This window comes from Pseudomonas sp. PB3P13 (assembly GCF_054897735.1).
Genome location: NZ_CM142702.1, coordinates 340,952 through 453,532 on the forward strand (window position 1 = coordinate 340,952; position 112,581 = coordinate 453,532).

The window sequence follows — 112,581 nt, forward strand, 5'->3', positions numbered from 1 at the left end:
AAAGGTGCAACCGTGCTGTCCGGCGGCAAGTCCATCGAAGGTAATTTCTTCGAGCCGACCATCCTGACCAACGTGCCGAACAACGCAGCCGTAGCCAAGGAAGAAACTTTCGGTCCATTGGCTCCGCTGTTCCGATTCAAAGATGAAGCCGAAGTGATCGCGATGTCGAACGACACCGAGTTCGGTCTGGCTTCGTACTTCTATGCGCGTGACCTGGGCCGTGTGTTCCGTGTGGCGGAAGCTCTGGAATACGGTATGGTCGGCGTCAACACCGGGTTGATCTCCAACGAAGTTGCGCCGTTCGGCGGCATCAAGGCGTCGGGCCTGGGCCGTGAAGGCTCCAAGTACGGCATTGAAGATTACCTGGAAATCAAATACCTCTGCCTGGGCATCTAAGCCCGGAAGACGGGTACTGCAATAAGCGGAAAGGGCACGAGAGCGCTGACCCTTTCTGCGTTTCATCCGGAATTTTCTCTGTGGCCGGGAACGCTGTAGCAGTCGATCATCGCATGCTGCTGCAGTGGCCTCCCCGCCCATTTTCCTTGAATCACGCCGCCCGATGAGCGGCGAATGAGGACTGTATGAGCAAGACTAACGCTTCCCTGATGAAACGCCGCGAAGCCGCTGTACCGCGCGGTGTTGGCCAGATTCACCCGATTTTCGCCGAGTCCGCCAAGAACGCCACCGTGACCGACGTTGAAGGTCGCGAGTTCATCGACTTCGCTGGCGGTATCGCTGTGCTGAACACCGGCCACGTGCACCCGAAAATCATCGCCGCCGTGACCGAGCAACTGAACAAGCTGACTCACACCTGCTTCCAGGTGCTGGCGTACGAACCGTACGTAGAGCTGTGCGAAAAAATCAACGCCAAGGTTCCGGGTGATTTCGACAAAAAAACCCTGCTGGTTACCACGGGTTCCGAAGCCGTCGAAAATGCCGTGAAGATCGCCCGTGCCGCCACTGGCCGTGCTGGTGTGATCGCGTTCACCGGCGCTTACCATGGCCGCACCATGATGACCCTGGGCCTGACCGGCAAAGTCGTGCCTTATTCGGCCGGCATGGGCCTGATGCCGGGCGGCGTGTTCCGCGCGCTGTACCCGAATGAACTGCACGGTGTGAGCATCGACGATTCGATCGCCAGCATCGAACGCATTTTCAAGAATGACGCCGAGCCGCGTGACATCGCTGCCATCATCATCGAGCCGGTGCAAGGCGAAGGCGGCTTCTACGTCGCGCCTAAAGAGTTCATGAAGCGTCTGCGTGCGCTGTGCGACCAGCACGGCATTCTGCTGATCGCTGACGAAGTGCAGACTGGCGCTGGCCGTACCGGCACTTTCTTCGCCATGGAGCAGATGGGCGTTTGCGCCGACCTGACCACTTTCGCCAAATCCATTGCTGGCGGCTTCCCGCTCGCCGGTGTGTGCGGCAAGGCCGAGTACATGGATGCGATCGCTCCGGGCGGCCTGGGCGGCACCTACGCCGGCAGCCCGATCGCTTGCGCGGCGGCGCTGGCCGTGATGGAAGTGTTCGAGGAAGAACACCTGCTGGACCGCTGCAAGGCAGTCGGCGAGCGTCTGGTCACTGGCCTCAAGGCCATCCAGTCCAAGTACCCGGTGATCGGCGAAGTGCGTGCCCTGGGCGCGATGATTGCCGTCGAGCTGTTCGTCGACGGCGACAGCCACAAGCCGAACGCTGCTGCTGTGGCATCTGTGGTGGCCAAGGCGCGCGACAAGGGCCTGATCCTGCTGTCCTGCGGCACTTACGGCAACGTTCTGCGCGTCCTGGTGCCGCTGACGTCGCCGGACGAGCAACTGGACAAAGGTCTGGCGATCATCGAAGAGTGCTTCTGCGAGCTGTGATTGATTGCCTCGGTGAATGTGTGAACTGATCGACAAATAAACCCGCTTCGGCGGGTTTTTTTGTATCCCGCAAATACTCGTGCTGTTTTGAGTGGCCAGCTTTGACTAAGGTGCAGACATCGAGAGGGAGCCTGTTGCATGACTGCCGTCGTTTTGCCTGCTATACCCAGGGTATTGATTGCCGAGGCCGACCCCTGGTCGCGCGACCTGCTCAAACAAGTGTTGCTCAGTGTGCGCTGTGATGTGCGCCTGGACGTGTGCGCCGATGGCCACGAAGCGATGGCGCTCTTGGCGGAAAGTCCGTACGACCTGGTCATCGTCGATTGGGAATTGCCGGGCGTGGACGGCTTGCATGTTCTGCGCAATGTTCGTCAGCGTAAACGCAATCCGCCGCTGCCCTTCATTTTGATGAGCAACCGCAACGACAGCGCCAGCGTGCGTGAAGCCTTGCCGCTGGCGCCCACGGCGTATCTGACCAGACCATTGAACATGGAGAATCTGACCCAGCGTCTGCAAGGTTTGCTGCTCAACGCCGGGGAAGAGGTTTGCTGTGAAGTGCCCGTGCTGGCGCCGGGCATGACGCTGTCGGTTTATCTTGAGCGCCGCCGCGAACTGGCCGACGGCGCCCCACTGATGACGGACGTGCAGCGGGCGGTCGAGCGCAGCCTCAATCCCGGTGGTCTCGACCTGACCAGGCTGCATGACGAGACCCGTTCCGATCCGCAGATCACCGCGGTACTGGTGGCCGCCGCCAATAGCGCGGCGCAGCACCATGGGACGGCAGTTCAAACCTTGTCTCAAGCGTTGCATCGTTTGGGTGCCGGGCAGAGCATGAACCTGATTGTGGGGTTGGCGCTCAGGCGCAGTGCGCGTCTGAGCGATCCTTACCTGGCGGATTACGCCGAGCGTTACTGGGCGTTGTCGCTGCACACTGCCGAATATGCGCGGAGGTTGGCGCGTTTGCTGGACCTCGATCAGGATCGTTGTTATTGCGCAGGCCTGCTGCACCGACTGGGCGATCTGGCCTTGCTGCGCTGTTTGCAGGAATGGAAGCAGGCCGGCGGGGAGCTGGATGACCGGGAGGATGTCGGCAATGCGCTGGCCGATTTCGGCGCGGGTTACGGCTCGGCGTTGCGCACGCGCTGGCGATTGCCTCTGGAGTTACGAGAGCTGATTGCAGCGGCGTATCAGCTCGGCGGCGGGGTTTATTCGCGCGAGGCGCTGGTGATGAGCATGGCTGCGCAGCTGGCACTTCTGACCGAGCAGGAAGGTATCGAGGAGCTTGCCAGAAGCCGCACGGCTCGGTTGCTGAAAATAGGTCTGCCGGAGTTGATGCGATTACGTAAAAAATAAGAAGTCGTTTGCTCCCACAGGAGTCCTGTGTTCGCCCATCAGGCAGCGATAATCCGGTTTTTGCCCTGACGCTTGGCCTCATACATCGCCGCATCCGCCCGGGCAAACAAGGCTTCAACGCTTTCATCCTCGGCGGTCATGCTGGTCAAACCCTGGCTAACGGTGATGCCGAATGGCTCGCCGTCATGGCTGAAGCTCAATCGCTGGATTTCCTTTTGCAGACGCTCTGCCACCTGCATCGCCATATCCGGTGCGCAGCCTGGAAAAACCGCCGCAAACTCTTCACCCCCGATGCGTCCGAACACATCGCCACGGCGCAACGTCTCACGACCCGTTTCCGCAATCCGCTGCAACACGGTGTCACCCTCGGGGTGGCCATAGGTGTCGTTGATCTTTTTGAAATCATCAATGTCCAGCAACAAAAAGGCGAGGGGCGTGCCGTGCTGGCGTGCATGGTCGAATTCGCGGTGGGCGCAGTCGAAAAAATGCCGGCGATTGCTGCTTTGGGTCAGGACATCAGTGGTGGCCAGGCGATGCAACTCGGATTCCATGTGCTTCTTTTCGGTGATGTCTTCGGCAATGCCGACAATGATCACCGGTTTGCCTGGCTCTGCCTGCCGGTTGATGAAGCACTTGTCGCTAAGCCAACGCACTTGTCCGTCGGCGGTGATAATGCGGTATTCGCGGTCTTCGACGGCACCTTTGTCCAGCACTTCGGCAAGACTGCGCTCGGCGTAATCGAGATCATCGGGGTGAATACTGTCACGCCACTGGTTGTAGTCCGAGAGCAACTGACCAGCAGAATGACCGAAAATACGCTCATAGGCGGGGCTGACGTAGAGAACCTGGCGGGTTTCCCAGTTGAATGCCCAAAGCACCGCGTTGACGCTCACCAGCAGGGAGCTGAAGAGCTGTTCACGTTCGCTGAGGCGAGCCACCTCTCCTTGAGCGTGCATCAGCGCCATCAAGGTTTGTGCGGCTTCGGGCCACTGGGGTAAAGATGAGTCTTGCAGGTTCTTGTTGACCATCGACACAAATCTCATGGGATGTGCCGCTCATTCGACAGCGGCTACAGTTAAGCCCGCCGTGGTGGCGAAGTGTCTTTGAGATAGGAGATTTGTAACGAAGTTCCGGAGCGAGGCGCCCCATGCGGGGCGCACCGATCAACGGCGTCAGACTGTAGCTGGGCGCAGTGAGTAGGTTTTCAACTGGTCGGCGAAGTCACGCAGGGATTGAATGCCGCTGGCTTCGGCCTCCTGGATCCAGTCCTTGATGGCGGCGAGCATATCGTGCCCGTTGGTGCTGGTTTTGAGCCAGATCTGCTGCAGGGCCAGGCGTTTCTCATAAATGACTTTCAGCGCGTGACTGTGCTCCAGCATGGTCTGGATGCGCACGTGATGCTTGTCATCCAGCAGGCTGGTTTCACGCGAGAGCAGGCGTTTGGCCCGGTGAAACTGGTGACGGACCGAGTGATCGACCTTTTCCAGTTCCTGTTTGACCAGCGGCGCGATAACCAGCTTGCGGTACTGAGCCATGATCTGAAAACGGTTGTTGAGGATCGCCATGGCAGTGTCCATGTCCAGGCTGCCTTTACCCTCCACCCGATGGGCGATAGGCGCAACCCGCTGCACCTTGGCCAGGCGCAGAAAGCTGAAGACCTGGATCCACGCCCAACCGAGGTCGAACTCCCATTTTTTTACCGACAGTTTTGCCGAGTTGGGATAGGTGTGATGGTTGTTATGCAGTTCTTCGCCACCGATCAGGATGCCCCAGGGCACCAGATTGGTCGCCGCATCCCGGCATTCGAAATTGCGGTAGCCGATAGCATGGCCCAGGCCATTGACCACGCCGGCCGCCCAGACCGGGATCCACATCATCTGAATGGCCCAGATGGTGATGCCGATGGTGCCAAACAGCAGCAGATCGATGACGCCCATGATTGCGATGCCGAGCAGCGGAAAACGACTGTAGAGGTTGCGCTCGATCCAGTCTTCCGGGCAGTTCTTGCCGTAGATGCGCAGGGTCTCCGGGTTCTCTGCCTCGGAGCGATAAAGCTCGGCACCCTTGCGCAGGACCGTGGACAAACCTTTGATGACCGGGCTGTGCGGGTCATCGACGGTTTCGCATTTGGCGTGATGCTTGCGGTGGATAGCGGTCCACTCGCGGGTGTTCTGCGCCGTGGTCAACCACAGCCAGAAGCGAAAAAAATGTTTCAGGCCGCCATGTAGCTCAAGCGAGCGATGGGCTGAATAGCGATGCAGATAAACCGTGACGCCGATAATCGTGACGTGGGTCATCAGTAAGGTGACTGCCACCAGTGACCAGGGCGACAAACCGAGAAAACCTTCGTACCACATAGGCTAATGGGCCCTCAAAAAGTGAAGAATAGCCGGTGCATTATCTCTGAGACCACAGATAAAACCAGTCGCCCTTTCAGATAAGAGTGGCTGAATGTTTCTTTGCTCTATAATTCCGCTTTGTTTGTAGGGACATGGAATGCCGTATGTCTGCCTTTAATCGCGATGCTTTGCGAGCAATACTGCTTTATTTGTTGATTTCCATCATTTGGCTGCAAGTCAGTAGCTATTTAATGAACAGTTTCTTCGATAGCTCACGCGGGCTGCTGCAGTGGGAACTGATCAACGGTTATGCCTGGGTGGTGCTCACCGCCGGGCTTGTCTTTTTCGCACCAGCGCGTTTTTTTCGTTTTTTCAGAGTCGATGCCAGAGTGCCCGAACGGTCCGACGACCGCGCGCGTTTGCGCCAGGCCGCTGCCGTGTTCGATTGCACGCGCGAAGGGGTGCTGGTCACCGACAAAACTGGCGTGATCGTTCACGTAAACCGCGCTTTTATCGAGATTACCGGTTATCAAAGTGACGAGGTTCTGGGCCGCAATCCCAGTCTGTTCAAATCCGGCCATCACCCACCAGCGTTTTATGAGTCATTGTTCAAGAGGCTGGGGAGTTGCGGCGAATGGAGCGGGGAAATCTGGAATCGCCGCAAGAGCGGCGAAATTTACCCGCAGTGGCAGACTATCCGCCTGGTTCATGATGACGAGGGGGATGTCAGCCATTACGTCGCCGTGTTCTCCGACATCAGCGCGATCAAGGATTCCGAGCATGAACTCAAGCATCTGGCCCACCACGATCCGCTGACCGATCTGCCCAACCGTTTGTTATTTACCGATCGCGCCCAGCAGGCGTTGGCTTTGGCGCAACTGCACAAGCGCAGCTGCGCATTGTTGCTGGTCGATCTGGATCATTTCCAAATGATCAACGACAGTCTCGGGCATACCATTGGCGACCAGTTGCTCAAGGCGGTGGCCGAGCGCCTGTCTGCACTGTTCGCCCCTGGCATAACGGTGGCGCGCCTGAGTGGTGACGAGTTTGCGGTGCTGGCCGAGAGTTGTCAGCAGCTCGCACACGCCGCCGCGCTGGCCCAGCGGATCCTCGATGCGCTCAAGCAGCCATTTGAAATGGGTGGGCATGCACTGTTCATTAACGCCAGCATTGGTATCAGCCTGTTTCCCGGTGATGCGTTGAACGCCGAACATCTGCTGCGCAACGCTGATTCCGCCCTGTTCAAGACGAAAAGCACGGGGCGCAACGGCTATGCGCTTTACACCGAGGAATTGACCGCTCATGCGCAGCAGCGGGTGGAGACGGCGTTCGAATTGCACCGTGCGCTGGAGCAGGATGAATTGCGCGTGTATTTCCAGCCGGTTCATGACTTGCGGAGCCGCCGCCTTATTGGTGTGGAGGCGTTGGTGCGCTGGGAGCATCCGCAACGCGGACTGGTGTCGCCGGCAGAATTCATCCCCATTGCCGAACGTACCGGGCTGATCGCCGAGATCGATGCCTGGGTGATGCGCCAGGCCTGTCAGCAGATGTGCCGATGGCAGCAGGCGGGGGTGGTGTTGTCGTTTGTCGCGGTGAATGTTTCATCGCGCCTGTTCGCCCGCCGGGAGCTGTATCGGCAAGTGGCGCAGGTGCTGCACGAAACCGGGCTGGAGCCGGCGTTCCTGGAGCTGGAGGTGACCGAAAGTGCGCTGATGGATGACCCGGAAGTTGCACTGGAGCAGATGCACCGATTGCGCGAATTGGGGGTGCGGCTGGCCATTGATGATTTCGGCACGGGTTATTCGTCGTTGCTTCGACTCAAGCGCCTGCCGGTGCAGAAGCTCAAGATCGATCAGGGATTCGTGGCCGGGTTGCCGTGGGATGAGGACGATGCGGCGATTGTGCGGGTGATCATAGCGTTGGCGCAGAGCATGGGCATGCAAGTGCATGCCGAGGGAATCGAGCAGGCCGACCAGGCCGCTTTTCTGCTTGAGCAGGGTTGCGAATTGGCTCAGGGCTACTGGTTTGGCCGCCCGGTGCCGGCTGAGCAGCTGGATTTTGGCTGAGCGCAACTTCTGCCGTTGTGGCGAGGGGGGTTGTCGACATGCCGCACCGCCCCGCTCGCATGCGCAGCAGGCGCAACAAAATGTGGGGCCGCTGCGCGACCCAACGGGGACAAGTCCCCTCGCCACAGGGGATTTGGGTATCCAGGGTAATCGTCTTCCAGCACAACTCACAGGGATTTGGTGGTTTAGGGAAACCATCGTCCAGCACAACTCACAGGGGATTTGGGTGATCAGGGACGCCGGCTCCCTGAACAACCTTTGCGCCCCTGAATTTAGGTTATATAAACATTCTTAAATAGTCTTTTTAAGAATATCCGCGCTTATCTATATTGCTCTCACGCCGCAGGCAGTGCCGCCCACTGCCAGGCAACCTCTCAGTCGAAGGAGCAGCAACATGAGCGCATCCCTGCGTAGCGTTGACGGTCAAGACGAAGCCACCATTTTGCGTGAAATCCAGAGTGCCCTGCGCGACCTGCGCTTTGGCGCTGTGGAAATCACTGTGCATAACGCTCAAGTGGTGCAGATCGAACGCAAAGAAAAATTCCGTCTGCAAAACCCGAGCAACAAGCCGGGCTGAGACTTCCGGCGACCTGCTTCCAGCCACTATAAAAAAGCCAACACACCCAGAATTTCAGGAGCTTTCACCATGTCGTCGATTCGTCATTTCGCTTTGGCCGCGTTGGCCAGTGCCCTTTTTGCGGGTTCTGCGGTTGCCAAGGATTACGAGCTGCTTAACGTGTCGTACGACCCGACTCGCGAGCTGTATCAGGAATACAACGCCGAGTTCGTCAATTTCTGGAAGAAAGACCACGCCGGCGACAACGTGAAAATCCAGCAGTCCCATGGTGGTTCAGGCAAGCAGGGCCGTGCGGTCATCGACGGTTTGCGCGCCGACGTGGTGACGCTGGCGTTGGCCGGTGATATCGACGAGATCGCCAAACTGGGCAAGACCCTGCCGGCGGATTGGCAGAAGCGTCTGCCGCAAGCGAGCACGCCGTACACCTCGACCATCGTTTTCCTGGTGCGCAAGGGCAACCCTAAAGGCATCAAGGATTGGGGCGATCTGACCAAGAGCGGCGTGGAAGTGATCACTCCGAATCCGAAAACCTCCGGTGGTGCACGCTGGAATTTCCTCGCGGCCTGGGCCTACGGTCTGAAAGCCAATGGCGGTGACGAAGCCAAGGCCAAAGAATACGTACAGACCTTGTTCAAACACGTTCCGGTACTGGACACCGGCGCGCGCGGTTCGACCATCACCTTCGTCAACAATGGTCAGGGCGACGTGCTGCTGGCGTGGGAGAACGAAGCGTTTCTGGCGCTGAAAGAAGACGGCGGTGCGGACAAGTTCGACATCGTCGTGCCTTCCCTGTCGATTCTCGCCGAGCCACCGGTGGCAGTGGTCGACAAAAACGCCGAAAAGAAAGGCAACGCCGAGATCGCCGAAGCGTACCTCAAGCACCTTTACAGCCCGGCTGGCCAGGAAATCGCCGCGAAAAACTTTTATCGTCCACGGGACAAGGATGTGGCCGCCAAGTATGCCCAGCAGTTCCCGAACCTGGAGCTGGTGACCATCGACAAGGACTTCGGCGGCTGGAAAAACGCTCAACCGAAGTTCTTCAATGACGGTGGCGTGTTCGACCAGATCTATCAGGCGCAGTAATCTGCATTAGCCATCAACGAGCCCCAAACTGACCGTTGGGGCTTTGCGCGTTCTCAACCAGGGACTTTTATGTCGCGTCGTATCTCCCCCGTCATACCCGGCTTCGGGCTGACGCTGGGTTACACCTTGGTGTACCTCAGTCTGATTGTGCTCATTCCACTGGCGGCGATGTTCGTGCATGCCGCTCAACTCACCTGGGATCAGTTCTGGACGATCATTTCGGCGCCTCGCGTGCTGGCGGCGTTGAAGCTGAGCTTCGGCACCGCGCTCTGTGCCGCGATCATCAACGGCATCATCGGCACGTTGCTCGCCTGGGTGCTGGTGCGCTACACGTTCCCGGGGCGAAAAATCATCGATGCGATGATCGACCTGCCGTTCGCGTTGCCTACTGCGGTGGCCGGTATCGCCTTGACCGCGCTCTACGCGCCGAACGGCTGGGTGGGTCAGTTCGCGGCCGACCTGGGGTTCAAGATCGCGTATACCCCCCTGGGCATCACGCTGGCGCTGACGTTCGTCACCCTGCCTTTCGTGGTACGTACCGTACAGCCAGTATTGGCCGATATCCCCCGTGAAGTGGAAGAAGCAGCGGCATGCCTGGGGGCGAAACCGTTGCAGGTTTTTCGCCACATTCTGGTTCCCGCCTTGCTGCCTGCCTGGTTGACCGGTTTCGCTTTGGCCTTTGCCCGCGGGGTCGGCGAGTATGGTTCGGTGATTTTCATCGCTGGTAACATGCCGATGAAAACCGAAATTCTGCCGCTGCTCATCATGGTCAAACTGGACCAGTATGATTACACCGGCGCTACCTCCATTGGTGTACTGATGCTGGTGGTTTCTTTCATTCTGTTGCTGCTGATCAACTTGCTGCAGCGGCGCATCGAAACCCCATAAGGAGGCGCACACATGTCCCAATCGTCTATTGCTGCTGCTTCCTCGAACGCTTCACGCCGTGGCAGTGCCTCATCGCGTCGCGTTTTGATCGGCCTTGGCTGGCTGATTTTTGCGCTCTTTTTGCTGTTGCCGCTGGTGATCGTGGTATCCCAGGGTTTGAAGATGGGGATCGGCGCATTTTTCACGGCGATTTTTGAGCCCGATGCACTTTCCGCCTTGAAGCTTACGGTGATCGCCGTCTTGATTTCGGTGCCGCTGAACCTGGTGTTCGGCGTCAGCGCGGCGTGGTGCGTGAGCAAATATTCGTTCCGTGGCAAGAGCATTCTGGTGACTCTGATCGACTTGCCGTTCTCGGTTTCGCCGGTGATCGCCGGTCTGGTTTATGTGCTGATGTTCGGGGCACAAGGCCTGTTCGGGCCGTGGCTGCAGGAACATGACATTCAGATCGTCTTCGCTTTGCCAGGCATCGTGCTGGCGACGATCTTCGTCACCGTACCGTTTGTCGCGCGCGAGTTGATCCCGCTGATGCAGGAGCAGGGCACTCAGGAAGAGGAGGCCGCGCGCCTGCTCGGCGCCAACGGCTGGCAAATGTTCTGGCACGTCACCGTTCCCAATATCAAATGGGGCCTGATCTACGGCGTGGTGCTGTGTACTGCGCGGGCGATGGGTGAGTTCGGTGCGGTGTCGGTGGTTTCCGGGCACATTCGCGGGGTGACCAACACCTTGCCGTTGCACGTCGAGATCCTCTACAACGAATACAACCACGTGGCCGCGTTCGCCGTGGCGAGCCTGTTGCTGATCATGGCGCTCTTCATCCTGCTGCTGAAGCAGTGGAGCGAAAACCGTATTAACCGCCTGCGCGCCAGCGCCGCGGAGGAATAATTCATGTCGATCGAAGTGCGTAACGTCAGCAAGAATTTCAACGCGTTCAAGGCGCTGGACAACATCAGCCTGGACATTCAGAGCGGCGAACTTGTCGCGCTGCTCGGCCCGTCCGGCTGCGGCAAGACCACGTTGTTGCGGATCATCGCCGGTCTGGAAACGCCGGATCAGGGCAGCATCGTTTTTCACGGCGAGGACGTTTCCGGCCACGACGTGCGTGATCGCAACGTCGGTTTCGTGTTCCAGCATTACGCGTTGTTCCGCCACATGACCGTGTTCGACAACGTCGCGTTCGGCCTGCGCATGAAGCCAAAAAACCAGCGACCGAGCGAGAGCCGGATCGCGGAAAAAGTCCATGAACTGCTGAACATGGTGCAGCTGGACTGGCTGTCGGACCGTTACCCCGAGCAACTCTCCGGTGGCCAGCGTCAGCGCATTGCGCTGGCCCGCGCGCTGGCGGTGGAGCCTAAGGTTTTGCTGCTCGATGAGCCTTTTGGTGCGCTCGATGCCAAGGTCCGCAAAGAGCTGCGCCGCTGGTTGGCGCGGCTGCACGAGGACATCAACCTGACCTCGGTGTTCGTGACCCACGACCAGGAAGAAGCCATGGAAGTGGCCGACCGCATCGTGGTGATGAACAAAGGTGTGATCGAGCAGATCGGCTCACCGGGCGACGTTTACGAAAACCCGGCCAGTGATTTCGTTTATCACTTCCTTGGTGACTCCAACCGCCTGCATCTGGGTGAAGACAACCACGTCCTGTTCCGCCCGCACGAAGTGTCGCTGTCGCGTCATGAGCTGGAAGACCATCACGCTGCTGAAGTTCGCGATATTCGTCCGCTGGGCGCGACCACGCGCGTGACGCTGAAGGTCGAAGGGCAGAGCGAGTTGATCGAAGCGGAAGTGGTGAAGGATCACGACAGCCTGACCGGGCTGTCAAAGGGGGAGACGTTGTTCTTCAAGCCGAAGGTCTGGCAGAAAATCGCCAACCTCTAAGATCAAAGGCTTCGCGGGCAAGCCTCGCTCCCACAGGTTTCGGGATTGTTGACAGATTTGTTGTTCAACATCGACCTACTGTGGGAGCGAGGCTTGCCCGCGAAAGCGATCTACGCCGCAGCCCGCTTCGGATTGACCCGCACACCACCCGCCCGCGCCTCGATCTGCTCTTTCAATTCACGCCGCAAGCCCAGCAAAAACGCCAGCTCTGCCACCACGAACAACGGCCCGACGATCAACCCGGTCACATCATCGACAAACGCCGGTTTGCGCCCTTCGTAGTGATGACCGACAAACTGAATCGCCCAGCCGACCACAAACATCCCCAGACCGCTCGCCAGCCACACCAGCGTGCTTTGCTGCGCGAGTACCTGGCCCGCCCAGACGCACAGCCCCAACAATGCGCTCATCAACAGTCCGAGACGCAATTCCAGCCGCAGGTAAAACCACGCCGACGCCAGCGCCACCAGCATGGCTGGAGAAAGCCAGCCTCCCATCCACTGCGGACGCGAAAGCAACACGGCCACAGCCACGACAATCAGCGGAATGCCGACAAAATGCGTGGCAATATTGCGCGGATCGCGGTGGTAAGTGGCGTATTGACTGAGATGGTCGACGAGGCTTTTCATTGTCATTCCTCCTGTAGGGTGATGGATCATGCCCCGGGTGCAGAGGTGGCTCTGTCAGCCAGGCGACAATCTCCAGGAGTTTTTATTTGGGCATGCAGGTTTGGCGTTCGCATTTGATGAGGGGGCAGTGGTTCAGCCATTTGCCTGTTTCGTTACAGGATAGTCTGCTCACGGCCGCGCGGGTGCGGAAGCTGGCGTGCGGGCAGCGATTGTTCAAGCGCGGTGATCCGCCGTGCGGGTTGTACGCCGTACTCGAAGGTTCGGTGCGCATCAAATCCTCAACGAGTTGCAGAGCCAGGGGATCCTGGCGCTCAGGTACGGCGAAATAGAAATCGTCGATGCTGAACGGTTACGGGTGTTGGCGACTCCCTGACCCGGCACCGTTCTGGTCTGGGAAGGGGCCTACGAACCGCGATACGTCGAGAAACCGTAAGGGCTCAACAGCAGCGGAATGTGATAGTGCTGATCCGTCTGCTTCACCTCAAAAATCACCGGGATTTGCGGAAAGAACGTCTCGTGTTCGGTCTTCTTGAAATACTCGCCCGTCTTGAACACCACGCGATATTCCCCCGCTTCAAAGGGCTGTTTGGCCGGGAACAATTCGGCAATGCGCCCCTGTTCGTTGGTAGTGCCTTCGGCCAGCGGCTGCCAGTTCTGGCCGACGTGTTTTTCCAGGGTCACGTTGATGCCCGGTGAGGGCAGCCCGTTTTCCAGATTGAGCACGTGCACGCTCAGCGGGTTGCCGGCGGCGAGGGCCAGCGTTGACAGGCTGCTCAGGCCAATAGCGGCCAGGGTCATGCGCAGGGTATTCATGGTGCAGTCCTCAGAGGGGTTTTTTGATCGACAGGCCGACAGTGTCAGCCGCTTTGATGGCGCAATTTTCGTCCTGCTCGGCACCGCCCGAACCGGCTACGCCGAGTGCGCCGACCAGTTCATCGCCGGCAAACAACGGCACGCCGCCGCCCAGTAACAGCAGTTCGCCGAGGGTGTTGAGGTTGGCAGCCTCCGCGTTGCTGCGCGCCCGCTCGGCGAACAAACGGGTTGGGGTTTTCGTCGACAGCGCGGTGTAGGCTTTGCGCTGACTGGCGGCGGTGTTGTGCGAGCCGATGCCGTCGGCGCGCAGGGTTACCAGCAGATGGCCGCCGCGATCGAGCACCGAGACGGTGCCGGTGCAATGAGCCAGCGTGGCGTCGGCCAGCGACCTGGCGGTGCGCAGGTCGAGGTCGGCGTGGCGAGGCAATTGGGGTGCGGCAAAAGCGCTACCGACCAGGCCGAGTGCAAGGCTTGTGACGAGGGTTTTGAACAGCATGGCCAAGCTCCGTTAGTCGAGGTCGCCACCTTACGCAGCCCTTCCCGTCAGAACCTCGTCGGCAGGATTACAAGTTTGTAATGGGCAACGGCGCCGAAGACGCCTAGCCTGTACGTCTGAATAATAGAGGTGTGCCATGCGTTTGCTGGTCGTTGAAGATGAAGCCAAAACCGCGAACTTCCTGGCCAAGGGTCTGGGGGAGTCAGGTTTTGCCGTGGACGTAGCGCTGAATGGACTCGATGGGCGTTATTTCATTGAGCAGCAGGAATATGACCTGATCATTCTTGATGTGATGCTGCCAGGCCTCAACGGCTGGCAATTGCTGCAACTGATTCGCCAGCGCGGAGCGACGCCGGTGCTGTTTCTGACGGCCAAGGACGCCATCGAGGATCGCGTTCGTGGCCTCGAGCTGGGCGCCGACGATTATTTGCTCAAGCCGTTCGCCTTCGCCGAATTGCTCGCGCGGGTGCGCACCTTGCTGCGGCGCGGGCCGATGCGCGAAGCCGAGTCGTACAGCATCGCCGACCTCGAAATTGATGTTCTGCGCCGCCGGGTCAGTCGCGGCGGGCAACGCATCAGCCTGACCAACAAGGAATTCGCCCTGCTGCAATTGCTCGCCAGTCGCGAGGGTGAAGTCCTGTCGCGCACGCTGATTGCCTCACAGGTATGGAATCTGAATTTCGACAGCGACACCAACATGGTGGAAGTCGCGGTGCGTCGCTTGCGTTCCAAGGTTGATGACCCGTACATGCCGAAATTGATCCACACAGTGCGCGGTGTTGGCTATCAACTGGAAGCACCGGACGATGCGCTCTGACTCCATCGCCTGGCGGCTGGCGCTGGCGTTTGCTGCCGTTTGTGCGTTGGTGCTGAGCGTAATCGGGGTATTTCTCTACCGTTCGCTGGCCTCGGAAATCGCCTACCGTGACGACCTCGCCTTGCTCGGTCGACTGGAGCAAGTGCGCGCGCTTCTCGCCGACAGTGACAGCCTCGACGCCTTGCAGGCACGGCCGCGTTTGTACCAGAACATGCTCGGCAATCAGGACAGTTTGTTGCGGGTGACGCGGGCCGATGGCTCGACTGTCATCGGCATCAACCCGCGCCAGCAAACGCTTCCCGCTTTGGACGCGATTGCCCCGCAGCGAGCGCCACAACGCAGCGACGTCATCACCTGGCAAGCACCGGACGGTGTGGCGGTGGCGTTGTTGTCCGGGCAGGCCAAAGGGCCGAGCGGCGAAGCGTTGACGGTGACTGCCGGCAAGGTATTGAGCGAACGCGAACACATGCTCGCCAGCTACCGGATGCAGCTGTATCTGGCGGTGAGCCTGGGCGCGGTGTTGGCATTCGCATTGGGCCTGATGTTGTTGCGGCGCGGCTTGCGACCGCTGCGGCAGCTGAGCGAAGCGGTCCGTGGCATCGACCTGCGCAGCCTCGATCAACGGTTGCCGGCGACAGGCATTCCGGCGGAACTGCACGAGCCCGTGCACGCCTTGAACGGCATGCTGACCCGTCTGGAGGATGGCTTTCAACGGCTGTCGCAATTCTCCGCCGACCTCGCTCACGAAATCCGCACGCCGCTGCATAACCTGCTGGGCAGTAATGGCCTGGCGCTGAATCAACCGCGCAGCACGGCGGAATATCAGGAAGTGCTCGCCTCCAACATGGAGGAGTTCGAGCGGCTCAAGCGCATGGCCGAAAACCTGATGTTCCTTGCCCGCGCCGAACAGGCCGAACGCGCCCTGGACGTGCGCGTGCTGGACCTGGCCAGCGTCGGCGATGAACTCTGCGATTACTTCGAAGCGCTGGCAGACGATCGGGACATTCGCCTGCAAAATGCTTTATGGGGTCAACTGCTGGCGGATCAGATGCTGTTGCAGCGCGCTCTTGGTAACTTGCTGGCTAATGCGGTGCGACATGCCGATAAGGGCTCTGTGATCACCTTGCAGCGGCGCGACGAGTCCTCGATGGCCTGGTTGGAAGTGCACAACGTCGGCCCGGCCATTGCGCCGCTGCATCTGGGCAAAGTGTTTGACCGGTTTTACCGTGTTGACCCCTCGCGAGCGGAACCGGGGGATTCAGGCGGGTTGGGGTTGGCAATTGTCAGTTCGATCATGGCGTTGCATGGCGGACAGGTGCGGGTGAGCAGTGGTCAAACCGGAACGGTGTTTGGGTTGGGGTTTGTGTTGAGTTGAGGGGGCCGGCACAGTCGATACACTTCCAGTTCAATCACCGCAACCCATCCCGAAACTGCCCCGGCGTCATCCCCGTCCAGCGCTTGAACGCCCGGTTGAAACTGCTGGTATCGGCAAACCCGAGCAAATAACTGATCTCGCTCAACGAGCAATGCGGATCACGCAGGTGCAGCAGCGCGAGATTCTCGCGGCTTTCGTTGAGCAGCGTATCGAACCGGCAACCTTCGTCCGCCAGATGACGCTGCAAGCTGCGCAAGCTCAGGTGCAATGTCCGGGCGATGTGTTCGGCGCTCGGTTCGCCTTCCGGCAGGTGCTCTTCAATCGCGTCGCGCACCTTGCGTTCCCAGGTCAACGGCTTGAGCTGGGCCAGCGTACGTTTGAGCACTGTTTCGTTGTGTTCTGCCAGTTCCGGATTGGCGTCGTCCAGATGGCTCTCGAAGTCCGTCAGAGAAAATTCCAGGCAATCTTCATCCGCCGCAAAGTACACCGGCGAGCGGAAGACGTTGTGCCACTGGTGCGCGTCGACGGGTTCAGGACGGCGCAAATACACCGCCAGCGGCGCGTAGTCGCGACCGAGGCGATTGCGGCAGGTGCGCACGTAAATCGCGCTGAACGCGTCAATCGCTTCGAACGCCGGCGCCGGGTTACCGGCCGGGATTTTCAGGTGGAATCGATAGCGGTCGTCGCCACGGGTCAGCTCCAGTTCCAGGGCATCGCTGACCACCTGGTGATAACGCACGATGCGCTCGAACACCTCGCGCAAGCTGGCGCTGGCGACCAGTGCATAGCCGAGCGCATGAAAGGTGGTGGGGCTGACAAAACGCGACACGCGCAAGCCGATTGCCGGATCGCCACTGACCTGAACGGCGATTTCCCATAGGCGCGTGGTGCCCGACAACGGGTAACGGGCGTTAGGGTCGTCCATCAATTGCGGGTCGAGCCCCGCCTGGTGGCACAGGTCGGTGCTGTCCAGACCCAGCGCATCCAGTTGCTTGCGCAGGGCACGGGTCCAGCTGGCGAGGGAGGTTGGTTCAGTCATGCTGATTGGCGCTTCCGGTCAACAGGTTGGCGTTCACGGCTACCACGATGTGCCGCTTCACACGGCAAGATGCAAACACCTATAACCAGAGGATGGAAGCATGGACGGTACTTCTGCAAGTCCCCAGCGACTGAATGCAGCCCAGCGATCTGCGCATATTCGCGAAGTGGTGCTGGCCAAAGGCGTGGAATTGCGTCAGCGCTACCCGATTCTGAACCATCAGGACGCCCTCGGCGCAGGCATTCTGGCGTTCGCGCTGGCCGGCATGATTGCCTCGGCGACGCTCTATTTCAACGGTCACATGGCCGGGTGGGTGTGTCTGTTGCTCAACGCATTCTTCGCCTCGCTGACCCACGAGCTGGAACACGATCTGATTCACAGCATGTACTTTCGCAAGCAGCGCGTGCCGCACAACGTGATGATGGGCCTGGTCTGGCTGGCGCGGCCAAGCACGATCAATCCGTGGATTCGCCGGCACTTGCACCTCAACCATCACAAATTCTCGGGCACTGAAGCGGACTTGGAAGAGCGGGCGATCACCAATGGCGAACCTTGGGGTTTTGCGCGGTTGTTGATGGTCGGCGACAACGTGATGTCGGCCTTCATCCGTATGCTTCGGGCGAAAACCTGGGCGCGCAAGTTCAGCATCATCAAGCGCGTGGCGGTGGTTTATGCACCGCTGGCGTTGCTGCATTGGGGGGCGTGGTACGTGTTCCTCGGTTTCCATGCGGCCAACGGTGTCGTCGGGTTGCTGGACAGTCCGATTGAATGGTCGGCGACTACATTGGCGGTTATGCAGGTGATCGATATTGCGGTCGTCGTGATCATCGGACCGAACGTGTTGCGCACGTTTTGTCTGCACTTTGTCAGTTCGAACATGCATTACTACGGCGACGTCGAGCCGGGCAACGTGATCCAGCAGACGCAGGTGCTGAACCCATGGTGGATGTGGCCGCTGCAGGCGTTCTGCTTCAACTTCGGCAGCAGCCACGGGGTCCATCATTTTGTGGTCAAGGAGCCGTTTTACATCCGCCAGTTGACCGTGCCGGTGGCGCATCAGGTCATGCGGGAAATGGGTGTGCGGTTTAATGATTTCGGGACGTTTGCGAGGGCGAACCGGTTTGTGCAGGGGGACAATCCTGTTACCCGAAAGGTGCCAGTCACATCTGTTTGATCAACATGGGGAGCAAGCTCAAGGTTCCGTCATCAATCTGACCTGAACTGCCTATACGATGAACGCAAGCGTGGGGTGTTGCGGCTTTGCCAACGTAGACTATTTATGTGATGTAGTTCTAGCGATCTAATTAAGTATTCCTTTATGGGATAAAGATTGATGTGCGACTGTCGTCGGAGTTGATTACACAAGACATTGAGTTTGCAGGGGCCGTCTCCTTGGCAGGGTGCGGTCCCTTTTTTATTTCACAGGATTAATCCGGTAAGGGGGGGTGTGTTATTCGATAAGGATCTTAATAAATAGCTTCTTATTCCTTAACGAATATAACTCTCGTCTTTATACTTCTTCAGGAACAGACACGCCGCAGGAGAGCTCCCCATGCGCAACGAATCAATTCGCTACCTGATCGTGCCGGGCTGGCAAGGATCGCCGGAGGATCATTGGCAAAGCCATTGGCAGAATAACCTGCCAAACAGCGCCCGGGTCGAGCAGGACGATTGGCTGACGCCGCGACGTGAAGACTGGGTCGCGGCGCTCGCCGAAGCGATTGCCGCCGACAGCACACCGGTGATTCTCATCGCCCACAGCCTGGGCTGCATCACCGTCGCGCATTGGGCCGCGAGTGCTCCCCTGCAGTTTTTGCGGCAGGTGCGCGGTGCGTTGCTGGTGGCGCCGGCAGATGTCGAGCGCCCGGCCTGCGCACCGGCCCTGCGCAACTTCGCGCCAATCCCGACCGATCTTCTGCCTTTTCCCAGCCAGGTCGTCAGCTCCGACAACGACAGTGCCGTCAGTGCACCACGCGCGCTCGAGCTGGCGCGCAATTGGGGTGCCGAGGCAGGGATTCTTGCAGGCGCCGGGCACATCAATGTGAAGTCCGGGCATCAGCGCTGGGAGCAAGGTTTCGCGTATCTCTATCGCCTGCAAAACCGTATGGAACATCACGCCCTGCGTCGCGCTTGAGCATCGTTTTTTCTATACGCCCCCGTCTTCCGACGGTTTCGGGCGGGAGCCTGCCATGAGTATTGAAGCCTTCGGTCAGCCACTGCTGACCTTTCCCGATGCAGAAAAAAGCCCGCTGAGCATTCGCGCCAAAGCATTGGTCTTTGTCGATCCGCGCTCGCGGCAGCTGCGCCAGGAACTCGAGCAACTTTCACCGCGTTCGATCTCGGTGTTGATCCGCGGCGAAACCGGCAGCGGTAAAGAGTTGCTTGCGCGGCATATTCATCGTGCGAGCGATCGCGGCGGGTTGTTCGTTTCGGTCAATTGCGGCGCGATCAGCCCGACCTATGCCGACGCCGAATTGTTCGGTTATGCGGCTGGCAGCTACAGCGGATCGGCCAGCAGTCGCGCCGGCTGGTTCGGTTCGGCCAATGGCGGCACGTTGTATCTGGATGAGATTGGCGATTTGCCGCTGCCGATTCAGATCAAGTTGCTCGCGGCTTTGGAGAATCACGAAGTCACTCGCGTGGGTGCGCATCAACCGAGCCCGGTGGACGTGCGTCTGGTCGCTGCCACCAGCATTGATCTGGCGCAAGCGGTGGCCGCCGGGAAATTTCATGAGCGCCTTTACCACTACCTCAGCGAGGGCCAGCTCCACTTGCCGGCATTGCGCGAGCGGGTCGGCGACATCTTGTCGCTGTCCGAATATTTTCTCGGCATCTACAGCCAGCGGCTCGATCTACCGGTGCCCTTGATCAGCGAGGCGGCGCAGCAGGTACTGGAGCAACACAGCTGGCCGGGCAATACGCGGGAGCTGGAAAACGTCATCCATTTTGCGTTGCTGGTGAGTACCGGGGACGAGATCCTGCCGGCGCATTTGAACTTGCCTGAGCCTCAGGCCTCGCGGCTGCACATCGAACAGCAGGCGACCCACATTATCAAAAACGGCACGCCCACCGAGCGATCCGAATTGAAGCATCTGCTGCAAAGGTTGGCGCAGAGTATGTAGCAGCTGCCGAAGGCAGCGTCCGAGCGCGAAGCGCTCGTCACCTTCACACCGCAGTTTCACGCAGAATTCCAATGTCCTTTTTTACGACTGCTGCGCAGTCGGACGCAGCCTTCGGCAGCTGGTACAACGAAAGTGTTCTTTGTATGAACAAAATGGAATATGAAAGTGAATAAAAGATATTGTTCCGGAATAAAAAATCCCGGTATTGTCCGCGTCACGCCAGCGATAGCACTTCACTGGCACTCGTACTAAACAAGCCGTCGTCGATGACGACCGTGATTTTCGATAAGGACACTGCATGAAAAAGGTTCTGTTGTTCACCGCATTGGCGGCTGCCCTGACCGCGGGTCTGGCGAATGCTGGCGAAAAACTGGTAGTGGCGGCGACCCCGGTTCCGCACGCCGAGATTCTCGAACTGATCAAACCAGCCCTTGCCAAAGAAGGCGTGGACCTGGAAATCAAAGTCTTTACCGACTACGTTCAGCCAAACGTACAGGTCGATCAGAAGCGTCTGGACGCCAACTACTTCCAGACCCTGCCGTACCTGAACAGCTTTAATCAAGGCAAAGGCACCAACCTGGTGACCGTGATCGGTGTTCACGTTGAACCGTTCGGCGGCTACTCGAAGAAGGTCAAATCCCTGGCCGAGTTGAAAGACGGCGCGACCATTGCCATCCCGAACGAAGGCAGCAACAGCGGCCGTGCTCTGATCCTGCTGCAGAAGGCGGGCCTGATCGAGCTCAAAGATCCGAAAAACGCCTTGGCCACGCCGAAAGACATCGCCAAAAACCCGCACAACTTCAAGTTCAAGGAACTGGAATCGGCCATGCTCCCGCGTGTGCTGGATCAGGTCGACCTGGACATGATCAACACCAACTACGCGCTGGAAGCAGGCCTGAACCCGGCCAAAGACGCGCTGGTCATCGAAGGCGCTGACTCGCCTTACGTGAACTTCCTGGTGGCACGTGCGGACAACAAGGACAGTGCAGCCATTCAGAAACTGGCCAAAGCATTGACCAGCCCTGAAGTGAAAGCTTTCATCGAGAAGAAGTACAGCGGCGCGGTATTGCCGGCGTTCTGATTCGACGCCGTATCGATCCCTGCCAGATAAAACCCCGACGACTAGCAATAGCGTCGGGTTTTTTGTGGATGAACATTTCCTGTCGGAGCGAGCGTGCTCGACCCGAAGTTTCAGGCCAACCTGGTCTTTAATGCCCTTCGTAACGCCACCAGCAGTTTCAAAATGTCCTGCGGTTCCAGGCGTTGCGGTACTTTTACGTCAGCCACGTTCTCTTCCTTGCGAAGGGTAGGGCCGTGAGTCTGGCCAAAAGGCGTGCGTCCTTGGAGGGGTATTCAGAAAAAAAGATATTTCCTACGGAGGTAGGGAAAATAGTCGTCTTCCTCTTCGCCGCAATGCCTCGATTATTTCGCCCGACTATCACTTTTACTAGGTGTTCGAGCCTGGGAATCGGGTGCAAGCTGATGGCTTTACGGGGGATTTCCTGATGGGCGCGTCAAGGGTCAACTTGTGTCATTACCGCTACAATCCGCTGGATCTGCTGACCGTGGTTGAGCCCACGGGACAACCACCTCGGCACAGATTCTACTGCCGGGAGCGCTTGGCAAACGAGCTCCAGGGTGCTTCAAGCCAGAGCGTGTTGCAGCAGGGCAATCAACTACTTGCGCTGCAGTCGCGCGACGGCGATGGCATCAAAAGTCAGTTGCTGACCACAGATCTGCTGCGCTCCGTGTTGCAGGTTACCGAGGCCGGCGGATCGGTGCCGCAGGTGTATTCGCCTTACGGCCACCGTGGGGTCGAAAGTGGTCTTGGCAGTCTTTTGGGGTTTGCCGGCGAAGCGCTTGATCCGCTCACGGGTCATTATTTGCTGGGCAATGGCCGTCGGGCGTTCAACCCGGTGCTGATGCGCTTCAACAGTCCGGACGAGCTGAGCCCGTTTGGGCGCGGTGGGTTGAATCCGTATGCGTATTGTTTGGGAGATCCGGTAAATCGCAGTGACCCAACGGGGAGAGTCTCGGAGCTCAACCTGGTCGGGATTATTCTCAGTGGTGTTGTATTGGCAACCTCCCTGGTCACTCTGTTTCCAGCCGTACCGTTTATGGTCGCCCGAAGCGCGCTTCGCGCGGGTATTTTGAAATCAGGACAGTCCGCGAGACTTAAGGTCGGGGCCGTTTCCGGCGGATTAGCAGGACCATTGGCGGCGCTGGGGGCCGGGTTTGGGGTGGCTCGAGCGGTTACTCAAGAGGTCGACCCAGACTCCCCTGCGCTCAAATATTTAGCCTGGGGGACGTTGTTAGCGGGTTCTGCAGCACTGCTTGCGCGAGGCGGTTCCTACTGGGCTGCTCGAGATCCGAAGACCAACCCTGCGCTGGTGAAGTATGTGAAAGACGGTAAGGCCTCGGTGACTTTGTCCGGTCAACAGACGCCACCAACAACCCCAATACCTTCAGCACCTCCTCTCACTCCTCCACCACCGGCTCCACCGCCGAGTCCGGGGTCGACTGCCAGGGGCAGCTTCAGTTTCCCCGAAGATAAAATCCCGACAATCCGCAACCAATAGGAAACCTGGCATTTACGGTAGATTCATCATCTTCGCTACGCCTTGTAAATGCAGAGCCGAACCAGCTTCGCTCAATCCGGCCAATACCACGCCGGCTCGTCCAGCAGCCGTTGTCCGACGAGGCCGGTCTGGCCCAGGGTTTTTTCCAGCACAATGCAATTGCATTCCGGGTCTTCCTGCAGCGCCGAGATCAACCGGCGCGCATGGGAAACCACCCACACCTGACACTGCTGCGACGCGCGGATGATCAGCCGCGCCAGTGCCGGTAACAGGTCCGGATGCAGGCTGGTTTCCGGCTCGTTCAGCACCATCAATGACGGTGGCCGTGGCGTCAAAAGTGCCGCGACCAACAGTAAATAGCGCAACGTTCCGTCCGACAGTTCGGCCGCCGACAACGGTCGCAACAGCCCTTCCTGAAAAAACTCGATGGCGAACCGCCCGCCTTGCAATGTGGCGATGTTCAGTCTTGCGCCGGGGAAAGCGTCGCTGATCGCCAGTTGCAGGGCTTGCGGGTCGCCGATTTCGCGAATCGTTTGCAGCGCGGCCGCCAGGTCTCGTCCGTCGTGATGCAGCACCGGGGTGCGCGTGCCCAGTTGCGGCTGACGAACCGGCGCATCGGCGTCGCTGCGAAAGTGATCGTAAAATCGCCAGCGGCGAATGAACTCGCGCAGTTGCATGACTTCCGGCGAGGTTCGGAAGCTGCCGACCTGATCAAACAAACTGTCGAATATCGGGGTGTGCTGCGCCAGCACTTCCCAGATGCGGCCTTCGCGCGCACGAATCATCGGGCCATTGCGCTCCACCAGCAGGCTGGCGGGGCGGTAGAACGGACCGCTCCAGATGCATTCCTTCTTGATTTCCGGGTCCAGCGAAAACGCTGAAAGGCTGGGCTCTGGAAGGCCCAGGGCGATGGCGTAGCTGAAATCTTCGCCAGCAAACCCCAGACGCAAGCGTCTGACGCCGGGGCGAACGGTGGCTTCGATCGGCACTTCACCGTTGCGCATGCGCCGGGTGATGTTTTCCGGACCGGCCCAAAACGTTGAACCCAGCCCGCCTTCACGGGCCAACGCATTCACCACGCCGCCCTGGGCGGTTTCCGCCAACAGGCGCAGCGCCCGATAGAGATTGGATTTGCCACTGCCGTTGGGGCCGGTAATCAGATTGAGCCGGCCCAGCGGAATCACCAATTTGTTGATCGAGCGGTAATTGGCTACCGCGAGCGTTTTGAGCATGAGAAGCTTCCCTATAAGCAGCCGTCAGGCTGGTCCCCGCAGAGTGTGAAGCAAACCTGTGCGCCTGTTGAACCCTGTTCTAAGCTCACAGTCGTATCGTCACTGGCACGTCCGTACAACGCAAAGGAGTCTGCATGGCTGGTCCCCGATTGAAAACAGTGGTTGGCCTGAGCCTGCTGACATTGCTCAGCGCATGTGGTGATAAACCACAGGTTGAAAAGGACCGTCCACGGGTGTTCGTGCAAGCCGTCAAATCCACGGATTATGCCGCGTCGGTGACGCTCACCGGCGATGTCCAGGCGCGGGTTCAGACTGAACTGTCGTTTCGCGTGGGGGGCAAGATCATTCAGCGTATGGTCGACGTGGGTGATCGCGTGACGGCCAGACAGGTGCTGGCAAAACTTGATCCCAAAGACCTGCAGACCAATGTCAATTCAGCGCAAGCGCAAGTTGCGGCTGAACAGGCGCGGGTCCAACAGACCGCTGCCGCGTTTGTACGCCAGGAAAAACTCCTGCCCAAGGGCTATACCAGCAAGAGCGAATACGATTCCGCTCAAGCCGCGTTGCGCAGCAGTCAAAGCGCGCTGGCGGCGGCCCGGGCGCAACTGGCCAACGCCCGCGATCAGTTGAGCTACACCGCGCTGATTGCCGACGCGCCAGGCGTGATCACGGCGCGGCAGGCTGAAGTCGGCCAGGTGGTACAGGCCACGGTGCCGATTTTCAGTCTGGCCCGGGACGGTGAGCGCGACGCCGTTTTCAACGTCTATGAATCGCTGTTGAGCGAGGCGCCTTCGGATAAAACCGTGGAGGTCAGCTTGCTGGACAACCCGTCGATCAAAACCACCGGCACTGTTCGGGAAATCACCCCGGCGGTGTCGGCGCAGACCGGCACGGTGCAAGTCAAAGTGACCCTCGATCATCTGCCGCATGGCATGCAACTCGGTTCGGTGGTCAGCGCCACCGCCAGGACGCCGGGTAAATCGGCGGTCGAATTGCCGTGGTCGGCACTGACCAAAAAACTCAGCGATCCGGCGGTGTGGCTGATTGATGCCGAAGGCAAGGCGCAATTGCACACGGTCACTGTCGGCCGATACCTCACCGGGCACGTGGTCATCAGCGAGGGCCTCAAGGGGGGTGAAAAAGTCGTGATCGCTGGCGGCCAGTTGTTGCACCCCGGCGTGAAGGTGGAAATCGCCGAAAACACCTACAAGGATCTTGCGGAAGGAGACCAGCCATGAAGCGTTTGTGGCTGGTAGTCGCGGGCGTGCTGCTCGCGGCCTGCTCGAAGGAAGAAGCACCGCCGGAGCCGGTACGCCCGGTGTTGTCGGTCAAGGTTCAGGCATTGAACGAAGAAACCCTTGGCCGTTTCGCCGGCAGCATCCAGGCTCGTTATGAAAGCAATCTGGGCTTTCGTGTGCCGGGGCGCATCGCCAGTCGTAACGTCGATGTCGGCGCCGAAGTCGAGAAGGGCGCCTTGCTCGCGACGCTCGATCCCACCGATCAGCAGAACCAGTTGCGTTCGGCTCAGGGTGATCTTGCCCGCGTTCAGGCGCAGTTCATCAATGCTCAGGCGAATGCACGCCGTCAGCAGCAATTGTTCAATCGCGGTGTCGGTGCGCAGGCGCAACTGGACATCGCCCAGACCGATCTGAAAACTACTCAAGCCTCACTGGACCAAGCGAAAGCTGCTGTCGATCAGGCCAAAGACCAACTCGATTACGTCCAATTGCGCACCGATCAAAAATCCATCGTCACCGCGTGGAATGCCGAGGCCGGGCAAGTGGTCACGGCCGGCCAGCAGGTCGTCACACTGGCGCAACCAGACATCAAGGAAGCGGTGATCGACCTGCCCGACACGCTGGTCGAACAGTTGCCTGCCGACGTGGTCTTTCAGGTCGCCGCGCAACTGGACCCGAGCATCACCACCACTGCCATCGTTCGCGAAATCGAACCTCAGGCACAAAGCGCCACCCGCACCCGGCGCGCGCGCTTGACGCTGACCGACACACCGCCCGGTTTTCGCCTGGGCACGGCGATCAGCGTGACGCTCAGCTCGGCGATCAAACCGCGCATCGAATTGCCGGTGAGCGTGCTGCAGGAAGTCGAGGGCAAGACGCGCATCTGGCTCGTCGATCCAAAAACCCAAACCGTCTCCCCGCGGGATGTCACCCTCATCAGCCGCACCGACAGCCGCGTGGTCCTGACCAACAGCGTGAAGGCCGGCGAGCGTATTGTCAGTGCTGGCGTGAACAGCCTCAAACCCGGCCAGAAAGTGAAAATCGACGAGGAAAGCCCGCAATGAAAGGGAGTTTCAATTTATCCGAATGGGCCCTCAAGCATCAGTCATTTGTCTGGTATCTGATGTTCGTCGCGCTGCTGATGGGCGTGTTCTCGTACATGAACCTCGGTCGCGAAGAAGACCCCTCGTTCACCATCAAAACCATGGTGATCCAGACCCGCTGGCCCGGCGCGACCCAGGAAGAAACCCTCAAGCAAGTCACTGACCGCATCGAGAAAAAACTCGAGGAACTCGACTCCCTCGATTACGTGAAAAGCTACACCCGCCCCGGCGAATCGACGGTGTTCGTGTACCTGCGCGACACCACCAGCGCCAAGGACATCCCGGACATCTGGTATCAGGTGCGCAAGAAGATCAACGACATTCGCGGCGACTTCCCTCAAGGCCTGCAAGGGCCGGGATTCAACGACGAGTTCGGTGACGTGTTCGGCTCGGTTTACGCCTTCACCTCCGACGGTTTGTCGATGCGTCAGTTGCGCGATTACGTCGAGCAAGTGCGTGCCGAAATTCGCGAGGTGCCAGGGCTCGGTAAAGTCGAAATGGTGGGCGAGCAGGACGAAGTGCTCTACCTGAATTTCTCCACGCGCAAACTGGCCGCACTGGGTATCGATCAGGGCCAGGTCGTGCAGAGCCTGCAATCGCAAAACGCAGTGACCCCGGCCGGGGTGATCGAGGCAGGTCCGGAGCGGATTTCCGTGCGCACCACGGGGCAGTTCGAATCGGAGAAGGACCTGGCGAACGTCAACCTGAGGCTCAACGACCGCTTTTATCGCCTTGCCGATATTGCAGAAATCAGTCGTGGTTACGTCGACCCGTCAACGCCGCAATTTCGCTTCAACGGCCAGCCCGGCATTGGCCTGGCGATTGCGATGAAGAAGGGCGGCAACATTCAGGAATTCGGCAAGGCGCTGCACCAGCGCATGGATGAGCTGACCGCCGATTTGCCGGTCGGCGTCGGCGTGCACAAAGTCTCGGATCAGGCCGAAGTGGTGGAAGAAGCCGTCGGCGGTTTCACCAGTGCGTTGTTCGAAGCGGTGGTGATTGTGCTGATCGTCAGCTTCATCAGCCTCGGCGTGCGTGCCGGGCTGGTGGTGGCGTGCTCGATTCCGCTGGTGCTGGCGATGGTGTTCGTCTTCATGGAATACAGCGGCATCACCATGCAGCGGATTTCCCTCGGTGCATTGATCATCGCGCTCGGCCTGCTGGTGGACGACGCGATGATCACGGTCGAGATGATGGTCACGCGCCTGGAAATGGGTGAAACCAAAGAGCAGGCGGCAACGTTTGCCTACACCTCAACCGCGTTCCCGATGCTCACCGGCACGCTGGTGACGGTCGCCGGTTTCGTGCCGATTGGTCTCAATGCCAGCTCGGCCGGCGAGTACACCTTCACGCTGTTTGCGGTGATTGCCGTGGCCATGCTGGTGTCGTGGATCGTTGCGGTGCTGTTCGCGCCGGTGATCGGCGTGCACATCCTCAGCGCCAACGTTAAGCCGCACAACGAAGAGCCGGGACGCATCGGCCGCGCCTTCAATGGCGGCATGTTGTGGGCGATGCGTAATCGCTGGTGGGCGATCGGTATCACGATTGCGCTGTTCGCCGCCTCGGTGTTTTCCATGCAGTTTGTGCAGAACCAGTTCTTCCCGTCGTCAGACCGACCGGAAATTCTGGTCGATCTGAACCTGCCGCAGAACGCCTCGATCGCCGAAACCCGCAAGGCGGTCGACAAGCTGGAAGAATCGCTCAAAGGCGATCCGGATATCGTGCGCTGGAGCACTTACATCGGCGAAGGGGCGATCCGTTTTTACCTGCCGCTGGACCAGCAATTGCAGAACCCGTACTACGCGCAACTGGTCATCGTCAGCAAAGGGCTGGAATCGCGTGCGGCCCTGAGCGCGCGCCTGAACGAGCGTTTGCGCAAGGAATTCGTCGGCATCGGCAGCTACGTGCAGGCGCTGGAAATGGGCCCGCCGGTGGGGCGGCCGATTCAGTATCGGGTCAGCGGCAAAGACATCGATCAAGTGCGCAAACATGCGATCGAGCTGGCCACCGAACTGGACAAGAACTCTCACATCGGCGAGATCATTTACGACTGGAACGAGCCCGGCAAAGTCCTGCGGATCGACATCGCCCAGGACAGGGCGCGCCAGTTGGGTCTGTCGTCAGAAGACGTGGCCAACCTGATGAACAGCATCGTGGTCGGCGCGCCGGTGACCCAGGTCAACGACGATATCTACCTGATCAACGTGGTCGGTCGTGCGGTCGATGCAGAACGTGGCACGCCCGAGACATTGCAGAACCTGCAAATCGTCACGCCGAGCGGCACCTCGATACCGCTGCTGGCCTTCGCCACCGTACGTTATGAGCTGGAGCAGCCGCTGGTGTGGCGCCGCGACCGCAAGCCGACTATCACCATCAAGGCGGCGGTGCGCGACGAGATTCAGCCGACCGACCTGGTCAAGCAACTCAAACCCGCCATCGACAAATTCGCCGCGGGTTTGCCAGTCGGTTACAAAGTCGCTACCGGCGGTACAGTCGAGGAAAGCGGCAAGGCTCAGGGGCCGATTGCCAAGGTCGTGCCGTTGATGCTGTTTTTGATGGCGACCTTCCTGATGATCCAGTTGCACAGCGTGCAGAAGATGTTTCTGGTGGCCAGCGTCGCGCCGCTTGGCCTGATCGGCGTGGTGCTGGCGCTGATCCCGACGGGGACGCCGATGGGCTTCGTGGCAATCCTGGGGATCCTCGCGCTGATCGGCATCATCATCCGCAACTCGGTGATTCTGGTGACGCAGATCGACGCTTACGAAAAGGAAGGCTCTTCTCCCTGGGATGCGGTGGTGCAAGCCACAGAACATCGGCGTCGTCCGATTCTGCTGACCGCTGCGGCGGCAAGTCTGGGGATGATTCCGATCGCCCGCGAAGTGTTCTGGGGGCCGATGGCGTACGCAATGATAGGCGGGATCGTTATTGCGACACTGCTGACGCTGCTGTTTTTGCCGGCACTCTATGTGGCCTGGTACAAGATTCGCGAGCCCAAGCAAGAGTCTGCGCAATAAGGCGAGCGCTTCGCGCTCATCGCGGGCAAGCCACGCTCCCACGGATTTCATGGCGGCCCCGGATTTTGGGAACGACGTAAATACCTGTGGGAGCGAGGCTTGCCCGCGAAGGCGTCAGCTCAGGCGACAAAAGTCTCAAGGCTTCACACTTTGCGCCAGACACTCGCTAACCAGGGCTGCTGCTCTCGCGGCAGCCCGGCCGGCCGGTAGTAATGTTCCAGCTCCACAAACCCCGCGGTTGTCAGCAATTGCTGCCACCCCTGAAGATCGTGATAGGCCCCATACCGCGGCCCATTCCAGCCTTCCTGATTCTCGCCACGCGGGTTGGAACTGAATAACACTCCACCGGGTTTGAGCGTAGCGCGCAGCTCTTGCAACACCCGTGGCAACTCCTGGCGCGGAATATGAAACAGCACCGCGTTGGCAAAAATTCCGTCGAAGCGCTCGTTCGGCAGATCCAGCTTCAAAAAGTCCTGCTGCCAGACCTCGCAACCGCTGTCTCCACGCGCCATCTGCGCAAATTTTTCCGAGCCATCGAGACCGACGGCGGTGTGGCCCATGCGCGTGAAGGTTTGCAGGTCGCGACCGGGGCCGCAGCCGAAGTCGAGAATGTCGAAAGGCGCTTCACCGTTGATATGCCGCAACAGCGCATCGATGTTTTGACTGACATCGTGATCGCGCGTCCCCTCGCGAAAACCTTCGGCGACCGAATTGTAATGGCCGAGGGTGGTAGCGGTGATGTGTTCGAGGTCGGTGCGGGTCTGCTTCATGGTCGGGCTACGCAGGCAGTTGGATTTGCCGAATATACGCCATGAGCCGGGCGGCTGCTGCGCAGCCAATCGCGAGCAGGCTCGCTCCCACAGGTGATCTTCAGCGCAGGGCAAATTCGAGCCCGGCGCAGAACCCATGTGGGAGCGAGCCTGCTCGCGATTGCGATTGCTCTGACAACGACGATCAAGCCCGGACTCAGCGCTTGTTCAACCCCCGAGCCAAGCGATCCCCGCCTAACTGAATCATCGCCACTAACACCACCAGCAACACAATCACCGTCAACATGATCTGGCTGTCAAAGCGCTGATACCCGTACCGATAGGCAATATCCCCCAGCCCACCCGCGCCGATCGCCCCGGCCATGGCGGACGAGTTGATCATGGTCACCAGCGTGATCGTGAAACCCCCGACAATTCCCGGCAGTGCCTCGGGCAACAGCACGTGCCAGACGATGTGCCAGCGCCGGCAGCCCATCGCCTGCGCGGCTTCGATCAAGCCGTGATCGACCTCGCGCAAACTGACTTCGGCGATCCGCGCAAAAAACGGCGTGGCAGCGATGGTCAACGGCACCACAGCCGCCCACACGCCGTAGGTGGTGCCGACGATCAGCCGGGTAAACGGAATCAGCGCGACCATCAGAATGAGGAACGGAATCGAGCGAAACAAATTCACGAATGCGCCCAGTGCGCGGTTCAGCGCCGGTGCCTGGTAAATGCCGCCCTTTGAGCTGGTGACCAGAATCACCGCCAGCGGAATGCCCGCCAGCAGTGCGATCAGTGATGACACGCCAACCATCAAAAAGGTATCGATGAAGCCCTGCAGCAAGCGATCAAACCACATAACCGAGCACCTCCACCTGTTGTGCCCAACGACTGGCGCTCTGACGCAGCTGGTCGGCACCCAGGGATGACTCCGTCACCGCCAACACCAGTTGCCCGAGTGCATGCCCCTGAATCCGTTCCACGCCCCCGTGCAATAAACGCACGCGCCCGCCGAGCGCCGCAAACAGCGCTGCCAGATCCGGCTCTTTGGTCGCGCTGCCGGTGAAACGCAGTCGCAGCACGACGCTGGCATCGCCAGACTGCGGATGAGCCTGAAGGCTATTCTGCAGTTCCTCCGGCAAGGTGTGTTGCAGCGGCGCGAGCAAGGTCTGGCTGACCTCATGTTGCGGGTTGCCGAACACTTCCCACACCGGCCCTTGCTCGACGATGCGCCCATGCTCCAGCACCGCCACCCGATCACAGATATCGCGAATCACCGCCATCTCGTGGGTGATCAACACGATGGTCAGGCCCAGGCGCTGATTGATCTGGCGAAGCAGGCCGAGGATCGATTGCGTGGTTTGCGGATCGAGCGCGCAAGTGGCTTCGTCACATAGCAAAATCTGCGGGTCGTGAACCAGCGCCCGCGCAATGCCGACACGCTGTTTCTGGCCGCCCGACAGCTGTGCCGGATAGGCGTTGTGTTTCGATTCCAGACCGACCAATTCCAACAACTCACGCACTTTCTGCTCGCGTTTTTCTTTCGGTACGCCGGCGACTTTCAAGGGCAGCTCAACGTTCTGCCACACGGTCTTGGCCGACATCAGGTTGAAGTGCTGAAAAATCATGCCGATCCGTCGCCGCAGTTTGACCAGGCTGCTTTCATCGAACTCGCCGATGTCCACCTGATCGATCAGCACGCGTCCCGTGCTCGGTTGTTCGAGGCGGTTGATGGTGCGGATCAGCGACGACTTGCCGGCACCGCTGCGGCCGATGATGCCGAAGACTTCACCGTGCTGGATGGCCAGGTCAATGCCGTGCAACGCTGCCACCGGGCCTTGCTGACCGTTGTAGGTTTTGCCCAGACCGATGAAACGCACATGTGCACGGTTCAGGTCCGGGTGCAATGGGGTCTGTCGGGCTTGCTGGGGCTCTGGAATTTCCAGTTGCCGTTGGATGGCGGCCGTCATGCTCAGCTTTCCCAGCCGGCTTGATAGAGTTTGCCATGCGCTTTATCAAGGGCCGCACGAACGGCTGGCGAATGCTGATAGATGTCGACGAATCTGATCAGCCGCGGGTCGGTTTTGCTTTCCGGCTGAATCACGAACTGAATCACGTATTCCTTGTGATCAAGGCCGTCGAACAGCAGCGCCGAGCCGGCATCGAAGGTTTTCGACAGGCGAATGTAGGCCGGGTAACCCTGCACCAGGTCCGCGTCATCGTAGGCCCGCACCAGTTGCACGGCTTCGACCTGAAGGATTTTGATCTTCTTCGGATTGGCGATGATGTCTTCTTCGGTCGCCTTGTAACCCACGCCCGGCTTGAGTGTGATCAGCCCGGCCTTGGCCAGCAGTTGCAAGCCACGACCGCTGTTGATCGGGTCGTTGGCGATGGCGACGCTGGCGCCTTCGGGCAATTCGTCGAAGCTTTTGTAGTGTTTCGAGTAGAGGCCGACGTTGTTGATGACGCCTGGCGCGAACGGCACCAGGTCAAAACCGGCAGCGGCTTTGGCGTTCTCCAGGAACGGGATGTGCTGGAAGTAATTCACGTCGATGTCGCCGGACGCGAGGCTGACGTTGGGGGCGATCCAGTCGCTGAACTCCACGAGCTCGACCTTGAGGCCTTGTTTGCTGGCCTCTTCGACGGCAGCTTCCAGCGGGATCGCGAAGGCGGCAGTGGTGCCAACCTTGAGCGGCGCGTCGGCGGCGAAAGTGATGGAGCTGAAGAGGCCAAGGGCCAGGGCCAGTGCTTTGACCGGGTGAGAGAGACGGGTCTTTTTCATGATGAGTTTTCCAGTCAGTGCATACATTTTTGGGTGCTTGGGCGGGCCTCTTCGCGAGCAAGCCCGCTCCCCAGTGGATTTTGGTGTTCACACAATCCCTGTGGGAGCGAGGCTTGCCCGCGAAGCTTTTAGCGGCGGTAAACCGAGCCTGTATGTCGCTCAGGCAAATACGCTTCGCCGTGAAACAGCTTCTCGCGCAGGCTGCCCTCGTCATAAGCGGTCTTGTACGACCCACGACGCTGCAACTCGGGAATCACCAGATCAATAAAATCCACATAGCTTTCCGGCGTGACGATCCGTGTCAGGTTGAAACCATCCAGCCCGGTTTCGGCGATCCACGATTCCAGCTCATCGGCCACCTGCTCCGGTGAACCGACCACGGTGATGTAGCGACCACCGAGAGCGTGTTGCTCGAGTAATTTGCGGCGGGTCCAGTCGTTGTTCTGCAGATGTCGGGTGGCCGACTGGATCGCATTGCTCTTCACGTACTGGATCGGTTCGTCGATGGCGTATTCGGAAAAATCGATCCCGGTGGATGCCGAAAAATGCGCCACGCCGGCCTCGGCACTGGCGTAGCTCAGGTATTCGGCGTGCTTGGCCCACGCAAGCGCTTCGGTCGCGCCGACAATCACGTTCAAACCCATGAAGACTTTGATGTCCTCGTGATTTCGGCCCGCTTCGGCCGCGCTGGCGCGAACCTTGTCCACCTGAACCTTGGTCGACGGCTTGTTCTGACCGCTGATGAATACGCACTCGGCGTGCCGCCCGGCAAACTGCAAACCGCGATCGGAACTGCCGGCCTGGAACAGCACCGGCGTGCGTTGCGGTGAAGGTTCGCAGAGGTGATAGCCCTCGACCTGATAGAACTCACCCTTGTGCTCGACCTTGTGCACTTTGCCCGGCTCGGCGTAAATCCGCTGCTTCGGATCGTTGAGCACCGCGCCGTTTTCCCAGCTGCCTTCCCACAGTTTGTAGAGCACCTCAAGGTATTCATCGGCCTGGTCGTAACGTCGGTCGTGTTCGCCCTGTTCACTCAGGCCCATAGCTTTGGCGGCGCTGTCGAGGTAGCCGGTGACAATGTTCCAGCCGACGCGGCCACGGCTCAGGTGGTCGAGCGTCGACATGCGTCGGGCAAACAGGTACGGCGGCTCGTATGTCAGGTTGGCGGTGAGGCCGAAACCGAGATTTCGGGTGACGGCGGCCATTGCCGAAACCAGCAAAAGCGGGTCGTTGACCGGCAGCTGGATCGATTCTTTCAGCGGCACGTCCACCGAGTTCTGGTAGACGTCGTACACCCCGACAATGTCGGCGATGAACAACCCGTCGAACAGCCCACGCTCCAGAAGTTGCGCCAGTTCGGTCCAGTATTCGAGGGTGTTGTATTGCGTCGAGGTGTCCCGAGGATGCGTCCACAAACCATGGTTGATGTGGCCGATGCAATTCATGTTGAACGCGTTGAGCAGGATCTTCTTTTTCGCGCCGGTCATCAGATGGTCCCCCGCAGCGGCGGGTTTTCATCGTTGAGGTAATAATTGCCGACGGCGTGATATTTCCAGCGCACCGGATCGTGCAGCGTGTGCACCCGCGCGTTGCGCCAATGCCGGTCCAGACCATGCTCCACCAACGTTGCCTGACTGCCGGCCAGTTCAAAAAGCGTGCTGCCGGCGGCGAGCGAAATCTCGGTACTGAGGGCGCGCGCTTCGGCGACGGCAATGGACGCTGCGGCGACTGTCTCGGCATTGGTTTGCGCCTGGGCCTCGTCGAGAAATTCGCCGGCGCGTTCCAGCAGCGCTTCGGCCGCGTGCAGGCGAATGCTCAGGTGACCGAAACTCTTCAGGGTCAGTGGATCGTCGGTGGCTTTGTCATGGGTGGCGTCGATCCAGGGGCGGGTTTTAGTGCGCACAAAACGCAGCGCATCTTCGTACGCGGCGCGGGCAATGCCGGTATCGATGGCCGCGTGAAGGATTTGCGCAAGCGGGCCTACCGGCGTCGGGCGCTGGAAAGCGCTCTGGAAAGGGATGACATCTTCGGCCGCGACGTACACGTCTTCGAACACAACCGAACCGCTGCCGGTGGTGCGTTGGCCGAAACCACTCCAGTCGTCGATGACGGTCAAACCTGTGCTGTCGCGCGGCACGAACGCCAGTTGCTGCACACCGTTTTCATCCACCACCGAGGTCGGGATGCGCTGCGCATAAAGGGCGCCCGTAGCGTAGAACTTGCGGCCGTTGATGCGATAACCGTCGCCAGCACGGGCAAGGCTGGTGATGCGGTCGTGAGCCGTTCTGGTACCGAGTTCGGCCAAGGCATTGCCGAAGCGCTGGCCGGCCAGCACTTCGGCGTAAAGGCGTTTTTGCTGCGCGACGCTACCGTTCACGCGCAGCACTTCGAGGGCGTAGAAATGGTTCTGCGGAATCTGCCCGAGCGAGCCGTCAGCCTGGGCGATCAGGGCGATTACCTTGGCCAGCGTGACGTTGGAAACGCCTGCCCCGCCATACGCCTTGGGCACGCTGATGCCCCACAGGCCCGAGCGGGAAAACACTTCAAGTTCCGGGTTAGGCAAACGCCGCTCGCGGTCGCGCAGGGCGCTGTCACGTTTGAAATCGTCGGCAAGGTCGCTGGCGACAATCAAGGCTTGCTCATCGCTGGTGATGACCGCGACGTGGTGAGAAAGCGTCATGTATTTCTCCAAATGCTTGACGTCAGATCCAGGAATGGCGAGCGGGAAGCGCGCCGTTCAGGTGATAGTTGCCAACGGCGTGATATTTCCACCGCACCGGATCGTGGAGGGTGTGCACCCGTGCATTGCGCCAGTGACGATCAAGGTTGAACTCGGCGAGGGTGGCGCGACTGCCGGCCAGTTCGAAGAGCTTCTCGCTGGCCAGTAACGAGATCTCGGTGGTCAGCACTTTGGCTTCGGCCACGGCAATCGATGCGCGCGCGGCGGATTCGGCGGTGATCGGTGCCGCGCTGACCTGATCGAGCACGCGCCCGGCTTTGCGCAGCAGTGCTTCGGCCGCGTGCAATTCGATTTTCAGTTTGCCGATGTCGGCGATGACATACAGGTCGTCACTGGCGCGCTCGACTTTGGCATCGATCCACGGTCGTGCGCGGGTTTTCACGAACTCGATGGCGTCCTCGATGGCCCCGCGAGCGATGCCGGCATCGATGGCCGCCTGGATCAGCTGCGACACGGCGCCCTGAATATTAGGCGCGTCATTGATCTTCCAGTTATCCACCACCAGCTCGGCGTCGACTCGCACGTTGTTGAGCAAAAGAGTGCCGCTGGCGGTGGTGCGCTGGCCGAAACCGGACCAGTCATCAACGATGCGCAGGCCTGGCGTCCCGCGACGGACGAAGGCCAGCACTTGTTTGCCCTCGTCGTTCATCGCTTTGACCGCGACCCAGTGCGCAAACAGCGCGCCGGTGGAATAAAACTTCTGCCCGCTGATGACAAAGCTGTCAGCGTCTGCTGTGATTCTCGCGTTCAGTGCCAGGGTGTTTTTGGTGCCGCGTTCCGGGCCAGCGTTGCCGATGCGCCAGCCTTCCAGCACGCTTTTGAACAGCTGTTTTTTCTGCCCGTCAGTGGCGCAACCGAGGACCAGGTTGAGAATGCCGAACTGGTTCTGCGGGATCTGCCCGAGCGCCGGATCGGCTGCGGAAATGATCGCGAACACGTCAGCGACGGTGACGAAGGACACCTGCGGGCCACCGTACTCGCGCGGGATGGCAATGCTGCCCAGACCGCTGCGGGTGAACTGTTCGATTTCCGACCAAGGCAACTTGCGCTGACGGTCACGTTTAGCCGCTTGCACGCGGGCGGCTTGCGCCAGCTCATGGGCTGCCTTGATGGCTTGCGCGTCATTGCGCAGGATTTGCGCGGGCAACAACAACGGGGCGATATCCAGATCACTCTGGATGACTGCATCTGCCAGACTGGACATCAGTGCCGCTCCTTGGCTGCACGCAATGCCCTGGCGATCTGCACTGGGGTGATTGTGTTCCGGACCATACCTACCTCACATCTCATGGGGTCGCCGTAAAAAACGGCGACGTGAAAACAAGAATGTCCGGTGGTCCGGTGTATATACCCTAAGCGTGTATAAAAAATTAATAAACGAACTTATAGGAATATGGATAGAAGAGGGTACTCAACCCCCGTGGGAGTCAGCGTCTGCGGGGTTCGGCGGCCATCAGCAGTCCCTTCGGGACTTTCAGATACGGATTCGCGCAACCCACCTTCAGTGTGCGCGCCGGTGCCCAGCGAGAGTTGTTGCCCACCCGGTCGAGGATGCAATAGCTCACTTCCAGCCGCGGGTCTTCGCCGGCCTCGAGAATGATTGCCGCAGGCACCCAGACCTGGATCGGTTGGCCCATGTCACTGTCGGTGAGCTTGGGCAGGTCCATGCGCATATCGCCCCAGCGCAAGGTGATTTCGTCGTCGACGGCCATGTTCAGGTAGGGCTCGATGGTCAGGGGGACGCCGCGCTTGATCTGGTTCGGATTGACGCCTTTGCGGCGGATGGTCTCGGGAATGTGCACCGGCGCCAGACACTGGTTTTCATCTGCGTACAGCGTCAATGATTGACCGCCCGGGCAATCGAGCTTGACCTGTACCCGCGTAGTCGGCGACTGCGCCGGCCCGCGGCCAACCTGCATCAGTCGGTAGTGAATGCGTGAAGAGCCATTGCCGATGAAGCTTTCCGGCACCCGCAAAGCGACGGTTTTACCGATGTCATTTGCGCTCAGCACCTTCGACGCCACATAGCAGTTGTCCCAGAACAGTTCGATCAGGTCGCCCTCATCCATCCCGGAATAGGGCGCCACATCGATCAGCAGATGCGCCGCCGAGGTGATATTGATACCGCTTTTATGTGATTGCGCCACGATAGGTGCCGCAAGGTCGGTTGTGTGGGAATGGTTTTTCATGGGTTTCTCCTTGAAGTCTTGCGGCGAAGTCCGTTTCTGGAGATAGAGTAAAAAGCTGCAGCATAACGAACGGTTCTTTATCGCTGTGAAGAACGAGTGTGTGCAAAGAATGACATCTGAAGTTGACTAGATAAGAGGTCGGCTTAATAGTTGTCAATAGTAGTTATTAGTTGCGCTCGATATCTTGTGTTATTCAGAAAGTTCCTACACGCAGCAGTTAATCCGCGCCGTCGTTTTGTCGAACATGCCCGCAAAACCAAGGCTCTACGTGCTGGAATGGCGATTTTCATTCAGTCAGCAGAACGATGGGTTTGTCTGATTTTAAGCAATAGAAACTGTAGCAGGACATATATATGTACCGCTCGAATCTACAAAATCAAGTTATTGTGTTGGAGTTAAATGTGTTGGAGCGATGGATACAAAAGATAAAAACAGAAGCTTCCATCCATGGAAGTTAACGTCTTCGATTGAACTCAGTGATGAGTGTTAGTAAGGAACTTGCTGAGAAACTGTCTGGTCCGTTCTTCTTTTGGATTGGCAAACAATTCTTTTGCTTCGCCCTGCTCGACAATCACGCCCTTATCGAAAAACACCACACGGTTGGCGACGTCACGAGCAAAACCCATTTCGTGGGTGACGATCACCATGGTGCGTCGCTCTTCGGCCAGGCTGCGAATAGTCGCCAGCACTTCGCCGACCAGCTCCGGATCGAGCGCCGAGGTGGGCTCGTCGAACAGGATCACTTCCGGCTCCATCGCCAGCGCCCGGGCAATCGCCACGCGCTGCTGTTGACCACCTGACAGTCGACGCGGGTAAGCGTCTTCCTTGCCCGCCAGACCCACACGCGCCAAGAGCTTTTTGCCCAGGGCAATTGCTTCGGCCGGGGCCATTTTTTTTACCACGATCGGTCCTTCGATCACGTTTTCCAGCGCGGTGCGGTGAGGGAACAGGTTGAAATTCTGGAAGACGAAACCCACGTGCTGGCGCAAACGTCGCACCAGGGTTTGCTGCTGGTTCAGCGGGCGGCTGCCATCGATCTCGATGTCGCCGACCTTGATCCGGCCGCTCGTGGGTTCTTCAAGAAAATTGAGGCAGCGCAGGAACGTGGTTTTGCCCGAACCGCTAGGCCCGATGATTGCGACCACCTCGCCTTCCTTTACTTGCAGATCGATGCCGTTGAGCACCACTTGACCCTTGAACTGCTTTGTCAGTTTTTCCACGACAATCATTGGGTCAGGACTCCTGATCGTGCCGATTGACCCGCTCTTCCAGCTTGTTCTGCAGGTGCGAGAGCACCGTGGCCAGAATCCAGTAGATCAGCGCGGCGGCAAGGTACATGGTGAAAATTTCGAAAGTGCGAGCGGTGATCAGTTGCGCTTGGCGGAACAGTTCCGGCACCTGGATGGTGGCAGCCAGCGCTGTGTCCTTGACCAGCGAAATGAAGCTGTTGCCCAGCGGCGGCAGGGCTGTGCGCATCGCTTGCGGCAGAATCGCCCGGCGCAAGGTTTGTGCCCGGGTCATGCCGATGCTTGCCGCCGCTTCCCACTGGCCACGCTCGATTGAGCTGATCGCTGCACGCAGGATTTCGCAGGCGTAGGCCGCCATGTTCAGCGAGAAGCCAATCAGGGCGGCGGGCAATGGATCAAGTTCGATGCCCAGTTGCGGCAAGCCGTAATAGATCACGAAGAGTTGCACCAGCAACGGCGTGCCGCGGAAAAACGACACGTAGATGCGCGCAATCCAGCTCACCAGTTTGAAGCGCGACAGGCGCATCAACGCCAGGCCGAAGCCCATCAGCAGCCCGAAGAACATACCGCCCAGGCTGAGGACTACCGTGTAATACGCGCCCTTCAACAGGAAGGGCGCGGAATCCATTACGAGTTGGAAAGCCTCTTCCATTATTGAGTGACGTCAGCGCTGAAGTATTTTTCCGAAAGCTTTTTCAACGTACCGTCGGCACGCAGCTTGTCGATGGCCTTGTTCACTTCTGCCAGCAGTTCAGGCTCGCCTTTGCGCAGGGTCACACCGGCTTCCTGACGAGAGAACGCTTCGCCGGCAGCGGTGGTGTCCTTGGCCTTTCTGGCGTATTCCAGCGCGGCGAGACGATCGATCAGGATGGCGTCGATGCGGCCAACACGCAGGTCCTGGAATTTGGTCGGATCATCTTCATAAGTGCGGATGTCAGCGCTTGGCACGTTGGCTTTGAGCCACTGCTCGTAGTTGGTGCCCAGGCCCACGCCGACTTTTTTGCCACCCAGGTCGGCGGCGGTCTTGATGCTGTCCTTATTCTTGGTCAGAACCAGCGTCTGAATGCCGGAGACGGTGTACGGCGTGGAGAAGTCATACTTCTTCTTGCGCTCCTCAGAGATGGTCACCTGGTTGACCACCGCGTCCAGACGTTTGGATTCCAGCGCCGGGAGGATGCCGTCCCATTTGGTCGGTTGCAGTTTGACCTTCACGCCCAGCTCTTTGGCCAGGGCTTCGGAAAACTCCACCTCGAAGCCGGACAGTTTGCCGTCGGCATCGACGAAACTGAACGGCGGGTAAGTGCCTTCCAGGCCGACGTTGATCACGCCAGCGTCCTTGATTTTCTGCAGCTGCTCACCGGCAATCGCTTGCCCCCACAGGCCGGCGCTGAGTGCCAGCCCCAGCGAACCCACCAGCAGATTTCGACGTAGTGCGGAGAAATTCATGACAAGCCCCTGTGTTTTCTTATGAAGACGTTTTTAGGAAATTTGGCAAAAACAGGATATGGACGACTGCGATATCCTGCCTTAAAAGCAGCGTATGCGTCTCGCGGCAAATTCGCTTGCGGCGCGACTATAGAGTGCGGCTTTTAGATAGGAAAATACTAAATATTGTTTTTGTTATTCTCTTATCGAATATGTAGTTCGCACGAGACCACAGGCTATCGCCTACAGGAAATCCTTGTACGCGAACAACGCCGGCGCCCCACCGGTATGCAGAAAGATAATCGGGCCTTCATCGAAGCGCCCACGCCCAATCCCGTCCAGCAAGCCGGCCATGGCCTTGCCGGTGTAAACCGGGTCCAGGAGCAAGCCCTCCTGAGTCGCCATCAACTTCACCGCCGCCAGCGTACCGGCGTTCGGCTCGCCATAACGCGGGCCAAAGTATTCGTCCCACAATTGCACCTTGAAACTCTCCGGCAGGTTCACGCCGAGCAAGTCAGCGGTGCGTTCCGCCAGCCCCTGCACCTTCGGCCGCTGGTCTTCATCGCTACGGGAAACCGTCACGCCGATCACAGGCAGATCTGGCAGTGCTTCGCTCAAGGCCAGCGCCAATCCGCTGTGAGTACCGGCGCTGCCAGAGGCGAGCACGATGGCGGCGAATGTCAGGCCGGTGTCCTTGATCTGCTCGGCCAGCTCCAGGCCCGCGCGGACATAACCCAGCGCGCCGAGCGCGTTGGAACCACCGATAGGAACGAGATAGGGCTTCTTGCCGCTGTTGCGCAGCCGGGCGGCCAGAGCTTGCAGTTGATCGTCGGCGTTATCGAGGTTTTCCACGAACTCGACTTTGGCGTCAAACAAGTCCAGCAGCAGCCGATTGCCGTTACCGATGTAATTGGCATCGTCCGTGCCTATCGGATTTTCCAGCAACGCGACGCAACCAAGACCCAGGCGTGCTGCCAGAGCGGCAGTCTGGCGCACGTGATTGGATTGCAGCGCGCCGGCGGTGATCAGCGTATCGGCGCCCTGTGCAAGGGCATCCGCGCCCAGGTATTCGAGCTTGCGCAGTTTGTTGCCGCCCATTGCCAGGGGCGTCAGGTCGTCGCGTTTGACGTACACATCCCGGCCCAGCCATGTGGAGAGGCGCTCGAGTTTTTCCAGCGCAGTAGGGTGGGTAAGCAGATGCAGGCGGTCGAAGCGGTCGAGCTGTTGTTTGATCATGGGATCCGTACTGGCGCAGGGTGATGCAGGACTATAAGCACGCCTATCTGACGGGGCAACCGCGCCATCCACTTATAGCCAAAGGTGCTGAGCACAGCACAATCGGTTCTTAATTCGCCGTCAAGACCTTGCCGTAAAGTAATTGCCGTCAGCGCGGTCAGGCAGTCCGGCCGCCCCAGAGGAGTTTCAATCGTGAGCGAGCGTTCCAGCCATTGGCAATTGCAGACCATCGTCAGCCGGTTGCGCAGCGCGCGCGATCAGTGGCGTGCGCAGAACGGCCGGGTCAGCGGCGAGCAGGGTGGCCGCGAGTTGCCGTCCCGGGCAGCGATGGCGGAGATTCTCGATTCGTTGTGTGGCGCGCTGTTCCCGATGCGCCTGGGGCCGGTGAACCTACGCGAGGAGAGCGAGGATTTTTACGTAGGCCATACGCTGGACGTTGCGCTGAATGCCTTGCTCGCTCAGGCACGCCTCGAATTGCGTTACGCCGCTCGCCACAGTCTCGCGGCCGACACCGAAGTTGAAGCGCGTACCCTACAGATCATTCAGGATTTCGCACTTGCCTTGCCCGGCCTGCGCAGCTTGCTGGATACCGACGTGCTGGCGGCCTATCACGGCGATCCGGCGGCCCGCAGCGTAGATGAAGTGCTGCTGTGCTATCCGGGAATTCTGGCGGTGATCCACCATCGTCTCGCCCATCATTTGTACCGGGCCGGGCTGCCGTTGCTGGCGCGGATCAGCGCGGAGATCGCCCATTCGGCGACGGGCATCGACATTCATCCCGGTGCGCAGATCGGGCGCAGTTTCTTTATCGATCACGGGACGGGCGTGGTGATCGGCGAGACTGCGATCATCGGCGAGCGCGTGCGGATCTATCAGGCCGTGACGCTCGGCGCCAAACGCTTCCCGGCGGATGAAGACGGACAGTTGCAGAAGGGCCATCCGCGGCATCCGATTGTCGAGGACGACGTGGTGATTTATGCCGGTGCGACGATTCTGGGGCGGATCACCATTGGCAAGGGTTCGACGATTGGCGGCAACGTCTGGCTGACCCGCAGCGTGCCGGCGGGGTGTAACCTGACGCAGGCGAATTTGCAGCACGATGACGGGATGCAGAAGTAAGCTGCGCAATCTTTAGTGTCCTCGCTGGCGCCATCGTCGGAGTGCCGCCCAGAGCAGCCACGCTCCCACACTGGTTCGGTGTCGAGCCGAAAATTTTTGAACGCTACAAATCCTGTGGGAACGTGGCTTGCCCGCGATGGTTTCAAGCAGGATTGAAATACTGGCATTCAGCTGAATTCCCTCTGAACGAATCCCGCAAATCGCCCCTCATACCCTTCCTTGAGCTAGCGTACATAGCGTACCGCCGAGCCTTGCGATTAGTCCCTGGCGGCCTATTCGTGTTTAACTTGAACACTCATTCAAGTTAAACCACTGGTTTGCTGCCCGTTCAAGACAGGAGGCTTGCCCTTGCCGAGTCCGTTACCGATAGCCCCGTTTCACCCCCGCGAGGTGCCCGTTTCATGAGTACTTCGTCTCTTCCTCCAAGCGGCCAGGTCCGCATGAATCCGCCGGTGTTCTACTTCGCCGCGACGTTCATTCTGCTGTTCGGCATTGTCGTCATTGCCGTGCCGGAACAGGCCGGCGCCTGGCTTCTTGAAGCGCAAAACTGGGCGGCGAACACGGTCGGCTGGTACTACATGCTCGCGATGACGCTGTATCTGGTCTTCGTGGTGGTCACCGCCTTGTCCGGCTACGGCAAGATCAAGCTCGGTGCCGACCACGACGAGCCCGAATTCAGTTACCTGTCCTGGGCCGGCATGCTCTTCGCGGCCGGCATCAGCATCACGCTGTTCTTCTTTTGTGTCTCCGAACCGCTGACCCACCTGTCGCAACCTCCGCAGGGTGAGGCCGGTACTGCCGATGCTGCGCGTCAGGCCATGCAAATTCTGTTTCTGCACTGGGGCCTGCATGGCTGGGGCGTGTTCGCTTTTGTCGGCATGGCGCTGGCCTATTTCGCCTATCGCCACAACTTGCCGCTGGCCCTGCGTTCGGCGCTTTACCCGCTGATCGGCAAGCGCATCAACGGCCCGATCGGTTACGCCGTGGACGGCTTCGGCATCATTGCCACGGTGTTCGGCCTCGGCGCGGACATGGGTTTTGGTGTGTTGCACCTTAATTCCGGTCTGGACTATTTGTTCGGCATCGCTCACACCCAGTGGATTCAAGTCGGTCTGATCACGCTGATGATGGGCGCGGCGATCATCGTCGCGGTGTCCGGCGTCGATAAAGGTGTGCGGGTGATGTCCGACATCAACATGCTGCTGGCCTGTGCGCTGCTGCTGTTCGTGTTGTTCGCCGGCCCGACGCAGCACCTGCTGAACACCTTGATCCAGAACATCGGCGACTACCTCGGCGCGTTGCCGATGAAAAGCTTCGACCTCTACGCCTACGACAAACCGAGCGACTGGCTGGGCGGCTGGACCGTGTTCTATTGGGCGTGGTGGATCGCATGGTCGCCGTTTGTGGGCCTGTTCATCGCGCGGATTTCCCGCGGTCGGACGATCCGCGAATTCGTCTTCGGCGTGCTGTTGATTCCACTCGGTTTCACCCTGGCGTGGATGTCGATCTTCGGCAACAGCGCCATCGATCAAGTGCTCAACCACGGCATGAGCGCGCTCGGCATGTCGGCCATCGAAAACCCGTCGATGACGCTCTACCTGCTGCTGGAAACCTACCCGTGGAGCAAAACCGTGATTGCGGTCACGGTGTTTATCAGCTTCGTGTTCTTCGTCACCTCGGCCGACTCCGGCACCGTGGTGTTGTCGACCCTGTCGGCCAAGGGCGGCAACCCGGATGAAGACGGGCCGAAATGGCTGCGGGTGTTCTGGGGCGCGATGACCGCGCTGATCACCAGTGCGCTGCTGTTCTCCGGCAGCATCGATGCGCTGAAATCGGCGGTGGTGCTGACGTCGCTGCCGTTCTCGATGATTCTGCTGCTGATGATGTGGGGTCTGCACAAGGCGTTCCATCTGGAATCGCAGAAGCAGATCGCGCAGATGCATTCGCTGGCGCCGGTCTCAGGTTCGCGGCGCGGTGGCTGGCGTCAGCGCTTGAGTCAGGCTGTGCACTTCCCGTCTCGTGACGAGGTGTACCGCTTCCTCGAGACCACGGTGCGCCCGGCGATCGAAGAGGTGACGGCGGTGTTCGTCGAGAAGGGTTTGAATGTGGTCACTCAGCCTGATCCGTCGAATGACAGCGTCAGCCTGGAAATCGGCCATGGCGAACAGCATCCGTTCATCTATCAAGTGCAGATGCGTGGCTACTTCACGCCGTCGTTCGCCCGTGGCGGCATGGGTTCCAAGCAACTCAACAACCGCCGTTACCACCGCGCGGAAGTGCATTTGAGCGAGGGCAGTCAGGACTACGACCTGGTGGGCTACACCAAGGAACAGGTCATCAACGACATCCTCGATCAGTACGAACGCCACATGCAGTTCCTGCATCTGGTGCGTTGACCGCAAAACCGGTGGCGCTCAGGCTTCGCTGCTCATCACCATGAACAGCACCAGTGCCGCCACCGGAATGCCGAACACCACACTGCCGACCACCAGTTCCGTTGTCACGGATTGGCCGGCAGTGACCACGCCGATTGCGCCATTAATCATTGTCAGTGCCAGCCACAGGATGATGAAACTGTAGGTCAGCGTGTGGCGGCTGAAACCGATTTTCTCGCCGATGAACAGCATCAGCGCCAGGAGAATCAGGCCGAAGGTGATGATGATGGTGGTGTGCATGATGGGTTCCCCCTTTAGAAATCTGTTGCGCTTGAATCCTTAGGGATTGACGCTGATCAGGTCCTCAATACCAATGCGCTTTCATATCGAGCATAGGCCTCACTGCACGCTACGTCGGCCGATGTGCCGGCCCAGAAAGCAGGCGACGATGTACTGCCACGGCGGTAACCAACGTGAACATCCATTTCGATTGCGCGTTGCGGGTCGCGCCTTGAGCTGCCTGGTTCATGGTCATCACTCCTTTAAATGTTGGGTAAGGCGTCTTAAACCAGCCCGCCGTTGACGCGCAGAATCTGGCCGTTTACCCACGCCGAATCAGGGCCGACGAGGAAGGAAACAACGCGCGAAATGTCTTGCGGCTGCGCAAGACGCTCCAGTGGCGGCATCTTGGCGAACGTCTGGATCTGCTCTTCACTCTTGCCGTGCAGGAACAAGTCGGTGGCCACCGGCCCCGGTGCGACGGCATTGACCGTGATGTTGCGACCGCGCATTTCCTTGGCGAACACCTGAGTCAGGGATTCCACGGCCGCTTTGCTGGCGATGTACACCGCGTAGCCGGGCAGGTTCATGCCAACGGTGCTGCTGGAAAAATTGATGATTCGACCGCCGCTGTTCAGGCGTGTCGCCGCTTCGCGCAGGGTGTTGAAGGTGCCACGCGCATGGATGTTGAAGGTCTGTTCGAACAGCTCGTCGGTGTGCTGTGCCAGCGGCATCACTTCGAGGATGCCGGCGTTGTTGACCAACACATCGACCTTGCCCAGTTGTGCTTCGGTTTCTTCGAACATCCGGCGTACGTCGTCGGCATTGGACACGTCAGCCTTGATCGCTATGGCTTGATGCCCGGCCTGACGCAGTTCTACAACCAGCTTCGAGGCTTCGGTGGCGCTGCTGGCGTAGTTGATGGCGACAGCGAAACCTTCGCTGGCCAGTTGTCTGGCGATGACGGCGCCGATGCCGCGGGAGGCGCCGGTCACGATGGCAACGTTGGAGATTTGAGTCGTCATGGCGGTGATTCCTTTTAAGGTGTTTGTTGGGGGTGATGTCAGATTCACATGTTTACTGCGGCGGATAAATGCTCGAAAGTTGACTTGACTGTTCAATAATCGCCAACAATCCAAACCTGTGGAGTACGCCGTGGATCAAGTCAAAGCGATGAAAGCGTTCGTGCGCATCTACGAGCGCAGCAGCTTCACCCTCGCCGCCGAAGACCTGAATCTGCCGCGTGCGACCCTCACTCATACGCTGAATCAATTCGAAGCCTGGCTGGGCACACGTTTGCTCGAGCGCAGTACGCGCAAAGTGCGACCGACTCTGGACGGTGAGGCGTATTACTTGCGGTGTGTGCAACTGCTGGCGGAGTTGGAAGAGGCCGAAGTGGCCTTTCGCGGCTGCGCCCCCAAAGGCCGGCTACGGGTCGACCTGCACGGCACGTTGGCAAAAAGTTTTGTGATACCGGCGTTGCCGCTGTTCATGGCGCGCTACCCGCAGATCGAATTGTCGATCAGCGAGTCCGATCGCTTTGTCGACCTGATTGCCGAAGGCGTCGATTGCGTGCTGCGCGCCGGCACGTTGAGCGACTCGGCACTGATCGGCAAACGCGTGGCCAGTCTGCGCCAGATCACCTGCGCCAGCCCGGCTTACCTGCGCAAATTCGGCGAACCGAAGACCCTCGAAGACCTGAAGCATCATCGCGCGGTGAACTATGTCTCGCGCACCACCGCCAAATTGTTTCCGTTTGAATTCATGGTCGACGGCGAGCTGAGGGAAGTCGCCATCGACAGCGCGTTGTCAGTGTTTGGCGCAGAAATTTACGCCGCCTCAGCCATCGCCGGACTGGGCCTGATCCAGTGCCCGCATTACCGGATGGAAACCAGGATTGCCCAGGGCCTGGTGCAGGAAGTCCTCATGGACACACCGCCCCCGTCCATGCCGGTTTCCGTGCTCTATCCGCATAACCGACACATGTCGCCACGGGTTCGGGTGTTTGTGGATTGGTTGGCGGAGGTGTTTGCGGGGGCCGGTTGAGATCAAAAGATCGCAGCCTTCAGCAGCCCCTGCCGGGCTCGGAGGCGCCAGAGGGCCGCCAAAGGTGAAATCTGTGAAACGTTTCAGCTTTTTATAGAGTCCGAAGTTTATCGGCGTTTGTCTGGGCGTATGCTGGGCAACTCGCGAAGCAGTCGATACCAGGTTCAAGACAAACAAGAGAGGATTCGATGACCTACACCGCTGACGAAAACCGCTACGACTCCATCCCTTACCGCCGCGTCGGTCGCAGCGGTCTGGTGCTGCCGGCACTGTCCCTGGGCCTGTGGCACAACTTCGGCGACAGCACGCCTATCGACACTCAGCGCGCGCTGCTGCGCACCGCTTTCGATCTGGGCATCAACCATTTCGACCTGGCCAACAACTACGGCCCGCCATACGGCAGCGCCGAAATCAATTTTGGCCGATTGCTGCGCGAAGATTTCAAGCAGTACCGCGACGAACTGATCATCTCCAGCAAGGCCGGTTGGGACATGTGGCCCGGCCCTTACGGACAGGGCGGCGGCTCGCGTAAATACGTGCTGGCCAGCCTCGACCAGAGCCTGCAGCGTCTGGGCCTGGACTATGTCGATATTTTCTACTCGCACCGCTTTGACCCCGACACGCCACTGGAAGAAACCGCCAGCGCCCTGGCTACCGCTGTGCAGCAGGGCAAGGCGTTGTACATCGGCATCTCGTCCTATTCGGGCGTTAAAACCCGGGAAATGGCAGCGCTGCTGAAAGAGTGGAAAGTGCCGCTGCTGATTCACCAGCCGGCGTACAACCTGCTCAATCGTTGGGTCGAAAAGGATTTGCTCGATACCACCGATGAGCTCGGCACCGGCGTCATTGCCTTCACGCCACTGGCTCAGGGTTTGTTGACCGATAAATACCTGAACGGCATTCCGAAGGATGCGCGGGTCAATCGTCCGGGGGGTGGTTCGTTGCAGGCTGCGCATTTGTCCGATGCCAATATTGAACATGTCCGGGCGCTGAACGAAATCGCCAAGCGGCGCGGGCAAAGCCTGGCGCAATTGGCGCTGGCGTGGACGCTGCGTGACCCGCGCGTGACCTCGGCGCTGATCGGCGCGAGCCGGCCTGAGCAGATTATCGAGAACGTCGGCGCGTTGAAAAATCTGAGCTTCAGCGCAGAAGAACTGGCGGAGATTGACCGGTTTGCGCAGGAAGGCGGGATTAATTTGTGGGAGAAACCGTCGACTGCGGAATAAGTGTACGGCGCCGGAATATCTGGCGCCTGTTATGCCGCCTTCGCGAGCAAGCCCGGCCAATGACGGTATCAAGGTTTACCTGAAAAACGGCACATCCCCCAACACCGTCGCGCGCTGCATTACCCGACGCGCCGGCCGGTAATCGTCCACGGCGTAATGCTGGGTCACGCGGTTATCCCAGAACGCCACATCGTCCTTCTGCCAGCGCCAGCGGATGGTGAATTCCGGCCGGGTGGCGTGGGCGAACAAAAACTTCAAGACCGTTTCGCTTTCGGTTTCCGACAACTCATTGATCCTCGACGTGAAACCTTCGCTGACAAACAGCGATCGCCGTCCGCTCACCGGGTGCGTGCGAATCACCGGGTGCGACAACGGGGGATTTCTGCGGCGTGCTTCTTCCCACTGGGCCAGCGCTTCCGGCGTGTTGCCATAGCGCTCCAGCGGAAACGAAAGAGTGAAATCGTGTGTAGCCGTCAGCCCCTCCAGCAAGGTTTTCATCGGTGCCGACAACGCTTCGTACGCCGCGATGCCGCTGGCCCACAACGTGTCGCCGCCAAACTCCGGCAGCAATTTCGCGCTGAGCACTGCGCCCATCGCCGGGGTCGGCAGAAACGTAACATCGGTGTGCCAGATCGCGTTGTCGCGCACGTCGGTGACGGCGGTGTCGAGGATCAGCACTTGCGGTTGCTCCGGCACATTCGGGTAGATCGGATGAATGTGCAAATCGCCGAAGTGGGCGGCGAAACGGGCTTGTTGCTGTGGGGTAATCGGCTGGTCGCGAAAGAACAGCACTTGATGCTTGAGCAGCGCCTGCTCGATGGCGTCGCGTTGCTTCAGGCTCAGCGACTGGCTGATGTCGATGCCGCTGATTTGGGCGCCCAGCGCGTAGCCGAGCGGGACGATGGTCGGATTGCTCATGGTCGTTCTCTTCATCCGGGTGCCGAACTGTCGGCATGGTCAATGACAAACCGTTAATGCGCCTGGCCATGCCACGGCACGAGTCTGCGCTGCAGGGCACGCAGGCCCATTTCCATGGCGAAGGCAATCAGCGCGATCACCAGAATCCCCAGCACCACCACATCGGTGACCAGAAACTGTGCGGCCGACTGCACCATGAAGCCCAAACCGCTGGTGGCCGCGATCAGTTCGGCGGCGACCAGCGTCGACCAGCCGACGCCCAGACCAATGCGCACGCCGGTCAAGATATCCGGCAACGCACTCGGCAAAATCACATGGCGAATCAACTGCGCCCGCGTTGCGCCCAACGACTGCGCGGCGCGCAATTTGGCCGGGTCGACGGTGCGCACCCCCGTTGCGGTGGCGATGGCAATCGGGGCGAATATCGCCAGGTAGATCAGCAGCACTTTCGACAACTCACCGATGCCGCACCAGATCACGATGAGCGGCAGATAGGCCAGCGGCGGAATAGGGCGGTAGAACTCGATCAGCGGATCGAGCACGCCACGGGCGATGCGATTGGCACCGATGGCGATGCCCACGGGCACGGCGGTCAACACGGCAAAGCCCAATCCAAGGCCGATGCGGCCGAGGCTCGCGCCCAAGTGCTGCCACAAGGTTGAATCCATGTAGCCGCTGGTCGCCAGCAGCCAGCCTTTTTGCAGCACGGCAGACGGTGGCGGCAGGAACAAGGGTTCGATCGTGCCGGTAGCGGTGACCGCCCACCACAAGGCAATCAGCGCGAGCAGCGTCAGCACGCTGATCCAGCGAGTGCTCAAGCTGCGACGCACCGGCATCACTGTCGAGCCGTGTTGCGCGGTTACCGCGGGAATTTGATAGCTGCTCATGCGCGCTCCTGCTGCGTGGCAGCGCTGCGTTGGGAGAACACTTTGGCGAGCACGTGTTCGCGGGTTTCGATGAAGCGCGGATCGGACTTGATCGCCCGTGCGGACTCGCCGGCCGCATAACGCTGACCGAAATCCAGGCTCAGGCGCTCGACAATTTTCCCCGGATTCGGCGCCAACAGAATCAGGTCCGTGGCGAGGAATACTGCTTCTTCGATGTCGTGGGTAATCAGGAACACCGGTTTGGCGGTGCGCTGCCAGACTTGCAGAAGCAACTCCTGCATCTGTTCGCGAGTGAATGCATCGAGTGCGCCGAAGGGCTCATCCATGAGCAACACGCGCGGGTCGGCAGCCAGCGCACGGGCGAGGCCGACACGCTGTTTCTGACCACCCGACAGTTGCCAGATGCGCCGCTGTTCGAAACCGGACAGGTCGACCAGCGCGAGCATTTCCCGGGCGCGCACTTCGCGTTGCTCCCGCGGCACGCCGGCCAGTTCCAGCCCGAAAGCGACGTTGGCCAGCACGTCTTGCCACGGCAACAAGGCATCGTCCTGAAACACCACGCCGCGCTCGGCACTCGGGCCTTTGACCGGCACCCCATCCAGGGTGATACGCCCGGCGCTGGGCTCGACGAAGCCGGCGATCAGGTTCAACAGCGAAGTCTTGCCACTGCCGGATGGGCCGAGCGCAACCAGCAATTGCTGCGGCCCGAGGGTGAGGGAAATGTCCGCCAGTACCGGTTCCGGACTGCCGGGGTACTGTGCGCTGATGCGCTCCAGCTGTAGCAACGCCATCGCAATTCGCTCCCGATCAGTGAGTGATGAACTTGGCGCTGACGAAGGGCGCGTAGTCCGGCAGCACGGCCTCGACCTTGCCTTGTTCCTTGAGAAACACCGCCGTATCGGTGATGGCCTTGGTGGTCGGCGCACCGAGGGTGCTCACCTGATCAGCCGCCAGCGGGTAGACGTTGCCTTGCAGCAGCAGCGGTATATCGCTGGCCTTGGCGCCGGACAACTTCACCAGCTTGTCGACGTTGGATTGATTGGCAAGCCAGGCATGCGGGTCTTTGCGGTAATCGGCGTAGGCGTCCAGGGTGACTTTGGCGAACGCGGTGACGATTTGCGGATGTTTCTCGGCGAAATCCTTGCGCACTATCCAGGCATCGAACGTCGGCGCGCCGAATTTGGCCAGTTCGCCGGAAGTGATCAGCACTTTGCCGTTTTCCTTGGCCACACCGAGCGCCGGGTCCCAGACGTAGGTGGCGTCGATGTCACCACGTTTCCACGCGGCGATAATCGCCGGTGGCGCAAGATTGAGCACGGTCACTTTCGACGGGTCGATGTTCCAGTGCTTCAGCGCGGCGAGCAGGCTGTAATGCCCTGTGGAGACGAAGGGCACCGCGATTTTCTTGCCGATCAGGTCCTGTGGAGTCTTGATCCCGGAACCATCGCGGGCAACGAGTGCTTCGGCCGCGCCGATCTGGGTGGCGATGAGGAAAGTTTCAACCGGGACTTTGCGAGTGATGGCGGCGGTGAGCGGGCTGGAACCGAGGTAGCCGATCTGCACGTCGCCGGAGGCGATTGCGGCAATGATGTCGGCACCGTTATCGAATTTGCGCCAGTCGATTTTGGCGTTAGTGGCTTTTTCGTAAGTGCCGTCAGCCTGGGCGACTTTCGCGGGATCCACAGTGGTCTGGTACGCGACGGTGACATCGGCTGCCTGAGCGAAGAAACTCGCCGCAGCCAACGAAGCGGCCGCCAGGAGGCGAAGAGGGAAGTGCAGTTTCATGGGAAAGAGCTCCTAGTCAGGCAACCGATGATCGGTGTGAAAGGAGACTAAATGATCTAAGAATACGAAAATAAATAACTTTTTCGAATTAGCTTATGAGTGGAAAATTCTTGGGCAGGGTAGTTGTAAAGCGCTTTTGTGGCGAGGGGATAAATCCCCTCGCCACAGAAAACCCTGTAATAAAGGGGATTGCAGTTAATTACTAATCGCCAGAATACTCGCCTGATAAGACCCGACGAACACATCGAAATCGCCGACCTCGTTGCGCTCCAGCTCCACCTGCTCAACCAGCGACGAACGCGCCCGCTCTTCAAAGGTGGCCTGTTCCTGCGCGCTCAACGGCTCGCTGCGGAAGAATTCTGCATGCGCCTGGCTCTGGCGTAGCGAGAACTGGCTGAAGCTCTCCTTGTGTTCCGCCATCGCTGCCAATACCCGAGCAGAAGGTGTCAGTGAAGGGTCTTTGACCTTGTCCAACTGTGCGTCCAGTGCCTGGCTATGATTCTCGCCGCCATGGCTCTGATCCAGCAACGCTGCGAGCGGGGCAATGTGCTCCAGCAGTTGCGCTGCCCACTCTTTCAATTCGACCGCTTGACCGTCGCGCTGCAGTTGCAATCCCGGACGGCGCCCTTCCTTGACCACGGTAAGGAAGTTGGAGGTCGCGTTGCTGCAGGAATTGTTGGTCAGCAGCGGGCTGTCGTTCAACGCGCAATACAACAGGAATGCGTCGAGGAATCGCGACTCGGTGAGGTCGATGCCCATCGGCAGGAACGGGTTGATGTCCAGGCAACGCACTTCGACGTACTGAATGCCCCGGGCCGCCAATGCCTGAATCGGCCGCTCGCCGGTGTAGGTCACGCGCTTGGGACGAATATTGGAGTAGTACTCGTTTTCGATCTGCAGGATGTTGGTGTTGAGCTGAACCCACTCACCGTCCTGATGTGTACCGATTTCAACATACGGCGCGTACGGTGTCGCCACGGCTTTGCGCAGACTGTCGGTGTAGCTGGTCAGATCGTTGTAGCACGGAGTCAAGCCGGCCTGGGCGTTGCTCTGGTAACCCAGATCGCTCATGCGCAGGCTGGTCGCATAGGGTAAATACAACGTGTCCGGGTCCAGTTGTTCCAACTGGTGCGAACGGCCGCGCAGGAAACCGGCGTCCAGCGCAGGGGAGGCACCGAACAGGTACATCAGCAACCAGCTGTAGCGACGGAAATTGCGGATCATCGCGATGTAGGCCGACGACTGATAATCGCGGTCGGTGCCGACGAAGCCTTCGGACGCCTTGAGGAGCGGCCAGAGTTTTTCCGGCAGGGAAAAGTTGTAGTGAATCCCGGCGATGCACTGCATGGTCTTGCCGTACCGCAAGGCCAAGCCCTTGCGATACACATACTTGAGCTGACCGATGTTGGAAGTGCCGTAATACGCGATCGGGATGTCTTCCTCGGCCGGCAACGGGCACGGCATCGATGGACTCCACAGGTACTCGGTGCCGAGCTTGCTGTAGGCAAAGCGGTGAATCCTGTCCAGGCTCGCCAGCGTGTCCGCCGGGTCGGGCAGGGCAGGCGTGATGAACTCCAGCAGCGACTCCGAATAGTCAGTGGTGATCTGTTCGTTGGTCAGCGCGGAACCCAATTCTTCCGGGTGCGGCGTTTGCGCCAGGCGACCTTCGCCGGTTACGCGCAGGCATTCACGTTCGATCCCGTGAAGACACTGCTCGAGCAGAGAGAGGTTAGCGCGCTCGCCGAGCAGAGCCAGGCGGCGGTTGAGAAGTTCGCTCAAGTTGGATTCCTTCACGCGTCAGTCGCCCCAATATGGGGGTGGGCAAGACGGTCTACAAGGGTGAAGTTAAAACTGGCGTTTTCGCCTGGTTTTCGGGCCGTTCCGACCAATGTCAGTCAGCCAAGTCGCCACAATCCCTGTGGGATTGACCTGTGGCGAGGGGGCTTGCCCCCGTTGGGTTGCGAAGCAGCCCCAAAATCCCTGAATTTCCGGGATCTTGTGAGTGCTGCGCACTCAAACGGGGGCAGGCCCCCTCGCCACAGAACTTCCAACAAGGAACTTCGGCGCTGCGGTCATAGCGCCGAAATTAACTCAAATCGGTGACATCTCGCTACAGGACAGCGAACGTGCCTTGCGCTTTAGCGACAAGTTTTTCGCCCTGCATCACTTCGGCTTCGACCACCAGCGTGCGCCGACCCGGGTGAATCACCCGCGCCGTGCACATCACATCGCCCTCGGAAACGGCGCGAATATAGTTGATCTTGCATTCGATGGTCGCACTCTGTTGATCAAAGCCGTGGGAGCTGGAACAAGCCAGCCCCATGGCGATGTCCACCAGACTGAACAAGGCCCCACCGTGCAGCTTGCTGCCCCGATTGCGCAACTCGGGCGCCAACGCCAGGGCGACTTGCGCCACCCCGGTGTCGAGGCCGTGCAAGCGGCAACCGAGCAGCTTGAAATAAGCGCTTTCGGTCAGGTCGGCCGGGATGTCCATCAGCGTTTCTTCAACTGCTTGGCGTTGGCGAACAGCGAGGCCATTGGATTGTTGGCCGGCGCCGCCGTGGCGGTGTCCTTGCGCGGTGCGCTGTTCTGCGACTGGCGTGGCGCCGAGCCCGGACGCGCGCCGCGAGCCCCGTCGATTTTCTCGCCCGGCGTGTCACTCATGCGCATCGACAGGCCAACGCGTTTACGCGGGATGTCGACTTCCATGACCTTCACTTTCACCACATCACCGGCCTTCACCGCTTCACGCGGGTCCTTGATGAACTTCTCCGAAAGCGCAGAGATGTGCACCAAACCGTCCTGATGCACGCCGATATCGACGAACGCGCCGAAGTTCGTCACGTTGGTCACCACGCCTTCCAGGATCATTCCCGGTTGCAGGTCCTTGAGCTCTTCGACCCCTTCCTGAAATTCGGCAGTCTTGAATTCAGGACGCGGATCGCGACCCGGTTTTTCCAGCTCTTGCAGAATGTCGGTGACCGTCGGCAGGCCGAAGGTTTCGTCGGTGTATTTCTTCGGATCGAGGCGCTTGAGGAACGCGGCGTCGCCGATGAGAGAACGAATGTCCCGATCGGTTTCAGCGGCAATACGTTGCACCAACGGGTAGGCTTCCGGGTGAACTGCCGACGAATCCAGAGGGTTGTCGCCATTCATGACGCGCAGAAACCCGGCGGCCTGTTCGAAGGTTTTTTCGCCCAGACGAGCGACTTTTTTCAACGCTGCACGGGTTTTGAACGCGCCGTGTTCGTCGCGGTGGCTGACGATGTTTTGCGCCAGCGTCGCGTTGAGGCCGGAGATGCGCGCCAGCAGCGCAACCGATGCGGTGTTCACGTCGACACCGACGGCGTTCACGCAGTCCTCGACTACAGCGTCGAGACCGCGCGCCAGTTTCAGCTGCGACACGTCGTGCTGGTACTGACCGACACCGATGGATTTCGGATCGATTTTCACCAGCTCCGCAAGCGGATCCTGCAAGCGCCGGGCAATCGACACCGCGCCACGAATCGACACGTCAAGGTCCGGAAATTCTTTGGAGGCCAGTTCCGAGGCCGAGTAAACCGATGCGCCGGCCTCCGAGACCATGACTTTGGTCAACTTCATGGCCGGGTATTTCTTGATCAGTTCAGCGGCGAGCTTGTCGGTTTCACGGCTGGCCGTGCCGTTGCCGATGGCGATCAGGTCCACGGCGTGCTTGGCGCACAGGGCGGCCAGAATCGCGAGCGTCTGGTCCCACTTGTTGTGCGGCACGTGCGGGTAAACCGTGGCGTGATCGAGCAATTTGCCGGTGGAGTCGACCACGGCGACCTTGCAACCGGTGCGCAGGCCCGGGTCGAGGCCCAGCGTGGCGCGCGGCCCGGCCGGCGCCGACAGCAACAGGTCGTGCAGGTTATGCGCGAATACATTGATCGCCTCGGTTTCCGCGCCATCGCGCAGTTCGCCGAGCAGGTCGGTTTCAAGGTGCGTGTAAAGCTTGACCTTCCAGGTCCAGCGCACCACTTCGCCCAGCCATTTGTCCGCGGCGCGGTTCTGGTTCTGGATGCCGAACTGCTGGCCAATCATGCCTTCGCACGGGTGCATGGTGCCGGGCAGCTCATCGCCGACTTTCAGCGCGGAGCTGAGAATGCCTTCGTTACGGCCACGGAAAATTGCCAGCGCGCGGTGCGAAGGCATGCTTTTCAGCGGTTCGTCGTGTTCGAAATAATCGCGGAACTTGGCGCCTTCCTCTTCCTTGCCGGCGATAACGCGGGCACTCAGAGTGGCTTCCTGCTTCAGGTAGCTGCGCAGTTTGTCGAGCAGGCTGGCATCTTCCGCGAAACGCTCCATGAGGATGTATTTGGCGCCTTCGAGGGCAGCCTTCACATCGGCCACGCCTTTTTCGGCGTTGATGAAGCGCGCGGCTTCGGTGTCCGGGCTCAGGGTCGGGTCGTTGAACAAACTGTCCGCCAAATCGCCGAGGCCGGCTTCCAGGGCGATCTGGCCTTTGGTGCGGCGCTTCTGTTTGTACGGCAGGTACAAGTCTTCGAGGCGGGTCTTGGTGTCGGCGAGCTTGATGTCGCGCTCCAGTTGCGGGGTCAGCTTGCCTTGCTCATCAATGCTGGCAAGGATGCTGATGCGCCGTTCGTCGAGTTCTCGCAGGTAGCGCAGACGCTCTTCCAGATGACGCAGCTGGATGTCATCGAGGCTGCCGGTCACTTCTTTCCGGTAACGGGCGATGAAGGGAACGGTAGAGCCTTCATCGAGTAGCGCGACGGCCGCTTCGACCTGTTGTGGGCGTACGCCGAGTTCCTCGGCGATGCGGCTGTTGATGCTGTCCATAAAACCACCTGACAAATTGTGAAAGCAGGCTCGCAGGCACGGGAATAAAGGCGCGGCGAGTCTGGTTGAGCGGCCTGGCCAGCGCCGCTACCTGGATCAACAGGCATCCCGTTGACCCGTGAAATCGAACATTTACTGCCGCCGCCATGAAAATAAAAAGCGGCGGCCGCGGCAGAAATCAGACGTTGCCTGACACAAAAGGCCGCGCATTATAACCAGCGTTCTATCATTCGGGGGGGCATCGCAGGCTGTAGGTACAATGCCCGGAATTCTGGCGGTGAAGGAAAAATCTGCTAACAATGCACACGGTGCGTATAACGGCAGCTACGCCATAATGCGCGCCGAGATCAAAGGAGCATCCAATGAGCAGCACTGCAAACATTGCTGAAGGCGAAAAAATTCTTATTGTTGACGACGATCCAGGGCTCAGCAGCCTGCTGGAACGCTTTTTCGTCAGCAAGGGCTATCGCGCTCGCGCGGTACCGAACACCGAACAGATGGACCGCTTGCTGGCGCGAGAAGTGTTCAATCTGGTCGTCCTCGACCTGATGCTGCCTGGCGAAGACGGTCTGACCGCTTGCCGCCGTCTGCGCACCGCGAACAACCAGATTCCTATCATCATGCTTACCGCCAAGGGTGATGAGCTGAGCCGGATCAAGGGCCTGGAACTGGGCGCCGACGATTACCTGGCCAAGCCGTTCAACCCCGACGAGTTGATGGCACGCGTCAAAGCGGTCTTGCGTCGTCAATCGGCTCCAGTGCCGGGCGCCCCAGGCAGCGAAGACGAAAGCGTGACCTTCGGTGACTACGAGCTGTCCCTGGCCACCCGCGAACTCAAGCGCGGCGACGAAGTGCACATGCTTACCACCGGCGAGTTCGCCGTGCTCAAGGCATTGGTCATGAATGCGCGTCAGCCGTTGACCCGCGACAAACTGATGAACCTGGCCCGTGGTCGTGAGTGGGACGCCCTGGAGCGCTCCATCGACGTGCAGATTTCCCGTCTGCGCCGGATGATCGAACCTGATCCATCCAAGCCACGCTACATCCAGACTGTCTGGGGCGTGGGCTACGTGTTCGTCCCGGATGGCGCCGCCACCAAGTGATCGGCGATTTGTAGGAGCGGGTGGGCGGACTTCGATGTCCGCAGACTCGCGATCCGCAATGTGCGAGCATCGCTCGCTCCTGCAAGTGTGTAGCGGTTATTCATGAAAACCCCCGTTTGGTTCCCCCAGAGTTTTTTCTCCCGCACCCTGTGGCTGGTGCTCATCGTCGTCCTGTTCTCCAAGGCGTTGACCCTGGTTTATCTGCTGATGAACGAAGATGTGCTGGTGGACCGCCAATACAGCCACGGCGTCGCCCTGACGCTGCGCGCGTATTGGGCCGCAGATGAAAACAACCGCGACAAGATTGCCGAAGCGGCGACGTTGATTCGGGTGGTGGGCGCAGGGGTGCCGGCGGGCGAGCAGCACTGGCCCTACAGCGAAATCTATCAACGGCAGATGCAGGCCGAACTGGGCGCCGACACCGAGGTGCGGTTGCGCATGCATTCACCGCCAGCGCTTTGGGTCCGGGCGCCCAGCCTGGGCGATGGCTGGCTGAAGGTGCCGCTGTATCCGCATCCTCTGCGTGGCCAGAAAATCTGGAACGTGCTCGGCTGGTTTCTTGCCATCGGTTTGTTGTCGACCGCCTCGGCCTGGATCTTCGTCAGTCAACTCAACCAACCTTTGAAGCGTCTGGTTTATGCCGCCAGGCAGCTGGGGCAGGGCCGCAGCGTGCGCCTGCCGATCAGCGACACGCCCAGTGAAATGACCGAGGTGTATCGCGCCTTCAACCAGATGGCCGAAGACGTCGAGCAGGCCGGCCGTGAGCGCGAGCTGATGCTGGCCGGGGTATCTCACGATCTGCGCACGCCGCTCACGCGGTTGCGCCTGTCTCTGGAGCTGATGGGCGACCACAGTGATCTGTCGGACGACATGGTTCGTGACATCGAGGACATGGACGCGATTCTCGACCAGTTCCTGGCGTTCATTCGCGATGGTCGGGACGAGTCCGTGGAAGAGGTCGATCTGACCGAGCTGGTGCGAGAAGTGGCTGCGCCGTATAACCAGAATGAACAGAAAGTGCAGTTGCGGCTCGAGCCGATTCAGCCATTTCCGCTGCGCCGGGTGTCGATGAAGCGGCTGCTGAATAACCTGATCGGCAACGCCTTGAATCACGCCGGTAGCGGGGTGGAAGTGGCGGCGTATGTGTCCGGCGATGTCAACGCGCCGTATGTAGTGCTGAGTGTCATGGATCGCGGGGCGGGGATCGATCCGTCGGAACTTGAGGCTATTTTCAATCCATTTACCCGGGGTGATCGTGCTCGCGGTGGCAAGGGGACCGGGCTGGGCCTGGCGATCGTCAAGAGAATCGCTTCGATGCATGGCGGCAATGTCGAACTGCGCAACCGCGCCGGCGGCGGGCTGGAAGCGCGGGTGCGGTTGCCGCTTGGTTTGATGCTGCCTAGAGACGCGGTATAAAAGCAGCTTCAAGCTTCAAGCTTCAAGCTTCAAGCTTCAAGCAAAAGCGGCGTTTGCTTCTGCTTTGACTTGCAGCTTGCAGCTTGCAGCTTGCAACTTATAGCTGCCTTTACCCCTTCCCTTTGGTCCGGGTCATGTTCGGCCCGCCATTTTTCTCGAGATGCTCAATAATAATCCCCGCTACATTCTTTCCGGTGGTGGTCTCGATACCCTCCAGTCCCGGCGACGAATTCACTTCCATCACCAGCGGTCCGTGATTGGAGCGCAAGATATCCACACCCGCCACGGCCAACCCCATCACCTTGGCGGCGCGCAACGCCGTCATCCGCTCTTCGGGCGTGATTTTTATCAGGCTCGCACTCCCGCCGCGATGCAGATTGGACCGAAATTCCCCCGGTTTGGCCTGACGTTTCATCGCCGCGATCACTTTGTCGCCGACCACAAAACAGCGAATATCAGCGCCGCCCGCTTCCTTGATGTATTCCTGAACCATGATGTTTTGCTTGAGGCCCATGAATGCCTCGATCACCGACTCTGCCGCCGTGGCGGTTTCACACAGCACCACGCCGATGCCCTGCGTACCTTCGAGTACTTTGATCACCAGCGGCGCGCCGTTGACCATGGCGATCAAGTCGGGAATGTCGTCGGGGGAGTGCGCAAAACCTGTCACCGGCAAACCAATCCCGCGACGCGAGAGCAATTGCAGCGAACGTAATTTGTCCCGGGAGCGGGCGATGGCCACCGACTCGTTCAGCGGAAACACCCCCATCATTTCAAACTGGCGCAGCACTGCGCAGCCATAAAATGTCACCGACGCACCGATCCGCGGGATCACCGCATCGAAGCCTTCCAGCGGTTTGCCGCGGTAGTGAATCTGCGGCTTGTGGCTGGCGATGTTCATATAGGCGCGCAGGGTGTCGATCACCACCATTTCATGTCCACGCTCGGTACCGGCTTCGACCAGACGCCGGGTGGAATACAGACGCGGATTGCGCGACAGCACAGCGATCTTCATGCAACACCTGTGGAGGAGGTAGATACCGGGAACACCGGCTTGTCTTGTACGTATTTGATCCCCGGATTGACCACTAACTGTCCGTCGATCAGGGCTTTGGAGCCGAGTAACAGGCGATATCGCATGGACTTGCGGCAGGCGAGGGTGAACTCTACCCGCCAAACCCGATCACCGAGGGCCAGGGTGGTGCTGACCACGTAACGCATCTGCGCGTGGCCGTTGGAGCTTTTGATGGTTTTCTTCGTCACCAGCGGCGCTTCACAGCGGCGATGACGCAATTGCACCACCGTGCCCAGATGCGCTGTAAAACGCACCCAGCGTTCACCGTCGCGCTCGAATGGTTCGATGTCGGTGGCATGCAAGCTGGAGGTGCTGGCCCCGGTGTCGATTTTGGCTCGCAGGCCCGCGACTCCCAGATCAGGGAGCGCAATCCACTCGCGCAGACCGACAACGGTCAAATGGTCAAATGTTTTCAATAGGAAAAACCGGCAGTTATCGCGCCCAGGCTTCAGCTTGAACCTGAGCCAACGCTTTGAATGCAGGTTTGGCGAACCAGTAACCCTGCATCAGAAAAATTCCACAGTCAGCCAGGAAATCCCGTTCACCAGCGCTTTCGATGCCTTCGGCGATCACTGTAACGTTCAGCTCCGCACACATTGTGACAATCCCCCGGACGATGACCTGACGGACACGATCACGGTCGATATCGCGTATCAGCGCCATGTCGATCTTGATCAGGTCCGGTTGGAAATCTGCCAGCAGACTGAGCCCCGAGTAGCCCGCCCCAAAGTCGTCGATGGCGGTCTTGAAGCCGAATTCGCGGTATTCACGCAGAATATTAGTCAAATGGCGATAGTTATCCACGTGATCACTTTCGAGGGTTTCGAAAATCAGTCGTTCAATCGGGAAGTCGTGTTTTTTCGCCGCTTCCAATGTGCTGCGGATACACAGCTGCGGACGGTACACGGCGCTGGGCATGAAGTTGATCGACAAGTGTGTCTGCATATTTAAGTTCGCCGCACCTTCAATGGCCCGGATCCGGCAGAGCTGGTCGAAGCGGTATCGGTTTTCTTCCGTGACCTGATCGAGCACTGAGAATGCCCCTTCCCCCGCGGTCCCGCGCACCAGTGCTTCATTGGCAAAAATCGAGCGGTCTCGCAGATCGACGATCGGCTGATAAGCGAAGGCAAAATCAAAGCCCAACGGTTCGCTCTGTTGACACCCTTGGCAACCCGTCTTGGGCGAGGTCAATGAAGACGGAAATACAGTCATTTGATCACTCCATGCCGGTGAGTCGGCTTGATCTCATTCTATCTGGAGGGCGGGATTGTTGCGCCCGACAGAAACGGTAGTACAGTTCCGACTATGGGCTAAAAGAGGAATTCCAGTGACACAAAAACAGGAAGAGGACGACAAGGTCCGTCTCGATAAGTGGTTATGGGCGGCGCGTTTTTACAAAACACGTGCCTTGGCCAAGGCGGCCATCGAGAGTGGCAAGGTGCATTGCCGGGGCGACCGCTGTAAACCGGGCAAGGAGCCGAAGATTGGCGACGAATTTCAGATTCGGATGGGCTTCGAGGAACGGACAGTGGTCGTCCAGGCCTTGTCTATCGTGCGCCGTGGCGCGCCGCAAGCTCAAACGCTGTATGCCGAAACCGACGCCAGTATCGCCAAGCGAGAAGCGGCCGCAGCCATGCGCAAGGCCGGCTCGCTGGGCGTGAGTACGGACGGCAAACCGAGCAAGAAGCAGCGTCGGGACTTGTTTAAATTTCATGGGAATAGCAGCGACGAGTGAAGCGAGCGAATATGGGCGAGGCCTCAGACACATCGCCGCCTTGCAATTGCTCAGACCCACAGCCATATCGGGGTGAGTACGGGACGAATTAATCAGCTTAAACAGCCACTCGTCGAAAATCACACACACTATCTGGCGCGTGGACCATAACCAAGATGCCAGCAGTGCCAATAGCAGCATTGCATTACGCCAATCGGTGGACGTTCCACCTTGCTTGGAACAGCACCGGATTGTTCATAAAATGCTTCGCTTGGCTGAACAGTGCGCACCAAGTGGTGCGGCAAAGGCGTGTTTTTCACTTTTGTAATCATTTTTGTCATTACTTCAGATACCCAGACCTATGACCGATCTAACGGATTCCGACTACACCCAACGCTTCATTTTCGATGACAGCGACACCCGCGGCGAGCTGGTTTCGTTGGAACGTAGCTACGCCGAAGTCCTCGCCAAGCACCCGTATCCAGAGCCGGTCGCGCAACTGCTTGGCGAGCTTATGACGGCCGCATCCTTGCTCGTTGGCACGCTGAAATTTGACGGTTTGCTCATTCTCCAGGCGCGTTCCGACGGTCCGGTACCGTTGTTGATGATCGAGTGCAGCAGTGAGCGGGAGATTCGAGGCCTGGCGCGTTATGAGGCGGATCAAATCGCCCCTGATGCAACGCTTGCCGACCTGATGCCCAAAGGCGTCCTGGCGCTCACCATCGATCCAACCCAGGGCCAGCGCTACCAGGGCATCGTGGATCTGGACGGCGAGACTTTGTCCGAGTGCTTTACCAATTATTTTGTCATGTCGCAGCAAGTGGGCACGCGTTTCTGGCTTTATGCCGACGGTCGTCGCGCGCGTGGCCTGCTGCTGCAGCAATTGCCGGCTGACCGCTTGAAAGATGAAGAGGACCGCGCCGCCAGTTGGCAGCACATCACGGCCCTGGGCAGTACGCTGACCGCTGATGAATTGCTCAGCCTGGACAACGAAACCGTGCTGCATCGTCTCTATCACGAAGAGCAGGTCCGCCTGTTCGACGTGCAGAAATTGCGCTTCCGCTGCAGCTGCTCGCGCGAACGTTCGGCCAATGCTCTGGTCAGTTTGGGACTGGAGGATGCGCAGGACCTGGTGGTTGAACACGGTGGCAACATCGAGATCGACTGCCAGTTCTGCAACCAGCGCTACCTGTTTGACGCCGCTGATATCGCTCAATTATTCGCGGGAGCGGGCGTCGACACGCCGTCAGATACCCGTCACTAAAACGGTTCAGCGCAGGTAAATTCACTGGGAAGCGCCGGAATTACGCCGTTACGACGGGAGGGCCCTACTCTTTTTGGGCTTTTCTGGCATAATCCGGGCCACTTTTTTCGCGGTAGTAGTGCACGACTTTCTACTACAAAACGTTTGGAGCACTCGGCCACTGGCCGACGGGGAATCTCATGACGCAAGCCAATAACGCCGTGTACACCGATCTGAGTGTTGATGATCTGGTCAAAGAAGCCCTGAACCGCGGTGAAGGCGAGCTTGCCGATACCGGCGCGCTGGTTGTTCGCACCGGTCACCGCACCGGTCGCTCGCCAGTCGATCGCTTCATCGTTGAAGAGCCGAGCACTCAGGACGCAATCGCCTGGGGCCCGATCAACCGCAAGTTTCCGGCCGACAAGTTCGATGCCTTGTGGGCTCGCGTCGAGGCGTTCAACAACGCGCAAGAACATTTTGTTTCCCACGTGCATGTAGGCGCTTCGGAAGATCACTACCTGGCCGTCAAGATGACCACGCAGACTGCCTGGCAGAACCTGTTCGGCCGGTGCCTGTTCATTAATCCCGCCCAGTACAACCCGGCTGGTCGTGAAGAGTGGCAGGTGCTCAACGTTGCCAACTTCGAATGCGTACCGGAGCGTGATGGCACCAACTCCGATGGTTGCGTGATCCTCAACTTCGCACAGAAAAAAGTGCTGATTGCCGGCATGCGCTACGCCGGGGAAATGAAAAAAGCCATGTTCTCGGTGCAGAACTTCCTGCTGCCGGCCGCCGACGTGCTGCCTATGCACTGCGCTGCGAACATTGGTGAAGCGGGCGATGTAACCCTGTTTTTCGGTCTGTCCGGCACTGGTAAAACCACCCTGTCCGCCGACGAAAGCCGTTACCTGATCGGTGACGACGAACACGGCTGGGGCGAAGGCGTTGTTTTCAACATCGAAGGTGGCTGCTACGCCAAGTGCATCGACCTCTCCGAGAAGAACGAGCCGGTCATCTGGAAAGCCATCAAGCACGGCGCAGTCCTGGAAAACGTCGTTATCGATGACGCCAAGCACGCTGACTATGTTGATGTCAGCCTGACCCAGAACAGCCGCGCCGCCTACCCGCTGGAGCACGTTGCCAAGCGTTCCGAGAAGAACCTCGGTGGCGAGCCAAACGCGGTTATCTTCCTGACCTGCGACCTGACTGGCGTGCTGCCGCCAGTCTCGATCCTCAGCGAAGAACAAGCGGCCTACCACTTCCTGTCCGGCTACACCGCTCTGGTGGGCTCGACCGAAATGGGTTCCGGCAGCGGCATTAAGTCGACTTTCTCCACCTGCTTCGGCGCGCCGTTCTTCCCGCGTCCGGCCGGCGAATACGCCGAGCTGCTGATCAAACGCATCCGCGGCTTCGGCTCCAAGGTCTATCTGGTCAACACCGGCTGGACCGGTGGTGGCTACGGCGTCGGCAAACGCTTCAACATCCCGACTACTCGCGGCGTGATCGCAGCGATTCAGAGTGGCGCGTTGATCGGTGCAGAAACCGAGCATCTCGACACCATCAACCTCGACGTGCCTTTGGCTGTGCCGGGTGTTGAGACTGGTTTGTTGAACCCGCGTAACACCTGGGCTGACAAGGCCGCTTATGACGAGGCCGCGAAAGCACTGGCCGGTCTGTTTGTTGAGAACTTCAAGAAGTTCGAAGTGAGCGACGCGATCAAAGCTGCCGGGCCAAAGTTGTAAGGTTGGTTTGATGTAATGAAAAAAAGCCGTCCTTTGCAGGCTGTGTGAAAACCTAGCAATCTGCCGCCGGGTTTAAGAAAATGCCCGTATCGCAAGATACGGGCATTTTTCTTATGCGCTACATCCAAGGTGAAGATCGTACGCAGGGCACTCTGTTTCCAGTCTCACTGGACGAACTCATTCCCGAAGACCATCTGGTTCGGGTGATCGAGGCGTACATTTCTCTGCTGGACCTTGAGCAACTCGGGTTCGACAAAGCTGCTCCCAAAGCAACCGGGCGCCCTTCGTACCATCCCGGCGACCTGCTTAAACTCTATCTTTACGGCTATTTCCAACAAATTCGATCCTCCAGGCGGCTGGAAGCGGAGTGTCAGCGCAACGTCGAGGTCATGTGGATGTTGGGCCGATTAGCTCCGGACTTTAAAACCATCGCCGACTTCCGGCGCGACAACAGCGCAGCTTTTGTCGCGACATGCCGTGCGTTTGTTCGATTTTGTCGGGGAGCCGGCCTGATTGCTGGCGAGTTGGTGGCCATCGATGGCAGCAAGTTCCAGGCCGTGGCTTCGAACCGAAAACAGATCACCCCTAAAAAGCTCCAACAGCGCGAGGCAAAGCTCGACAAGCGTATTGCGCACTATCTGGCTCAGCTTGATGAAGCTGATCGCGGCGAGCACAAAGAAGCTATTGATCGTTCTGCTGTGCAGACGGCGCTTGAGAAACTGAAGATAAAAAAGGCCAATAACCAGACCTGCCAAGTGCTGATGCAAGCTCAAGGTCTGGTGCAGCATGTGGTGGGTGAGTCCGACGCGCAAAAAATGCGCACCCCTTCAGGCTCGCGTATTTCCTATAACGTTCAAAGTGCGGTTGACGCAAAACACTGCCTGATCGTGCACCATGAAGTGACTCAGGAAGGAACCGATAACCGCCAACTGGAGCCGATGGCCAAGGCTACCCAAGAGGCGCTGGAGCAGGCCAAACTCAGTGTCATTGCTGATGCGGGTTACTCCAACGGCAGTCAATTCCAGGCATGTGAAGACGCTGGCATCACTCCCTATGTCCCGCCAAACCGAGCCGTTAATACCAAGGGTGATGAAGAGCAAAACTTTGATCGCACACTCTTCCATTACCACGAAGAAAGTGACAACTATCAATGCCCAAACGGCAAGATACTCACGCTTAAAGCCCTCAACAAAGGAGACCGGGTCTATCACGCCGCCGTCGACGACTGCACTGTTTGTCCGCTGAAAAACCGATGTACCAAGGCCGAACGCCGATACGTCACGCGTCATGCCCACGAAGCCGCATTTGAACGAATGGAACGGCGCATGAAAGCCAATCGAGACATGATGAGCCAGCGGCGATCTATCGTTGAGCATCCGTTTGGGAACCTGAAGCAATGGTCTATGGGCAACGCCAGGTTTTTACTGCGTCAACTGAAAGGCGCTCGAACGGAAATGGCGCTTGCGATACAAACGTACAACCTGAAAAGAGCCATAAACGTGCTGGGTGTGCGGAGAATGATGGAATTGATGGGCTGAAAAGCCCTTTTTTGCTTTTCAAAACCGGAAAAGCAAATGCCCCGACAAGTCGGGGCATTTGCTTTTGACCGGCACAGGCTGCGTTTTCACACAGCCTGCTTTGGGGCGGCTTTTTTTTGTGTGCGCTGGTTAAATCTACGGTGGTGAGATATCTAACGGATCTCCGATCCAGAGTTTTTTGGTTGCGCTTCATGCAGTGATTTTTGGCAGACGCTGGTGGGCGATTTCGAGCAGGTCGCGTCCGTCTTGAGTGAGCAGGTAAAGCGCGCTGACGATGTTGGGGATATCGCTTGAATCGGCCTGGTTGAAGCACAGGCAATAAAGCGTTTCGAGCAGGTCGCTGGCGGCGCGGATACGTTGACGGGCGGCGTCGAGAATTTCGTGTGGGTCGGCCTCGGTGTCAATAACCAGGACGGGGGTGTCGCTGTAGCTGCTTTTGAGTGGGCGATAGCGGTCTTGCATCTAAGTCAGTCCTGTAAGAAGTCGGGCAGGCCGACACGCTGTTTCAGCTGCGGCAGAAACTATGAGGGGCGCGACGCGTTGCGGCAATACAGGCGCAATGGACGGAGTGTGTAGGCGTTTTGACGGCCTTCGGGTATCCGTCCTACGCGTTTCCTCGGACTTTTTATAGCGCATCCATACAGGTGACACTTCCTACGTGATTCTCAGGCGAATCGCGCAGGAATTCAGCTCTTGTACGTCAAAATCTGTAGGGGATTTCGAAAGTGCAGGTTTAGCACTTAGGGGTAATCCACCTACCCACTGTCAGGAAAAACTGGGAAGGCAAAACCTGCCGACGCGGTACCACCCATTTCCACTCAGTCGAGCGCGGAGACCGAAGCCTGGCGCGAGGCCGCGTCCAGATCCATTAACCCTCGACCGTATGCCTCACTGTTGGCATAGATTCCTTTCCGGTTTGCCGTTGCCAGCAGGCGTTCGCGCACTTGCTGCGCGGTCATTTCGGGATACAGGCTTTGCAATGCTGCCAGTGCGCCGCTAACCATGGCGGCAGCAGGCGAGGTGCCGGCTGTCTGTACGTATTTCCCGTCCTTGCTGGTCGTCAGCAAACCTTGCCCTGCGCCGGAATCACCGCCAGGTACGGCAATGCACCAAGCCGCTGCCACGCCGCAATAGTTGGATTTGGCACTGATGGCGCTGCCGTCGTTTTTCAGTGCAACCACGGCGATCCAGCCCTTTTCCAGTTCCGGCAGGGCGAGCGGCAAACCGGGTTCGGCCAACGGTTCCCGCTTAAGTTCGTTACCCGTCGGGAAGACAAAAACAGCACCATCCTCAACCAGCTTTCGGGCCGTCACCAACGCCTGCGGCATAACCTGCTTGTAACGAGCCTCATTGATCTCTGTCGCCGGAATGGCATTGGCCCACGAGTTATTGAGGATGCGTGCTCCCTTGTCAAAACCGGCCTGCCAGGATTGTGCTATCTCGGTGTCGAAAAAAAATGGCTCGTTGTCGTCGCCGAAACGGAATGGGATCAGCAGTGCGTTGAATGCAACGCCGTGCATGCCCTGATCATCTTTGTTGGCGGCGAGAATGCCAGCCATCTGGGTCCCGTGACCCACGCGATCAAAGGTGCCGACACGGTTCTCGACATAGTCAAAACCCGGATCAGCGATTCGTCCCTGAAATTCCGGCAAATTGCTGCTCAGTCCTGAGTCGACAAGGGCCACGGCGACGTCCTGGCCTGTACCGCCTCGGGCGTAAAGGGCTGATGCGTTGATAATGGCCAGGCCCTGTTGGCGCTGATATTCGAGTGTCTCGAACGGGTTCGGCTTGATGGACGGCTGGGTCGGATTTGCCAGGCAGCCGCTCAGCAACAAAAGTAATGCAAGCACGGCTGCGGGTAAAAAAACAGGTCGTTGGAGCATGGTCGTTCCTTCGTGAGTCTTCGCGTACTTCGGGCTTTCCTGCCGAGTTGAGCGTCGCGCGCAGAGGTTTTTTGAAGGTATACCTTACCGGTATAAAGGGCAGGCGTCAGGGAGGCAACGTGCCCCGTTTGTTTCAGTCTGTGGCGAAGGGTTGGCCTGATGGACGCGGTATCATCCCGTATCGTTTTTACCCCGACCTTTTCTCGACGCGCTGCAATCATCGGCTAGGCTTTGGGCTTCGCAGCGGTCAACGGAGTGACAGCTTATGCACAATACCCTCGAACAGGTTTTCGGTTATCCACAGTTTCGTCCCGGTCAGGAAGCGGCGATCAACGCTGTGCTGGCAGGGCGCTCGGCGGCGGCGATTTTCCCGACCGGCTCGGGCAAGTCGCTTTGCTATCAATTGTCGGCCGTGTTGCTGCCGCACCTGACCCTGGTGGTCTCGCCGCTGTTGGCATTGATGCAGGACCAGCTGGCGTTTCTGCAACGTCATGGCATTTGCGCAGGCAGCATCGACTCCGCGCAGAGTCGTGACGATGCGAGTGATGTGATGGCTCGCGCCAGGTCCGGCGAACTGAAGATTCTGATGATTTCGGTCGAGCGTCTGAAAAACGAGCGTTTCCGTAATTTCCTGCAGCAAGTGCAAATCTCGCTCCTGGTTGTGGATGAGGCGCATTGCATCTCGGAATGGGGCCATAACTTTCGGCCTGATTACCTTAAACTTCCGGATTATCAGCGTCAGTTCAATATCCCTCAGACGCTGCTGCTGACGGCCACTGCCACTCCGCAAGTGATCGCCGATATGCAGGCGAAATTCGCCATTGCCCCCGAGGACGTGGTGACCACGGGCTTCTATCGGCCCAACCTTAACCTGTTGGTCGAACCAGTACGTGGGCAAGACAAGCGCCAACGCCTTGTTGAGTGGATGAGCGAGCGCCCCGGTCAACCGAGCATCGTCTACGTCACCCTGCAAAAAACCGCCGAACACATCGCCGAGCATCTGGAACGCAACGGCATTCAGGCTGAGGCTTATCACGCCGGCTTGCCTCACGAGCAACGTGAAAGTATCCAGAAACGTTTCATGGGCGGCCATTCCAGTTGTATCGTCGCCACGATTGCATTCGGAATGGGCATCGACAAGAGCGACATCAGGAACGTGGTGCATTTCGACTTGCCCAAATCCATCGAAAACTACAGTCAGGAAATCGGCCGGGCCGGGCGTGACGGGCAGCCTTCGGATTGCCTCGTCCTGGCGAACCGCGACAGCCTCAACGTCCTGGAAAACTTCGTCTACGGCGACACGCCGGAAATCGACGGCATCCGTTACGTCCTCGACGAATTGCAGGCAGCGGCGCCGCACGGTCAGTGGGAATTTCTGCTGGGGCCGCTGGCGGATCACAGCAACATTCGCCAGCTACCGCTCAAGACGTTGCTGGTGCAACTGGAACTGCGCAAGATCATCGCTCCGCGTTACGCCTATTACGCTGAGTATCGCTTCAAATATTTGCAGGAGCCCGAAGAGTTGCTGGCGCGCTTTGAAGGCGAGCGCAGAGATTTTGTGGCGGCAATCATCCAGACCTCTCCCCGTGCGCGGACATGGGCCACGGTGAATTTCGACGCGTTGTACGAACAGCATCAAGCCGAGCGCAACCGTGTGGTCAAAGCGCTCGATTATTTTCAGGAGAAGGGCTGGGTTGAGCTGGAAAGCAAACAAATGACCGAGGTTTACAGCCTTCTGCAAACGGACTTCGACAGTCAGGAGCTCAGTGCCGAATTGCATCGCTATTTCTCCCGGCATGAACACACAGAGGTCGCGCGTATTCACGCCATGCTGGCGCTTTTCGCGACCGATCGCTGTCTGGGATATCGCTTGGCCGAATACTTTGGCGATGAAAACGCGCCGCAGCAATGTGGACATTGTTCGGTGTGTCACGGGAATGTCGCGCAACTCCCTTCGCCGCCCGAACTTCCAGCCCTTGTGGATAAAAACTTCGAGGCGATATGCACTGATTTTATCCACAGGCATGAGCAGCACACAGGCTATCTAGCCTCAGCGGAGCGGGTGACCAGGTTCTTGTGCGGTATCAGCGTGCCGTTGTTTACCAGGCTAAAGGCGCGGTCTATTCCCGGGTTTGCAGGGCTGGAGTCGTATCCGTATGGCGAAGTACGCAAGTGGGCTGAGCAACATCTCTCGGGCCAGTGAAATTCCTGTGGGGCCGAAGCTTGCTCGCGAAAGCGTACTCGCATGCAACACAGGCGTTGAACCTGGTGGCCTCTTTGTGAACAAGCTTTGCTTCAGGTTTGCACCCTGCTTACAGAATGCATCCATCCGCTGAATGTCCCTCATCACAGGAATAAATTTCAAAAATGGACGGCGGGTGATTATGGTGAGGGCTGTCCATGGATCGCCAACAAGAGAACAATCATGAGCCAGACACCGTTCGATATTCAGCGCGCCGCCGTTATTGGCGCGGGCACCATGGGCCGTGGCATTGTCATCTGCCTGGCCAATGCCGGGGTTGCGGTGCAGTGGGTTGACAACAATCCCCAGATGCTGGCGCAGGCGCTTGCCAGCGTGGCGGAGACCTACGCCCATAACGTGCGCCAAGGGCGGATTGATGAGGCTGAAGCGCAGTCGCGGATTGCGCGCGTTACAGCGGCAGCCGATTACGCCGCCATTCGCGATGTCGACCTGGTGATTGAAGCGGTCTACGAAAATCTTGAGTTGAAACAGAAAATTTTTCGTGAACTGGATGGTTTGCTCAAACCCGAAGCCCTTCTGGCGAGTAATACTTCAGCGCTGGATATCGACGCCATTGCGGCCGTCACTCGCCGCCCCACCCAAGTGCTGGGCCTGCATTTCTTCAGTCCGGCACATATCATGAAGCTGCTGGAAATCGTTCGCGGTTCCCAGACTTTGCCGGAAGTGCTTGATGCGGCCCTGGCGTTGGGTCAGCGCATGGGCAAAGTGAGCGTGGTATCGGGCAACTGTCACGGCTTTATCGGCAATCGCATGCTGCACCCGTATGTCCTCGAAGCACGCAAAATGCTGCTCGAAGGCGCTTATCCATATCAAATCGATGCGGCGCTCCAGGCATTCGGATTTGCGATGGGGCCGTTCCGCATGTACGACGTGGTCGGAATCGACCTGGAATGGCGCGCTCGTGAGTTGTCCGGCAAAGGTCAGGATGCTCCGCAAGTACAGGTTGATAACCGGCTGTGCGAGCTGGGTCGTTTTGGCCAGAAAAGTGGCAACGGCTATTACCATTACGAGGCGGGCAGCCGTCAGGCCGAGCATGATGTGGAAGTCGATGCGCTGGTGCTGAAGGTCAGCGAAGAATTGGGCTTCCAGCGTCGTGAGATCGCCCCTGAGGAGATTCTGGAGCGATGCTTGCTGGCGCTGGTCAACGAAGGGGCGAAGATTCTTCAGGAAGGAATCGCCGACTCGGCACACGACATCGATCTGGTTTACCTCAATGGTTATGGATTCCCGGCGGACAAGGGCGGGCCGATGGCATGGGCGGATCAGCAAGGTCTGGCAGATATTCATCAGCGGTTGCTGGCACTTGAGACTCGCCAGGGTGATCAATGGAAGCCCGCGCGGTTGATCGGCGAGCTGGCTTGCGCAGGAAAGAAATTCGCCGTTTAACTCAGGATTGCCATCCCACTCCAGGAACAGACATCGATGTCCAACCCTATACCCCAACGCGCCGATTACCCGCATTTCCAGCCGGTCACCACGCGCTGGCACGACAACGATGCTTACGGCCACATCAATAACGTCACCTATTACAGTTTTTTCGACACCGCTGTGAACACCTACCTGATCGAAGTCGGTGGGCTGGATATCCATGACGGCGAAGTAGTCGGTTTTGTGGTGAGTTCAGCCTGTGATTACTTCGCCTCAATCGCCTTTCCAGACCGGATAGAAATTGGCTTGCGCGTCGGCAAGCTGGGTAACAGCTCAGTGCAATACGAGCTGGCGGTATTCAAGGCCGGCGATGCCGAGGCCTGCGCAGCGGGTCGCTTCGTGCATGTGTTTGTGGATCGTGCATCGAATCACCCGGTTGCGATTCCTGCCGCATTACGCGTGGCACTAGAGCGCCTGGTGGTTTGAGCGACAAAAAAAATCGCAACCCGAAGGCTGCGATTTTCATTACTCGTCAACGGATGGTTAAGCCTCAATCATCATGACGGTAGTGTTTCTTGTGCTTGCGATGCCCATAAGCATGACCGCGGCCGGGATGGCCATCTCGGTAGTAGCGACGATCGCCACCACGATGGGAGCGTCGATCATCGTCATCGTCGCTTTTGTTGCCCATGTAGTTGCCCAGCGCGCCGCCGGCGCCGCCGCCTGCCGCGGAACCGATCAGGCTGCCGGTGCTGCCGCCGAGGCTGCGACCGACCACGTTGCCGCCTGCTGCGCCCAACGCACCGCCGATAGCGGCTTCGCCACGGCTGCGTTTGTCTGCGCCGACTGCGCTACCACCCGCACCGCCCAAGGCTGCGCCGATGGTGGAACCTGTATTGCCGCCTAACGACTGACCGACGACCGAGCCCAAAACCCCGCCCAATGCGCCGCCCACGCCCGCTTCGGTGGTGCCGCCTGCAGATGCGAAACCACTGACAAGGCCAAGGGACAACAAGAGAATCGAGGAGAACTTCATAGAGAAACCTCAAGGGGATGACGACGCGATCCTGAGGCGGTCTCATGATTGTGACAATCGAAATCCGACGAGTAACACGACTTGTACACAATTCTCCAAGTTACTGTTTTAACTGGGGAACTTAAGCGTTTTTCGTCGGTCTTTAGCTACTTGAGACAGGCCGTTTTTTTGAAAAAACGGCCTTTTTTGCGGGCGACGGGAAAGTATTTCGAGTGTTGCACAAATGCGGCTGGAGCCGCTATTGCATCAAGCCGACCTGGCCATGATCAATCCGGTTTCGCTCGGCGCCTCCAGTCGAATTGCGACAAACTTCGATGTCGGCGTATGACTGCTATCACCCGTGCTTTCCAGCGGCACCAATGGATTCACCTCGGGGTAATATGCAGCGGCCTGCCCTGCCGGAATATCAAACGCCAGCAGCGTGAACCCCTTCACCCGACGCTCACGGCCATCATCCCAGATGGAAACGATGTCGGCCTTCTGCCCCGGTTTGAAGCCCAGGCGAATGATGTCCGCCTCATTCACAAACAGTACGTCCCGCTGACCCTTTACCCCACGATAGCGGTCGTCGAGGCCATAGATCGTGGTGTTGTACTGATCGTGCGAGCGCATCGACTGCATGATCAAATCCGGTAATACGCCGGTTGCGCGGGTGCGTTCGTGCACCAGGTCTTTGGGCAGCATGTTGGGGCGAAAATTGGCGCGACCCGACGGCGTGTTCCAGCGACGGGCGCCAGCGCTGTTGCCGAGGTAAAAACCGCCAGGGATTTTGATCTTCTCGTTGAACTCCTTGAAGCCCGGGATGGTGTCGGCAATCAGATCGCGGATGCGGCTGTAATCGGCGACCAGCCAACTCCAGTCCACTGGTTTGCTGCCCAGTGTTGCAGCCGCAATACCGGCAATAATCGACGGTTCCGAGCGCATCTGATTCGACAGCGGCTGCAACTGGCCGTTGGACGCATGCACCATGCTGAACGAGTCTTCCACGGTCACCGCTTGCGCACCTTCAGTCTGTATATCGATATCGGTACGGCCAAGGCACGGCAAAATCAGCGCTTGCTTGCCATGGGCCAGATGGCTGCGATTCAGCTTGGTGCTGATCTGCACCGTCAGGTCGCAGTTGGTCAGTGCCTTGAATGTGCGATGGCTGTCCGGAGTCGCTTGAGCGAAGTTGCCACCCAGGGCGATGAATACCTTCGCGCGGCCATCGGCCATTGCGTGAATCGCCTCGACCACGTTATGGCCATTGTCACGCGGCACCTTGAACTGCAAGCGCCGTTCCAGAGAATCAAGGAAGGCCACGGGTGGACGCTCGTTGATGCCCATTGTGCGGTCGCCCTGCACGTTACTGTGGCCGCGTACGGGACAAAGGCCGGCACCGGGCCGACCGATATTGCCGCGCAGCAGCATCAGGTTAGCGATTTCCTGAATGGTTGCCACCGAATGCCGATGCTGGGTGATGCCCATCGCCCAGCACATGATCACATTCTTGCCTTTGGCGTACATGCGCGCCGCTTGCTCGATTTCTACCAAGGGCAGGCCGGACTGCTCGACGATCTGCTCCCATGGGGTATCGTCGATGACACCCAGGTATTCCAGCACGTTGACGCTGTGTTCATTCAGGAAGTCGTGATCGAACACGGCCGGCGCGCCGGTCTTCTGCGCGTCGCGCTCCCACTGCAGGAGAAACTTGGCCATACCGCGCAGCACGGCCATGTCGCCGCCCAAAGCCGGGCGGAAATACGCAGTATTGGTCGGCTTGTCACCGTTGGTGAGCATTTCGATCGGGTGCTGTGGATGCTGAAAGCGTTCCAGACCGCGCTCTTTCAGCGGATTGATACAGACTACTTGAGCCCCGCGTTTAACCGCTTCGCGCAGCGGTTCGAGCATCCGCGGATGGTTGGTGCCAGGGTTCTGGCCCCAGACGAAAATGGCATCGGCATGTTCGAAATCGTTGAAGGTTACGGTACCTTTGCCGACGCCAACACTTTGCGCCAACGCCACACCACTAGCCTCGTGGCACATATTCGAGCAGTCGGGAAAATTGTTGGTACCAAAAGCACGCACGAACAGCTGATACAGATACGCGGCTTCGTTGCTCGCGCGACCCGAGGTGTAGAACTCAGCCTGATTCGGGCTCGACAAACCTTGAAGATGCTTGGCGATCAAAGCGAAGGCCGCTTCCCAACTGATCGGCTTGTAGCGATCGGTTTCAGCGTCATAGCTCATCGGCTCGGTCAGACGACCCTGATATTCCAGCCAGTAGTCACTTTGTTCCAGCAACGCGCTGACGCTGTGTCTGGCAAAAAACGCACCGTCGACACGGCGTTTGGTCGCTTCCCAGTTCACCGCTTTGGCGCCGTTCTCACAGAACATCACCATCCCTTTTTCCGGAGAATCGCCCCAGGCACAACCTGGGCAGTCGAAGCCGCCATTCTGGTTGGTCTTGAGCATGATGCGCAGGTTTTTCAGCGCGTTGTCGCTGGTCAACCAGGCTTGGGCCACACTGATCAGTGCGCCCCAGCCGCCGGCCGGGCCCTTGTAAGGCTTGTAGCGGGGGACGGGTTTTTGATCGGCTTGACGATGTTGACTCACGCTTGTTTCTCCAACGCTGGGCTGTAGACCCGCGGCGCACTTTTCTGCGGAAGGTGGATGAGATTCAGGTTATGGCGACGGGCCCATTGCACGGCAAGGCCCGTGGGCGACGACAGGCTGACCAGGGTCTGGATGCCCGCGCGCAGTACTTTCTGAATTAATTCGAGGCTGCAGCGACTGGTGACAACCGCCAGGCCGCCGCCAGTCGGGATTTTCTGGCGGATCAACCCGCCAATCAGCTTGTCGAGGGCGTTATGTCGACCGATGTCTTCACGGCCCAGTACCAATTCGCCCCGAGCATTCATGAACACCGCTGCATGCACCGCGCCACAATGCTGGCCCAGTGGTTGAAACGCACCGATACGCTGGCGTAATCCATCGAGCCATTCGGCGGGTGGCAGTGGTGCGCCGGGCAGCACATTGAGATCGGGTAACGCCTGCTCGAGCGCTTCCACGCCGCACAGCCCGCACCCGCTGGTGCCGGCCAGTTGCCGACGCTGTTGCTTGAGGTTCCAGAAGGCGCGATTGGCAATGGTCACTTGCGCATACTGTGCCGAGCCCGAGCCGCTCAGCTGCAGGTCGTAGAGGTCGGAGGGATCTTCAATGATGCCGCTGCCCAGGCTGAAGCCGACAATAAAGTCTTCAAGGTCCGTCGGCGTGACCAGCATAACCGCCTGACTGATGCCGTTATAGGCAATCGCCAACGCCACTTCCTCGGCCAACTCTGTGGTGGCTGATTCGATGTGTTGCAGGTCGCAGTATGTGTAAGTCTGGCTGGCGGCGGGCGCGGGCGTTTCGAGAGCTGGCGCCGCGCAGGCAGGGCGCTTGGCGTTCATGAGGCATCACCGACGGGTTGGTCAGCTTTAAGCCTAGGCGCGTCAATAGGTCGCGTCTAATCGCTAATACTGATGTACCGATAGATGACGTCGATCAAGAGTCGGCTGGCGATTGCTGATAGAGCGCAAAACACGCTTCCGCCAAGGCTGATCGAGGCGCACTGCGACGCATGATCAACCCCAGCCGGGCGAGGGTTTGCGCGTTTTCAATCGGCTGCAGACGCAAATGATCGGTGAGATTTTCCAGGCCGCCGTCCAGCGGCATCACGGCGCAACACAAGCCGCCGTGCACGGCTTGTAAAAGTTGATGCACGGCGTCGGTTTGCAGCAAAGGCTGCGGAGTCAGGCCTCGGCTGTGAAAATTGTGGTCGATGGACTGGCGGAAGTGCATGCCGCTGGTCAGCATGCCCAGCGGCAAGTCAATCAACGCTTCCCAGCTCAGCGGTGCCTCGCCGAAGCTGAAAAAGCGTTGATCGTACAGCAGGCCCATACGGGTTTCGCTGAAAGCCAGCGAGTCAAAACGTTCGCTGTCCAGCCGGTCCAGATACGACACACCGAGGTCGAGACGGTTATTGGCCAGTTGTTCGAGGATCTGTTCGGAACTCAATGCCGACAATTCAAAGCGCAGATTCGGGTGCTCGGTGTGCAACCGTTGCATCAACAGCAGTGGATCGAAACTCGACAACGGCACCACACCTAAGCGCAATGTACCGACCAGATTGCCCCGACACGCTGCGGCTTCGGCCTGCAAACCATCGTAAGCCGCCAGCACCGTGCGCGCCCATGCCAGCACACGCTCGCCCGGGGCGGTGAAACTTTCGAAGCGCTGACCGCGATTGACCAGCGGCAGTTCGAGTTCTTCTTCAAGGCTGCGCAACCGCATGGACAGTGTGGGCTGAGTGATGTGACAGCGCGCCGCGGCCTGGCCAAAATGGCGGGTTTCATCGAGAGCGATGAGGAATTTCAGCTGCTTGATGTCCATCTTCGCTCCATGGGCGCGGTAAGGGTCGGATTCTAGCGCTTGCACCGGACGGACGTCATTGATCGGTTTGGAACCGCGCATTGCAGGCTTGGTCTAGTCTTTGGCGTCCGGACACCTTAAATACCATGGAGAGCACACGATGAGCCTTTTCAGCTTTTTGAAAGATGCAGGTGAGAAAATTCTCGATGCGTTGACGCCCGACAAGGCCGAAGCCAACAGCGAGGCATTGACCAAGCACGTCAAGGATGCCCTGACAGGCATCGACACTTCCAAGATTCAGGTGAAAGTCGAAGGCGAGAAAGTTATCGCTACCGGCGAAGCGTCGACTCAGGAAGAGAAGGAAAAAATCCTTCTGGCGCTGGGCAATGTGGCGGGTATCGACGGGGTTGATGACCAGATCACCGTCACCGGGCCTGTCGCTACAGCTGCGAAGTTCGTCACTGTAGAGAAGGGCGATACGCTGAGTGCCATTTCGAAGCGTGTCTATGGCGATCCGAACAAGTATCAGAAAATCTTTGAAGCCAACAAGCCGATGCTAAAAGACCCGAACAAGATTTACCCAGGCCAGTCGTTGCGTATTCCTGAGTAATCTTTAAATCCGCGTGATAGCAATCGCGGGCAAGCCTTGCGCCCACAGGTTTAGGAGCAAGGCTTGCCCGCGATGCTGCTGACGCGGTCTAAAGCCCGGCAATCAACTCCCGGTAATCTCCCACCGCCGCAAACTCCCCCGTATCTTTTGGGCCTTTACGACTGTCCGGCTCACTCACTGCCAACAAATGCGCCACCCCGAACGCCCGCGCACTGCGCAGGATCGGCAACGTGTCGTCTATAAACAGGCTGCGAGCCGGGTCGAAGTCGAGGTCCGCCTGCAAGGCATGCCAGAATTGCGGGTCTTCTTTAGGAAAGCCGTAATCGTGAGAGCTGATCAACCGCTCGAAGTACGGCGCCAGCTCGATCCTTTCCAGTTTCAACGACAGAGAATCACGGTGCGCATTGGTGATCATCACCACGCGTTTGCCGGCCTTTTTGATTGCCGCAAGAAAGGTGTCGGCATCCGGGCGGAGCGCAATCAGGTGTGCCGTTTCCAGTTTCAGCTCGCGCACCGGCAACTTCAGTTCGGCGCTCCAGAAGTCCAGGCAATACCATTGCAATTGGCCTGCATGCCGCTCGAACAGCGGCTGCAACTCCATTTCTGCCATCGCCCGACTCACACCATGCAACTCGGCGTAGCGTTGAGGCAGGTGCTCGAGCCAGAAATGGTTGTCGAAGTGCAGGTCGAGCAACGTGCCGTCCATGTCCAGCAAAACGGTGTCGATTTCATGCCAGGGCAGGGCGGACATAAAAAACATCTCCAGCGGTAAAAAAGATAGGCGGGGTCAACAATCAGGATAGGCCGGGTATAGTAACCCGCTATCGCCAAGGAGCCCCTCATGCGCCAGAAACCCACCATCCTCGCCCGCGAGATTGTCGCCGCCAGCCGGTTGTTTTGCGTTGAAGAGCTGAAGTTGCGTTTTTCCAACGGTGTTGAGCGTACTTACGAGCGATTGGTCGGCAAGGGCGCCGGTTATGGCGCGGTGATGATCGTGGCGATGCTCGATGCGGATCACGCGGTGCTGGTCGAGGAATACTGTGGAGGCACCGATGAGTATGAGTTGTCGTTGCCTAAAGGCCTGATCGAGCCTGGCGAAGATGTGCTGGCGGCGGCCGAGCGTGAGCTCAAGGAAGAAGCCGGCTACGGCGCACGGCAACTGGAACATCTGACCGAGCTGTCGTTGTCGCCCGGTTACATGAGCCAGAAAATCCAGGTGGTACTGGCCACTGATTTGTACGAAGAGCGACTCGAGGGTGACGAGCCAGAGCCGATGGGCGTTGAGACGATCAATTTGCGCGAGTTGTCGGCATTGGCGCAGAACCCGAAATTCACCGAAGGCCGTGCCTTGGCGGCGCTGTATCTGGCCCGGGATCTGCTGACTCAGCGTGGGGTCTTCCTGCCATGAATTTCCCGCACCCGTTGATGGCACCGGTTATTGAACTGGCGCTGAAAGCTGGCGAGGCGATCCTGCCTTTCTGGCGCACCAACACCGAGGTGACTGCCAAGGCGGATGACTCACCTGTGACGGCTGCCGACCTGGCCGCTCACCATCTGATTCTCGCAGGGCTGACGGCGCTGGACCCCAATATTGCGGTGTTGTCCGAGGAAGACGCAGACATTCCTCAGAGTGTCAGAGCCGGATGGCAGCGCTGGTGGCTGGTCGATCCTTTGGACGGCACCAAGGAATTCATTTGCGGCAGTGAGGAGTTCACCGTCAACATCGCGCTGATCGAGCAGGGCAGGGTGGTGTTTGGTGTGGTGACGATGCCGACCAATGGACGTTTCTACGTCGGCGGAACCGGTCTGGGGGCTTGGCGAGGTGATTACGGCAGTGAACCGAAGCCGATTCAGGTCCGCACGGAGCCAGGCGCGGGTGAGCGCTTTACGGTGGTCGCCAGCCGTCGGCATTCAAGTCCCGAGCAAGAGCGATTGCTGGCGGGGCTGAGTGACAGTCTGGGTGAACTGAAATTGGCCACTATTGGCAGTTCGCTGAAGTTCTGTCTTTTGGCCGAAGGGGCGGCGGATTGTTATCCGCGTCTGGCGCCGACTTCGCAGTGGGATACGGCTGCGGCGCAGGGAGTGCTGGAAGGTGCGGGGGGTGAGGTGCTCGATCTTGGCGGTGCGTCGTTCAGCTATCCGGCGCGGGAGTCATTGCTGAATGAGTTTTTCCTGGCGCTGCCGGCTAAAGCGACCTGGCGTGGCAAGCTGCTGGAGCTGGCGCGCAGCTGAGGGTCAAGATCGCAGCCTCGCTTCGCGAGACAGCCCCTACAGTCACGCCGTGTTCTCGCAGGAGCTGTCTCGCGAGCGAGGCTGCGGACTTTTCCATTAACGATGCAGAACGAACTGCCCGGTAAACCTCACAGCATCTTCATCACTGTCGGCATTCACGATTCTTGAATGCAACGTCAGCCGCGCTCGCCCATAACGCTCATACATCAGCAAAAACTTCTTCCATACGGCCGCACTCGGCGCCTGACAGATGGCAATCGCATCGGTCGTCACCGGCAGTGGATAACTTATCTGACCTTCCTGAATAACAATGTGGCCGTCCTCAATTCCTTCTTCGCGCAGGCGCAGATGCAGCCAGCCCCAACCGGCCAGAACTGCGCCGCAATACAAACTGCCGCCGAACATGGTGCTCTTGTGGTTGACGTTGGCTGCCAGTGGAAGATGCAGGCGCAGTCGTTGATCCTGCCAGCCGAGCACCTTGAGACCCATGTCCCGTGTCAGCGGAATATCGTTGTGCAGGATGTATTCCAGATCGCTGCTGTCGCGGTTCATGTGCGGGCCTTGTGTGTGAAGGGCATGATTGGACGGTAGCTCAATCAGATTCATCGGCGTGGCTGCCGGCGCCAGCGTCGGCGAAATTCAACCCGTGCTTGCGCAATTTGTCGTGCAAGGTTTTACGCGGTATCCCGAGGGCTTCGGCGAGGCTGCGCACCGAGCTGTGGGAGCATGCAAGTTCGGCGGCGATCAAGGATTTTTCGAAATTCTCGACTTGCTCGCTGAGGCCGCCGCCGACCGTCGCCACCGTCACGCCGACTGCGCCGTCCTGCGCGCCGTCATCCAGTGCCAGTTCCAGACCCAGGGCAAACCGTTCCGCCGCATTTTGCAGTTCGCGCACGTTGCCGGGCCAGGTGTGACGCAGCAACGGCGCGCGGTGGCCGGGTTGTAGTTCTTGCGGCGGCAGACCGTGACGGGCGCTGGCCTCGTCGGCAAAATGCTGAAACAGCATGAGTGCGTCTTCGCCACGCTCGCGCAGTGGCGGAATACGCAGCGGTGCGACGTTCAAGCGGTAATACAAGTCGGCGCGAAAACGCCCTTGGTCTGCAGACTGGCGCAGGTCTTCCTTGGTGGCGGCGATGATGCGGATATCCAACGGGATGAGTTGATTACCCCCCAGGCGTTCGACGACGCGCTCCTGCAGCATTCGCAACAATTTGACCTGCACATCGAGGCTCATGCTTTCGATTTCATCGAGAAACAGCGTGCCGCCGTTGGCGAATTCGAACTTGCCGATGCGACGTTTTTGCGCGCCAGTGAAGGCGCCCGGCTCGTGTCCGAACAGCTCGCTTTCCACCACCGATTCAGCCAGTGCCCCGGCGTTTATCGCCACGAACGGACCGTTACGCCGGTTCGACAGGTCATGCAGCGCACGGGCGACGACTTCTTTGCCGGCGCCGGTTTCACCCAGAATCAGCACATCGGCCCTGGTCGCCGCCAGTGCGCCGATCTGCTCGCGCAGGCGTCGCATGGAAGGCGAATGTCCCACCAGGCGAGTGCTGAGCTCATTGCGATCGCTCAGGGCCAGGCGCAAGCTGCGGTTATCCAGCACAAGTTGGCGCAATGCCAGAGCGCGGCGAACGCTGTCGAGCAGGGCGTCGCTGGCGAAAGGTTTTTCCAGAAAGTCATATGCCCCGGCGCGCATGGCCTGGACCGCCAGCGGCACATCGCCGTGGCCAGTGATCAGCAGCACTGGCAGCTCGGGGTCTTGCGCATGCAGTTCGCTCAGCAGCTCGAGACCATCCATGCCCGGCATGCGGATGTCGCTGACCACCACGCCCGGCCAATCGCGTTCGAGTTGCGCGGCCAGCCCCTTGGCCTCGGCGAGTGGCAAAATCTTCAGGCCGGCCAGATCCAGCGTCTGGCTCAATGCCTGGCGCAGATGCGGATCGTCGTCGATCAATACGACCTGGATGCGGTTATCGATGCTCATGCACTTCGGTCCTCGGACGGTTGCAGGCTTACGCCCGGAGCGCCTGCGCGCAATTTCAGAGTGATCAGGGCGCCGCCGTCCTTGTGATTGGCGAACGACAACTCACCGCCGAACGCACGCATCAGGGTTTCGCAGATTGCCAGCCCCAGGCCAAGACCCTGGGTGCGGGTCTTGGTGGTGTAAAAAGGCTCACTGGCACGACCCAGCGCTTCCATGCAAAAGCCCGGGCCGTTGTCGCGAATGTACAGCGTGACGCCGTCGGCGGTGGACTGCGCGCTCAACCAGAGTTTACGTGGCGGGCCTTTTTCCGTCAGGGCGTCGAGCGCGTTCGCGAGCAGATTGCCGAGCACCTGCCGCAGACGGGTCTCTCCCGCTTCGACCCACAACGCTGCGGCGGGCAGGTCGCGGACCAGCTCGACTTCCATGCTCCGTCTGCGTTTGGCCAGTAGCGCCAGGGCGTCGTCGAGTGCCGGTTGCAGGGCAACGCTTTCCGGAGCGTGGCGGTCGCGACGGGCGAAGGCACGCAGGTGAGCAATGATCGACGACATTCGTCCGGTCAGTTCGCTGATGAGTTTGAGATTACCCCGTGCGTCGTCAGTGCGCTGATGATCGAGCAGCACCTCGGCGTTTTCCGCATAGCTGCGAATCGCTGCGAGCGGTTGATTGAGTTCGTGGCTGATGCTCGCCGACATCGTGCCCAGCGCCGACAACTTGCCCGCCTGCACCAGATCATCCTGAGCGCGGACCAGTTCCTGCTGGGCCTGTTCGCGTTCCAGCACTTCTTCCTTGAGCCGACGGTTGAGGCCTTCCAGATCGCTGGTCCGCTCGGCAACCCGGCCTTCCAGTTCACGCCGGGCCTTGGCCTCGAAGGCGATACGTTCGAGGTAATGCCGGCGCCGCTGCATCATCAGGCCCAGCAGTAGCATCAGCACCAGCAGGGTCGCGGCGCCGATTGCCACCACTGTTCGCACCGGCCGATCGATCAGGGTGCGGGGCGCGAGGATGCTGACGCTCCAGCCTGTCTCATCGATCTGTTGCGTCTGGGTCAGCCAGGCGCCCGAATTGAGATTCAACGGTTTCGGATCACGGGTTGGATAGGGTTGAATGGCGATGATCGCTTTACGCTCCGCGTCGCTCAAGAGACGGGTCGCGCGGAATCGCCATTCTGGCCGAGACGTGAGGATGACCACGCCGTTGTGGTCGGTCACCAGTAGTTGTTCCGGGGTTTTGCCCCACAGGCTTTCGGTGTGGTCGAGGTCAACCTTGACCACCAGCACGCCGACGATTTTCTCCCGGTCACGCACCGCCGCAGCAAAGAAGTAACCACGCTTGGCCGAGGTCGTGCCCAGCCCAAAGAAGCGTCCCAGACGCCCGGCCATTGCTTCGCTGAAATAAGGACGGAAGGCGAAGTTGCGCCCGACAAAACTGTCGTGCTTGTCCCAGTTGGACGCCGCCAGCGTTTTGCCCGCGGTGTCCATCAAGTACATGACTTCGGCGCCGGTCTGCGCGCTGATGTTCTTCAGGAATCGGTTGGCATTGCCTTGTGTCACGCCGTCGTCCGGCGCCGCGAGAGCAGCACGCAGGGCGGGCAAGTCGCCGACGATCTGTGGCAATACTTCGTAACGGTGCAGGGTGCCCAGCAGGTTGGCGACATACAGATCCAGCGTCTGCCGATTTTGCCCGGCCAGTTCACTGCGGTAATACCGCTCGGCCAGATGCTCCAGCGGCCACAGCAAAGGCGCCAGACATAGCGCAAGCAAGGCCAGGCTGCGCCAACGGGGTCTGCGGGGGAGGGTTGGAGTCATGAGCATCGAGCGCCTGTGGGTACAGGCGCATTATGCCTAGGCTTGCGAGCGCAGTCTGCGCGCCGTGGCCAAGGCAGGTGCCGAGGTGAAATTTCGCACAACGATTCAGGAAAAGACTTCAGCGTCCTTGAAGAGCGCAGCGACTTGATCCTTGCCGGACAGTTGCGGTGCTCCGTCCAGTTGCCAGTCTATCGCCAGATCGGGGTCGTCCCAGCGAATGCTGCGCTCGGCGGAGGGCGTGTAGTAATCGGTGGTCTTGTAAAGAAACTCGGCGAAATCGCTCAGTACCACAAAACCATGGGCGAAACCTTCTGGCACCCACATTTGGCGACGGTTCTCGGCGGATAGCCGCACGGCGACCCATTGGCCAAAATGCGACGAGCTGCGGCGAATATCCACCACCACATCGAGCACTTCACCAGCCGTCACTCGAACCAGTTTGCCTTGAGTGTTTTCCAGTTGGTAATGCAGGCCGCGCAAAACGCCTTTTTGCGAACGGGAATGGTTGTCCTGAACAAATTGCACATCCAGCCCCGTCGCTTCCTTGAAAGACCGGGCATTGAAGCTTTCATAAAGGAAGCCGCGCTCGTCACCAAATACCTTGGATTCAAGGATCAGAACGCCGGGCAGGTCGGTCGTGACAACATTCATGTGATTCTCCAGCAGTAGGCATCAATGGCCGACATTCTTGCGCAAGGAGCCGGCCGATGCGAGTACCAATGTTCAGGGCTAGCGGGAGACCTGGTCAGTCGACTTCGCCGAAGTACCAATGCTAGAACTCATGAGGCGGCGTCGAGTCATGCGAGGGCTCATTCCTTTACGGTTGTAAAATCCTTGGCGCAGAGACTGAAGCGCGGACAAGAAGAAGGCAATCCGAGATTCATGTAGGAAAATTCGGACGGAGGGCCGATGCCCGCGCGCCGTGCTCCAGACTCTCTGCAACCGGTATAAGGTACTTGCGCATCGTCCAAAGCAGTGGCGATATAAGCGCCTAATAACATTTCAGGGGTCGTTGCATGCCGCTCGCCACGTTGATTCATCGCGCCAGTTTGCCAAGCCCGCAGGTTACCGAGCAGCAGGCGCTGGAGCTGCTTGCAGAGCATTACGGGATAAGCGGCAGGCTGCACGCATTGGGCAGTCAACAGGACCTCAACTTCCGGGTCGACAGTGAACAAGGCCGGTTCATCCTGAAAATCTGCCGGGGTGATTATTCGGCGCTGGAGCTGCAGGCGCAGCATGCCGGGCTCAAGCATCTGGCAGAGCATTCCAGTGTCCCTGTGCCGAAGGTGATCCCGGGCAAGGCCGGTGAAGATCTGCTGTCGCTGGTGGTCGCTGATCAGGTTTTGCATGTACGCCTGCTCGAGTACATCGATGGTCAGTCACTGACGCACCTCGATCATCTGCCCGGTCCGGTGGTGGCGGGTTTTGGGCGGCTCTGCGGCGAGATGGCCCTGGCCCTGGCCGGCTTCGATCACCCCGGACTCGAACGCACCCTTCAATGGGACGCTCGTCACGCCAACGCGTTGATCGCTCACTTGTTGCCGGTGATTACCGATGATCTGCAGCGAGCGCATATCACCAGGGTTGCCGAAAAGGCCAAGCGGCATCTTCAGCCCTTGATAGAAAAATTGCCGGTGCAGGCCATCCACATGGACATCACCGATGACAACGTCGTCTGGCAGCGCAATGCCCAACGGCAGCGGCAACTGCAGGGCGTGATCGATTTCGGCGACCTGATCCGTACCTGGCGTATCACCGATTTATCGGTCACTTGCGCAGCCCTGCTGCATCACGCTGCGGGTGATCCTTTTTATATCCTGCCGGCAATTGAGGCCTATCACTCGGTCAATCCGCTGCAACATGAGGAATTACTGGCGTTGTGGCCGTTGATCATCGCGCGGGCGGCGGTGCTGGTGCTCAGTGGCGAACAGCAGGTCAGCATTGATCCGGGGAATCAATACAGTCGTGACAATCTGGTTCACGAGTGGGAAATCTTCCGTGTGGCCACCTCGGTGCCATTGGAACTGATGGAGGCAGCGATCCTCCGCTCGGTCGGGCAGAGTTTGCCGGGCCTGGAAAGCGAAGTGTTTGCACCGATGCTGCCAAGCCTGGTGGGGCGTGAGTTTGCTCTCATTGATCTTGGTGTACTCAGCGCGCATTTTGAGGCGGGAAACTGGGAAGAAGCCGGTATCGACCAGCGTCTGCTGAGCGAAGCTGCGACAGCGCATGGCTTGGCGGCGAGTCGTTATGGTCAGTACCGGTTGTCACGAACTCGCCCGGACAGTGCTGCGGAACCGGACACCTTTGCATTACATGTCGAGTTACGGGTGCCCCACGGCACCGAGGTAGCCTCGCCGTTTGCTGGCGAGCTTCATCAGCCGGCGGCAGGTGTGCTGCACCTGGATGGCCCCCAACTGAGCGTGCGAATGTCGGGCGTGACCCCATCGCCGCACACGGGGGAAGCGTTGGCCGCCGGCCAGGTATTGGGGACCGTCAGCGGACCTTTGACAGTGCAACTGTGCCGTGGCCCTGTGCCGGATTCACCGCTGTTCTGCACACCATCACGCGCGGCAGCCTGGCAGACGTTATGTCCGTCACCCGCGATGTTGCTGGGGCTCGCCTGCGACGCCGAGCCCGAGCTCGACGCCCAGACATTGCTGGCGCGTCGCGATGCCAGTTTCGCGCGTACCCAGAAGCATTATTACCTGGACCCGCCGCGCATCGAACGCGGCTGGCGCAATCACCTGATCGACATGCAGGGCCGCTCCTACCTCGACATGCTCAACAATGTGGCAGTGCTTGGTCATGGCCATCCGCGCATGGCCGCCGTCGCCAGTCGCCAGTGGTCGTTGCTCAACACCAATTCGCGATTCAACTACGCAGCTGTTGCCGAGTTTTCCGAGCGCTTGTTGAAGTTGTCGCCCGACTCCATGGACCGGGTCTTCCTGGTCAACAGCGGCAGCGAAGCCAATGACCTGGCCATTCGCCTGGCGTGGGCTTACAGCGGCGGACGCGACGTGGTCAGTGTGCTGGAGGCTTACCACGGCTGGACGGTGGGCGCGGATGCCGTCTCGACCTCGATTGCCGACAATCCCAAGGCATTAAGCAGTCGTCCAGACTGGGTGCATCCGGTGCCGGCACCGAACACTTATCGCGGTGAATTCCGGGGAGCAGACTGCGCGCCGGACTATGTGCGCAGCGTCGAGCACAATCTGGCGAAAATCGCCTCGCAAGGTCGCCAGCTCGCCGGTTTCATCTGTGAACCGGTGTACGGCAATGCCGGTGGTATCTCGCTGCCGGCGGGTTATTTGAAGCAGGTCTACGGGTTGGTCCGCGCCAACGGTGGCGTGTGCATTGCCGATGAGGTGCAAGTGGGCTATGGCCGCATGGGCAAATTTTTCTGGGGTTTTGAGGAGCAGGGTGTAGTGCCCGACATCATCACCATGGCCAAAGGCATGGGCAACGGACAACCCTTGGGCGCGGTGATCACTCGCCGGGAAATCGCCGAAGCGCTGGAGGCCGAGGGTTATTTTTTCTCGTCGGCGGGTGGTAGTCCGGTCAGTTGCCAGATCGGCATGGCGGTGCTCGATGTCATGGAGGAGGAGAAACTTTGGGAAAACGCCCAAGTGGTCGGCGGTTATTTCAAGAAACGTCTTGAAGCGCTGATCGATATTCATCCGTTGGTGGGCGCAGTGCACGGTTCCGGTTTTTATCTGGGTGTCGAGCTGATCCGCAATCGTGAGACCCTGGAACCGGCAACGGAAGAAACTACGGCACTGTGTGATCGGCTCCGGGAACTGGGAATTTTCATGCAGCCGACGGGGGATTACCTCAACGTCCTGAAGATCAAGCCGCCCATGGTGACCTCGCGTCGAAGTGTGGATTTTTTCGTCGATATGCTGGCGAAGGTATTGGACGAAGGCTTGTAGGGTAACGATCAAATCTTCCAAGAAATATCGATTGTTATCGGGGAAAATAGACCTATTAGAATGTAATCGTTCATAAATTCCTTTTAAAGTCGATTTTTATCGGTTATAAAGTGGCCATTGCACACTGGCGACTGCAGCTGCCCGTGCGTCCGTTTCTGTCATGGTCGACGCCAGCATCGACCCATCGCCACTGCCCGGAGATGATTCATGAGCCGTATCGTTACCGTTGCCGCCACCCAGATGGCCTGTTCGTGGGACCTTGAAGCCAATATCGAGACCGCCGAGAAGCTGGTTCGCGAGGCTGCAGCCAAGGGTGCTCAGATCATCCTGATTCAGGAACTGTTCGAGGCGCCGTATTTCTGCCAGAAACCCAATCCGGATTACTTGCAACTGGCAACGAGGGTGGAAGAAAACGTCGCCATCAGGCACTTCCAGAAAGTCGCCAGGGAACTGCAGGTGGTGCTGCCAATCAGCTTCTACGAGCTGGCGGGCCGCGCGCGTTTCAACAGCATCGCGATCATTGACGCCGACGGTTCCAACCTCGGGATTTATCGTAAAAGCCATATACCGGACGGACCGGGCTATCACGAGAAGTACTATTTCAATCCTGGCGATACCGGCTTCAAAGTGTGGAACACCCGTTACGCGAAAATTGGCGTGGGCATCTGTTGGGATCAGTGGTTTCCGGAGTGCGCGCGGAGCATGGCGTTGCTGGGGGCGGAACTTCTTTTTTACCCGACCGCCATCGGCAGCGAGCCCCATGACAAGACCATTTCCTCCCGGGACCATTGGCAACGCGTGCAACAAGGCCATGCCGGTGCCAACCTGATGCCGCTGATCGCCAGCAATCGCATCGGTAACGAAGAGCAGGATGGCTACGACATCACGTTTTATGGCTCTTCATTTATCGCCAATCAGTTCGGCGAGAAGGTACAAGAGTTGAATGAGACCGAAGAAGGCGTGCTGGTTCATCGCTTCGATCTTGATGAGCTGGAGCATATCCGCAGTGCATGGGGATCGTTCCGTGACCGCCGCCCCAACCTGTATGGCACACTGAAGACCCTCGACGGTTCCCTGGAGTCCTGATCGCATGACCACTTTGAACAGCACCCCTCGCGCTGATGGCTTTTACATGCCGGCCGAGTGGGCGCCGCAAACCCAGACCTGGATGATCTGGCCGGAGCGCCCGGACAACTGGCGCCTGGGCGGCAAACCGGCGCAAGCCGCACACGTCGCGGTGGCAAAGGCCATCGCGCGTTTCGAACCTGTGACCGTGGCGGTATCTGCCGGTCAGTACGAAAACGCTCGCGCCCGTCTCGACGTGCCCAACATTCGGGTCGTCGAAATGTCCAGCGACGACGCTTGGGTCCGCGACACGGGTCCGACGTTCGTGATCAATAACAACGGTGAAGTCCGCGGTGTGAACTGGGATTTCAACTCGTGGGGTGGTTTTGATGGCGGCCTGTACTCGCCCTGGAATCGCGATTCCCAGGTCGGTGGCAAGATCCTCGAAATCGAACGCAGCCAGCGCTATCGCACCGAGGGCTTCGTGCTCGAAGGCGGGTCGATTCACGTCGATGGTGAAGGCACGCTGATCACCACCGAAGAATGCCTGCTCAACCGCAATCGCAACCCACACATGGACCGTGCAGAAATCGAAGCGGTGCTCAGCGCGAATCTGGCTGTGGATAAAATCATCTGGCTGCCTGACGGTTTGTTCAACGACGAGACCGATGGGCATGTGGATAACTTCTGCTGTTACGTGCGCCCAGGCGAAGTATTACTGGCCTGGACCGATGACCCGCAAGATCCGAACTACCCACGTTGTCAGGCTGCAATGAAAGTGCTGGAAAGCAGCACCGACGCCAAGGGGCGCTCGTTCATCGTGCATAAAATGCCGATTCCGGGTCCACTGTACGCAACCGAAGAGGAGTGCGCCGGTGTCGATCCGGTAGACGGCACACAGGAACGCAATCCAAGCGTGCGGTTGGCGGGGTCATACGTGAACTTCCTGATCGTCAACGGCGGCATCATTGCGCCGAGTTTCGACGACCCGATGGATGGCCCGGCCAAGGAAATTCTGCAGAGTTTATTTGCGCAGCACGAAGTGGTGATGGTACCGGGTCGTGAACTGTTACTGGGAGGCGGGAATATCCACTGCCTTACCCAACAACAGCCCGCTCCGCACAAAGAGTGAGTGCCGTCGTAACAGCCTGAGCGGATTGAAGAATCAGCCTTTGTGCAGTGTCAAATGCAACGCGTGGAAGAAACCCGCAGCCCGTCAGGACTGCGGGTTTTTTTGCAGGTGTCATTCATCGGAGCCAGCAGATTGGCACAGCTCTTGAATCAGTCCTAACGTGAAACAGGTGAGGGGGAGAACTTCGTTGTTCTGTCATAAACCTCGGATAAGTTAGCCGCTCACAACCCAGGAGAGAGCGCAAATGAACGCCGAAGTGAACGTAATGGGCGAGCGGGCGTTGCATCCCTTGGCAGTAAACAGCGAATCGCTCCAGATTCTGGCGCACTGGTTGAAATCCAATGGAACGCGTCAGCTCAGGAAACCCGATCCGCGCCGGATGATCATCGAGCGCTACCCGGCCGGTTTTTTCAGTGAAGCAGAACTGGATGCATTGCGGGATGTAATGGAAGGATAGCTAGCACAACGGCTTGATCGGAGCGCTGCCGGGATGGCAGCGCTTTTTTTTACTTCGGAAGTTTCCTCCGCAAAAACAGCTAGTCGACTCTTGCGGTCGGGAACAGTGTCGTTTCTTAGACGATTTCGACCTATTCTCAGATGATTCATGAAATTGACACATGGCAAATGGCGCGACTAGGATTCGCTCCAACGCCTGTGGCGAACCGCCATGCCCGAAAAAATAATAAAAAGGCCCGCCATGAATTCTCGTGCGCGGGCCTTTTTGTTTCACGGTGAAAAAAGAGTGCGATAGCGCCGTTTCAACCGTTCGACGCAGTGCGTATCAACCCGTAATCAGGAAAAGAATAAATGTTGACTAAGCGGATCAGCTTGATCGCTCTGGGGATGTTGAGCGCTACACAGGCCATGGCAAACGACCAGGCCGAATCCAGGGGATTCAAAGAAGACAGCAGCCTGAAAGTGCTGCTGCGCAATGCTTATATGAATCGAGACTACAAGGACACGCGTGAGGACAAAGCCGAGTGGGGCCAAGCCGCCATCGGTACGTTCTCGTCCGGTTTCACCCAGGGCACCATTGGTGTCGGTGTGGACGCTTTTGGTCTGTACGCACTGCGCCTGGACGGCGGCAAGGGTCGCACGGGCGCACAGGGCATCGATTTTTTCAAAAAGGGTGAAAGCGGCAACGCGGCCGACGATTTGTCCAAGGCGGGCGCGGCGGTCAAGTTCCGTTTCTCCAGCACGACGTTGACGTACGGTGATCAGATGCCGTCCCTGCCAGTGCTGAGCTATGACAACGTGCGTCTACTCCCGGAAAGCTACACCGGCACTTTGATCACCTCGAAAGAGATCAAAGGCCTGGAACTGAATGCCGGTCGTTTCACTGCCGAATCGCGCAAGAGCGCTGAAGGCCGTGACAGCGGTGGCTTGAAGTCGATCAATGTGTTGGGCGGTAGCTACCAGTTCACCGAGCAGTTCAAGGCAGCGCTTTACGCCTCCGATGTTGAAGATGTGTTGAAGAAGCAATACGTAAATGCCAATTACGTGTTCCCGATCGACAAGGATCAGTCGTTGACGCTGGACTTCAACGGCTACCGCACCAAACTGGACGAGTCCTACGTCCGGGAAAGCGGCGCCACCGGCGACGATAACAAGATCTGGAGCCTGGCAGCCGTGTTCGCTACCGGCCCGCACTCGTTCACGCTCGCGCACCAGCGCAGCACCGGTGACAGCAACCTTGGTTATGCCTACGGCGGTTATCAGCGGGACCAGGGTCGCGTCGGCGACGGCGGCAACACCATCTACCTGGCGAACTCCTACTGGTCCGACTTCAACGCCGAAGACGAACGCAGCTGGCAGCTGGGCTACGGCCTCGACTTCACCCACTTCGGTGTGCCAGGCCTGACCTACAACTTCGCTTACGTGCGTGGCGACAACATCACCACCTCCACCAGCGAAGGCGGCACAGAGCGCGAAATCTTCAACCAGTTCAAGTACGTCGTACAAACCGGCCCGGCCAAAGACCTCAGCGTCCGGCTGCGCAGCTCGGCTCTGCGCGTGTCGCAGAAATCGAGTGAATACAACGTCAGCGGTAACGAAGTACGCGTGTTTGTGGATTACCCGATCAACGTTTTTTGATGATTGGTTGAGTTTGTACAAACTCGATAAAACCCCGAATGGTTCGGGAAAGGCATTCGTGTCTTTCTGAATCGCACTCGAGGGCAATCCCCGGTCATGCGCAGTGCTGTAGCAGCGTTCGCGTTCGTTTATATCCATCCGCTGGCCGATGGCAACGGCCGGGTCCATCGCTTCCCGATCAACGATATTCTGCGTCGTGATGGAGCCATTCCAGACCCGGTGATTCTTCCGATTTCAGCTGTTATCACCGACGACTCTGCTGAGCGGCGTCTGTATGACAGCGTGCTGGATCAGGTTTCAAAACCGCTCATTGCATGGCATACGAGACCAGGTGGCATTCGCCAGTACTCGTACGCAATATCCTGATGGCGTGGTCTCGAATATTGAATTTACCGGCGAGGATCAAGCCCGCCGAGTGTGGCGCTAGCCGAACCTGGGGCCGCATGTTGTTTTCATGTCCAATGTCATTCGCCGCACCATCACCGAACAGATGCGTGAAGAGTCGCGGTATTTGCGCGCTCAGATAAGGGCCAGACAGGCAATCAAGGAAGTCGTGTGGGTGGGGGGCAGAGTGCGGGGCACTGAGAGCGCAATTATCTGAATACAGAAACATCAAAGCCCTCGTATGAGGGCTTCGTTGTTGGACAAGCTGACAGACTGTCCGTAGGAATCTCTGACCGTAGAGAATAGGCAGGAATCCGCCAAAGGCTGCCGTGGCGACAGGCGTGTCGTCCAACGACGAAATGAACGCGAGTCAGTGCGCTTTGTGCGACATCCATCTGACCCCTCTACGACTGAATCTAAGATTGAATAGATAATGATGCGGTCATTTGCGCGTGACACACCGCCAGAATTTCATCGGCCAACGCCGAGTCGTCAGGACAGGCGCGCGATAACATGATCGCGCCGACCGCTCGCGCCAGCAGGTCGATCATTTTCACCCTCGCCTCACTCGGCGCCGCATCCGGCCCGGTCCGGTATTTTTCGCCGAGCGTTTGCAACGTGCGCTCGATGCCTTCAGCGAATGCCGACTTCAAATCGCCCGACTGACGCGCCGCGTCACCGCACAACGCCGCCATGGTGCAACCCGTGGCGCGCCCGTCGCGATGATCCCTGGACACATACACATCGATGAAATCCTTCACGCTCAAAGCTTCGGCGCTGGCCAGTGAGTGCGCAAGACTGTTGGCCGAGGCTTCGGCCATCAGGTCAGCCTTCGAACCGAAATGTTTGTAGAAACCGCCATGAGTGAAACCGGCGGCGGCCATCAGGTCGGCCACGCCGACACCGTCAAAACCGCGCTCGCGAAACACGACTGAGGCCGTTTCGACGATGTGCTCCCGATTTGCCTGGGCCTGGGCCTTGGACACTCGCATGTTCGATACCTCGCTACCGCTGAAATTCATCGGCTGATGATACATAGATGTTGATCATAATCAAAATCGTTGACAGTTTAGATTTCGATCATCATCCTAATCTCAAACGATATGACCATTTACCAACGGGCACGGAACAAACACCCATGAGCGACCTGAATCTGTTTACTCCCTACATGCTTGGCGCCCTGACGCTGTCGAACCGCGTGGTTCTCGCTCCACTGACGCGCAATCGCGCAGGCCAAGGCTTTGTGCCGAGTGAGTTTGCTGCTGCCTATTACAGCCAGCGGGCCAGCGCGGGCTTGCTAATTTCCGAAGCCTCGCAGATCTCGCAGCAGGGACAGGGCTATCAGGATACCCCGGGCATTTACACGCAGCCGCAGATAGAGGGATGGCGCAAGGTGACCGATGCCGTGCACGCCAAGGGCGGGAGAATTTTCCTGCAACTGTGGCATGTGGGCCGTGTTTCCCACGTGGATCTGCAACAGCAAGGCGCGGCGCCGGTAGCCCCTTCCGCGCTTCGTCCCGCGACCAAGGTGTTCGTCAACAATCGCTTCGAGGACGTTTCCGAGCCGCGAGCGCTGGAGACTGACGAACTGCCGGGCATCGTTAACGATTTCCGCCAAGCGGCGGCAAACGCCATTGTGGCAGGCTTCGACGGCGTGGAAATCCACGGTGCAAACGGCTATTTGCTGGATCAGTTCATCAAGGACGGCGCCAACCTGCGTACTGATGCCTACGGCGGCTCAATCGCAAACCGTGCGCGCCTGCTGCTGGAAGTGACGGCCGCAGTGGCCGCCGAGATTGGTGCTGATCGCACGGGCATTCGCCTTTCGCCTGTCTCGCCGGCCAATGGTGTATGGAGCAGTGATCCACAGGCTCAGTTCGATTACATCGTCGACCAACTCAATGCTCTGAACATCGTTTATCTGCACGTCGTCGAAGGCGCGACCGGTGGGCCACGCGACGTGGCGCCCTTTGATTTCGACGCCTTGCGCCAGCGCTTCAAGAACACTTACATCGCCAACAACGGCTATGACCTGGATTTGGCCACGGCACGCCTTGCGCATGACAAGGCCGACCTGATCGCTTTTGGCCGCCCTTTTATCGGCAACCCTGATCTGGTGGAGCGGCTCAAGACCGGTGCGCCACTGTCCGCCTTCGACCCCTCCACGCTCTACGGCGGCGGTGCGGCGGGATACATCGACTACCCGACGCATGCCGAATCAAGCGCTCCCGCGAACTAGGCACTGGCTGATCGAGCCTGGTTTTATTCGTGCATCAATCCCAATCCATGTTCCTGAGAAGAGCTGACATCATGACTACTCGCCCTACCGTTCTCATCACTGGCGCTTCCACCGGCATCGGCGCGGTTTACGCCGAGCGTTTCGCTCAACGGGGGCATGATCTGGTGTTGGTCGCCCGCGACCACTCGCGCCTGGAAGCGCTCGCCGCAACGTTGCATGACGAACACAAAGTCGCCATTGAAGTGCTTCAGGCCGACCTGACTCAACTCAGCGACCTGCACTCCGTCGAAACGCGCCTGCGGGATGACGCGCGCATCGGCATCCTCGTCAACAATGCCGGCGCCGCACAGTCCGGCAACTTCATCGAGCAAAGCACCGACAGCGTTGCGCAACTGGTGGCCCTCAACACCACCGCGCTGGTGCGGCTCGCCAGCGCCATCGCGCCACGCCTGGCCAAAGCAGGTGAAGGCGCGATCATCAACATCGGTTCGGTGGTGGGTCTGGCGCCTGAGTTCGGCATGTCGGTCTATGGGGCGACCAAGGCGTTTGTGCTGTTCCTTTCCCAAGGCCTAAGCCTGGAACTTTCGCCTCAGGGTGTTTATGTGCAAGCCGTATTGCCCGCCGCCACCCGCACGGAGATTTGGGATCGCGCCGGTATCGACATCAACACCTTGAGCGAAATCATGGAAGTGGGGGATCTGGTCGATGCCGCACTGGTTGGCTTCGACCGTCGCGAACCGGTGACCATTCCTCCGCTGCATGAAGGCGAGCGCTGGGATGCCCTGCAAACCGCGCGTCAGGGTCTGTTGTCGCAGATCAGGCAGTCCGCCGTGGCGCAACGCTATTTGACTCAAGTCTGACCCATGTCGAGCAGGTCGGCCTCGCCCCGCAATCGGACGGAGTAAACATGACCCTTATAGCTGCATGCAATCACCCAGGTTCGCAGTCGTCATTTATCAGCGCGGCGAACCAGTCGGTTCTGATTGGCGGGATACCCTTCGCCTATCGTGACCTGGGACCCAGGACGGAGGTCCCGCTGGTCATGTTCAACCATTGGGGAGCAGTGATGGATAACTTTGACCCCAGGATCATCGACGGTCTGGCACAAAACCGACGTGTCATCACTACTGATTACCGCGGTATCGGTGGCTCGGGCGGCGCCGCGCCATTGACCGTCGGTGAGATGGCTGACGATGCAATCGGCCTGATTCGTGCGCTGGGTTTTGACAAGGCTGACCTGCTCGGCTTTTCACTCGGCGGCTTCGTCGCCCAAGACATCGCCCTGAAAGCACCCGAACGAGTGCGCAGATTGATCCTCGCCGGAACCGGACCGGCCGGTGGTACAGGCATCGACAGCGTCGGTTCGGTGACCTGGCCATTGATGATCAAAGGTTTGCTGACGCTACGAGACCCCAAGTTCTACCTGTTCTTTACTACTACAGCCAACGGCCAACGTGCCGCGTCCGAGTATTTGCAACGTTTGAAAGAACGCCAGCACAACCGGAGCAAAGGCCCGACCCCCGGCGCGTTTTTTCGGCAGTTCAAAGCCATTACTGCGTGGGGCAAGCAAGCGCCGCAAGATCTCGGTCGCTTGCGGATGCTGACCCTGATAGCCAACGGGGACAACGACATCATGGTGCCCACCGTGAACTCGATTGAGCTGGCGAAGCGAATCCCCAACGCGCAACTGATCATTTACCCGGACGCCGGGCACGGCAGCATTTTTCAGCACCATACCGATTTCGTGGCCAAGGCTATGGCGTTCCTCGACTCCTGACAGCCGCACGTCTAATCGCATCAACGTTGTCGGGGCCGCGCCCCATTCTCATTCCACCGACAAGAGCAGCTGCAACATGATGGCATTTTTTATCGACCGCTATGGCAAGCACAACGGAATGATTGGGGAAGTGCCCGACCCTGCGGTTGGTGTGCATGACGTTCTGATCCAGGTGCATGCAACGAGCGTGAACCCGTTGGACTCGAAGATCAAAACGGGGGAGTTCAAACTGATCCTGCCCTATACATTTCCATTGGTATTAGGCAATGACCTGGCCGGAGTGGTCGTTCGCACGGGTTCGGCGGTGAAGCGATTCAAGCCAGGAGATGAAGTCTACGCACGTCCTCCCGAGGCACGGATCGGGACGTTTGCTGAACTGATCGCCGTGAACGAAAACGCGCTCGCGCTGAAACCCTCGAATCTCGACATGGCCGAAGCGGCTTCCATCCCCTTGGCTGTCCTGACGGCCTGGCAGGCGCTGGTTGAGACCGCCCAGGTGAAAAAAGGCCAGAAGGTGTTGATTCATGCCGGATCCGGCGGTGTCGGCACGCATGCCATCCAGCTCGCCAAACACCTCGGCGCCTTCGTCGCGACCACCACCAGCACGGCGAATGTCGAATGGGTCAAAGCACTCGGGGCGGATGTGGTCATCGATTACAAACAGCAGGATTTTGCAAACGAGTTGCGTGATTTCGATGTGGTGTTGAACAGCCTCGGCGCCGATGTACTGGAGAAATCGGTCAAGGTTCTCAAACCTGGCGGACAGCTCATTTCCCTTTCGGGGCCGCCGACCGCGCGATTTGCCCAAGAGCAAGGCTTGTCCTGGCTGCTGGGGCAAGTCATGCGCCTGCTGAGCAGCGGTATTCGCAGAAAAGCCCGCAAACATGGGGTGAGCTATGCATTTTTGTTTATGCGTGCCGACGGGATACAACTGCAAAAAATCACCTCGCTTATCGAGGCTGGCGTCATCAAACCGGTCATCGATCGTTCCTTCCCTTTTGAATCGACTGCAGAGGCGTTGCGGTACGTGGAGCAGGGCAGATCAAAAGGCAAAGTCACCGTAACAATCAAATGAGCGCACTACAAAAAATGTCAGTAGATAACGTACATGCCGCCAAGTATCAGACTCCAGCGCTTGAACCAGAGGAGCCGCTAACGCACAAGCTGTCGCGCTATCTTGATGACGGCGCCGTTCCGATTGACAACAACTGGGCCGAGAACCAGATCCGACCGTGGGCTCTTGGGCGTAAGAACTGGCTCTTCGCAGGGTCGCTACGCAGCGGGAAACGAGCTGCGGCGATTATGAACTTGATCCAGTCTGCGCGGCTGAATGGGCATGATCCATATGCTTATTTAAAAGACGTCCTCACGCGTCTGCCGACGCAGCGGGCGAGCGAGATCCAGCAACTACTCCCGCATCGGTGGACGCCTGCCCAATCTGAGCAAGGTGCGTTTACTTTATGAGGGATGTGTTGACTCGACTGACGATGCGGCGAGTGAGCGAAATCGAACGACTCCTGCCATAAGAATTGGCGTTTTTTCAGCTACTCAACGCGCGTCTGCCGACCTTAACTATGACGCAGACTTGATTGCGCCCATTGTTCTGCGTTTGTCACTGGTAATCCATGTATTGCGTTGAATGTCCTCGCCACGTCCCACGCCACACCTCGGCCCATAGCAAAAACTGCCCGGTATTTTCTTAGATTATCGTCAGGTTTTTCTGCAAGGTCTGCTAGCAACTGCTGCACGCTAAGCTCTCGGCGCTCGACTTTCCGTTCGGTGACTCGCTCAACCAAATCAGCCAACGCGCCATAGGTGAGGGTGTCACCAGCGGTGTAAACAACTTGATTAATAAGGCGCGGGCTGTGCAGCAAAATGGCGGCGGTGAGCGTGCCTATGTCTTCCGGTGTTGTTACCGTAACCTTGGTTTCAAAGCTGCCCAGCGCATTGACCTGTCCGGCGGTCAGGTCAACGACTCCGAAAGCTGGATTGAATAGGAAGCTGGTGAACATACCGGTGGAAATAATCACCCATTCAGTCCGAGATTGAGCGCGTAAAAGGTCGCGAACATCCAGTTGCTCGTCGAACAGATCTTGAGGGCTGCCACGGCCAATCAAGTCGTAATCAACGCCGAACTGCCATGGAATATAGCGTTTCACCCCAGACGTGAGCGCGGCTTCAGTCAGTTTACGCTGAGTGCCACGGCCCGCAGCAAACCCTACGCAGCTGATCACTGTTTCGAAGCGTCCCAGTACCGCAGCAAGCTCTTCGACGGAAGCATTGGTGATGTCGGCTGTCTCAATGGCAACCCCTAGCTTCCTGATGGTTTGGATATCCTGTTGTTTTTCCATGGACGAGTTCTGCACAGTGGTTTGACGCAGCAGCACAGTAATGCTCGCCGGTTCGGTTGATCGGCCGGCCAGTCCTTGCAATACGGCAAGCCCCAGTTCGCCGGCCCCTAATACCAGAATACGTTGTTTGACGTTTGAAATAGCAGCCTGCATGGTGAGCCCCTGTTTGACGTACTTGAAGCTGGGAATCTTGTCATGGACATCGAAGCGCAAAAAGTAGGTACATCGGTGATACCGAGCGGCCTGGAGGCTCAGGAAATCGTGCGGCTTTCACAGAATGCCTGTCGCGCGCTTAGCGAGGATGAGGATGGTCTCAAGCGCGATATCCTCAGCCATTCCGGTAACCGATGGTCGCTAGGCGTGGTGCATGCGCTGGGTGTGACCAGCCCCTTGCGACACGCGGAGTTACGTCGCCGATTGCAGGGCGTCACTCAACGCATGCTCACTCACACGCTGCGCCAGCTGGAGCGCGACGGGCTGATCTCTCGTTGCGATTTTGGCGAGAAGCCCTTGCGTGTCGAATATGCTCTGACCGAGCTTGGAATGGGATTATTGGTGCAGATGATTCCGCTGTGGACATGGGTGATCGAGCAGTCGGAGGGGTTTAACGAGGCACGGAAGCGTTACGACAAGCGGTAAAGATCGGATAGGTGTGTTCACCATCCGCTTAACCCGGTCGGGCATATGGGTGAGATCAGCGATATTGCGCAGGCGGTTGTTTATCTGGAGAGCGTGGACTTTGTGACTGGTGAGATTTTGCATGTGGCCTCGAAGGCCTTGGGCGGTGATCCAAAAACAGCCCTTCGCTGCAGCGCTCGGAGCCCCATTGAGCGAAGGTTTTGCGAAAAATTCCACTCGACTGGATCCGCACCAAGCCGTTTACGAGCCTCTGTCACCCCGCTACGGGCCAGCAGATGATCTGTGGCCAAGCCTTGAGCGCAGATATTGAGCCGCCTCGCGACCTCGTGCACCGGCTCGTCGCGAAACAACGCCATTCCAAGCACAAGCCAGAGCACTTGGTCGGCGGGTAAGCGCCGTCGCCTGATGGTTGCCTGGCTGGAAAGATCCAAGGCGGATGCAACCCACTCAACGGGGATATTTTGAGTGGAGGTGCTTAAGTCAGAGAAGTTGAAAAGGTCGCCGAGGTCGAGCAGATGCTGATGAACAGACATAAAAAATCCGATGCCAGATATCCGGCATCGGATTTCCGAGGAACCTCGGCGTGAGCTCAAATGCTTAAGTGAACAGCATTACGGCAGCAGGCGGGTTTCTCGGGGGTTTCAGAGATTTTGAAAGCCTTCTCTGGAACCTTGTATGGTGCCGGCACCAGGAGTCGAACCCGGGACCTACTGATTACAAGTCAGTTGCTCTACCAACTGAGCTATACCGGCGTGTTAGGGCGACGATTATAGCGATTGGAATCGTTCTGTAAACCCCTGAATTCAGACTATTTTTGCGACGGTCTCATGTAAGGCTCGCGAGCCAGGAAAACACCTCGGCGAATCCGTAGCAAGCGGCTGTTTTTCCTTTCATCGCTCAACGACTTCCAGCCAAGGAATCCCGGCGCTTGGGGCAGATAGTCGACGCTGGAAATCTGTTTATGTTGTTTCGGCTTAACGCTTATGCACAACGCGCCAAACGTATTAAAGCTTGAAAGGCGATTTTGTGGATCCGTTCTCACTTAGGACGCAAATGCCTGTTTTTGTGGTTTTTTATGCAAGTGTACGAAAACTGAACAGCGTAGTTTCAGCCATGAAACAGCTGTAAATATTGGATCCAGTATAATTTCATCAACAGAGTTATCCACAGGCTGTGGGCGTTAAGGTTTTTCTGCAAGCAGCATGAGATTGCGCGGCGTCAGGGGCGCTGCGCAGAAGGTTCCAAGGCGAATTTGGTAACCCTGCTCACGAAGGAAAAGCGCCCGATCAATGACCAGCCAGAGCTCAAGCGGGCGGCGGAAAATTCCGCGCAGCAGTTCAAGATTGCGGACCTCGGCCAATCGCTGCCAACCAGCGGCTTCAAGCGCTGTCCAGTCTCGCGCGCAGGGTGTGGATAACTCTTTCAGCGCGGCCAGATGATGGCAGTATTCAGCGAATGATTTATCCAGCCATGAGCTTGGTATTGAAGGGGTCGGTAGATATTCATCAACACCGCGCAGTTCTCGCTGCAGCAGGTCGAAACCCAGGCGCCGCGCCATTGAGGTATCACGCTGACGTCTGACACGGGCACCGGCGGTAACGGTTTCACTGGCCGGTAGCGACAGATCGTCGAGTGAAAGCTGTAAGTCGGATCTCGAACCCGCGCCGGACATCGGTTGGTAAGCCGTCTGGCTAATCCGGTTGTAACAGCAAGGTGCGATGGCCAGTTGTTTGCAACCCGCCTCGTTGGCCAGCTGGATCAGCCTTACGTGCAGATCACCGCAGGCGTGCAACGCGACTGGTGTGTGCACGGCGTTCAATAAGGAGGAAACGCCAGGCGCTAGAACATCCTGTTCGACATGCCGCGCATGCAGCTGATGACGCTGACTGAGAGCCTGCCCACTGGCTACCAATGCCGCATCGTATTCCAGGCATGTGAGCTGTTGAGAAGGTTGCAACAATCGTCGACCCAAGTGACCTTTGCCCGAACACCAATCCAGCCAATGCACCGGCGCTGCGGCAAAGATCAACCGACTGGCAAACGCCTCGATCTGCTGCCACTTGCGCCCTGGCACATCGACGTTCAGGCGATGGCCTGCCGCTTCGAGTTCAAACGAAGGCAATTCACCGACCGCACTCAGTTCCAGCGACATGGCCGCCAGGCAAGCAAAGGGTTCTGGCGCATTGAGAAGTGCAGGTTGGTTATGGGCGCTTTCAGCATCTTCCAACGACCGACGCCGTAGCCAGTCAGACAATTGCGGGCAGGACGCTTCCCAAGGCAGATGCAGATGCGTGAACGGCCGAGGCTTCCACAGCGCCTGATGCTGTGTCAGAAAGTCATCCAGCGCCATGAAGCGGGCGAGCAGCTCCTCGCCCGTCAACACGCAGGAATCAGCGTCCCTGGCAGGCATCGACGCGTAGCCAGCGCTCCAGCAGCTTGAAGCCGCGGACCAGCACAAACGCCATCAGCAAATAGAACATGCCGGCGGCGAAAAAGATCTCTACCGGCAGGTAAGTCCGGGCAATGATGGTGCGTGCCATGCCGGTCAACTCCAGCAACGTCACGGTGCTGGCCAGGGCGCTGGCTTTAAGCATCAGGATCACTTCGTTGCTGTACGCGGGCAGGCCGATGCGGGTGGCGCGGGGCAGGATGATGTAGAACATCGCTTTGGCGCGGGACATGCCCAGCGCCCGCGCGGCTTCGATCTCGCCCTTGGGAATCGCCTGAATCGAACCGCGCAGGATCTCGGCAATGTACGCAGCCGTGTGCAGCGTCATGGTGGCGGTCGCGCACCAGAACGGGTTGCGCAGGTACGGCCACATTGAACTGCTGCGAATCGCGTCGAACTGCGCCAGGCCGTAGTAGACCAGGAACAGCTGAACCAATAACGGCGTACCACGGAAAAAGAAGATGTAAGCGTAGGGAAAAGCGCGCACGTACCACAGACGCGATGAGCGCGCGATGCCCAGCGGGATCGCCAGCAGCAACCCGGCGATCACGGCGATGGCCACCAGCTCCAGGGTCAGCGTTGCGCCTTGGGCCAGTTTCGGCAGCCACTTGATGATGACTTCCCAGTTCATTGGGTGCTCCTCGCGAAGCCGCGAGCGGCGCGTTTTTCCATGAAGTGCATGCCGGTCATGGCCAGAATTGTCAGGCCCAGGTACATGAACGCCGCCACCATATAGAAGGTGAAAGGTTGCTTGGACACGGTCACGCCAATTTGTGCGTGGCGCATGATTTCTTCCAGACCGATCACCGACACCAGCGCGGTGTCCTTCATCAGAATCATGAACAGATTGCCCAGGCCGGGCAGGGCGATTCGCCACATCTGCGGCATGATCAGCTTGGTAAGGATGCGAAATTTCGACAGGCCCAACGCGACGCCCGCTTCACGGTGACCTTTGGGGATCGCCAGAATTGCACCCCGGAAAACTTCTGTGGCATACGCGCCAAAGCACAGCCCCAGCGCAATAACGCCAGCAGCGAACGCGTTGAGTTCGAGGTCGGGCTTGCCGAAAAATTCGCCCAGGGCACGCATCAGATTGACCGTGCCGAAGTAGATCAGCAGTACCCAGAGCAATTCCGGAATGCCGCGAACCAACGTTGAATACGTGCCGCCAAGCCATTGCAGCGGCTTGTACGCAGAAGTCTTGGCCAAGGCGCCGAGCAGACCGAGCACCAGCCCGAGACACAAGGCCGAGAGTGCCAGTTTCACAGTCATCAGCGCGCCAGCGGCGAGCGCGGGGCCGAATCCGTAGAGATCGATAGTCATGGAATTCTTTTCAATCGCGGCAGGCAATGCAGGGGACCGGCGCCGTCAGAGAACGGCGCCGGTCCGGCAGGTCAGAATCAATAGATGCTGAACGGAAAGTACTTGTCGTTGATTTTCTTGTAGGTGCCGTCGGCAACGATTTCTTTCAGAGCGATGTTCAGCTTCTCGCGGATCGCATCGCCTTTTCGTACAGCGATGCCGATCTTGTCGCTTTCTTCCACCGGATCGCCTTTGAATTCGTAGGACTTGCCGGCTTCGCTTTTCAGCCACTCATAGTTGACGTACTTGTCGGCCAGAATGCCGTCGAGACGACCCGAGGTCAGGTCGAGGTAGGCGTTTTCCTGGGTGTCGTAGAGTTTGACTTCAACGCCCTCCATGTTGTCTTCCATCCAGGTGCCGGCGAGGGTCGCACGTTGTGCGCCGATCACTTTGCCTTGCAGGGAATCCTTGTCGGTTTTGAATTCGACGTTTTTCGGCGCGATGAATTGCAGCTTGTTGGAGTAGTACGGGTCGGTGAAGTCCACCGCTTGCTTGCGCTCGTCGGTGATCGACATCGAAGAGATCAGGAAGTCGAACTTCTTCGCGTTCAGGGCCGGGATGATGCCGTCCCAGTCAGAGGTGACCACGGTGCATTCAACCTTCATCTTGGCGCACAGCGCGTCGCCGATTTCCTTGTCGAAGCCGACGACGTTGCCGCTGGCATCTTTGTTGTTGAACGGCGGGTAAGCCGCTTCGATGCCCATCTTCAAGGTCTCGGCGGCGGCACCGGCGCTGAACGCCAGGGTGACGGCGGCTGCCAGGAAGATTTTTTTGAAGTTCTGCATGCGGGTAGCTCCGTTAGCGGTTGCTGGACATGAATTGTTTGCAGCGCGCCGAAAGCGGGTTGTCGAACACCTGCTGTGGCGATCCTTGTTCTTCGACCAGGCCCTGGTGGAGGAACACCACTTCGCTGGAGACCTGACGGGCAAAGCCCATTTCATGGGTCACGAGCAACATGGTGCGGCCTTCTTCGGCCAATGCGCGGATGACATTAAGTACTTCCTGGACCATTTCCGGGTCAAGAGCGGAAGTGGGCTCGTCAAACAGAATCACCTTGGGCTGCATCGCCAGTGTGCGAGCGATGGCCGCTCGTTGCTGCTGGCCGCCGGACAGTTCGGCGGGGTAGGCGTGGCGCTTGTCGGCGATGCCGACCTTGGCCAGCAAGGCTTCGGCAACTTCGATGGCCTGGGCTTTGCTCTGACCGAGCACGCGTCGCGGGGCCTCGATGATGTTGTCGAGCACGCTCATGTGCGGCCACAGGTTGAAATTTTGAAACACAAAACCGATCTCACTGCGCAGGCGATTGATCTGCTTGCCGTCGGCAGCCACCAGTTCGCCGTTCTTCGCGGCCTTCAGCTTGAGTTCTTCGCCAGCCACCAGGATCTGACCCTGATGCGGGTTTTCCAGCAGGTTGATGCAACGCAGGAACGTGGATTTGCCGGAACCGGAGGAACCCAGGATCGAGATCACATCGCCGTCGCGGGCGGTCAGCGAGATGCCCTTGAGCACCTCAAGCTGGCCGTAGCGTTTGTGCAAGTTGCGGATTTCAAGCGCGGGCGTGGCCTCAGCCATGTGCGTTCCTCATAGTATTTCGCTCCTGCTGTTAGCGGCCTTCCTGGCGAGGCGGCCAAGCTAGCATAGCGTCTGAATCGCAGCCAACAGCGGTTGGAGCGGTAAACGGGTGGCGTGCGGTCGGGTGTCGCATCGGCGCAGCAGACTGTCGCGCTGCTATCAACCGAACAGCTGTTTGAAGCCTTCTCTAAAATAAGACGCTGTAGGTGTCGCGTAAAAAAAGGCGCGATGTTGCCACCTTTGGCAGGGTGTTGGAAGCGCTATCCGGACAAACGTAGCTGAACTGCACTTTTATGGCGCGAGTGGCTTTTTTCGTTGTGTTTCTGGTGCGCCTATACGTTCTCAAAGTGAGTCACAGGGTAACGTTCTGGCGAATTGCCATTGTTCTCAATGACTTGGGATGACTGTCCAGTCAGTCCGCATCCCACGGCTTTACAGACTTTGTTACATTTTGGCGTAATTATTGCGTGCAGAATAAGAAACGCCCCGTTGGTTTCTTTTTACGAGAAAGAATCCTCAGCGGGATGGACGTACACCGCTTTCCCTTACAAAGGTAGTTTTATGAGCAGTAATTCAAGCTCCAACGGCCTCGAACAGGGGCTCAAACCGCGTCATGTGACCATGCTGTCGATCGCCGGGGTTATCGGTGCCGGCCTGTTCGTCGGCTCGGGCCATGCCATCGCTGCGGCAGGTCCTGCCGTGCTGCTGGCTTACGCGGCTGCCGGTACGTTAGTCGTGCTGGTGATGCGCATGCTGGGTGAAATGGCCGTGGCGTCGCCGGACACGGGCTCTTTCTCGACCTACGCCGATCGTGCGATTGGACATTGGGCCGGTTTTACCATTGGCTGGTTGTACTGGTGGTTCTGGGTGCTGGTGATTCCGCTGGAAGCCAACGCCGCGGCGACTATTCTGCATGCGTGGTTCCCGAACATCGCGATCTGGGCTTTCACGCTGGTGATCACACTGCTACTGACCGCGACCAATCTGTTCAGTGTGAAGAATTACGGTGAGTTCGAATTCTGGTTTGCTCTGATCAAGGTCATCGCGATCATCGGCTTCATCGTGCTGGGAGTTCTGGCCATCTTCGGCTTGCTGCCGAGCAGCCAGGTCAGCGGTGTTTCGCACCTGTTCGATACTCAGGGTTTCCTGCCGAACGGCATGGGCGCTGTACTCGCCGCCATGCTGACCACCATGTTCTCCTTTATGGGCACAGAGATCGTGACCATCGCTGCGGCGGAATCCAAAGACCCCGGCAAGCAAATCACCAAGGCGACCAACTCGGTGATCTGGCGGATCGGCCTGTTCTACCTCGTGTCGATTTTCATCGTTGTGGCGCTGGTGCCTTGGAACGACCCGGTACTGGCCAGCGTCGGTTCCTATCAGACGGTGCTCGAGCGCATGGGCATTGCTAACGCCAAGCTGATCGTCGACATCGTCGTGTTGGTCGCCGTCACCAGTTGCCTGAACTCGGCGCTCTACACCGCCTCGCGGATGATGTTTTCGCTGGGCAAACGCGGCGACGCGCCGACCCTCTCCACGCGCACCAATCGCAGCGGCACGCCTTACTGGGCAGTGATGCTGTCCACCGCCGCTGCATTTCTCGCGGTTTTCGCCAACTACGTCGCGCCGGCCGCGGTGTTCGAATTCCTCCTGGCCAGCTCCGGCGCCATCGCATTGCTGGTGTACCTGGTGATCGCGGTTTCCCAGTTGCGCATGCGTCAGAAACGCAAGGCGGCTGGCGAGAAAGTCGAGTTTCAGATGTGGTTGTTTCCAGGTCTGACGTACGCCGTCATCGTGTTCATTGTCGCAGTGCTGACGATCATGCTGTTCCAGGAAGCCCATCGCGTGGAAATCCTCGCCACCGGTTTGCTGAGTGTGCTGGTAGTCGCTGCCGGGCTGATCGTGTCCCGGCGTCGCAAGATGCAAAGAGTCGGGGCAGTTGCGCTGAATTGATGTGTTTGGGGTGACGCAAAACGGCCGCTGTCAGGGATGACAGACGGCCGTTTTTGTTTGCAAGCGCGTATTACTCGCCCTTTGCTTCCTGCCCATCCAGCGTTTGGCGATAGCTGTCCAGCGCGGTACTGAAATCCGTGATGAATTGCGGATCGGTCAGCCAGGCCTGTGCGGCCTCGCGGTCCATGCCGTCGGCCCACATGCGGTAATCGATCAGCATGTCGGCGGCCAGGTGAGTGGCGGCCATGGCTTCATTATCGGCGTTTTCCATGTCCAGCAGTTCGGGCTGGTCACTGATGATTCCAGCGAGTTCCGACAGCAGAACCTGCAGCATGTCGCCACGGCTGTTGGCTTCTGCGTCGCGCATTTTGCTGAACATCTTCAGGGTGTATTCCGGGATCGGTTCGCCGATCTCACCGAGGTCATCCTCCAGGGCGGCAGGTTTTCTGCCGTGGATATTGATTTGCTTGGCTTTGATCTTGGCGCGCTTTGCGCGTTTCTGTTGCTTGTTCAGGGAGGCCATGGGAACTCAGTCTGGTTTCTGTGGATTTTGGCCCGCGATGGCTTCGGATGCCGCTACGTAATCAACCTGGAAGGCTGGGGATTCGATCCAGGCCAGCGCGCCGGCTTCGTCTGTTTCGGTGGACCATTGGCGATACTCGATCAACGCGCCGATGATGAAGTCTGTCGCGGTTTCTTCACCTTCCTGCTGCAGCACGAGTGCGAGCAGTGGGTGTTCAAGGAACGCTTTGCACATGGCTTGCTGACTGATCTTTTCCGCGTCGATCATTTCTTTGAACAGGTCGGTCAGGTCCACCGACTCAAAGTCGATGCGATCATCATTCGGGTCCAGCTCAACCGGCGCGGCAGCACGCTGGGTGCGGTTCTGCTTGGCCTTGGCTTTGGCGCGGGTGGCGCGTTTTTGCTGTTTGTTGGCGGAAGCCATGGGTTTTTGATCCGTCGTACGTTAAAGGGATTGACTGCGTGGCACTGTCCGCCCGGGTGTATCGGGGGCCAGCTCGCCGTTCTGCAACCAGCACAATGCAATGGGCCATAGTGTGGCTTGGTATGCGCTGCGAAAAAAGGCGAAATGTCCGACTTCCTGTTCGCCGATGTCTTCAGGGGCGATGCGCAGATGGGTCTTTGCGCTGTTGATGAAGTAATCGAGCAGGCGTTCGATGGCTGGGATCGTACCGTAAGGGTCGTCTGTGATGCTGATGGCGAGGATTTTCGCGCTGACATCGGCGAAAGGTAGTTGGCCGCTGACAGCGTGGATTCGCTTGCCACTGGGGCGCAATTCGTACCGCGCTGTCGGTGTGCTCCAGTCGCGGACGACGCCAGCGGGCGTATCTTCGAGCCAGCCGAGGCGTTTGCCGGGGAAGTAGCCGCAGAGCATCGTTAACAAAGGCATCGCGATGTGCCACTTGCCGAACATTCGCCAGCGATGCGCCGGGGCGTAGTCACGCCAATAAGCGAATTGCGCACCGACGGTGACCATGTTCCGTATGACTTGCCCGGATGCGCCCAAGCCTGCAGCACAGCCACCAAAGCTGTGGCCTACGACATCTATGGGTTGACCAGGAAATTCACGCTCGGCACGCTTGAGCATTGCCTCGAAGTCCAAAACGCCCCAATCGGACCACGACGCGTGCAATCGTCTCAGCGATAACGGTCGCGACTCGCCGATGCCGCGGTAATCGAAAGTGATAACGTCGAAGCCGTTGGCGAAAAGATAATCGGCGAAGCGCGAGTAATGCCGGCAGCGGACCGAGGTGGCGGCGTTGATGATCACCACTGGACGTGTGATGTCTTGAGACGAATGCCGCCAGGTGAAACCGCCAAGGGTGTAGCCGTCTGCGGCGGGCTCTTGGAAGGGGTGGCCGGGAACGAACTTTGCTGGCGGCGACTCGACTTGAGTGGCGGGCAGTGCGATGTCCTGCAGATTCATCAGGTGCGACCTTTGCCGGTGGCTGTCAACGATAGTCGTTATCAAGTGCTCTGGGCGAGTCGCCGCTCTTCGATTGCCGCGCGTTCGCGATCCAGTTCCGCACGCAATTCTTCTTCACTCGGCAGTACAAGCTTGTACTTGCTGGCGAACAATTGTTCATGACCTTCGAGTATTGAATAACGCACTACCGACTCGTCTTTTTGTGCGCAAAGAATAATCCCGACGGTCGGACCATCCTCCGGGCCGCGTTTCAAGTCGTCATACATGCGCACGTACATGTCCATCTGCCCTACGTCCTGATGGGTCAACTCACCCCGTTTGAGATCAAAAATGACAAAGCACTTGAGCAGGTAATTGTAGAACACCAGGTCGATGTAAAAGTCTTTGCTCTCTGTGCTGATCCGTTGCTGCCGGGCGATGAACGCGAAGCCTTTGCCCAGCTCGAGCAAGAAGGCTTGAAGTTGATTGATCAATGCCTGTTCAAGACTGGTTTCCTGCGTAAGGCCTGCATTGGGCAGGCCTAGAAATTCAAGCATCACCGGATCCCTGATGAAATCTCTGGGTTGTGCGTTCATTTGCTGAAGGTTGGTGTAGGCCTCCTGCTCAACGGCGGGCCGGTCGCGGCTTACCAGCAGGCGCTCGTAATAGAGCGTGTTGATCTGACGTTCCAAAGCTCGACTGGACCAGTTTTGAACGGCCGACTCGTTCATGTACCAATGTCTGGCGTGATCATTCTCTACGCGGAGCAGTCGGCGATAATGTGTCCAGCTCAATTCGGAACGCAGTGCGCCCCAAATTGGAAAAGTCTGATAGAAATCCCGCATATAGCGCAGGTTGCGTTCGTCAAATCCTTTGCCGAACTGGCCAGTCAGGTTGATCGCGAGGGTTGGAAGCAAACGTTTACCGTACCCCGCACGCCGAGCCCCCTCCTGCTCGAATTCCACGATATGCCTGCCGATCTGCCAGCAGGTTTGCACCTGAACGGTATCAATCGTGCGCAGAATTTTCAGTCGTGCCTCGCGGATCAGCTTGCCCAAATCACCGAGCAGTGTGTCGAGGTGCGAGTCTTGAGTATTGCCAGGTCCGGGTACGCTCATGAAGTCTTCCACCGCCAAATGAACAGATGGAAATCATTGCAAGGAAGTCAGGTAGAAGATGCCGGGCGCGGCTGTTAAATCGGAAGGAAGGTTCGGTTGATTTTGCGGGACCACGCCGACTGCGAGCAGGGCTCAAGGAGTACAGCCTGTAGTCCGTTTCAGCAGGCAGGGCTATGGCAAACCGGATGAGTTGCCAGACCCGTAATCAAATCCCGGGCATAAAAAAACCCTGAATCTTGCGATTCAGGGTTTTCGGTATTTGGTGCCCAGAGACGGAATCGAACCGCCGACACGGGGATTTTCAATCCCCTGCTCTACCGACTGAGCTATCTGGGCAACGGGGCGCATTAAACGGGTTTTTCAGAGGGTCGTCAAGCAAGTTTTCAAAAAATATTTAATTATTACCGTCGCTTACGATCCGACCCCCAAAGACAGCGGGATTATTCAGCCGGTGGCACGTAGCCGTCGGCCTTGGCGTATTCCTCGCCGGAAAAGAACTTGTCCATCTCGCCCTGCAGATATTTACGGTCTTCGGCGTTCATCATGTTCAGGCGTTTTTCATTGATCAGCAGGGTCTGGTGTTTTTGCCAGTCCGCCCAGGCCTTGGCCGAGACGTGATCGAAAATGTCCTGGCCTTTGGCACCCGGGAACGGAGCGCGCTCAAGGGCGGGCAATTCTTCTTTGTACTTGCGGCACATGATGGTGCGGGTCATGACGACTCTCCTGCGTTCAATACGGCGGCCGCGCGTTCGAGCAAGGTTTTGACCGGGGCGGCAAGGCCCAGGCGCGGCGGGGTGGCGAGGTTATACCAGAGCCAGTCGGCCTCGGCCACGTGATGGCCGGCCTCCTGAACCTGAACCAGCCAGGGTTCAATGGATAACTGAAAATGGCTGAAAGTGTGCACCAGACTCGGCAGCGCTTGTTGCGTGCCCAGTTCCAGCGAGTGCTGTGTTGCCAGATGCTGCAGGTCATCAAGGTCGTCGAGTTCGGGCAAGCTCCACAGACCGCCCCACAAGCCTGTGGAAGGACGCCGGTAGAGCAGAATCGCGCCGTCATCGTTGGCGAGCATCGGCATCAATGTTCGTTTTTGCGGCACGGCCTTGCGCGGCTTGGGGATCGGGTAGCGGGTTTCCAGGCCAAGCAGGTGCGCTTCGCAGCCCTTTTCCAGCGGACACAACAGGCAACTCGGTTTGCTGCGCGTACACAGCGTCGCGCCCAGATCCATCATCGCCTGCGTATAGGCATTGACTCGATCATGCGGTGTGAAGCGCTCGGCATTCGCCCACAGCTGCTTGGCCACCTTCGGCTCGCCGGGATAACCCTCTTGCGCGGTGAAGCGTGCCAGGACGCGTTTGACGTTGCCATCCAGAATCGGCGCCCGCAAACCCATGCTCAAGCTGGCGATCGCGCCCGCGGTGGACAGGCCGATCCCCGGCAGCTCGACCAGTTTTTCGACATCGCGCGGAAACTCTCCGCCGTATTCGGCAACGACGATTTTTGCGGTTTTCTGCAAGTTTCGCGCGCGGGTGTAATAGCCCAGGCCCGTCCACAGGTGCAGGACTTCATCTTCCGGGGCGGCGGCCAGAGCTTCGACCGTCGGCAGGGACGCCATGAACCGGTCGAAGTAATTCAGTACGGTGCTGACCTGGGTTTGCTGCAACATGATTTCCGAGACCCACACCCGATAGGGCGTGATGCCTTGCTGCCAGGGTAAATCGTGGCGGCCGTGGCGGTCGTACCAGTCCAGTACGGCCGCTGAAAACTGCTCCGCTCTCATCGCTTGAACAGCCCCTTCAGCGCGTCTTTCAGCTCAGGGCTGACCTTGTCGCCAAGTTTCTCGTCAATTTTTTCGCTGAGTTTGT

103 protein-coding genes, 2 tRNA genes and 4 pseudogenes (2 of these 109 only partly in view) are annotated in these 112,581 nt (G+C 58.7%); 50 read left to right on the top strand and 59 right to left on the bottom strand.

The features are described 5' to 3' along the window. From gabD to ACYZT1_RS01615, 3 genes are all read left to right on the top strand, one after another. Positions 1–396 carry the 3' portion of an NADP-dependent succinate-semialdehyde dehydrogenase gene (gene gabD, locus ACYZT1_RS01605; RefSeq protein ID WP_462017360.1) on the top strand. Its footprint begins 1,047 nt before the window's first position, so the window shows 396 of its 1,443 coding nt (coding positions 1,048–1,443); its start codon lies beyond the left edge, outside the window; its stop codon occupies positions 394–396. 185 nt (positions 397–581) lie between these two features. Beyond that, a complete protein-coding gene (gene gabT / locus ACYZT1_RS01610; RefSeq protein WP_462017361.1) occupies positions 582–1,859 on the top strand; it encodes a 4-aminobutyrate--2-oxoglutarate transaminase in 1,278 nt (425 codons plus the stop codon). 138 nt (positions 1,860–1,997) lie between these two features. After that, entirely contained in the window at positions 1,998–3,212 is a 1,215-nt protein-coding gene (locus ACYZT1_RS01615; RefSeq protein WP_462017362.1) for an HDOD domain-containing protein, read from the top strand. A 38-nt stretch (positions 3,213–3,250) separates the two neighbouring features. Here the strand turns inward: ACYZT1_RS01615 and ACYZT1_RS01620 are convergent, their stop codons facing one another. Then, positions 3,251–4,240, bottom strand: coding sequence for a sensor domain-containing diguanylate cyclase (locus ACYZT1_RS01620; RefSeq protein ID WP_462019169.1), 990 nt, complete (start codon positions 4,238–4,240; stop codon positions 3,251–3,253). Between the two features lie 144 nt (positions 4,241–4,384). Continuing rightward, positions 4,385–5,569 carry a delta-9 fatty acid desaturase DesA gene (gene desA / locus ACYZT1_RS01625; RefSeq protein ID WP_462017363.1) on the bottom strand — a complete coding sequence of 395 codons (1,185 nt, stop codon included), beginning with the start codon at positions 5,567–5,569 and terminating at the stop codon, positions 4,385–4,387. A gap of 146 nt (positions 5,570–5,715) precedes the next feature. Here desA and dibA point away from each other — a divergent pair, with 146 nt between their 5' ends. From dibA to ACYZT1_RS01655, 6 genes are all read left to right on the top strand, one after another. Then, positions 5,716–7,617 carry a phosphodiesterase DibA gene (gene dibA, locus ACYZT1_RS01630; protein ID WP_462017364.1) on the top strand — a complete coding sequence of 634 codons (1,902 nt, stop codon included), beginning with the start codon at positions 5,716–5,718 and terminating at the stop codon, positions 7,615–7,617. A gap of 394 nt (positions 7,618–8,011) precedes the next feature. After that, positions 8,012–8,194 carry a sulfur starvation response protein OscA gene (oscA, locus tag ACYZT1_RS01635; protein ID WP_462017365.1) on the top strand — a complete coding sequence of 61 codons (183 nt, stop codon included), beginning with the start codon at positions 8,012–8,014 and terminating at the stop codon, positions 8,192–8,194. A gap of 69 nt (positions 8,195–8,263) precedes the next feature. Beyond that, positions 8,264–9,277 carry a sulfate ABC transporter substrate-binding protein gene (locus ACYZT1_RS01640; protein ID WP_462017366.1) on the top strand — a complete coding sequence of 338 codons (1,014 nt, stop codon included), beginning with the start codon at positions 8,264–8,266 and terminating at the stop codon, positions 9,275–9,277. Between the two features lie 69 nt (positions 9,278–9,346). Beyond that, positions 9,347–10,165 carry a sulfate ABC transporter permease subunit CysT gene (gene cysT, locus ACYZT1_RS01645; RefSeq protein ID WP_462017367.1) on the top strand — a complete coding sequence of 273 codons (819 nt, stop codon included), beginning with the start codon at positions 9,347–9,349 and terminating at the stop codon, positions 10,163–10,165. 12 nt (positions 10,166–10,177) lie between these two features. Continuing rightward, positions 10,178–11,047, top strand: coding sequence for a sulfate ABC transporter permease subunit CysW (gene cysW, locus ACYZT1_RS01650; protein ID WP_462017368.1), 870 nt, complete (start codon positions 10,178–10,180; stop codon positions 11,045–11,047). Between the two features lie 3 nt (positions 11,048–11,050). Continuing rightward, a complete protein-coding gene (locus tag ACYZT1_RS01655; RefSeq protein ID WP_462017369.1) occupies positions 11,051–12,040 on the top strand; it encodes a sulfate/molybdate ABC transporter ATP-binding protein in 990 nt (329 codons plus the stop codon). A 110-nt stretch (positions 12,041–12,150) separates the two neighbouring features. Here the strand turns inward: ACYZT1_RS01655 and ACYZT1_RS01660 are convergent, their stop codons facing one another. Continuing rightward, the gene (locus ACYZT1_RS01660; RefSeq protein ID WP_462017370.1) at positions 12,151–12,669 is read right to left on the bottom strand and encodes an Mpo1 family 2-hydroxy fatty acid dioxygenase; all 519 of its coding nucleotides are present in this window, start codon (positions 12,667–12,669) and stop codon (positions 12,151–12,153) included. Between the two features lie 86 nt (positions 12,670–12,755). On the opposite strand from ACYZT1_RS01660, the pseudogene ACYZT1_RS01665 reads away from it, so the two are divergent. Then, positions 12,756–12,941: pseudogene (locus ACYZT1_RS01665) on the top strand (cyclic nucleotide-binding domain-containing protein); the annotation flags it as partial. A gap of 130 nt (positions 12,942–13,071) precedes the next feature. Here ACYZT1_RS01665 and uraH read toward each other — a convergent pair. Further along, positions 13,072–13,482, bottom strand: a complete 411-nt coding sequence (gene uraH / locus ACYZT1_RS01670) for a hydroxyisourate hydrolase (RefSeq protein ID WP_462017371.1) — start codon at positions 13,480–13,482, stop codon at positions 13,072–13,074. A 10-nt stretch (positions 13,483–13,492) separates the two neighbouring features. After that, positions 13,493–13,978 carry a GlcG/HbpS family heme-binding protein gene (locus ACYZT1_RS01675; RefSeq protein ID WP_462017372.1) on the bottom strand — a complete coding sequence of 162 codons (486 nt, stop codon included), beginning with the start codon at positions 13,976–13,978 and terminating at the stop codon, positions 13,493–13,495. 136 nt (positions 13,979–14,114) lie between these two features. On the opposite strand from ACYZT1_RS01675, the gene ACYZT1_RS01680 reads away from it, so the two are divergent. Further along, the gene (locus ACYZT1_RS01680) at positions 14,115–14,795 is read left to right on the top strand and encodes a heavy metal response regulator transcription factor (protein ID WP_462017373.1); all 681 of its coding nucleotides are present in this window, start codon (positions 14,115–14,117) and stop codon (positions 14,793–14,795) included. Next, positions 14,785–16,170: a heavy metal sensor histidine kinase gene (locus ACYZT1_RS01685; protein WP_462017374.1), complete on the top strand. Its 1,386-nt coding sequence runs from the start codon at positions 14,785–14,787 to the stop codon at positions 16,168–16,170. Before ACYZT1_RS01680 ends, ACYZT1_RS01685 begins: the two co-directional genes overlap by 11 nt. Before the next feature lie 34 nt (positions 16,171–16,204). On the opposite strand, the gene ACYZT1_RS01690 is transcribed toward ACYZT1_RS01685, so the two are convergent. After that, complete coding sequence (locus ACYZT1_RS01690; protein ID WP_462017375.1) at positions 16,205–17,209, bottom strand: AraC family transcriptional regulator; 1,005 nt, start codon at positions 17,207–17,209, stop codon at positions 16,205–16,207. 100 nt (positions 17,210–17,309) lie between these two features. Here ACYZT1_RS01690 and ACYZT1_RS01695 point away from each other — a divergent pair, with 100 nt between their 5' ends. From ACYZT1_RS01695 to ACYZT1_RS01715, 5 genes are all read left to right on the top strand, one after another. Further along, entirely contained in the window at positions 17,310–18,383 is a 1,074-nt protein-coding gene (locus ACYZT1_RS01695) for a fatty acid desaturase (protein ID WP_462017376.1), read from the top strand. A gap of 378 nt (positions 18,384–18,761) precedes the next feature. Continuing rightward, positions 18,762–19,343, top strand: coding sequence for an alpha/beta hydrolase (locus ACYZT1_RS01700; protein ID WP_462017377.1), 582 nt, complete (start codon positions 18,762–18,764; stop codon positions 19,341–19,343). Between the two features lie 55 nt (positions 19,344–19,398). Then, positions 19,399–20,331, top strand: coding sequence for a sigma 54-interacting transcriptional regulator (locus ACYZT1_RS01705; protein WP_462017378.1), 933 nt, complete (start codon positions 19,399–19,401; stop codon positions 20,329–20,331). A gap of 298 nt (positions 20,332–20,629) precedes the next feature. Then, positions 20,630–21,412: a MetQ/NlpA family ABC transporter substrate-binding protein gene (locus ACYZT1_RS01710; RefSeq protein ID WP_462017379.1), complete on the top strand. Its 783-nt coding sequence runs from the start codon at positions 20,630–20,632 to the stop codon at positions 21,410–21,412. A gap of 391 nt (positions 21,413–21,803) precedes the next feature. Then, positions 21,804–22,910, top strand: coding sequence for an RHS repeat-associated core domain-containing protein (locus tag ACYZT1_RS01715; RefSeq protein WP_462017380.1), 1,107 nt, complete (start codon positions 21,804–21,806; stop codon positions 22,908–22,910). A 71-nt stretch (positions 22,911–22,981) separates the two neighbouring features. Here the strand turns inward: ACYZT1_RS01715 and ACYZT1_RS01720 are convergent, their stop codons facing one another. Further along, positions 22,982–24,142 carry an AAA family ATPase gene (locus ACYZT1_RS01720; protein ID WP_462017381.1) on the bottom strand — a complete coding sequence of 387 codons (1,161 nt, stop codon included), beginning with the start codon at positions 24,140–24,142 and terminating at the stop codon, positions 22,982–22,984. A gap of 134 nt (positions 24,143–24,276) precedes the next feature. Between ACYZT1_RS01720 and ACYZT1_RS01725 the strand changes: the two genes are divergently transcribed. Genes ACYZT1_RS01725 through ACYZT1_RS01735 form a run of 3 tightly spaced genes read left to right on the top strand, consistent with a single transcriptional unit; the run spans position 24,277 to position 29,497 of the window. Next, positions 24,277–25,380: an efflux RND transporter periplasmic adaptor subunit gene (locus ACYZT1_RS01725; RefSeq protein WP_462017382.1), complete on the top strand. Its 1,104-nt coding sequence runs from the start codon at positions 24,277–24,279 to the stop codon at positions 25,378–25,380. Then, complete coding sequence (locus ACYZT1_RS01730; RefSeq protein WP_462017383.1) at positions 25,377–26,444, top strand: efflux RND transporter periplasmic adaptor subunit; 1,068 nt, start codon at positions 25,377–25,379, stop codon at positions 26,442–26,444. Before ACYZT1_RS01725 ends, ACYZT1_RS01730 begins: the two co-directional genes overlap by 4 nt. Beyond that, on the top strand, positions 26,441–29,497 hold the full coding sequence (locus tag ACYZT1_RS01735) for an efflux RND transporter permease subunit (RefSeq protein ID WP_462017384.1): 3,057 nt from the start codon (positions 26,441–26,443) through the stop codon (positions 29,495–29,497). The genes ACYZT1_RS01730 and ACYZT1_RS01735 overlap by 4 nt, the downstream gene beginning before the upstream one ends. 143 nt (positions 29,498–29,640) lie before the next feature. Here the strand turns inward: ACYZT1_RS01735 and ACYZT1_RS01740 are convergent, their stop codons facing one another. The 12 genes from ACYZT1_RS01740 to ACYZT1_RS01795 form a co-directional block, all read right to left on the bottom strand. Further along, positions 29,641–30,267: a class I SAM-dependent methyltransferase gene (locus ACYZT1_RS01740; RefSeq protein ID WP_462017385.1), complete on the bottom strand. Its 627-nt coding sequence runs from the start codon at positions 30,265–30,267 to the stop codon at positions 29,641–29,643. Between the two features lie 196 nt (positions 30,268–30,463). Continuing rightward, positions 30,464–31,108 (bottom strand): methionine ABC transporter permease, encoded by a 645-nt coding sequence (locus tag ACYZT1_RS01745; protein WP_462017386.1) that lies wholly within the window; start codon positions 31,106–31,108, stop codon positions 30,464–30,466. Further along, the gene (locus ACYZT1_RS01750; RefSeq protein WP_462017387.1) at positions 31,098–32,219 is read right to left on the bottom strand and encodes a methionine ABC transporter ATP-binding protein; all 1,122 of its coding nucleotides are present in this window, start codon (positions 32,217–32,219) and stop codon (positions 31,098–31,100) included. Before ACYZT1_RS01750 ends, ACYZT1_RS01745 begins: the two co-directional genes overlap by 11 nt. A gap of 2 nt (positions 32,220–32,221) precedes the next feature. Further along, positions 32,222–33,031 (bottom strand): MetQ/NlpA family ABC transporter substrate-binding protein, encoded by an 810-nt coding sequence (locus tag ACYZT1_RS01755; RefSeq protein WP_462017388.1) that lies wholly within the window; start codon positions 33,029–33,031, stop codon positions 32,222–32,224. A gap of 128 nt (positions 33,032–33,159) precedes the next feature. Beyond that, positions 33,160–34,518, bottom strand: coding sequence for an LLM class flavin-dependent oxidoreductase (locus tag ACYZT1_RS01760; protein WP_462017389.1), 1,359 nt, complete (start codon positions 34,516–34,518; stop codon positions 33,160–33,162). Continuing rightward, on the bottom strand, positions 34,518–35,711 hold the full coding sequence (locus ACYZT1_RS01765; protein ID WP_462017390.1) for an SfnB family sulfur acquisition oxidoreductase: 1,194 nt from the start codon (positions 35,709–35,711) through the stop codon (positions 34,518–34,520). The genes ACYZT1_RS01760 and ACYZT1_RS01765 overlap by 1 nt, the downstream gene beginning before the upstream one ends. Before the next feature lie 22 nt (positions 35,712–35,733). After that, entirely contained in the window at positions 35,734–36,975 is a 1,242-nt protein-coding gene (locus ACYZT1_RS01770; protein ID WP_462017391.1) for an SfnB family sulfur acquisition oxidoreductase, read from the bottom strand. A gap of 223 nt (positions 36,976–37,198) precedes the next feature. Further along, positions 37,199–37,960 (bottom strand): hypothetical protein, encoded by a 762-nt coding sequence (locus ACYZT1_RS01775; protein WP_462017392.1) that lies wholly within the window; start codon positions 37,958–37,960, stop codon positions 37,199–37,201. Between the two features lie 473 nt (positions 37,961–38,433). Then, a complete protein-coding gene (gene tcyN / locus ACYZT1_RS01780; protein WP_462017393.1) occupies positions 38,434–39,189 on the bottom strand; it encodes an L-cystine ABC transporter ATP-binding protein TcyN in 756 nt (251 codons plus the stop codon). Positions 39,190–39,193: 4 nt separating this feature from the next. Next, on the bottom strand, positions 39,194–39,859 hold the full coding sequence (tcyL, locus tag ACYZT1_RS01785; protein WP_462017394.1) for a cystine ABC transporter permease: 666 nt from the start codon (positions 39,857–39,859) through the stop codon (positions 39,194–39,196). Next, positions 39,859–40,653, bottom strand: a complete 795-nt coding sequence (gene tcyJ / locus ACYZT1_RS01790; protein WP_462017395.1) for a cystine ABC transporter substrate-binding protein — start codon at positions 40,651–40,653, stop codon at positions 39,859–39,861. The genes tcyL and tcyJ overlap by 1 nt, the downstream gene beginning before the upstream one ends. A 222-nt stretch (positions 40,654–40,875) precedes the next feature. Continuing rightward, positions 40,876–41,868 carry a D-cysteine desulfhydrase gene (locus ACYZT1_RS01795; RefSeq protein ID WP_462017396.1) on the bottom strand — a complete coding sequence of 331 codons (993 nt, stop codon included), beginning with the start codon at positions 41,866–41,868 and terminating at the stop codon, positions 40,876–40,878. Positions 41,869–42,060: 192 nt separating this feature from the next. Between ACYZT1_RS01795 and epsC the strand changes: the two genes are divergently transcribed. After that, the gene (epsC, locus tag ACYZT1_RS01800; protein ID WP_462017397.1) at positions 42,061–42,987 is read left to right on the top strand and encodes a serine O-acetyltransferase EpsC; all 927 of its coding nucleotides are present in this window, start codon (positions 42,061–42,063) and stop codon (positions 42,985–42,987) included. A gap of 440 nt (positions 42,988–43,427) precedes the next feature. Next, a complete protein-coding gene (gene betT, locus ACYZT1_RS01805) occupies positions 43,428–45,383 on the top strand; it encodes a choline transporter BetT (RefSeq protein WP_462019170.1) in 1,956 nt (651 codons plus the stop codon). An 18-nt stretch (positions 45,384–45,401) separates the two neighbouring features. Here the strand turns inward: betT and ACYZT1_RS01810 are convergent, their stop codons facing one another. Both ACYZT1_RS01810 and ACYZT1_RS01815 read right to left on the bottom strand, forming a co-directional pair. Then, positions 45,402–45,662: a hypothetical protein gene (locus ACYZT1_RS01810; RefSeq protein WP_462017398.1), complete on the bottom strand. Its 261-nt coding sequence runs from the start codon at positions 45,660–45,662 to the stop codon at positions 45,402–45,404. A 263-nt stretch (positions 45,663–45,925) separates the two neighbouring features. After that, positions 45,926–46,666 carry an SDR family oxidoreductase gene (locus ACYZT1_RS01815; protein ID WP_462017399.1) on the bottom strand — a complete coding sequence of 247 codons (741 nt, stop codon included), beginning with the start codon at positions 46,664–46,666 and terminating at the stop codon, positions 45,926–45,928. 130 nt (positions 46,667–46,796) lie between these two features. Between ACYZT1_RS01815 and ACYZT1_RS01820 the strand changes: the two genes are divergently transcribed. Further along, a complete protein-coding gene (locus tag ACYZT1_RS01820; RefSeq protein ID WP_462017400.1) occupies positions 46,797–47,687 on the top strand; it encodes a LysR family transcriptional regulator in 891 nt (296 codons plus the stop codon). A 188-nt stretch (positions 47,688–47,875) separates the two neighbouring features. After that, positions 47,876–48,913, top strand: coding sequence for an L-glyceraldehyde 3-phosphate reductase (gene mgrA / locus ACYZT1_RS01825; RefSeq protein ID WP_462017401.1), 1,038 nt, complete (start codon positions 47,876–47,878; stop codon positions 48,911–48,913). Between the two features lie 75 nt (positions 48,914–48,988). Here mgrA and tauD read toward each other — a convergent pair whose 3' ends face one another. From tauD to ACYZT1_RS01860, 7 genes are all read right to left on the bottom strand, one after another. Further along, positions 48,989–49,831 (bottom strand): taurine dioxygenase, encoded by an 843-nt coding sequence (gene tauD / locus ACYZT1_RS01830; protein ID WP_462017402.1) that lies wholly within the window; start codon positions 49,829–49,831, stop codon positions 48,989–48,991. 53 nt (positions 49,832–49,884) lie between these two features. Then, complete coding sequence (gene tauC, locus ACYZT1_RS01835) at positions 49,885–50,718, bottom strand: taurine ABC transporter permease TauC (RefSeq protein WP_462017403.1); 834 nt, start codon at positions 50,716–50,718, stop codon at positions 49,885–49,887. After that, complete coding sequence (gene tauB, locus ACYZT1_RS01840) at positions 50,715–51,509, bottom strand: taurine ABC transporter ATP-binding subunit (RefSeq protein WP_462017404.1); 795 nt, start codon at positions 51,507–51,509, stop codon at positions 50,715–50,717. Before tauB ends, tauC begins: the two co-directional genes overlap by 4 nt. Positions 51,510–51,525: 16 nt before the next feature. Beyond that, positions 51,526–52,503 (bottom strand): taurine ABC transporter substrate-binding protein, encoded by a 978-nt coding sequence (gene tauA, locus ACYZT1_RS01845; RefSeq protein ID WP_462017405.1) that lies wholly within the window; start codon positions 52,501–52,503, stop codon positions 51,526–51,528. A gap of 195 nt (positions 52,504–52,698) precedes the next feature. After that, positions 52,699–54,282, bottom strand: a complete 1,584-nt coding sequence (gene gshA, locus ACYZT1_RS01850) for a glutamate--cysteine ligase (RefSeq protein WP_462017406.1) — start codon at positions 54,280–54,282, stop codon at positions 52,699–52,701. A gap of 331 nt (positions 54,283–54,613) precedes the next feature. After that, positions 54,614–54,997, bottom strand: a complete 384-nt coding sequence (locus ACYZT1_RS01855) for a PaaI family thioesterase (RefSeq protein ID WP_462017407.1) — start codon at positions 54,995–54,997, stop codon at positions 54,614–54,616. Beyond that, positions 54,997–57,321, bottom strand: coding sequence for a Tex family protein (locus ACYZT1_RS01860; protein WP_462017408.1), 2,325 nt, complete (start codon positions 57,319–57,321; stop codon positions 54,997–54,999). Before ACYZT1_RS01860 ends, ACYZT1_RS01855 begins: the two co-directional genes overlap by 1 nt. 362 nt (positions 57,322–57,683) lie before the next feature. On the opposite strand from ACYZT1_RS01860, the gene ompR reads away from it, so the two are divergent. Beyond that, a complete protein-coding gene (gene ompR / locus ACYZT1_RS01865) occupies positions 57,684–58,424 on the top strand; it encodes an osmolarity response regulator transcription factor OmpR (RefSeq protein WP_008149284.1) in 741 nt (246 codons plus the stop codon). A gap of 102 nt (positions 58,425–58,526) precedes the next feature. Next, positions 58,527–59,840: an ATP-binding protein gene (locus ACYZT1_RS01870; protein WP_462017409.1), complete on the top strand. Its 1,314-nt coding sequence runs from the start codon at positions 58,527–58,529 to the stop codon at positions 59,838–59,840. Between the two features lie 109 nt (positions 59,841–59,949). Here the strand turns inward: ACYZT1_RS01870 and rimK are convergent, their stop codons facing one another. From rimK to rimA, 3 genes are read right to left on the bottom strand one after another with little or no spacing between them, the layout of a single operon-like run. Next, positions 59,950–60,855: a 30S ribosomal protein S6--L-glutamate ligase gene (gene rimK / locus ACYZT1_RS01875; protein ID WP_121731683.1), complete on the bottom strand. Its 906-nt coding sequence runs from the start codon at positions 60,853–60,855 to the stop codon at positions 59,950–59,952. After that, positions 60,852–61,331, bottom strand: a complete 480-nt coding sequence (gene rimB / locus ACYZT1_RS01880; protein WP_028621014.1) for a retropepsin-like aspartic endopeptidase RimB — start codon at positions 61,329–61,331, stop codon at positions 60,852–60,854. Before rimB ends, rimK begins: the two co-directional genes overlap by 4 nt. A gap of 16 nt (positions 61,332–61,347) precedes the next feature. Further along, positions 61,348–62,127: a S6 modification regulatory phosphodiesterase RimA gene (rimA, locus tag ACYZT1_RS01885; RefSeq protein ID WP_462017410.1), complete on the bottom strand. Its 780-nt coding sequence runs from the start codon at positions 62,125–62,127 to the stop codon at positions 61,348–61,350. A 115-nt stretch (positions 62,128–62,242) separates the two neighbouring features. Between rimA and ACYZT1_RS01890 the strand changes: the two genes are divergently transcribed. The 4 genes from ACYZT1_RS01890 to ACYZT1_RS01905 all read left to right on the top strand — a co-directional run bounded on the left by ACYZT1_RS01890 (position 62,243) and on the right by ACYZT1_RS01905 (position 67,152). Then, on the top strand, positions 62,243–62,650 hold the full coding sequence (locus ACYZT1_RS01890; protein WP_462017411.1) for an RNA-binding S4 domain-containing protein: 408 nt from the start codon (positions 62,243–62,245) through the stop codon (positions 62,648–62,650). Positions 62,651–62,990: 340 nt separating this feature from the next. Continuing rightward, positions 62,991–63,893 (top strand): Hsp33 family molecular chaperone HslO, encoded by a 903-nt coding sequence (gene hslO / locus ACYZT1_RS01895; protein WP_462017412.1) that lies wholly within the window; start codon positions 62,991–62,993, stop codon positions 63,891–63,893. A 179-nt stretch (positions 63,894–64,072) separates the two neighbouring features. Continuing rightward, the gene (locus ACYZT1_RS01900) at positions 64,073–65,614 is read left to right on the top strand and encodes a phosphoenolpyruvate carboxykinase (RefSeq protein WP_462017413.1); all 1,542 of its coding nucleotides are present in this window, start codon (positions 64,073–64,075) and stop codon (positions 65,612–65,614) included. A 113-nt stretch (positions 65,615–65,727) separates the two neighbouring features. Beyond that, a complete protein-coding gene (locus ACYZT1_RS01905; protein WP_462017041.1) occupies positions 65,728–67,152 on the top strand; it encodes an IS1182 family transposase in 1,425 nt (474 codons plus the stop codon). Positions 67,153–67,341: 189 nt separating this feature from the next. Here the strand turns inward: ACYZT1_RS01905 and ACYZT1_RS01910 are convergent, their stop codons facing one another. Further along, complete coding sequence (locus ACYZT1_RS01910; RefSeq protein WP_028621008.1) at positions 67,342–67,614, bottom strand: hypothetical protein; 273 nt, start codon at positions 67,612–67,614, stop codon at positions 67,342–67,344. 356 nt (positions 67,615–67,970) lie between these two features. Further along, positions 67,971–69,035, bottom strand: a complete 1,065-nt coding sequence (locus tag ACYZT1_RS01915) for a S8 family peptidase (protein ID WP_462017414.1) — start codon at positions 69,033–69,035, stop codon at positions 67,971–67,973. 265 nt (positions 69,036–69,300) lie between these two features. On the opposite strand from ACYZT1_RS01915, the gene ACYZT1_RS01920 reads away from it, so the two are divergent. The 3 genes from ACYZT1_RS01920 to ACYZT1_RS01930 all read left to right on the top strand — a co-directional run bounded on the left by ACYZT1_RS01920 (position 69,301) and on the right by ACYZT1_RS01930 (position 73,152). Further along, a complete protein-coding gene (locus ACYZT1_RS01920; protein ID WP_462017415.1) occupies positions 69,301–71,238 on the top strand; it encodes a RecQ family ATP-dependent DNA helicase in 1,938 nt (645 codons plus the stop codon). A gap of 222 nt (positions 71,239–71,460) precedes the next feature. Continuing rightward, on the top strand, positions 71,461–72,684 hold the full coding sequence (locus ACYZT1_RS01925; RefSeq protein WP_462017416.1) for a 3-hydroxyacyl-CoA dehydrogenase: 1,224 nt from the start codon (positions 71,461–71,463) through the stop codon (positions 72,682–72,684). Between the two features lie 36 nt (positions 72,685–72,720). Beyond that, on the top strand, positions 72,721–73,152 hold the full coding sequence (locus ACYZT1_RS01930) for an acyl-CoA thioesterase (protein ID WP_462017417.1): 432 nt from the start codon (positions 72,721–72,723) through the stop codon (positions 73,150–73,152). A 64-nt stretch (positions 73,153–73,216) separates the two neighbouring features. Here ACYZT1_RS01930 and ACYZT1_RS01935 read toward each other — a convergent pair whose 3' ends face one another. From ACYZT1_RS01935 to ACYZT1_RS01950, 4 genes are all read right to left on the bottom strand, one after another. Continuing rightward, a complete protein-coding gene (locus tag ACYZT1_RS01935; RefSeq protein WP_462017418.1) occupies positions 73,217–73,702 on the bottom strand; it encodes a glycine zipper domain-containing protein in 486 nt (161 codons plus the stop codon). A gap of 246 nt (positions 73,703–73,948) precedes the next feature. Further along, positions 73,949–76,297 carry an FdhF/YdeP family oxidoreductase gene (locus tag ACYZT1_RS01940; protein ID WP_462017419.1) on the bottom strand — a complete coding sequence of 783 codons (2,349 nt, stop codon included), beginning with the start codon at positions 76,295–76,297 and terminating at the stop codon, positions 73,949–73,951. Continuing rightward, positions 76,294–77,133, bottom strand: coding sequence for a formate dehydrogenase accessory sulfurtransferase FdhD (fdhD, locus tag ACYZT1_RS01945; protein ID WP_462017420.1), 840 nt, complete (start codon positions 77,131–77,133; stop codon positions 76,294–76,296). Before fdhD ends, ACYZT1_RS01940 begins: the two co-directional genes overlap by 4 nt. A gap of 94 nt (positions 77,134–77,227) precedes the next feature. Then, entirely contained in the window at positions 77,228–78,115 is an 888-nt protein-coding gene (locus ACYZT1_RS01950) for a LysR family transcriptional regulator (RefSeq protein WP_462019171.1), read from the bottom strand. Positions 78,116–78,254: 139 nt separating this feature from the next. Between ACYZT1_RS01950 and lysM the strand changes: the two genes are divergently transcribed. Beyond that, complete coding sequence (gene lysM, locus ACYZT1_RS01955) at positions 78,255–78,704, top strand: peptidoglycan-binding protein LysM (RefSeq protein ID WP_462017421.1); 450 nt, start codon at positions 78,255–78,257, stop codon at positions 78,702–78,704. 88 nt (positions 78,705–78,792) lie between these two features. Here the strand turns inward: lysM and yrfG are convergent, their stop codons facing one another. Beyond that, entirely contained in the window at positions 78,793–79,455 is a 663-nt protein-coding gene (gene yrfG / locus ACYZT1_RS01960; RefSeq protein ID WP_462017422.1) for a GMP/IMP nucleotidase, read from the bottom strand. A gap of 90 nt (positions 79,456–79,545) precedes the next feature. On the opposite strand from yrfG, the gene nudE reads away from it, so the two are divergent. Further along, positions 79,546–80,112: an ADP compounds hydrolase NudE gene (nudE, locus tag ACYZT1_RS01965; protein WP_462017423.1), complete on the top strand. Its 567-nt coding sequence runs from the start codon at positions 79,546–79,548 to the stop codon at positions 80,110–80,112. Next, the gene (gene cysQ, locus ACYZT1_RS01970) at positions 80,109–80,936 is read left to right on the top strand and encodes a 3'(2'),5'-bisphosphate nucleotidase CysQ (RefSeq protein WP_462017424.1); all 828 of its coding nucleotides are present in this window, start codon (positions 80,109–80,111) and stop codon (positions 80,934–80,936) included. Before nudE ends, cysQ begins: the two co-directional genes overlap by 4 nt. 96 nt (positions 80,937–81,032) lie before the next feature. Here the strand turns inward: cysQ and ACYZT1_RS01975 are convergent, their stop codons facing one another. From ACYZT1_RS01975 to rfbC, 4 genes are all read right to left on the bottom strand, one after another. Beyond that, the gene (locus tag ACYZT1_RS01975; protein WP_462017425.1) at positions 81,033–81,488 is read right to left on the bottom strand and encodes a thioesterase domain-containing protein; all 456 of its coding nucleotides are present in this window, start codon (positions 81,486–81,488) and stop codon (positions 81,033–81,035) included. Positions 81,489–81,528: 40 nt separating this feature from the next. Continuing rightward, on the bottom strand, positions 81,529–82,923 hold the full coding sequence (locus ACYZT1_RS01980) for a sigma-54-dependent transcriptional regulator (RefSeq protein WP_462017426.1): 1,395 nt from the start codon (positions 82,921–82,923) through the stop codon (positions 81,529–81,531). Next, positions 82,920–84,728 (bottom strand): sensor histidine kinase, encoded by a 1,809-nt coding sequence (locus ACYZT1_RS01985; protein WP_462017427.1) that lies wholly within the window; start codon positions 84,726–84,728, stop codon positions 82,920–82,922. The genes ACYZT1_RS01980 and ACYZT1_RS01985 overlap by 4 nt, the downstream gene beginning before the upstream one ends. 105 nt (positions 84,729–84,833) lie before the next feature. Further along, a complete protein-coding gene (gene rfbC / locus ACYZT1_RS01990; RefSeq protein WP_462017428.1) occupies positions 84,834–85,379 on the bottom strand; it encodes a dTDP-4-dehydrorhamnose 3,5-epimerase in 546 nt (181 codons plus the stop codon). Between the two features lie 365 nt (positions 85,380–85,744). Between rfbC and ACYZT1_RS01995 the strand changes: the two genes are divergently transcribed. From ACYZT1_RS01995 to ACYZT1_RS02020, 6 genes are all read left to right on the top strand, one after another. Further along, on the top strand, positions 85,745–88,657 hold the full coding sequence (locus ACYZT1_RS01995) for an aminotransferase (protein ID WP_462017429.1): 2,913 nt from the start codon (positions 85,745–85,747) through the stop codon (positions 88,655–88,657). A gap of 207 nt (positions 88,658–88,864) precedes the next feature. Then, positions 88,865–89,743, top strand: coding sequence for an N-carbamoylputrescine amidase (gene aguB / locus ACYZT1_RS02000; RefSeq protein WP_462017430.1), 879 nt, complete (start codon positions 88,865–88,867; stop codon positions 89,741–89,743). A gap of 4 nt (positions 89,744–89,747) precedes the next feature. Continuing rightward, positions 89,748–90,854: an agmatine deiminase gene (gene aguA, locus ACYZT1_RS02005; RefSeq protein ID WP_462017431.1), complete on the top strand. Its 1,107-nt coding sequence runs from the start codon at positions 89,748–89,750 to the stop codon at positions 90,852–90,854. 244 nt (positions 90,855–91,098) lie between these two features. Continuing rightward, a complete protein-coding gene (locus tag ACYZT1_RS02010) occupies positions 91,099–91,311 on the top strand; it encodes a hypothetical protein (RefSeq protein WP_462017432.1) in 213 nt (70 codons plus the stop codon). A gap of 350 nt (positions 91,312–91,661) precedes the next feature. Further along, a complete protein-coding gene (locus ACYZT1_RS02015; protein WP_462017433.1) occupies positions 91,662–92,948 on the top strand; it encodes an OprD family porin in 1,287 nt (428 codons plus the stop codon). A 96-nt stretch (positions 92,949–93,044) separates the two neighbouring features. Continuing rightward, positions 93,045–93,314, top strand: a complete 270-nt coding sequence (locus ACYZT1_RS02020) for a Fic family protein (RefSeq protein WP_462017434.1) — start codon at positions 93,045–93,047, stop codon at positions 93,312–93,314. Between the two features lie 434 nt (positions 93,315–93,748). Here ACYZT1_RS02020 and ACYZT1_RS02025 read toward each other — a convergent pair whose 3' ends face one another. Continuing rightward, positions 93,749–94,324 (bottom strand): TetR/AcrR family transcriptional regulator, encoded by a 576-nt coding sequence (locus tag ACYZT1_RS02025; protein ID WP_462017435.1) that lies wholly within the window; start codon positions 94,322–94,324, stop codon positions 93,749–93,751. Between the two features lie 146 nt (positions 94,325–94,470). Between ACYZT1_RS02025 and ACYZT1_RS02030 the strand changes: the two genes are divergently transcribed. The 5 genes and pseudogenes from ACYZT1_RS02030 to ACYZT1_RS02050 form a co-directional block, all read left to right on the top strand. Continuing rightward, positions 94,471–95,571 (top strand): alkene reductase, encoded by a 1,101-nt coding sequence (locus ACYZT1_RS02030; RefSeq protein ID WP_462017436.1) that lies wholly within the window; start codon positions 94,471–94,473, stop codon positions 95,569–95,571. Positions 95,572–95,642: 71 nt separating this feature from the next. Beyond that, positions 95,643–96,431: an SDR family NAD(P)-dependent oxidoreductase gene (locus ACYZT1_RS02035; protein WP_462017437.1), complete on the top strand. Its 789-nt coding sequence runs from the start codon at positions 95,643–95,645 to the stop codon at positions 96,429–96,431. Between the two features lie 47 nt (positions 96,432–96,478). Next, a complete protein-coding gene (locus ACYZT1_RS02040) occupies positions 96,479–97,348 on the top strand; it encodes an alpha/beta fold hydrolase (protein ID WP_462017438.1) in 870 nt (289 codons plus the stop codon). 76 nt (positions 97,349–97,424) lie between these two features. Then, positions 97,425–98,423 carry an NADP-dependent oxidoreductase gene (locus tag ACYZT1_RS02045; RefSeq protein WP_462017439.1) on the top strand — a complete coding sequence of 333 codons (999 nt, stop codon included), beginning with the start codon at positions 97,425–97,427 and terminating at the stop codon, positions 98,421–98,423. Between the two features lie 23 nt (positions 98,424–98,446). Continuing rightward, positions 98,447–98,812 (top strand): annotated as a pseudogene (locus ACYZT1_RS02050) (transposase domain-containing protein); the annotation flags it as partial. A 104-nt stretch (positions 98,813–98,916) separates the two neighbouring features. Here ACYZT1_RS02050 and ACYZT1_RS02055 read toward each other — a convergent pair. Next, a complete protein-coding gene (locus tag ACYZT1_RS02055) occupies positions 98,917–99,852 on the bottom strand; it encodes an aromatic alcohol reductase (protein WP_462017440.1) in 936 nt (311 codons plus the stop codon). Positions 99,853–99,894: 42 nt separating this feature from the next. Between ACYZT1_RS02055 and ACYZT1_RS02060 the strand changes: the two genes are divergently transcribed. Both ACYZT1_RS02060 and ACYZT1_RS02065 read left to right on the top strand, forming a co-directional pair. Next, positions 99,895–100,338, top strand: coding sequence for a winged helix-turn-helix transcriptional regulator (locus tag ACYZT1_RS02060; RefSeq protein WP_462017441.1), 444 nt, complete (start codon positions 99,895–99,897; stop codon positions 100,336–100,338). Between the two features lie 27 nt (positions 100,339–100,365). After that, positions 100,366–100,464 (top strand): annotated as a pseudogene (locus tag ACYZT1_RS02065) (3-oxoacyl-ACP reductase); the annotation flags it as partial. A 46-nt stretch (positions 100,465–100,510) separates the two neighbouring features. Here ACYZT1_RS02065 and ACYZT1_RS02070 read toward each other — a convergent pair. The 7 genes and pseudogenes from ACYZT1_RS02070 to ACYZT1_RS02100 form a co-directional block, all read right to left on the bottom strand. After that, positions 100,511–100,871 (bottom strand): annotated as a pseudogene (locus tag ACYZT1_RS02070) (transposase domain-containing protein); the annotation flags it as partial. A gap of 143 nt (positions 100,872–101,014) precedes the next feature. Next, positions 101,015–101,090: transfer RNA gene (locus tag ACYZT1_RS02075), tRNA-Thr, on the bottom strand. Positions 101,091–101,518: 428 nt separating this feature from the next. Then, a complete protein-coding gene (locus ACYZT1_RS02080; RefSeq protein WP_462017442.1) occupies positions 101,519–102,748 on the bottom strand; it encodes a methyltransferase in 1,230 nt (409 codons plus the stop codon). Next, positions 102,729–103,418 carry an ABC transporter permease gene (locus ACYZT1_RS02085; RefSeq protein WP_462017443.1) on the bottom strand — a complete coding sequence of 230 codons (690 nt, stop codon included), beginning with the start codon at positions 103,416–103,418 and terminating at the stop codon, positions 102,729–102,731. The genes ACYZT1_RS02080 and ACYZT1_RS02085 overlap by 20 nt, the downstream gene beginning before the upstream one ends. Beyond that, entirely contained in the window at positions 103,415–104,110 is a 696-nt protein-coding gene (locus ACYZT1_RS02090) for an ABC transporter permease (RefSeq protein ID WP_462017444.1), read from the bottom strand. Before ACYZT1_RS02090 ends, ACYZT1_RS02085 begins: the two co-directional genes overlap by 4 nt. A 77-nt stretch (positions 104,111–104,187) precedes the next feature. Next, the gene (locus tag ACYZT1_RS02095; RefSeq protein ID WP_462017445.1) at positions 104,188–104,934 is read right to left on the bottom strand and encodes an ABC transporter substrate-binding protein; all 747 of its coding nucleotides are present in this window, start codon (positions 104,932–104,934) and stop codon (positions 104,188–104,190) included. Positions 104,935–104,947: 13 nt separating this feature from the next. Next, positions 104,948–105,721, bottom strand: a complete 774-nt coding sequence (locus ACYZT1_RS02100) for an ABC transporter ATP-binding protein (RefSeq protein WP_462017446.1) — start codon at positions 105,719–105,721, stop codon at positions 104,948–104,950. 561 nt (positions 105,722–106,282) lie between these two features. Here ACYZT1_RS02100 and gabP point away from each other — a divergent pair. Next, entirely contained in the window at positions 106,283–107,674 is a 1,392-nt protein-coding gene (gene gabP, locus ACYZT1_RS02105) for a GABA permease (protein ID WP_462017447.1), read from the top strand. Positions 107,675–107,744: 70 nt separating this feature from the next. On the opposite strand, the gene ACYZT1_RS02110 is transcribed toward gabP, so the two are convergent. The 8 genes from ACYZT1_RS02110 to ACYZT1_RS02145 form a co-directional block, all read right to left on the bottom strand. After that, a complete protein-coding gene (locus ACYZT1_RS02110) occupies positions 107,745–108,197 on the bottom strand; it encodes a hypothetical protein (RefSeq protein ID WP_462017448.1) in 453 nt (150 codons plus the stop codon). A gap of 6 nt (positions 108,198–108,203) precedes the next feature. Further along, on the bottom strand, positions 108,204–108,620 hold the full coding sequence (locus tag ACYZT1_RS02115; protein WP_462017449.1) for a hypothetical protein: 417 nt from the start codon (positions 108,618–108,620) through the stop codon (positions 108,204–108,206). 21 nt (positions 108,621–108,641) lie between these two features. Continuing rightward, entirely contained in the window at positions 108,642–109,622 is a 981-nt protein-coding gene (locus ACYZT1_RS02120; RefSeq protein WP_462017450.1) for an alpha/beta hydrolase family protein, read from the bottom strand. A gap of 41 nt (positions 109,623–109,663) precedes the next feature. Next, positions 109,664–110,719, bottom strand: a complete 1,056-nt coding sequence (locus ACYZT1_RS02125; RefSeq protein ID WP_462017451.1) for a PDDEXK nuclease domain-containing protein — start codon at positions 110,717–110,719, stop codon at positions 109,664–109,666. A gap of 260 nt (positions 110,720–110,979) precedes the next feature. Next, positions 110,980–111,055 (bottom strand) — tRNA-Phe (locus ACYZT1_RS02130). A gap of 104 nt (positions 111,056–111,159) precedes the next feature. Beyond that, positions 111,160–111,432 carry an oxidative damage protection protein gene (locus ACYZT1_RS02135; protein ID WP_008149405.1) on the bottom strand — a complete coding sequence of 91 codons (273 nt, stop codon included), beginning with the start codon at positions 111,430–111,432 and terminating at the stop codon, positions 111,160–111,162. Then, positions 111,429–112,496: an A/G-specific adenine glycosylase gene (gene mutY, locus ACYZT1_RS02140; protein ID WP_462017452.1), complete on the bottom strand. Its 1,068-nt coding sequence runs from the start codon at positions 112,494–112,496 to the stop codon at positions 111,429–111,431. The genes ACYZT1_RS02135 and mutY overlap by 4 nt, the downstream gene beginning before the upstream one ends. Beyond that, on the bottom strand, positions 112,493–112,581 hold the final stretch of the coding sequence (locus ACYZT1_RS02145) for an AsmA family protein (protein ID WP_462017453.1). 2,128 nt of this gene lie beyond the right edge of the window; only the last 89 of its 2,217 coding nucleotides appear in the window; the start codon falls outside the window, past its right edge — the gene reads right to left on this strand; its stop codon occupies positions 112,493–112,495. The genes mutY and ACYZT1_RS02145 overlap by 4 nt, the downstream gene beginning before the upstream one ends.

Excerpts from the sequence above, each read along its gene's own strand:
- gabT (WP_462017361.1), top strand. The coding sequence starts at position 582 with ATGAGCAAGACTAACGCTTCCCTGATGAAACGCCGCGAAGCCGCTGTA.
- ACYZT1_RS01615 (WP_462017362.1), top strand. The coding sequence starts at position 1,998 with ATGACTGCCGTCGTTTTGCCTGCTATACCCAGGGTATTGATTGCCGAG.
- ACYZT1_RS01620 (WP_462019169.1), bottom strand. The coding sequence starts at position 4,240 with ATGGTCAACAAGAACCTGCAAGACTCATCTTTACCCCAGTGGCCCGAA.
- desA (WP_462017363.1), bottom strand. The coding sequence starts at position 5,569 with ATGTGGTACGAAGGTTTTCTCGGTTTGTCGCCCTGGTCACTGGTGGCA.
- dibA (WP_462017364.1), top strand. The coding sequence starts at position 5,716 with ATGTCTGCCTTTAATCGCGATGCTTTGCGAGCAATACTGCTTTATTTG.
- oscA (WP_462017365.1), top strand. The coding sequence starts at position 8,012 with ATGAGCGCATCCCTGCGTAGCGTTGACGGTCAAGACGAAGCCACCATT.
- ACYZT1_RS01640 (WP_462017366.1), top strand. The coding sequence starts at position 8,264 with ATGTCGTCGATTCGTCATTTCGCTTTGGCCGCGTTGGCCAGTGCCCTT.
- cysT (WP_462017367.1), top strand. The coding sequence starts at position 9,347 with ATGTCGCGTCGTATCTCCCCCGTCATACCCGGCTTCGGGCTGACGCTG.
- cysW (WP_462017368.1), top strand. The coding sequence starts at position 10,178 with ATGTCCCAATCGTCTATTGCTGCTGCTTCCTCGAACGCTTCACGCCGT.
- ACYZT1_RS01655 (WP_462017369.1), top strand. The coding sequence starts at position 11,051 with ATGTCGATCGAAGTGCGTAACGTCAGCAAGAATTTCAACGCGTTCAAG.
- ACYZT1_RS01660 (WP_462017370.1), bottom strand. The coding sequence starts at position 12,669 with ATGAAAAGCCTCGTCGACCATCTCAGTCAATACGCCACTTACCACCGC.
- uraH (WP_462017371.1), bottom strand. The coding sequence starts at position 13,482 with ATGAATACCCTGCGCATGACCCTGGCCGCTATTGGCCTGAGCAGCCTG.
- ACYZT1_RS01675 (WP_462017372.1), bottom strand. The coding sequence starts at position 13,978 with ATGCTGTTCAAAACCCTCGTCACAAGCCTTGCACTCGGCCTGGTCGGT.
- ACYZT1_RS01680 (WP_462017373.1), top strand. The coding sequence starts at position 14,115 with ATGCGTTTGCTGGTCGTTGAAGATGAAGCCAAAACCGCGAACTTCCTG.
- ACYZT1_RS01685 (WP_462017374.1), top strand. The coding sequence starts at position 14,785 with ATGCGCTCTGACTCCATCGCCTGGCGGCTGGCGCTGGCGTTTGCTGCC.
- ACYZT1_RS01690 (WP_462017375.1), bottom strand. The coding sequence starts at position 17,209 with ATGACTGAACCAACCTCCCTCGCCAGCTGGACCCGTGCCCTGCGCAAG.
- ACYZT1_RS01695 (WP_462017376.1), top strand. The coding sequence starts at position 17,310 with ATGGACGGTACTTCTGCAAGTCCCCAGCGACTGAATGCAGCCCAGCGA.
- ACYZT1_RS01700 (WP_462017377.1), top strand. The coding sequence starts at position 18,762 with ATGCGCAACGAATCAATTCGCTACCTGATCGTGCCGGGCTGGCAAGGA.
- ACYZT1_RS01705 (WP_462017378.1), top strand. The coding sequence starts at position 19,399 with ATGAGTATTGAAGCCTTCGGTCAGCCACTGCTGACCTTTCCCGATGCA.
- ACYZT1_RS01710 (WP_462017379.1), top strand. The coding sequence starts at position 20,630 with ATGAAAAAGGTTCTGTTGTTCACCGCATTGGCGGCTGCCCTGACCGCG.
- ACYZT1_RS01720 (WP_462017381.1), bottom strand. The coding sequence starts at position 24,142 with ATGCTCAAAACGCTCGCGGTAGCCAATTACCGCTCGATCAACAAATTG.
- ACYZT1_RS01725 (WP_462017382.1), top strand. The coding sequence starts at position 24,277 with ATGGCTGGTCCCCGATTGAAAACAGTGGTTGGCCTGAGCCTGCTGACA.
- ACYZT1_RS01730 (WP_462017383.1), top strand. The coding sequence starts at position 25,377 with ATGAAGCGTTTGTGGCTGGTAGTCGCGGGCGTGCTGCTCGCGGCCTGC.
- ACYZT1_RS01735 (WP_462017384.1), top strand. The coding sequence starts at position 26,441 with ATGAAAGGGAGTTTCAATTTATCCGAATGGGCCCTCAAGCATCAGTCA.
- ACYZT1_RS01740 (WP_462017385.1), bottom strand. The coding sequence starts at position 30,267 with ATGAAGCAGACCCGCACCGACCTCGAACACATCACCGCTACCACCCTC.
- ACYZT1_RS01745 (WP_462017386.1), bottom strand. The coding sequence starts at position 31,108 with ATGTGGTTTGATCGCTTGCTGCAGGGCTTCATCGATACCTTTTTGATG.
- ACYZT1_RS01750 (WP_462017387.1), bottom strand. The coding sequence starts at position 32,219 with ATGACGGCCGCCATCCAACGGCAACTGGAAATTCCAGAGCCCCAGCAA.
- ACYZT1_RS01755 (WP_462017388.1), bottom strand. The coding sequence starts at position 33,031 with ATGAAAAAGACCCGTCTCTCTCACCCGGTCAAAGCACTGGCCCTGGCC.
- ACYZT1_RS01760 (WP_462017389.1), bottom strand. The coding sequence starts at position 34,518 with ATGACCGGCGCGAAAAAGAAGATCCTGCTCAACGCGTTCAACATGAAT.
- ACYZT1_RS01765 (WP_462017390.1), bottom strand. The coding sequence starts at position 35,711 with ATGACGCTTTCTCACCACGTCGCGGTCATCACCAGCGATGAGCAAGCC.
- ACYZT1_RS01770 (WP_462017391.1), bottom strand. The coding sequence starts at position 36,975 with ATGTCCAGTCTGGCAGATGCAGTCATCCAGAGTGATCTGGATATCGCC.
- ACYZT1_RS01775 (WP_462017392.1), bottom strand. The coding sequence starts at position 37,960 with ATGAAAAACCATTCCCACACAACCGACCTTGCGGCACCTATCGTGGCG.
- tcyN (WP_462017393.1), bottom strand. The coding sequence starts at position 39,189 with ATGATTGTCGTGGAAAAACTGACAAAGCAGTTCAAGGGTCAAGTGGTG.
- tcyL (WP_462017394.1), bottom strand. The coding sequence starts at position 39,859 with ATGGAAGAGGCTTTCCAACTCGTAATGGATTCCGCGCCCTTCCTGTTG.
- tcyJ (WP_462017395.1), bottom strand. The coding sequence starts at position 40,653 with ATGAATTTCTCCGCACTACGTCGAAATCTGCTGGTGGGTTCGCTGGGG.
- ACYZT1_RS01795 (WP_462017396.1), bottom strand. The coding sequence starts at position 41,868 with ATGATCAAACAACAGCTCGACCGCTTCGACCGCCTGCATCTGCTTACC.
- betT (WP_462019170.1), top strand. The coding sequence starts at position 43,428 with ATGAATCCGCCGGTGTTCTACTTCGCCGCGACGTTCATTCTGCTGTTC.
- ACYZT1_RS01810 (WP_462017398.1), bottom strand. The coding sequence starts at position 45,662 with ATGCACACCACCATCATCATCACCTTCGGCCTGATTCTCCTGGCGCTG.
- ACYZT1_RS01815 (WP_462017399.1), bottom strand. The coding sequence starts at position 46,666 with ATGACGACTCAAATCTCCAACGTTGCCATCGTGACCGGCGCCTCCCGC.
- mgrA (WP_462017401.1), top strand. The coding sequence starts at position 47,876 with ATGACCTACACCGCTGACGAAAACCGCTACGACTCCATCCCTTACCGC.
- tauD (WP_462017402.1), bottom strand. The coding sequence starts at position 49,831 with ATGAGCAATCCGACCATCGTCCCGCTCGGCTACGCGCTGGGCGCCCAA.
- tauC (WP_462017403.1), bottom strand. The coding sequence starts at position 50,718 with ATGAGCAGCTATCAAATTCCCGCGGTAACCGCGCAACACGGCTCGACA.
- tauB (WP_462017404.1), bottom strand. The coding sequence starts at position 51,509 with ATGGCGTTGCTACAGCTGGAGCGCATCAGCGCACAGTACCCCGGCAGT.
- tauA (WP_462017405.1), bottom strand. The coding sequence starts at position 52,503 with ATGAAACTGCACTTCCCTCTTCGCCTCCTGGCGGCCGCTTCGTTGGCT.
- ACYZT1_RS01855 (WP_462017407.1), bottom strand. The coding sequence starts at position 54,997 with ATGGACATCCCGGCCGACCTGACCGAAAGCGCTTATTTCAAGCTGCTC.
- ACYZT1_RS01860 (WP_462017408.1), bottom strand. The coding sequence starts at position 57,321 with ATGGACAGCATCAACAGCCGCATCGCCGAGGAACTCGGCGTACGCCCA.
- ompR (WP_008149284.1), top strand. The coding sequence starts at position 57,684 with ATGAGCAGCACTGCAAACATTGCTGAAGGCGAAAAAATTCTTATTGTT.
- ACYZT1_RS01870 (WP_462017409.1), top strand. The coding sequence starts at position 58,527 with ATGAAAACCCCCGTTTGGTTCCCCCAGAGTTTTTTCTCCCGCACCCTG.
- rimK (WP_121731683.1), bottom strand. The coding sequence starts at position 60,855 with ATGAAGATCGCTGTGCTGTCGCGCAATCCGCGTCTGTATTCCACCCGG.
- rimA (WP_462017410.1), bottom strand. The coding sequence starts at position 62,127 with ATGACTGTATTTCCGTCTTCATTGACCTCGCCCAAGACGGGTTGCCAA.
- hslO (WP_462017412.1), top strand. The coding sequence starts at position 62,991 with ATGACCGATCTAACGGATTCCGACTACACCCAACGCTTCATTTTCGAT.
- ACYZT1_RS01900 (WP_462017413.1), top strand. The coding sequence starts at position 64,073 with ATGACGCAAGCCAATAACGCCGTGTACACCGATCTGAGTGTTGATGAT.
- ACYZT1_RS01905 (WP_462017041.1), top strand. The coding sequence starts at position 65,728 with ATGCGCTACATCCAAGGTGAAGATCGTACGCAGGGCACTCTGTTTCCA.
- ACYZT1_RS01910 (WP_028621008.1), bottom strand. The coding sequence starts at position 67,614 with ATGCAAGACCGCTATCGCCCACTCAAAAGCAGCTACAGCGACACCCCC.
- ACYZT1_RS01915 (WP_462017414.1), bottom strand. The coding sequence starts at position 69,035 with ATGCTCCAACGACCTGTTTTTTTACCCGCAGCCGTGCTTGCATTACTT.
- ACYZT1_RS01920 (WP_462017415.1), top strand. The coding sequence starts at position 69,301 with ATGCACAATACCCTCGAACAGGTTTTCGGTTATCCACAGTTTCGTCCC.
- ACYZT1_RS01925 (WP_462017416.1), top strand. The coding sequence starts at position 71,461 with ATGAGCCAGACACCGTTCGATATTCAGCGCGCCGCCGTTATTGGCGCG.
- ACYZT1_RS01930 (WP_462017417.1), top strand. The coding sequence starts at position 72,721 with ATGTCCAACCCTATACCCCAACGCGCCGATTACCCGCATTTCCAGCCG.
- ACYZT1_RS01935 (WP_462017418.1), bottom strand. The coding sequence starts at position 73,702 with ATGAAGTTCTCCTCGATTCTCTTGTTGTCCCTTGGCCTTGTCAGTGGT.
- fdhD (WP_462017420.1), bottom strand. The coding sequence starts at position 77,133 with ATGAACGCCAAGCGCCCTGCCTGCGCGGCGCCAGCTCTCGAAACGCCC.
- ACYZT1_RS01950 (WP_462019171.1), bottom strand. The coding sequence starts at position 78,115 with ATGGACATCAAGCAGCTGAAATTCCTCATCGCTCTCGATGAAACCCGC.
- lysM (WP_462017421.1), top strand. The coding sequence starts at position 78,255 with ATGAGCCTTTTCAGCTTTTTGAAAGATGCAGGTGAGAAAATTCTCGAT.
- yrfG (WP_462017422.1), bottom strand. The coding sequence starts at position 79,455 with ATGTCCGCCCTGCCCTGGCATGAAATCGACACCGTTTTGCTGGACATG.
- nudE (WP_462017423.1), top strand. The coding sequence starts at position 79,546 with ATGCGCCAGAAACCCACCATCCTCGCCCGCGAGATTGTCGCCGCCAGC.
- cysQ (WP_462017424.1), top strand. The coding sequence starts at position 80,109 with ATGAATTTCCCGCACCCGTTGATGGCACCGGTTATTGAACTGGCGCTG.
- ACYZT1_RS01975 (WP_462017425.1), bottom strand. The coding sequence starts at position 81,488 with ATGAACCGCGACAGCAGCGATCTGGAATACATCCTGCACAACGATATT.
- ACYZT1_RS01980 (WP_462017426.1), bottom strand. The coding sequence starts at position 82,923 with ATGAGCATCGATAACCGCATCCAGGTCGTATTGATCGACGACGATCCG.
- ACYZT1_RS01985 (WP_462017427.1), bottom strand. The coding sequence starts at position 84,728 with ATGACTCCAACCCTCCCCCGCAGACCCCGTTGGCGCAGCCTGGCCTTG.
- rfbC (WP_462017428.1), bottom strand. The coding sequence starts at position 85,379 with ATGAATGTTGTCACGACCGACCTGCCCGGCGTTCTGATCCTTGAATCC.
- ACYZT1_RS01995 (WP_462017429.1), top strand. The coding sequence starts at position 85,745 with ATGCCGCTCGCCACGTTGATTCATCGCGCCAGTTTGCCAAGCCCGCAG.
- aguB (WP_462017430.1), top strand. The coding sequence starts at position 88,865 with ATGAGCCGTATCGTTACCGTTGCCGCCACCCAGATGGCCTGTTCGTGG.
- aguA (WP_462017431.1), top strand. The coding sequence starts at position 89,748 with ATGACCACTTTGAACAGCACCCCTCGCGCTGATGGCTTTTACATGCCG.
- ACYZT1_RS02010 (WP_462017432.1), top strand. The coding sequence starts at position 91,099 with ATGAACGCCGAAGTGAACGTAATGGGCGAGCGGGCGTTGCATCCCTTG.
- ACYZT1_RS02015 (WP_462017433.1), top strand. The coding sequence starts at position 91,662 with ATGTTGACTAAGCGGATCAGCTTGATCGCTCTGGGGATGTTGAGCGCT.
- ACYZT1_RS02020 (WP_462017434.1), top strand. The coding sequence starts at position 93,045 with ATGCGCAGTGCTGTAGCAGCGTTCGCGTTCGTTTATATCCATCCGCTG.
- ACYZT1_RS02025 (WP_462017435.1), bottom strand. The coding sequence starts at position 94,324 with ATGCGAGTGTCCAAGGCCCAGGCCCAGGCAAATCGGGAGCACATCGTC.
- ACYZT1_RS02030 (WP_462017436.1), top strand. The coding sequence starts at position 94,471 with ATGAGCGACCTGAATCTGTTTACTCCCTACATGCTTGGCGCCCTGACG.
- ACYZT1_RS02035 (WP_462017437.1), top strand. The coding sequence starts at position 95,643 with ATGACTACTCGCCCTACCGTTCTCATCACTGGCGCTTCCACCGGCATC.
- ACYZT1_RS02040 (WP_462017438.1), top strand. The coding sequence starts at position 96,479 with ATGACCCTTATAGCTGCATGCAATCACCCAGGTTCGCAGTCGTCATTT.
- ACYZT1_RS02045 (WP_462017439.1), top strand. The coding sequence starts at position 97,425 with ATGATGGCATTTTTTATCGACCGCTATGGCAAGCACAACGGAATGATT.
- ACYZT1_RS02055 (WP_462017440.1), bottom strand. The coding sequence starts at position 99,852 with ATGCAGGCTGCTATTTCAAACGTCAAACAACGTATTCTGGTATTAGGG.
- ACYZT1_RS02060 (WP_462017441.1), top strand. The coding sequence starts at position 99,895 with ATGGACATCGAAGCGCAAAAAGTAGGTACATCGGTGATACCGAGCGGC.
- ACYZT1_RS02080 (WP_462017442.1), bottom strand. The coding sequence starts at position 102,748 with ATGCCTGCCAGGGACGCTGATTCCTGCGTGTTGACGGGCGAGGAGCTG.
- ACYZT1_RS02085 (WP_462017443.1), bottom strand. The coding sequence starts at position 103,418 with ATGAACTGGGAAGTCATCATCAAGTGGCTGCCGAAACTGGCCCAAGGC.
- ACYZT1_RS02090 (WP_462017444.1), bottom strand. The coding sequence starts at position 104,110 with ATGACTATCGATCTCTACGGATTCGGCCCCGCGCTCGCCGCTGGCGCG.
- ACYZT1_RS02095 (WP_462017445.1), bottom strand. The coding sequence starts at position 104,934 with ATGCAGAACTTCAAAAAAATCTTCCTGGCAGCCGCCGTCACCCTGGCG.
- ACYZT1_RS02100 (WP_462017446.1), bottom strand. The coding sequence starts at position 105,721 with ATGGCTGAGGCCACGCCCGCGCTTGAAATCCGCAACTTGCACAAACGC.
- gabP (WP_462017447.1), top strand. The coding sequence starts at position 106,283 with ATGAGCAGTAATTCAAGCTCCAACGGCCTCGAACAGGGGCTCAAACCG.
- ACYZT1_RS02110 (WP_462017448.1), bottom strand. The coding sequence starts at position 108,197 with ATGGCCTCCCTGAACAAGCAACAGAAACGCGCAAAGCGCGCCAAGATC.
- ACYZT1_RS02115 (WP_462017449.1), bottom strand. The coding sequence starts at position 108,620 with ATGGCTTCCGCCAACAAACAGCAAAAACGCGCCACCCGCGCCAAAGCC.
- ACYZT1_RS02120 (WP_462017450.1), bottom strand. The coding sequence starts at position 109,622 with ATGAATCTGCAGGACATCGCACTGCCCGCCACTCAAGTCGAGTCGCCG.
- ACYZT1_RS02125 (WP_462017451.1), bottom strand. The coding sequence starts at position 110,719 with ATGAGCGTACCCGGACCTGGCAATACTCAAGACTCGCACCTCGACACA.
- ACYZT1_RS02135 (WP_008149405.1), bottom strand. The coding sequence starts at position 111,432 with ATGACCCGCACCATCATGTGCCGCAAGTACAAAGAAGAATTGCCCGCC.
- mutY (WP_462017452.1), bottom strand. The coding sequence starts at position 112,496 with ATGAGAGCGGAGCAGTTTTCAGCGGCCGTACTGGACTGGTACGACCGC.